The 100,552-nt window shown below is 70.0% G+C and carries 93 protein-coding genes, 2 tRNA genes, 2 pseudogenes and 1 riboswitch (1 of these 98 running past the window's edge); of the genes and pseudogenes, 59 read left to right on the top strand and 38 right to left on the bottom strand.

Features of this window, described 5'->3' with window-relative positions; all coding sequences use genetic code 11:
* Nucleotides 1–2,485 (bottom strand): DUF3376 domain-containing protein (locus J7E25_RS03950; RefSeq protein WP_214868163.1); only part of this gene is annotated, 2,485 nt, incomplete at its 3' end.
* Between the two features lie 239 nt (nt 2,486–2,724).
* On the opposite strand from J7E25_RS03950, the gene J7E25_RS03945 reads away from it, so the two are divergent.
* From J7E25_RS03945 to J7E25_RS03930, 4 genes are all read left to right on the top strand, one after another.
* Nucleotides 2,725–3,390, top strand: coding sequence for a response regulator transcription factor (locus J7E25_RS03945; protein ID WP_214868162.1), 666 nt, complete (start codon nt 2,725–2,727; stop codon nt 3,388–3,390).
* Complete coding sequence (locus J7E25_RS03940; RefSeq protein ID WP_214868160.1) at nt 3,390–5,180, top strand: sensor histidine kinase; 1,791 nt, start codon at nt 3,390–3,392, stop codon at nt 5,178–5,180. The genes J7E25_RS03945 and J7E25_RS03940 overlap by 1 nt, the downstream gene beginning before the upstream one ends.
* Before the next feature lie 49 nt (nt 5,181–5,229).
* The gene (locus J7E25_RS03935) at nt 5,230–6,231 is read left to right on the top strand and encodes an adenosine deaminase (RefSeq protein WP_214868158.1); all 1,002 of its coding nucleotides are present in this window, start codon (nt 5,230–5,232) and stop codon (nt 6,229–6,231) included.
* A gap of 182 nt (nt 6,232–6,413) precedes the next feature.
* Nucleotides 6,414–7,820: an HNH endonuclease signature motif containing protein gene (locus J7E25_RS03930; protein ID WP_214868156.1), complete on the top strand. Its 1,407-nt coding sequence runs from the start codon at nt 6,414–6,416 to the stop codon at nt 7,818–7,820.
* 283 nt (nt 7,821–8,103) lie between these two features.
* Here the strand turns inward: J7E25_RS03930 and J7E25_RS03925 are convergent, their stop codons facing one another.
* Both J7E25_RS03925 and J7E25_RS03920 read right to left on the bottom strand, forming a co-directional pair.
* Complete coding sequence (locus J7E25_RS03925; protein ID WP_214868154.1) at nt 8,104–8,481, bottom strand: MGMT family protein; 378 nt, start codon at nt 8,479–8,481, stop codon at nt 8,104–8,106.
* A 2-nt stretch (nt 8,482–8,483) separates the two neighbouring features.
* Nucleotides 8,484–8,936 carry a GNAT family N-acetyltransferase gene (locus tag J7E25_RS03920; protein ID WP_214868152.1) on the bottom strand — a complete coding sequence of 151 codons (453 nt, stop codon included), beginning with the start codon at nt 8,934–8,936 and terminating at the stop codon, nt 8,484–8,486.
* Between the two features lie 169 nt (nt 8,937–9,105).
* Here J7E25_RS03920 and J7E25_RS03915 point away from each other — a divergent pair, with 169 nt between their 5' ends.
* From J7E25_RS03915 to J7E25_RS03870, 10 genes are all read left to right on the top strand, one after another.
* On the top strand, nt 9,106–10,320 hold the full coding sequence (locus J7E25_RS03915; protein WP_214868150.1) for an NADP-dependent isocitrate dehydrogenase: 1,215 nt from the start codon (nt 9,106–9,108) through the stop codon (nt 10,318–10,320).
* Between the two features lie 225 nt (nt 10,321–10,545).
* Nucleotides 10,546–10,932 carry a hypothetical protein gene (locus J7E25_RS03910; protein WP_214868148.1) on the top strand — a complete coding sequence of 129 codons (387 nt, stop codon included), beginning with the start codon at nt 10,546–10,548 and terminating at the stop codon, nt 10,930–10,932.
* A 65-nt stretch (nt 10,933–10,997) separates the two neighbouring features.
* Complete coding sequence (locus tag J7E25_RS03905; RefSeq protein WP_214868146.1) at nt 10,998–11,888, top strand: hypothetical protein; 891 nt, start codon at nt 10,998–11,000, stop codon at nt 11,886–11,888.
* 185 nt (nt 11,889–12,073) lie between these two features.
* Nucleotides 12,074–13,321 (top strand): ROK family transcriptional regulator, encoded by a 1,248-nt coding sequence (locus tag J7E25_RS03900; RefSeq protein ID WP_214868144.1) that lies wholly within the window; start codon nt 12,074–12,076, stop codon nt 13,319–13,321.
* 67 nt (nt 13,322–13,388) lie between these two features.
* Nucleotides 13,389–14,648, top strand: coding sequence for an extracellular solute-binding protein (locus J7E25_RS03895; protein ID WP_214868142.1), 1,260 nt, complete (start codon nt 13,389–13,391; stop codon nt 14,646–14,648).
* A gap of 84 nt (nt 14,649–14,732) precedes the next feature.
* Entirely contained in the window at nt 14,733–15,722 is a 990-nt protein-coding gene (locus J7E25_RS03890) for a carbohydrate ABC transporter permease (RefSeq protein ID WP_214868140.1), read from the top strand.
* Between the two features lie 107 nt (nt 15,723–15,829).
* Complete coding sequence (locus J7E25_RS03885; protein ID WP_308164350.1) at nt 15,830–16,645, top strand: carbohydrate ABC transporter permease; 816 nt, start codon at nt 15,830–15,832, stop codon at nt 16,643–16,645.
* Nucleotides 16,642–18,186 (top strand): glycoside hydrolase family 3 protein, encoded by a 1,545-nt coding sequence (locus J7E25_RS03880; RefSeq protein ID WP_214868138.1) that lies wholly within the window; start codon nt 16,642–16,644, stop codon nt 18,184–18,186. The genes J7E25_RS03885 and J7E25_RS03880 overlap by 4 nt, the downstream gene beginning before the upstream one ends.
* Nucleotides 18,183–19,109 (top strand): ROK family protein, encoded by a 927-nt coding sequence (locus J7E25_RS03875; RefSeq protein WP_214868136.1) that lies wholly within the window; start codon nt 18,183–18,185, stop codon nt 19,107–19,109. The genes J7E25_RS03880 and J7E25_RS03875 overlap by 4 nt, the downstream gene beginning before the upstream one ends.
* The gene (locus J7E25_RS03870; RefSeq protein WP_214868134.1) at nt 19,094–19,879 is read left to right on the top strand and encodes a glucosamine-6-phosphate deaminase; all 786 of its coding nucleotides are present in this window, start codon (nt 19,094–19,096) and stop codon (nt 19,877–19,879) included. Before J7E25_RS03875 ends, J7E25_RS03870 begins: the two co-directional genes overlap by 16 nt.
* A gap of 137 nt (nt 19,880–20,016) precedes the next feature.
* On the opposite strand, the pseudogene J7E25_RS03865 reads toward J7E25_RS03870, so the two are convergent.
* A pseudogene (locus tag J7E25_RS03865) lies at nt 20,017–20,286 on the bottom strand (TetR family transcriptional regulator C-terminal domain-containing protein); the annotation flags it as partial.
* A 101-nt stretch (nt 20,287–20,387) separates the two neighbouring features.
* On the opposite strand from J7E25_RS03865, the gene J7E25_RS03860 reads away from it, so the two are divergent.
* Nucleotides 20,388–20,729: a hypothetical protein gene (locus J7E25_RS03860; protein WP_214868132.1), complete on the top strand. Its 342-nt coding sequence runs from the start codon at nt 20,388–20,390 to the stop codon at nt 20,727–20,729.
* 31 nt (nt 20,730–20,760) lie between these two features.
* Here the strand turns inward: J7E25_RS03860 and J7E25_RS03855 are convergent, their stop codons facing one another.
* Entirely contained in the window at nt 20,761–21,117 is a 357-nt protein-coding gene (locus J7E25_RS03855; protein ID WP_214868130.1) for a YrdB family protein, read from the bottom strand.
* A gap of 22 nt (nt 21,118–21,139) precedes the next feature.
* Nucleotides 21,140–22,018, bottom strand: coding sequence for a formyltetrahydrofolate deformylase (gene purU / locus J7E25_RS03850; protein ID WP_214868128.1), 879 nt, complete (start codon nt 22,016–22,018; stop codon nt 21,140–21,142).
* 48 nt (nt 22,019–22,066) lie between these two features.
* Between purU and J7E25_RS17750 the strand changes: the two are divergent.
* Nucleotides 22,067–23,095: pseudogene (locus J7E25_RS17750) on the top strand (MFS transporter); the annotation flags it as partial.
* 29 nt (nt 23,096–23,124) lie between these two features.
* Here the strand turns inward: J7E25_RS17750 and J7E25_RS18265 are convergent.
* The 7 genes from J7E25_RS18265 to J7E25_RS03815 all read right to left on the bottom strand — a co-directional run bounded on the left by J7E25_RS18265 (nt 23,125) and on the right by J7E25_RS03815 (nt 31,126).
* Entirely contained in the window at nt 23,125–25,185 is a 2,061-nt protein-coding gene (locus J7E25_RS18265; RefSeq protein ID WP_214868126.1) for a sigma-70 family RNA polymerase sigma factor, read from the bottom strand.
* Between the two features lie 342 nt (nt 25,186–25,527).
* Nucleotides 25,528–26,685, bottom strand: coding sequence for an N-acetylglucosamine-6-phosphate deacetylase (nagA, locus tag J7E25_RS03840; protein ID WP_214868125.1), 1,158 nt, complete (start codon nt 26,683–26,685; stop codon nt 25,528–25,530).
* Nucleotides 26,682–27,470, bottom strand: a complete 789-nt coding sequence (locus J7E25_RS03835; RefSeq protein WP_214868124.1) for a DeoR/GlpR family DNA-binding transcription regulator — start codon at nt 27,468–27,470, stop codon at nt 26,682–26,684. Before J7E25_RS03835 ends, nagA begins: the two co-directional genes overlap by 4 nt.
* The gene (locus J7E25_RS03830; RefSeq protein WP_214868123.1) at nt 27,467–28,321 is read right to left on the bottom strand and encodes a class II fructose-bisphosphate aldolase; all 855 of its coding nucleotides are present in this window, start codon (nt 28,319–28,321) and stop codon (nt 27,467–27,469) included. The genes J7E25_RS03835 and J7E25_RS03830 overlap by 4 nt, the downstream gene beginning before the upstream one ends.
* Nucleotides 28,318–29,286 carry a 1-phosphofructokinase family hexose kinase gene (locus J7E25_RS03825; RefSeq protein WP_214868122.1) on the bottom strand — a complete coding sequence of 323 codons (969 nt, stop codon included), beginning with the start codon at nt 29,284–29,286 and terminating at the stop codon, nt 28,318–28,320. The genes J7E25_RS03830 and J7E25_RS03825 overlap by 4 nt, the downstream gene beginning before the upstream one ends.
* Nucleotides 29,283–30,260, bottom strand: coding sequence for an ROK family protein (locus J7E25_RS03820; RefSeq protein ID WP_214868121.1), 978 nt, complete (start codon nt 30,258–30,260; stop codon nt 29,283–29,285). Before J7E25_RS03820 ends, J7E25_RS03825 begins: the two co-directional genes overlap by 4 nt.
* Entirely contained in the window at nt 30,260–31,126 is an 867-nt protein-coding gene (locus J7E25_RS03815) for an SIS domain-containing protein (RefSeq protein WP_214868181.1), read from the bottom strand. Before J7E25_RS03815 ends, J7E25_RS03820 begins: the two co-directional genes overlap by 1 nt.
* Before the next feature lie 411 nt (nt 31,127–31,537).
* Here J7E25_RS03815 and J7E25_RS03810 point away from each other — a divergent pair, with 411 nt between their 5' ends.
* From J7E25_RS03810 to J7E25_RS03795, 4 genes are all read left to right on the top strand, one after another.
* Nucleotides 31,538–32,782 (top strand): extracellular solute-binding protein, encoded by a 1,245-nt coding sequence (locus J7E25_RS03810; protein WP_214868120.1) that lies wholly within the window; start codon nt 31,538–31,540, stop codon nt 32,780–32,782.
* 49 nt (nt 32,783–32,831) lie between these two features.
* Nucleotides 32,832–33,842 (top strand): carbohydrate ABC transporter permease, encoded by a 1,011-nt coding sequence (locus J7E25_RS03805; RefSeq protein ID WP_214868118.1) that lies wholly within the window; start codon nt 32,832–32,834, stop codon nt 33,840–33,842.
* A 3-nt stretch (nt 33,843–33,845) separates the two neighbouring features.
* Nucleotides 33,846–34,754: a carbohydrate ABC transporter permease gene (locus J7E25_RS18260; RefSeq protein ID WP_215009329.1), complete on the top strand. Its 909-nt coding sequence runs from the start codon at nt 33,846–33,848 to the stop codon at nt 34,752–34,754.
* Nucleotides 34,755–35,021: 267 nt separating this feature from the next.
* Complete coding sequence (locus J7E25_RS03795) at nt 35,022–35,468, top strand: hypothetical protein (RefSeq protein ID WP_214868116.1); 447 nt, start codon at nt 35,022–35,024, stop codon at nt 35,466–35,468.
* 49 nt (nt 35,469–35,517) lie between these two features.
* Here the strand turns inward: J7E25_RS03795 and J7E25_RS03790 are convergent, their stop codons facing one another.
* The 4 genes from J7E25_RS03790 to J7E25_RS03775 form a co-directional block, all read right to left on the bottom strand.
* The gene (locus tag J7E25_RS03790) at nt 35,518–35,907 is read right to left on the bottom strand and encodes a VOC family protein (protein ID WP_214868114.1); all 390 of its coding nucleotides are present in this window, start codon (nt 35,905–35,907) and stop codon (nt 35,518–35,520) included.
* A 119-nt stretch (nt 35,908–36,026) separates the two neighbouring features.
* Nucleotides 36,027–37,553: a beta-N-acetylhexosaminidase gene (locus J7E25_RS03785; protein WP_214868112.1), complete on the bottom strand. Its 1,527-nt coding sequence runs from the start codon at nt 37,551–37,553 to the stop codon at nt 36,027–36,029.
* Nucleotides 37,554–37,649: 96 nt separating this feature from the next.
* The gene (locus tag J7E25_RS03780) at nt 37,650–39,251 is read right to left on the bottom strand and encodes a beta-N-acetylhexosaminidase (RefSeq protein WP_251038772.1); all 1,602 of its coding nucleotides are present in this window, start codon (nt 39,249–39,251) and stop codon (nt 37,650–37,652) included.
* Between the two features lie 216 nt (nt 39,252–39,467).
* Entirely contained in the window at nt 39,468–42,905 is a 3,438-nt protein-coding gene (locus tag J7E25_RS03775) for an OmpL47-type beta-barrel domain-containing protein (RefSeq protein ID WP_374196189.1), read from the bottom strand.
* Here J7E25_RS03775 and J7E25_RS03770 point away from each other — a divergent pair.
* The 7 genes from J7E25_RS03770 to J7E25_RS03740 all read left to right on the top strand — a co-directional run bounded on the left by J7E25_RS03770 (nt 42,886) and on the right by J7E25_RS03740 (nt 51,669).
* Entirely contained in the window at nt 42,886–44,226 is a 1,341-nt protein-coding gene (locus J7E25_RS03770) for a hypothetical protein (protein WP_214868107.1), read from the top strand. The two genes, J7E25_RS03775 and J7E25_RS03770, sit on opposite strands and share 20 nt — an antisense overlap.
* A gap of 71 nt (nt 44,227–44,297) precedes the next feature.
* A riboswitch (ZMP/ZTP riboswitch) is annotated at nt 44,298–44,378 on the top strand.
* A gap of 68 nt (nt 44,379–44,446) precedes the next feature.
* Nucleotides 44,447–45,721, top strand: coding sequence for a serine hydroxymethyltransferase (gene glyA / locus J7E25_RS03765; protein ID WP_285289788.1), 1,275 nt, complete (start codon nt 44,447–44,449; stop codon nt 45,719–45,721).
* A gap of 8 nt (nt 45,722–45,729) precedes the next feature.
* Nucleotides 45,730–46,614: a bifunctional methylenetetrahydrofolate dehydrogenase/methenyltetrahydrofolate cyclohydrolase gene (locus J7E25_RS03760; protein ID WP_214868105.1), complete on the top strand. Its 885-nt coding sequence runs from the start codon at nt 45,730–45,732 to the stop codon at nt 46,612–46,614.
* Nucleotides 46,615–46,777: 163 nt separating this feature from the next.
* Complete coding sequence (locus J7E25_RS03755) at nt 46,778–48,022, top strand: Fic family protein (protein WP_214868104.1); 1,245 nt, start codon at nt 46,778–46,780, stop codon at nt 48,020–48,022.
* 85 nt (nt 48,023–48,107) lie between these two features.
* A complete protein-coding gene (locus J7E25_RS03750) occupies nt 48,108–49,466 on the top strand; it encodes an acylneuraminate cytidylyltransferase (protein WP_214868103.1) in 1,359 nt (452 codons plus the stop codon).
* 11 nt (nt 49,467–49,477) lie between these two features.
* Nucleotides 49,478–50,353 carry an N-acetylneuraminate synthase family protein gene (locus tag J7E25_RS03745; protein WP_214868102.1) on the top strand — a complete coding sequence of 292 codons (876 nt, stop codon included), beginning with the start codon at nt 49,478–49,480 and terminating at the stop codon, nt 50,351–50,353.
* The gene (locus J7E25_RS03740) at nt 50,350–51,669 is read left to right on the top strand and encodes a DUF6716 putative glycosyltransferase (protein WP_214868101.1); all 1,320 of its coding nucleotides are present in this window, start codon (nt 50,350–50,352) and stop codon (nt 51,667–51,669) included. The genes J7E25_RS03745 and J7E25_RS03740 overlap by 4 nt, the downstream gene beginning before the upstream one ends.
* Before the next feature lie 59 nt (nt 51,670–51,728).
* Here the strand turns inward: J7E25_RS03740 and J7E25_RS03735 are convergent, their stop codons facing one another.
* Together J7E25_RS03735 and J7E25_RS03730 are read right to left on the bottom strand one after the other, a co-directional pair.
* Nucleotides 51,729–52,265 (bottom strand): gamma carbonic anhydrase family protein, encoded by a 537-nt coding sequence (locus tag J7E25_RS03735; protein WP_214868100.1) that lies wholly within the window; start codon nt 52,263–52,265, stop codon nt 51,729–51,731.
* 4 nt (nt 52,266–52,269) lie between these two features.
* Nucleotides 52,270–53,574 carry an amino acid permease gene (locus tag J7E25_RS03730; RefSeq protein ID WP_308164344.1) on the bottom strand — a complete coding sequence of 435 codons (1,305 nt, stop codon included), beginning with the start codon at nt 53,572–53,574 and terminating at the stop codon, nt 52,270–52,272.
* A gap of 156 nt (nt 53,575–53,730) precedes the next feature.
* On the opposite strand from J7E25_RS03730, the gene J7E25_RS03725 reads away from it, so the two are divergent.
* The 4 genes from J7E25_RS03725 (at nt 53,731) to J7E25_RS03710 (ending at nt 57,736) form a co-directional block, all read left to right on the top strand.
* On the top strand, nt 53,731–55,785 hold the full coding sequence (locus J7E25_RS03725; protein ID WP_214868096.1) for a carbohydrate binding domain-containing protein: 2,055 nt from the start codon (nt 53,731–53,733) through the stop codon (nt 55,783–55,785).
* Between the two features lie 50 nt (nt 55,786–55,835).
* On the top strand, nt 55,836–56,330 hold the full coding sequence (locus J7E25_RS03720) for a YbaK/EbsC family protein (protein ID WP_214868094.1): 495 nt from the start codon (nt 55,836–55,838) through the stop codon (nt 56,328–56,330).
* A complete protein-coding gene (locus J7E25_RS03715) occupies nt 56,327–56,899 on the top strand; it encodes a GNAT family N-acetyltransferase (RefSeq protein WP_215009338.1) in 573 nt (190 codons plus the stop codon). The genes J7E25_RS03720 and J7E25_RS03715 overlap by 4 nt, the downstream gene beginning before the upstream one ends.
* A 207-nt stretch (nt 56,900–57,106) precedes the next feature.
* Nucleotides 57,107–57,736 carry a helix-turn-helix transcriptional regulator gene (locus tag J7E25_RS03710; protein WP_214868090.1) on the top strand — a complete coding sequence of 210 codons (630 nt, stop codon included), beginning with the start codon at nt 57,107–57,109 and terminating at the stop codon, nt 57,734–57,736.
* Nucleotides 57,737–57,749: 13 nt separating this feature from the next.
* Here the strand turns inward: J7E25_RS03710 and galK are convergent, their stop codons facing one another.
* Together galK and galT are read right to left on the bottom strand one after the other, a co-directional pair.
* The gene (galK, locus tag J7E25_RS03705) at nt 57,750–58,907 is read right to left on the bottom strand and encodes a galactokinase (RefSeq protein ID WP_214868088.1); all 1,158 of its coding nucleotides are present in this window, start codon (nt 58,905–58,907) and stop codon (nt 57,750–57,752) included.
* Complete coding sequence (gene galT, locus J7E25_RS03700) at nt 58,904–60,031, bottom strand: galactose-1-phosphate uridylyltransferase (protein ID WP_214868179.1); 1,128 nt, start codon at nt 60,029–60,031, stop codon at nt 58,904–58,906. Before galT ends, galK begins: the two co-directional genes overlap by 4 nt.
* 124 nt (nt 60,032–60,155) lie before the next feature.
* Between galT and J7E25_RS03695 the strand changes: the two genes are divergently transcribed.
* Nucleotides 60,156–61,043: a DeoR/GlpR family DNA-binding transcription regulator gene (locus J7E25_RS03695; RefSeq protein ID WP_214868086.1), complete on the top strand. Its 888-nt coding sequence runs from the start codon at nt 60,156–60,158 to the stop codon at nt 61,041–61,043.
* Nucleotides 61,040–61,972 carry an aldose 1-epimerase family protein gene (locus J7E25_RS03690; protein ID WP_214868084.1) on the top strand — a complete coding sequence of 311 codons (933 nt, stop codon included), beginning with the start codon at nt 61,040–61,042 and terminating at the stop codon, nt 61,970–61,972. The genes J7E25_RS03695 and J7E25_RS03690 overlap by 4 nt, the downstream gene beginning before the upstream one ends.
* A 57-nt stretch (nt 61,973–62,029) precedes the next feature.
* Here J7E25_RS03690 and J7E25_RS03685 read toward each other — a convergent pair whose 3' ends face one another.
* Entirely contained in the window at nt 62,030–63,208 is a 1,179-nt protein-coding gene (locus J7E25_RS03685; protein WP_214868082.1) for a MarP family serine protease, read from the bottom strand.
* 239 nt (nt 63,209–63,447) lie between these two features.
* Between J7E25_RS03685 and J7E25_RS03680 the strand changes: the two genes are divergently transcribed.
* On the top strand, nt 63,448–64,488 hold the full coding sequence (locus J7E25_RS03680) for an LLM class F420-dependent oxidoreductase (protein WP_214868081.1): 1,041 nt from the start codon (nt 63,448–63,450) through the stop codon (nt 64,486–64,488).
* Between the two features lie 275 nt (nt 64,489–64,763).
* On the opposite strand, the gene J7E25_RS03675 is transcribed toward J7E25_RS03680, so the two are convergent.
* Nucleotides 64,764–65,948, bottom strand: a complete 1,185-nt coding sequence (locus J7E25_RS03675) for a hypothetical protein (protein WP_214868080.1) — start codon at nt 65,946–65,948, stop codon at nt 64,764–64,766.
* Between the two features lie 126 nt (nt 65,949–66,074).
* On the opposite strand from J7E25_RS03675, the gene J7E25_RS03670 reads away from it, so the two are divergent.
* From J7E25_RS03670 to J7E25_RS03655, 4 genes are all read left to right on the top strand, one after another.
* Nucleotides 66,075–67,370 carry a sensor histidine kinase gene (locus J7E25_RS03670; protein WP_214868079.1) on the top strand — a complete coding sequence of 432 codons (1,296 nt, stop codon included), beginning with the start codon at nt 66,075–66,077 and terminating at the stop codon, nt 67,368–67,370.
* Entirely contained in the window at nt 67,363–68,049 is a 687-nt protein-coding gene (locus tag J7E25_RS03665; protein ID WP_214868078.1) for a response regulator transcription factor, read from the top strand. The genes J7E25_RS03670 and J7E25_RS03665 overlap by 8 nt, the downstream gene beginning before the upstream one ends.
* Nucleotides 68,050–68,142: 93 nt before the next feature.
* Nucleotides 68,143–68,604 (top strand): SRPBCC domain-containing protein, encoded by a 462-nt coding sequence (locus J7E25_RS03660; protein WP_214868077.1) that lies wholly within the window; start codon nt 68,143–68,145, stop codon nt 68,602–68,604.
* Nucleotides 68,605–68,698: 94 nt separating this feature from the next.
* A complete protein-coding gene (locus J7E25_RS03655; protein ID WP_214868075.1) occupies nt 68,699–70,150 on the top strand; it encodes an NAD(P)/FAD-dependent oxidoreductase in 1,452 nt (483 codons plus the stop codon).
* 21 nt (nt 70,151–70,171) lie between these two features.
* Here J7E25_RS03655 and J7E25_RS03650 read toward each other — a convergent pair whose 3' ends face one another.
* Nucleotides 70,172–70,435: a hypothetical protein gene (locus J7E25_RS03650; protein WP_214868072.1), complete on the bottom strand. Its 264-nt coding sequence runs from the start codon at nt 70,433–70,435 to the stop codon at nt 70,172–70,174.
* Nucleotides 70,436–70,701: 266 nt separating this feature from the next.
* Between J7E25_RS03650 and J7E25_RS03645 the strand changes: the two genes are divergently transcribed.
* Entirely contained in the window at nt 70,702–70,941 is a 240-nt protein-coding gene (locus J7E25_RS03645) for a three-helix bundle dimerization domain-containing protein (RefSeq protein ID WP_214868070.1), read from the top strand.
* A 10-nt stretch (nt 70,942–70,951) separates the two neighbouring features.
* Here the strand turns inward: J7E25_RS03645 and J7E25_RS03640 are convergent.
* Nucleotides 70,952–71,024 (bottom strand) — tRNA-Lys (locus tag J7E25_RS03640).
* A 56-nt stretch (nt 71,025–71,080) separates the two neighbouring features.
* Between J7E25_RS03640 and J7E25_RS03635 the strand changes: the two genes are divergently transcribed.
* Nucleotides 71,081–71,719 carry a DNA-directed RNA polymerase subunit beta gene (locus J7E25_RS03635; RefSeq protein WP_214868068.1) on the top strand — a complete coding sequence of 213 codons (639 nt, stop codon included), beginning with the start codon at nt 71,081–71,083 and terminating at the stop codon, nt 71,717–71,719.
* Between the two features lie 224 nt (nt 71,720–71,943).
* Nucleotides 71,944–72,831, top strand: a complete 888-nt coding sequence (locus J7E25_RS03630) for an aminodeoxychorismate lyase (protein ID WP_214868066.1) — start codon at nt 71,944–71,946, stop codon at nt 72,829–72,831.
* 18 nt (nt 72,832–72,849) lie between these two features.
* Here the strand turns inward: J7E25_RS03630 and pstB are convergent, their stop codons facing one another.
* The 7 genes from pstB to J7E25_RS03595 all read right to left on the bottom strand — a co-directional run bounded on the left by pstB (nt 72,850) and on the right by J7E25_RS03595 (nt 81,020).
* The gene (pstB, locus tag J7E25_RS03625) at nt 72,850–73,629 is read right to left on the bottom strand and encodes a phosphate ABC transporter ATP-binding protein PstB (protein WP_214868064.1); all 780 of its coding nucleotides are present in this window, start codon (nt 73,627–73,629) and stop codon (nt 72,850–72,852) included.
* A 19-nt stretch (nt 73,630–73,648) separates the two neighbouring features.
* Entirely contained in the window at nt 73,649–74,743 is a 1,095-nt protein-coding gene (gene pstA, locus J7E25_RS03620) for a phosphate ABC transporter permease PstA (RefSeq protein ID WP_215009341.1), read from the bottom strand.
* Entirely contained in the window at nt 74,743–75,681 is a 939-nt protein-coding gene (gene pstC, locus J7E25_RS03615) for a phosphate ABC transporter permease subunit PstC (RefSeq protein ID WP_214868062.1), read from the bottom strand. The genes pstA and pstC overlap by 1 nt, the downstream gene beginning before the upstream one ends.
* Before the next feature lie 97 nt (nt 75,682–75,778).
* Nucleotides 75,779–76,870: a phosphate ABC transporter substrate-binding protein PstS gene (pstS, locus tag J7E25_RS03610; RefSeq protein ID WP_214868059.1), complete on the bottom strand. Its 1,092-nt coding sequence runs from the start codon at nt 76,868–76,870 to the stop codon at nt 75,779–75,781.
* A 305-nt stretch (nt 76,871–77,175) separates the two neighbouring features.
* Nucleotides 77,176–78,111 (bottom strand): NUDIX hydrolase, encoded by a 936-nt coding sequence (locus tag J7E25_RS03605; RefSeq protein WP_214868057.1) that lies wholly within the window; start codon nt 78,109–78,111, stop codon nt 77,176–77,178.
* Nucleotides 78,108–80,285, bottom strand: a complete 2,178-nt coding sequence (locus J7E25_RS03600) for an RNA degradosome polyphosphate kinase (protein ID WP_214868055.1) — start codon at nt 80,283–80,285, stop codon at nt 78,108–78,110. Before J7E25_RS03600 ends, J7E25_RS03605 begins: the two co-directional genes overlap by 4 nt.
* A gap of 45 nt (nt 80,286–80,330) precedes the next feature.
* Nucleotides 80,331–81,020, bottom strand: coding sequence for a response regulator transcription factor (locus J7E25_RS03595; RefSeq protein WP_129521640.1), 690 nt, complete (start codon nt 81,018–81,020; stop codon nt 80,331–80,333).
* 79 nt (nt 81,021–81,099) lie between these two features.
* Between J7E25_RS03595 and J7E25_RS03590 the strand changes: the two genes are divergently transcribed.
* The 5 genes from J7E25_RS03590 (at nt 81,100) to J7E25_RS03570 (ending at nt 85,239) form a co-directional block, all read left to right on the top strand.
* A complete protein-coding gene (locus tag J7E25_RS03590) occupies nt 81,100–81,420 on the top strand; it encodes a hypothetical protein (protein ID WP_214868053.1) in 321 nt (106 codons plus the stop codon).
* 129 nt (nt 81,421–81,549) lie between these two features.
* A complete protein-coding gene (locus J7E25_RS03585; protein ID WP_214868052.1) occupies nt 81,550–82,158 on the top strand; it encodes an FABP family protein in 609 nt (202 codons plus the stop codon).
* Nucleotides 82,158–83,315, top strand: coding sequence for a folate-binding protein YgfZ (locus J7E25_RS03580; protein WP_214868049.1), 1,158 nt, complete (start codon nt 82,158–82,160; stop codon nt 83,313–83,315). The genes J7E25_RS03585 and J7E25_RS03580 overlap by 1 nt, the downstream gene beginning before the upstream one ends.
* Nucleotides 83,312–84,391 (top strand): aromatic acid exporter family protein, encoded by a 1,080-nt coding sequence (locus J7E25_RS03575; RefSeq protein WP_214868047.1) that lies wholly within the window; start codon nt 83,312–83,314, stop codon nt 84,389–84,391. The genes J7E25_RS03580 and J7E25_RS03575 overlap by 4 nt, the downstream gene beginning before the upstream one ends.
* A gap of 101 nt (nt 84,392–84,492) precedes the next feature.
* Complete coding sequence (locus J7E25_RS03570; RefSeq protein WP_214868045.1) at nt 84,493–85,239, top strand: phosphoglyceromutase; 747 nt, start codon at nt 84,493–84,495, stop codon at nt 85,237–85,239.
* A gap of 86 nt (nt 85,240–85,325) precedes the next feature.
* Here J7E25_RS03570 and phoU read toward each other — a convergent pair whose 3' ends face one another.
* Nucleotides 85,326–85,985 (bottom strand): phosphate signaling complex protein PhoU, encoded by a 660-nt coding sequence (phoU, locus tag J7E25_RS03565; protein WP_214868043.1) that lies wholly within the window; start codon nt 85,983–85,985, stop codon nt 85,326–85,328.
* 178 nt (nt 85,986–86,163) lie between these two features.
* Here phoU and J7E25_RS03560 point away from each other — a divergent pair, with 178 nt between their 5' ends.
* Nucleotides 86,164–87,390: a cell wall metabolism sensor histidine kinase WalK gene (locus J7E25_RS03560; protein ID WP_214868041.1), complete on the top strand. Its 1,227-nt coding sequence runs from the start codon at nt 86,164–86,166 to the stop codon at nt 87,388–87,390.
* Complete coding sequence (locus J7E25_RS03555; protein ID WP_214868040.1) at nt 87,387–88,067, top strand: response regulator transcription factor; 681 nt, start codon at nt 87,387–87,389, stop codon at nt 88,065–88,067. Before J7E25_RS03560 ends, J7E25_RS03555 begins: the two co-directional genes overlap by 4 nt.
* A 52-nt stretch (nt 88,068–88,119) precedes the next feature.
* Here J7E25_RS03555 and J7E25_RS03550 read toward each other — a convergent pair whose 3' ends face one another.
* Nucleotides 88,120–88,581, bottom strand: a complete 462-nt coding sequence (locus J7E25_RS03550) for a hypothetical protein (protein WP_214868038.1) — start codon at nt 88,579–88,581, stop codon at nt 88,120–88,122.
* A gap of 160 nt (nt 88,582–88,741) precedes the next feature.
* On the opposite strand from J7E25_RS03550, the gene J7E25_RS03545 reads away from it, so the two are divergent.
* From J7E25_RS03545 to rlmB, 4 genes are all read left to right on the top strand, one after another.
* Nucleotides 88,742–89,224: a CarD family transcriptional regulator gene (locus tag J7E25_RS03545; protein ID WP_056734541.1), complete on the top strand. Its 483-nt coding sequence runs from the start codon at nt 88,742–88,744 to the stop codon at nt 89,222–89,224.
* 73 nt (nt 89,225–89,297) lie between these two features.
* A complete protein-coding gene (ispD, locus tag J7E25_RS03540; protein WP_215009342.1) occupies nt 89,298–90,515 on the top strand; it encodes a 2-C-methyl-D-erythritol 4-phosphate cytidylyltransferase in 1,218 nt (405 codons plus the stop codon).
* Between the two features lie 99 nt (nt 90,516–90,614).
* Nucleotides 90,615–92,033 (top strand): cysteine--tRNA ligase, encoded by a 1,419-nt coding sequence (cysS, locus tag J7E25_RS03535; RefSeq protein WP_214868037.1) that lies wholly within the window; start codon nt 90,615–90,617, stop codon nt 92,031–92,033.
* The gene (gene rlmB, locus J7E25_RS03530) at nt 92,030–93,049 is read left to right on the top strand and encodes a 23S rRNA (guanosine(2251)-2'-O)-methyltransferase RlmB (protein ID WP_214868036.1); all 1,020 of its coding nucleotides are present in this window, start codon (nt 92,030–92,032) and stop codon (nt 93,047–93,049) included. Before cysS ends, rlmB begins: the two co-directional genes overlap by 4 nt.
* A 12-nt stretch (nt 93,050–93,061) precedes the next feature.
* Here the strand turns inward: rlmB and J7E25_RS03525 are convergent, their stop codons facing one another.
* Both J7E25_RS03525 and J7E25_RS03520 read right to left on the bottom strand, forming a co-directional pair.
* On the bottom strand, nt 93,062–94,381 hold the full coding sequence (locus J7E25_RS03525) for a DUF4032 domain-containing protein (RefSeq protein WP_214868035.1): 1,320 nt from the start codon (nt 94,379–94,381) through the stop codon (nt 93,062–93,064).
* Between the two features lie 77 nt (nt 94,382–94,458).
* Entirely contained in the window at nt 94,459–95,559 is a 1,101-nt protein-coding gene (locus J7E25_RS03520) for an ABC transporter ATP-binding protein (protein ID WP_214868034.1), read from the bottom strand.
* 268 nt (nt 95,560–95,827) lie between these two features.
* Between J7E25_RS03520 and J7E25_RS03515 the strand changes: the two genes are divergently transcribed.
* From J7E25_RS03515 to J7E25_RS03505, 3 genes are all read left to right on the top strand, one after another.
* The gene (locus J7E25_RS03515) at nt 95,828–96,748 is read left to right on the top strand and encodes a thioredoxin domain-containing protein (RefSeq protein ID WP_214868033.1); all 921 of its coding nucleotides are present in this window, start codon (nt 95,828–95,830) and stop codon (nt 96,746–96,748) included.
* 91 nt (nt 96,749–96,839) lie between these two features.
* Nucleotides 96,840–96,915 (top strand) — tRNA-Thr (locus tag J7E25_RS03510).
* Nucleotide 96,916: 1 nt separating this feature from the next.
* A complete protein-coding gene (locus J7E25_RS03505; protein ID WP_214868031.1) occupies nt 96,917–97,924 on the top strand; it encodes a DMT family transporter in 1,008 nt (335 codons plus the stop codon).
* Here J7E25_RS03505 and J7E25_RS03500 read toward each other — a convergent pair.
* Both J7E25_RS03500 and msrB read right to left on the bottom strand, forming a co-directional pair.
* Nucleotides 97,913–98,461: a nitroreductase family protein gene (locus J7E25_RS03500; protein WP_214868030.1), complete on the bottom strand. Its 549-nt coding sequence runs from the start codon at nt 98,459–98,461 to the stop codon at nt 97,913–97,915. The genes J7E25_RS03505 and J7E25_RS03500 overlap by 12 nt on opposite strands.
* Before the next feature lie 2 nt (nt 98,462–98,463).
* Nucleotides 98,464–98,865 carry a peptide-methionine (R)-S-oxide reductase MsrB gene (gene msrB, locus J7E25_RS03495; protein ID WP_214868028.1) on the bottom strand — a complete coding sequence of 134 codons (402 nt, stop codon included), beginning with the start codon at nt 98,863–98,865 and terminating at the stop codon, nt 98,464–98,466.
* Nucleotides 98,866–99,051: 186 nt separating this feature from the next.
* Here msrB and J7E25_RS03490 point away from each other — a divergent pair, with 186 nt between their 5' ends.
* From J7E25_RS03490 to J7E25_RS03475, 4 genes are all read left to right on the top strand, one after another.
* Entirely contained in the window at nt 99,052–99,348 is a 297-nt protein-coding gene (locus J7E25_RS03490; RefSeq protein ID WP_214868026.1) for a DUF3263 domain-containing protein, read from the top strand.
* 28 nt (nt 99,349–99,376) lie between these two features.
* Nucleotides 99,377–99,922: a LytR C-terminal domain-containing protein gene (locus tag J7E25_RS03485; protein ID WP_214868024.1), complete on the top strand. Its 546-nt coding sequence runs from the start codon at nt 99,377–99,379 to the stop codon at nt 99,920–99,922.
* Nucleotides 99,923–100,125: 203 nt separating this feature from the next.
* Entirely contained in the window at nt 100,126–100,329 is a 204-nt protein-coding gene (locus J7E25_RS03480; RefSeq protein WP_214868022.1) for a cold-shock protein, read from the top strand.
* 120 nt (nt 100,330–100,449) lie between these two features.
* A protein-coding gene (locus J7E25_RS03475; RefSeq protein ID WP_214868020.1) for a DUF3048 domain-containing protein crosses the window boundary here: on the top strand, nt 100,450–100,552 show its 5' end (the start). 944 nt of this gene lie beyond the right edge of the window; only the first 103 of its 1,047 coding nucleotides appear in the window; the start codon lies at nt 100,450–100,452; its stop codon lies off the right edge, out of view.

Here is a 100,552-nt window from a genome sequence, read left to right as displayed (position 1 = left end):
CGGGCGACGCGGGCGACGCGGCGGGCGTGTCGGTGCCCGTTGCCTGGGCCTCGAGCGCCGACACTCGAGCCGTGACATAGCGTGGCTCGTCGGACTCCTCGAGCACCGCATCCTGCACCACGCGCACGTCACGTGCCGGATCGGGCGCTCCCGTCACGGTCGCGGTGAGGAAGCGCACGATGCCCGCCGACGCGTCGAGCCGCCCCCACCACCAGTCGTTCACTCGCCACTCGCGCGCGAGGAAGCCGAGGAAGTTCCCGAAGCCGTAGCCGGCGAGCTTCGCCTGCCGGTCGAGCACCACGTGGTCGGCCGCCGCATTCAGGCGGGCGGCGACGTCGTCGGCGCTGAGTGTCGAGGTGCGCATGAGCTTCTGCAGCACGGCGTACTTCCGGTCGGCGACGAGGGTCGCGAAGCTCGCCGGACGGTCGGGCTCCTCGTCGACCCCGATGCTCCAGTACCGGATGCTCGAGAGCGCAGCGGGGATGCCGCCCGCATTCATGACGGGGGGCAGGTCGGCGGCGTAGAGGGTGGGCACCTGGCCAAGGGCGCTCCACGGGGACTCCGCCCACGTGCGGCGAGTGGCGTGGTCGTAGTAGCGGATGGTGCGGTCGAGCTTCTTCGTCGCGCTCGCGAGCCGTGAGATCGCGGCATCCAGCGCCCGCCAGTGCGCATCGGTGTCGATCGCATCGGATGCCGCGAACCACGCGTCGAGCCAGTCGTCGAAGTCCTCGCCCCGCGGAACGGCCCTGCGCTCGGCGAGGGATTGCGTGCGTTCCAGCACGAGCGCGGTGAGGGCGTCGCGGGAACGGGTGGCGTCGGCGAGCGCAGCGTAGGCGGGCTCGCGCACCTCGGACAGGGCGAGGTGCCGCCGGGAGTCGGGCGCCTCGGGCACCGCCTCGAGCGCGCGCGCCCACGAGAGCACGCAGTTCGCGGCATCCGCGAGCGCCAGCACGGATCGCGAGGCGGTCTGCGAATTCTCTGCAGACGCGCGTTCGAACCTGGCGACCGCGTGCGCGGGCAGCCCGGCGAGTGCGACCCGGTCGATCGGCAGGTAGCGCCGGCGCTCGGAGAGCGACGATTGGAGCTGCCAGGCGGAGGGCAGCGAGACGTCCTCGGCGAGATGATCGGCGAGCGTCGTGCCGAGGGAGCGGAGGTAGGCCCGCCGACGGGCGACGCGGGCTTCCGCGTCCCATGGCGCCGTCGCGATGAGCGAGGCGGCGCTCTCCCGCCGGCCCGACTCGATGAGGCGCGCGGCGTTGAACCGCTGCAGCTCGGCCGCCTCCTGTGCGACGGACTCGCGCCGGAACTGGCGTGAGAGCATCGCGCCGATCGCCCGGAAGAACCGGTTCGCGTTCGGGTCCCAGGGGGCAGTGCCGCCGAGCGGCGCGTCGGGCTCGGGGTCGAGGAAGATCATCGCCCGATCGGCGAGGCGATCGGAGCGGCGCAGCTTCGCCGCACGCAGCGCCCGCTCGATCGGCACGTTGTCGAAGACGGCGCCGTCGACGATGCGATACGGGGTGAACTGCGCTGTGCGATGCACGCCGAACGCGAAGCGCATGTCGCGGGGCTCGACGCCCGCGCGTCCGACGGTCGAGTCGATCTCGGCAGGCTCGAATCCGCCCGGCAGCGACGACGTCGAGCGGGCGGCGAGGGCGAGACGGTCGAGGTGGGCGAGGTCGTCTTCGGCCTTGCCGGGGTAGTCGAAGCTGTCACGGCGGGGGATGAGGTTGTCGAGGGCGTGCTCGTCGGAGCCGACGAAGCGGAAGTGGCCGCGACCCTCGTTCACGTCCTCCTCGAACTCGTCGCCCGCGTCGATGAGGGTGGCCGACAGGTCGACGCTCGTGTACTCGGAGACGAGATCGGGATGGCGGTCGGTGGTCTTGTAGAAGTCGGTCAGCCGTTTGCGCGTGCGCGCACGGAAGTAGGCCTCGCCCTGCATGAGCGCGCGGATGCCCCGGGAGCCGGGCGGGTGCAGCAGGCCCCAGAACCCGCCGACCTCGCTCCAGGTGTTGAGGAGCGAGTCGAGCCCGGTGCCGGCTCGCTGGGCGACCGAGTAGACGACGGCGTTCAGGCCCCCGGCGCTCGCGCCGGCGAGGAGGTCGAACTCGACCCGGTCGTAGCGCGCGGCGTCCATGAGCCGCGCATAGACCTTGAGGCGCTCGAGCACCGGCGGCGTGAGGGGCGACTCGGCAGTCACGAGCACGAACGCGAGCGTCTCGTCGCCGTGATCGTAGAGGCGGAGGCGGCGCAGCAGGTCGAGTTCGGCGACGGCGCCGCCGATCCACACGGCGAGGCTCACGCCGCCGCGCATCGCGAGTGCGACGCGCAGCGTGCGACCCGACGCCGGCGTCGCGTCGTGGGCGCGGACGACGTCGTCGAGGCGCTGGTGGGCGGAGACGATGACGAGGCGGATCGGCCGCGGCGGAGCGGGCGTCGCCCGTACGTCGTCGGCCGGCACTGACCCGGCAGAATCGGTTCGCGGCATCGGGACTCCTCGGTCGGGCATGCGCGTCGCGGTCGGCCATCGGGCTCCGCGAACGGGCGGTGGGGCGGGTGCGCTCGGGTGGGCGCGCACGTGGCATGTCCAGCGTGGCATGAACACCGGCGCCGATGCATCAGGGTACCCCCTGAACTGGGCGGGTGCGCATGCCTGCGAACGGGGTAGAGTCGCGACAAGCGGGCCTTGACCCGAAAGGATCCCGCACGCCCTGAACGGAGAAAGCGATGGAAGGGGCCCCGAAGCCGCTGCGCGTGGCGATCGCCGACGACGCACTGCTGCTTCGAGAGGGCATCGCGAAGGTGCTCGCCGACGGCGGCATCGAGGTCGTGGCCTCCGTCGGCACCGGTGCGGAACTGCTCGAGATCGCGAACCGCGGTGGGCTCGACGCCGCGGTGCTCGACATCAGGATGCCGCCGAGCTTCCGCGACGAGGGCATCGTCGCGCTCGAGGAGATGCGAGCGGGCGGTTCGAAGATCGGCGTGCTGCTGCTCTCGATGTACGCCACGCCCGAGTACGCACTGCGAGTGATGGGAGCCGGCAGCGGCACCGGATACCTCCTGAAGGAACGCGTCTCGGAGCCGCAGACCCTCGTTCGCGCCGTCGAGACCGTCGCCTCGGGCGGATCGGTCGTCGACCCCGAGGTCGTCGAGCAGCTCGTGAAGCGCACGCGCGCCGACGATCCACTCTCCCGGCTCACCGAACGCGAGCGCTCCGTGCTCGAGCTCATGGCCCAGGGCTACTCGAACGGCGGCATCGCCCAGAGCCTGTTCCTCGGCCTGAAGACCGTGGAGACGCACGTGCGCAGCATCCTCCAGAAGCTCGACCTCGAGGAGTCGCCAGAGCACCACCGCCGCGTGCTCGCAGTGCTCACGCTCCTCGGCGCGAGGTGATGGCTCCCGGCCGCAAGGGCCGGATCCTCAAACGCTCAGCGGTGATCGCCGCAGTCGTCGCAGTGAGCCTCGCGATGGAGATCTCGGGATTCCTCGCAACGCCCGAGGGCCAGCGGCCCGAGGCATCGTGGACGACGCTGCACGCGATCGTGCCGCTCGTGTTCGCGGCATCCGCCGGCGTGGCCTGGAGCATCGGCTCGGCGCTGGGACCGGCGCGGCTCATGGTGGTCTTCCCGCTCCTCTGGATCCCGCAGACCTTCTACCGGGTCATCGAGGACCTCGGATGGCTCTGGCCACTCGTGCGGGGAGTCGACCTCGCCTGGGCGGTGCTCACCGGCATCCTCGTGCTCCTCTACCCGAGGGGGTGGCTCGTCGGCCGCGTCGACCGGTGGATCGCCGGTATCGCGCTCGCCGCCTCGATCGTGAACCTCCTCGCCGTGCTGCTGCTCGCCGGCCCCGATCCCGCCGTGTGCGAGTGCGCGCCGAACCCCTATCGCATCGCCGAGCTTCCGGTGCTGTTCGGGTTCATCGACGTCGGCTACCGCATCGTCGGCGTCACCCTCGCGCTCGTGATCGCGGCCCGGCTGCTCGTGAGCTGGGTGCGCGGCAGCGTGCCCGCGCGCACGGTCGCCTTCCTCATGCCGCTCGCACTGCTCGCGTGGGTCATCACGCTCGCAGCCCAAGCGGTCAGCTACGCCGCGGCGGCGACGGCCGACGAGGTGCTCTCGACCGTCTCGCTCATCGCGATCGCGTCGATCCCGGTGAGCTTCGTCGCGGGCATCGCGCACGCGCGCAACATGCGGGCTCGCGTCGCCGACCTGATGCGCATCACCAGGGAGGGCGCGGACCGCGGCCTCTGGGCGGAGTCGCTCGCCCGAACCCTGCGCGACGCGTCGGTGCGCGTCTACTGGTGGGACGAGGAGCGCGGCAGGTACGCGGATGCCGCGGGGGAGCCCATCGACCACGACCCCGCCGACCGGCGCGGTGACCACAGCCTGCTGCCGGTCGCTTCACCAACGGGCATGCCGATCGCACTCATCCGGCACGACCGCGTGCTCACCGACAACATGCGCCTGCTCGACGGCGTCTCGAGCGCGCTCCGGCTCTCGGTCGACAACGGCCGCCTCCGGTCGGAGATCGAGCGCACCCTCGAGCACGTGCGCCAGTCGCGCAGCCGCATCGTCGAGGCGGGCGTCGAGGCCCGGCGCCGCATCGAACGCGACCTGCACGACGGCGCGCAGCAACAGCTCGTCTCGCTCGGCATGCGCTTGCGGCTCGCCGCCAACCACGCGCGCAGTGCCGGAGACGACGGGCTCGCGGCCGATCTCGAGGACACGATCGCGATGCTCAACCTGGCGCTGAAGGAGCTTCGCGAGCTCGCGCACGGCATTCATCCGAGCCTCTTGAGCTCGGGCGGACTCGCGCTCGCCGTTCCCGAGCTCGCGGGTCGCTGCCCGATTCCGGTGGAGATCGACGTGCAGGCCGAGGGGCGGCTGCCCGAGGTGATCGAGTCGACCGCGTACTTCGTCGTCGCCGAGTCGCTCGCGAACATCGCGAAGCACTCGCGGGCGACGCGGGGATGGGTGCGCGCGCACGTGCGCGACGGGGAGCTCGAGCTCGTCGTGCGCGACAACGGGGTCGGCGGGGCCTCGCCCGACGGCAGCGGCATGGTGGGCATCGCCGACCGCGTCGACGCGGTGGGCGGCAGGATCGAGATCGAGAGCCCGCCGGGGGCGGGCACGACCATCACGGTGCGGATGCCGCTCGGCGTCGCGCTCGTCGAGGCGTAACGCCGATGCGTAACACCCGGGAAACGGGCGCGCCGTAGTGTCTCACCGTATGACGACCTGGCCCACTGCCGAACTCCATATCCACATGGAAGGCACCATCGAGGCGGAGCTCCTCATCGAGCTCGCCCGTCGCAACGACGTGCGGCTTCCGAGCTACGACCCCGAGGTGCTGACCGCGCGGTACGACTTCGCCGACCTGCAGTCGTTCCTCGACGTCCACTACTCGAACCTCGCAGTCCTGCGGACGGAGCAGGACTTCCACGACCTCGCGAGCGCCTACCTGCGCCGCGCCGCGAACGCCGGGGTGCGTCGAGCTGAGATCTTCTTCGACCCGCAGACGCACCTCGGCAACGGCGTGCCATTCGAAGCGGTCATCCGCGGATTCGACGCCGCCATCGCCGAGGCGACGCGCAGCACCGGGATCTCCGCCGACCTGATCCTGTGCTTCCTGCGCGACCTGGGCGCCGATGCGGCGATGGAGACGCTCGAGGCGGCCCTGCCGTTCCGGGACTCCTTCATCGGCGTCGGACTCGACTCCACGGAGGTCGGCTACCCGCCGTCGCTGTTCACCGAGGTGTATGCCCGGGCCGCCGCCGAGGGGCTCCACCGTGTGGCGCACGCCGGCGAGGAGGGCGGACCCGACTACGTGCGGGAGGCACTCGACCTGCTGAAGGTGGAGCGGATCGACCACGGCAACCGGGCGCTCGAAGACGCCGAGCTCGTTCGCCGGCTGCGCGACGAGCGCATTCCGCTCACGGTCTGCCCGCTGTCGAACGTCGCCCTGCGGACCGCTCCGCGCGATCTCGCGCAGCATCCGCTCCGGGTGATGATCGATGAAGGCCTGCTCGTCTCGATCAACAGCGACGACCCCGCCTACTTCGGCGGCGATGTCGCGGAGAACTACCGCGCGATCGAGTCGGCGCTCTCGCTCGACGCCGCGCAGCTCGCGACGCTCGCGCGGAACTCCTTCGAGTCGGCGTTCGCTACCGACCAGGAGAAGGCGACGTGGATCGCCGAGGTCGACGCGGAGCTCGCGAAGGTAACCGGCTGAGCGCCGGACGGAGCCGGAGCTGCGATCGGGTGTCTCCCGCCGCGCGGGGGTCGGGCGGGCGGCGGGCGCTGCGAGGCTTGTCGACTTGTCCTCCACAGCCCTCGCGTTTGGTGAATTATTCACAGGCTGATCAGGCGTTTCTGGCTGCTTCGAATGTCGGTGGGTGCCGCAAGAATGGATGCATGACCACCACCCGCGACGCGCTCGAGCAGCTCCGCTCGGCGCTCGCCGAGGTGCTCCGATTCGATGAGGCATCCGGGCTGACCGACGACGAACTGATCGCCGCGATGGGCGCGCTCGAGGCGCTGGGCCGGGTGGTCGACGCCCGCCAGGCGGTGTTCGCGGGTGAGGTGGCCGAGCGGTCGCGGGTTGAGCTCGGCGACCAGCGGCTGTCGCGTCGCAAGGGGTGCCGCTCGGCCGTCGAACTTGTCGAGCGGGTGACGCAGGTGTCGGGTGCCGAGGCGCGCCGCCGCATCGCACTCGGCTCGGCCACCAGAGCGCGTTCCGGGTTCACGGGCGAGCCGCTCGATGCGGTGTTCCCGCTCGTCGCGGCGGCGCTTGCCGCGGGCGAGTTGGGGGCGGATGCCGCGGGCATGATCATCCGCGAGCTCGATCGCACCCGGCCGGTTGCCGACCCCGCGGCGTTCGCAGCCGCCGAGCAGGCGCTCGTCGCCGAGGCGACCGGGCACGGCGACGGGGCGCCGGTGCGGTGCACCGCCGACGAGCTGCGGGTGCAGGCGAAGGCGTGGTCGGTGTTCCTCGACCAAGACGACCCCGAGCCCGACGACGAGCGGGCGATGCGCCGCCGCGGGGTGCGGCTGGGCCGGGCCCGCGACGGGCTGGTCCCGGTCACCGGTGAGCTGATGCCCGAGGTCGCCGCGAAACTCACCCGCCTCTTCGATGCGCACCTGGCGCCGCGCTCGGGTGGCGGGTTCATGACCGACGAAGAGCGGGCACGCCTGGCCGAGTTCGGTGAGACCCTCGCCGCCGACCAGCAACGCCACGACGTGCTCGCCGCCGCGATCGATACCGCCGCCCGCTCGGGCGAGCATCCGAGCATCGGCGGCGCCTCGCCGGCCGTGCTCGTCAGCGTCCGCGCGTCCGACCTCGCTACCGGGCGCGGGGTCGCGCACGCCGACGGCACCGATATCCCGATCTCGCTGCGTGCGGCGAAGCACATGATCTGCACCGGCGGCACCCAGACCGTCGTGTTCGACGACCACGGTCGGATCATCCAGCTCGGGTCGCCCGAGCGGTGCTTCACCCCGCACCAACGCCGCGCGATCACCCTGCGCGACGGCGGATGCCTGATCCCCGGATGCTCCGTCCCGGCCGCGTGGTGCGAGATCCACCACGTCATCCCCGACGTCGACGGCGGGCCCACTCATCCCGACAATGGGGTGCTGCTGTGCTGGTTCCACCACCGCACCATCGACACCTCAGGCTGGGGCATCCGGATGCTCCGCGGCGTGCCCCACATCCGCCCGCCGGCGTGGCTCGACCCCGGCGGCCGCTGGCGCCCCGTCACGAAATCCCCGACCCGGCTCGCCGACCAGCGGGATCGAAGACCCGAGGCGCCGGCGGCGTGAACGGGCGGAGGTGGGCGGTGTTCGCGGCGTGATCGGCCTGGCGTGCGATCCGTCGACCCTGCGGCGTGATCGGCCCGAGCTTCGAGCACTGCGTGCCGCGCTGCCTGTCGCGCTGTGTGCCGCGCTGCGTGCCGCGCTGCGTGCCGCGCTGCGTGCCGCGCTGCGTGCCGCGCTGCGTGCCGCGCTGCGTGCCGCGCTGCTTGTCGCCTCCTCGTCGGCCAGTGCGTCGCGCCGCGCACAGCGCGTGCCCTCGCGCCGTCGTCTTGGCGGTCCGACGATCGTCCTAGGGACGCCAGCGGCAGGAGGCGAGGTCGATACGGTACCCGTCGGCGTCGGAGCTCGGCCGCAGCGGCGTGCCCTCGGCCTCGTAGTGCTCGCGGGCTCGTTCGGCGTAGCCGGGCGGCGGACGGCCTCCTGCCCGGACGACGCGCCACCATGCGACGTCCGACCCGTACCGCGCCATGACCTGGCCAACGGCGCGAGCGGCGCGCGAGCCGAGGAGCGCGGCGACGTCGCCGTAGGTCGCCACGCAACCGGCGGGGATGTCGCCGACCACGGCGAGCACCGCGTCGACGAAGCCCGCTTGGGCAGGCGGTGGTGTCGTGTTCGCCTGCGGCTGCCGTCGCAGCGGTCGATCCTGGCCCTCAGGCGCCGGCGACATGCTCAGAGCTCGAGCGCGCCGATCACGTCGCCATACGCGGTCTCGCCGATGTCCTTGAAGCCGATGCGGTGGAAGAACGCCTCGGGGCCCTCTGCGCCCGGCTCCCACAGCACCGTGATGCGGTCGAAGCCGCGGCGCTTGGCCTCGCCCGCGAGCGCCTCGGCGGCGAAGCGGCCGACGCCCTTGCCCTGCACCTCGGCGTCGACGTTGATACGCCAGATGCACGCGCGGAACTCCTCGTGGGAGTTCTCGGGATCGAAGTTGCCGTGGATGAAGCCGACCACTTTGTCGTCGAGCAGCACGACGCGCTGCCACGCGGTGTTCGGGTTCACGACGGACGACTCCGCCGAGTACGTGACGGGGGCGATGAACTGTTCCTGGCCGGGCTTCAGCGACAGGTTGTTCGCGGCGACGATGTTCGATGCCGACAGTTCTTCGAGTCTCAGCTCAGCCATGCAGCCAAGGCTAACCGGTGGACGGCCGCCGCTGGTAGCCGAGTCCTGGCGCTCACATGCGCGTTTGTCTCGATGTCGAGATATTCTGCCGACGCGCTAAGCTGGCAGACGGCGTCCGCCCGCCCCGCAGGCTTCCCGTTTCCCCCAGTAGATCCAAGGAGAGACCCTCTTGTCCAAGATCAAGGTTGAAGGCACCGTCGTCGAGCTCGACGGCGACGAGATGACGCGCATCATCTGGCAGGCCATCAAGGACCAGCTCATCCACCCGTACCTCGACGTGAACCTCGAGTACTACGACCTCTCGATCCAGAAGCGCGACGAGACAGACGACCAGATCACGATCGACGCGGCCCACGCGATCCAGAAGCACGGCGTCGGCGTCAAGTGCGCCACGATCACCCCCGACGAGGCCCGCGTCGAGGAGTTCGGCCTGAAGAAGATGTGGCGCTCGCCGAACGGCACGATCCGCAACATCCTCGGCGGCGTGATCTTCCGCGAGCCGATCATCATCTCGAACATCCCGCGCCTCGTGCCCGGCTGGAACAAGCCGATCATCGTCGGCCGCCACGCGTTCGGCGACCAGTACCGCGCCACCGACTTCCGCTTCGAGGGCGAGGGCACCCTCACGATGACCTTCACGCCGAAAGACGGCTCGGAGCCCCAGCAGTTCGAGGTCTTCCAGTCGCCGGGCTCGGGTGTGGCCATGGGCATGTACAACCTCGACGCTTCGATCCGCGACTTCGCGCGCGCCTCGCTGAACTACGGCCTCGACCGCAACTACCCCGTCTACCTCTCGACGAAGAACACGATCCTGAAGGCCTACGACGGCCGCTTCAAGGACCTCTTCCAGGAGGTCTACGACGCCGAGTTCAAAGAGGCGTTCGACGCCGCCGGCCTCACCTACGAGCACCGCCTCATCGACGACATGGTCGCGGCATCCCTGAAGTGGGAGGGCGGCTACGTCTGGGCGTGCAAGAACTACGACGGCGACGTGCAGTCCGACACCATCGCGCAGGGCTTCGGCTCGCTCGGACTCATGACGAGCGTGCTCGCGACGCCCGACGGCAAGGTCGTCGAGGCCGAGGCGGCCCACGGCACCGTCACGCGCCACTACCGCCAGCACCAGCAGGGCAAGCCCACGTCGACGAACCCGATCGCCTCGATCTACGCGTGGACGCGCGGCCTCGCGCACCGCGGCAAGCTCGACGGCAACCAGGAGCTCATCGACTTCACGCACACGCTCGAAGACGTCGTCATCACGACGGTCGAGTCGGGCGCCATGACGAAAGACCTCGCGGCGCTCATCGGCCCCGAGCAGGCGTACCAGACGACCGAGGAGTTCCTCTCGACCCTCGCCGCCAACCTCAAGGCGCGCCTGGCGTAGTCGACACCAACTCGAGAACGGGGGTCGGATGCCGCGGCATCCGGCCCCCGTTCCGTTCTGGGCACACGGCTCCACCACGCGTGGTGGAGCGGCGGACTTGGAGGTCGTCGACGGTTGGGTTGTGGCTTCCCGAGGAGTCCGATCGGGGCAGTCGCGCCTGCTGGTTCGACGCCGATACATTCGGCCGACATGCCCCACCCGAGGGCACGGCAGTGAGGACCGATCATGAGTTCACCGGCAACTGGCCAGGATGGCGTGCAGGAGCCCGGGGTCGCCCCGCGGTCGACCTTCATGGAGGATGCCTCGAGAAACATCATGGGCCAGCCCCCAGTCCTCGGCCCGGATGGACGACCGGTCGAACAGAAATGGGCGACGGGCGCGGGGCGCATCGTCGGTTTCGTGGGCGGCGTGCTCGGGGTTCTCGCCGCACCCTTCGTCGGGATGCTCGGCGTTGCGCTCGGGTTCCTTGCCCTCGTGCTCGGCAGTACTGCTCGCGGCCATATGGCTCCGGGCCGGTCCGGCAGATGGGTTGCGAGCGCCGCATTCGTGCTCGGCATCGTCGCGATCGCGTTGGGCGTCGTGTCGTTCGTGATCGGGATCATCCTCCGCTGACCCGGCGGATCACCACCGCGGTTGTCCCCTTCCGCTCGCGGGCTGCACGGGACACACTGGAGAGGATGCCTCCTGCATCCAAGCTCCGCCGTCGACGGCGCCTGACCTCGCTCGTCGGCGCCGCAGTCGTCGTGCTCCTCGGCGGCGCGCTGTCGATCGCCACGGTCACGATGACCGCCGATGCGAGCGCGCAACTCGACGCACTGCTCCCGGACGCAACCGACGCCGTCGCAGATGCCCGGGCGAACTTCGACGAGTTGCGCGACACCCGCGATGCGGCGCAGGTCGCGCTCGACGACAGCGCGGGCTCGGTGCTCGACGAGGCAGCGCGCGATGCCCTCGCCGCGGCGCTCGACGAGACGAGCCTGCCCGAGGCCGATGCGCGGGCGGAACTCGAGGCCGCTGACGAGTTGCTCGATCGGGTCCGTACGGCGGACCGCTCCGTCATCGCCCTGGGTGAGCCCCTGCGGGAGGCCGCAACCGCGATCGGCGGGCTGGAGTTCGACGATCTCGAGCGGTTCTCCGAGCGCGTCGCGGCGCTCGACGAACCGCTCGCAGCCCTCGCCGTGGCCGTCGACGCGTGGAATGCGGCCTGGAAGGCCGAGCAGGAGCGGATCCTCCGCGAGCGCTACACCAACCACGTGTGGACCTCGGGGTGGATCCCAGAGCTCGACGCCTGCCGCGGATCGGTCGACCTGAGCGCCCAGTACGGCATCGGCGCCATCGCCGAGCACTGGTCGTGCGGTGGGAAGGACTTCCCGGACGACCCCGGAACGATCATCACGCTCACGGGTGTGCATGCGGGCACCTACCGTGTCGAGGGCATCGTGAAGATGCTCAACCAGAGCACGGCGACGGTGGCCGATCTCCCTCACGGATACGACCTGATCTACCAGACGTGCCAGAACGGCCAGTCGTCGACGATGTCGCTCACCGGGCTCACTCGGCTGGACTGAGAGAGGCCCTCCATGGCGTGCGACTGACACGCGTCGCCACGCTTCCGTCGCGGGCGGAGGTCGATTCCTCCTCCATTCGCGTCGCAGCATCGGCGATCGCGTGCCCTGTTACAACTCGGTAACGGCGAGAAGAAGTGTCCGGGAAACTCTTGCGACAAGTTTGTTCGTAAGCTTTACTAACAAACATGACAGAGCAGGATGTGGAGCGAGGCCCGGAGCCGACCGAGCCCGTGCCGGCACCCTATGGCGCGGCCACCGACCTGCTCACCGTGCCCTTCGCCGGCGCTCCCATCTTCACTCGCGCCCGCGCCCTCCGCCCCACCGGCAAGGTCCTGCCGGAGCACGCGCGCAGCCACAACCGCGCACTCGTGCTGCAGACCCTCTACACGGCGGGTGCGCAGAGCCGAGCGGATGTCGCCCGCGAGACCGGCCTCACGAGGGTCACCATCTCCGACCTCGTCGCCGACCTCATCGCCGAGGGGCTCGTCATCGAGCTCGGCCAGCGCGAGCACGCGCGTCCCGGCAAGCCCGCCATCCTCATCGACGTCGACCGCGCCGCCTTCCACATCATCGGCGTCGACCTCTCGGAGCACCAGCGATTCCTCGGCGCCGTCATCGACCTCGACGGCGACATCGTCTCGCGCGCCGAGGTCGACCGTGCCGGCGCGACGGGCGAGCACGCGATCGACCTCGTGATCGAACTCGTGCGTACGCTGCTCGGGAGCACCACGACCCCCGTGCTCGGCATCGGCGTCGGCTCGCCCGGTGTCGTCGACCCGCTCGGGGTCGTGCGCTCGGCGCCGAACATCGGCTGGACCGATGTCGCGCTCCAGGCGCGCCTCGCCGACGAGTTCTCCCTGCCCGTGCACGTCGCGAACGACGCCAACGTCGCCGTGCTGGCCGAGCACGGAGCATCGCAACTCGACGACCTGCTGCTCGTGAAGATCGGGCACGGTGTCGGCGCCGGGCTCATCATCGGCGGTCGTCCGGTCATCGGCAGCGGCTTCGCGGCCGGCGAGATCGGCCACGTCGTCGTCGGCACCGACGGCGGTCCACGCTGTGCGTGCGGCAAGCACGGATGCCTCGAGGTATGGCTCGCCGTGCCGCGGCTCACCGCGCGACTCGACGCCATCGACCCCGACTCGCCCGACGCGGCATCCGCTCGCGACGAGATCCTGCACGAAGCCGGCCGGAGGCTCGGCATCGTGCTCGCCCCCGTGGTCGGTGCGCTCAATCTCGCCGAGGTCGTGCTCAGCGGCCCGGCCGAACTGCTTGACGGCGCCTTGCACGAGGCGACCGTCGACACGCTCCGGAATCGGACGATGGCGGAACACAGCCGCGATCTGAGGCTCCGGATGACCGCGCAGGCGCAGGACATCGTCTTGCGCGGGGCGGCCGTCATGGTCCTGTCCGGACAACTCGGAGTCGCGTGACGGACTCCACGCACCACGGGTGACAGCGACCCCCGCTGTTTCCCACACCCGATGAAAGGAAACGACAATGAGGAAACTCGGCATTGTGGCGCTCGGCGCCGCCGCTGCGCTCACCCTCGCCGGTTGTGCGTCTGGTGGCACCGGCGGGGAGGAAGGCGCCGAGATCCGCGTCTGGCTCGTCGGCACCGACACGCCCGACGAAGCCCGCGAGTACCTGGTGGACACGTTCGAAGAGGAGCACCCCGGTTCGACGCTCGTCATCGAGGAGCAGTCGTGGGAAGGTCTCGTCGACCGGCTCACCACGAGCCTCTCCGGCTCCGACAGCCCTGACGTCGTCGAGGTCGGGAACACCCAGGCCTCCGCGTTCACGTCGGCGGGTGCGTTCCTCGACATCACCGAGTACTACGACGAGCTCGGCGGTGACGACCTGCTCCCCGGCTTCGTCGAGGCGGGTTCGTACGACGACAAGTTCTATGCGGCTCCGCTCTACTCGGGCTCTCGCCTCGTGTTCTACAAGAAGGACGCCCTCGCGGCGGCCGGATTGTCGGTCCCGACGACGCTCGACGACTACGTCGCCAACGGCAAGGCGCTCGCGGCGGCGAACCCGGGCAAGTCGGGCATCTGGTGGCCCGGCCAGGACTGGTACAACGCGCTCCCGTTCATCTGGGAGAACGGCGGCGAGGTCGCCGTGCCCGACGGCGAGGAGTGGGATGCACAGCTCTCCTCGGCCGAATCGGTCGCCGGCCTCACCCAGGTCCAGGACGTCATGACCAACGCCTCGGCAGCTCCCAAGGACGCCAACGAGACCGGCCCCGAGGTCGGCTTCTGCGACGGCACGACGCTGCAGCTGTCGGCTCCCAGCTGGGTCAAGTGGTCGATCCTCGCTCCGGCCGACGCTGAGGCGCCCGGCTGCCCCGACCAGGAGGCCAACCTCGGCGTCTACGCCCTCCCGGGCAAGGACGGCGGCGCGGCTCAGGTCTTCGCCGGCGGATCGAACATCGGCGTCTCGGCGAAGTCGGCTCACCCCGACCTCGCGGTCGATGCCCTGAAGATCATCCTCTCCGACGAGTTCCAGACGATCTACGGCAAGGGCGGACTCGTTCCGGCCAAGCTCTCGCTCGCCGACACGCTCGGCACCGACGAGGTCGCGCAGGCGATCGCGGCGGCCGCGGGCAATGCCAAGCTCACCCCGGCTTCGCCGAAGTGGGCCGACGTCGAGGCCGCGGGCATCCTGCAGGACCTCTTCGTCAAGATCGCCCAGGGCGGCGACGTGCAGTCGCTCGCCGAGGCAGCTGACGAGGAGATCGAGGCGATCCTCAACAGCTAGCCGGAACCTCCGGCTGCGCGATGCGGCGGCGCCCTGCCGCCGCCGCATCGCACTCCTCGAACTCTTCCCCCAGGAGCGTGAACCATGACCACGGTCGACAGCGAACTCGAACCGGTGCCGAGCGCCGTCTCAGGCGAACGCCTGACGGCCCCGCGCCCGAAGCCCGCGGGCAGGCCCCGACGTCGCCAGGGCGGCTTCACCCCCTACGCACTGCTCACGCCCGCGCTCATCGTGCTGGCCCTCATCGTCGGCTGGCCCCTCATCCAGCTCATCATCACCTCGTTCCAGAAGTTCGGCCGCGCACAGGTCTTCGGCGCCCCGCCCGAATGGGTCTGGCTGGAGAACTACGCAAAGGTCCTCACCGACCCCGTGTTCTACGGCGTGCTCTCGCGCACCCTCGTCTTCGCCGCGGCGTGCGTCGTGCTCACGATGCTCGTCGGCACCCTCATCGCCCTCATGATGACGCGCCTCCCGAAGACGTTCCGCACCCTGCTCTCCGTCGGAATGCTGCTCGCATGGGCCATGCCCGCACTCACCGCCACGGTCGTGTGGGGCTGGATGTTCGACACCGCCTATGGGGTGATCAACCACGTGCTCGTCAACACCTTCGGCCTCGAAGAGTACTTCCAGCACTCCTGGCTCATCGATCCGCTGAGTTTCTTCTTCGTGGCGGGCATCATCATCGTCTGGGGCGCGGTGCCGTTCACCGCGTTCACACTCTACGCGGGCCTCACCCAAGTGCCCGACGAGGTGCTCGAGGCGGCGCAACTCGACGGCGCGGGTGGCTTCCAGCGATTCCGGCTGATCATCTTCCCGTACCTCAAGCCCGTGTTCCTGATCGTCACGATCCTCCAGGTGATCTGGGACCTGCGCGTCTTCACGCAGATCTTCGCCCTGCAGGACATCGGCGGCATCCGTGCCCTCACCAGCACGCTCGGCGTGTACATCTACCAGACCTCGATTGCGGGCGGCGAGTTCGGCCAGGGCGGCGCGATCGCCGTGGTCACCGCGATCCTGCTCATGTCGATCTCGATCTACTACGTCCGCCAGGTCACGAAGGAGGAGGAGCTGTGAGCGCCACCGTCGCCCCCGGCCAGAAGGTCGGCGGCCTCTTCGCCGAAGCCGCACCCACCGATCTCGCCAAGCGCACCGGCGGAGGCCGGCGCCGCCTCACGACCTGGGTGCTGAGCGCCGTCTCGGTCGTGCTGTTCCTGCTCTTCGTCTTCCCGGTCTACTGGATGGTGAACACCTCGTTCCAGCCGAACAACGCGATCCGCGGTTCGGACATCCACTACTGGCCCGACAACTTCACGCTTCGCAACTACGAGACCGTGCTGTTCGACCCGGGTCGCACCCCGTTCCTGCCGGCGGCCGGCAACTCGCTCGTCATCACGATCCTCACCGTGATCATCGCGCTCGTGTTCGCGTTCCTGGCATCGATCGCCGTGACGCGCTTCCGGTTCGCGTCGCGACGCACGTTCATCATCGTGATCCTCGTCGTGCAGATGATCCCCGGTGAGGCGATGATCGTGTCGATCTTCCGGGTCATCGACGGCTGGCACCTGCTCAACACGATCGCGGGCCTCACCCTCGTGTACATCGCGACCGTGCTCCCGTTCACGATCTGGACCCTCAGGGGTTTCGTGAACGGCGTGCCGGTCGAGCTCGAGGAGGCGGCCATGATCGACGGATGCTCCAGGGCGGGCGCCTTCTGGCGCGTCACGTTCCCGCTGCTCGCACCGGGGCTCGTCGCGACCGGCGTGTTCGGCTTCATCCAGGCGTGGAACGAGTTCATCATGGCCCTCGTCCTGAATGCCCGGCCCGAGATGATGACGCTCCCCGTCTGGCTGCGCACGTTCCTCGTGTCGACCGGCACCACGAACTGGGCCGCGATCATGGCGGGGTCGACCCTCATGGCGATCCCCGTGATCGTGTTCTTCCTCATCGTGCAGGGCCGGATGACGAGCGGACTCGTGAGCGGGGCCGTCAAGGGATGAGCGCGCTGCACGAGACCGGCGCGGAGACCGACCTGCGCCGGGACATCCTCACGACACTGCTCCCGGGCTTCAGCGGCATGGAGGCGCCCACGTGGCTCCTCCGCCGGCTGGCCGACGGCCTCGGCGGCGTGTGCGTCTTCGGCCCCAACATCCGCTCCGTGGAGCAGCTGCGCGCCATGAGCACCGCGCTGCGCACGGCGAACCCGCTCGCGATCGTCGCGATCGACGAGGAGGGCGGCGACGTCACGCGGTTGTTCTACGACCGCGGGGCGCCCTACCCGGGCAACGCCGTACTCGGGCGCGTCGACGATCCCGAGCTCACCGCGCGCGTCGCGCGAGCAGTGGGGGAGGCGCTGCTGGCCACGGGATGCACCGTGACCTTCGCGCCCGACATCGACGTCAACTCCAACCCCGACAACCCGGTGATCGGGGTGCGGAGCTTCGGCGCCGATCCCGAGCTCGTCGCGCGGCACTCCGCTGCGTGGACGCGCGGACTCCAGGAGACGGGCATCGCCGCGAGCGCGAAGCACTTCCCGGGACACGGCGACACCGCGACCGACTCGCACCTCGCGCTGCCCGTCGTCGACGTGCCGCTCGAGACACTCCGGGAGCGGGAGCTCGTGCCGTTCCGCGCCGCCATCGCCGCGGGCACGCGCACGATCATGACCTCGCACATCCTGCTTCCCCAGCTCGACCCCGACAACCCGGCCACCCTCTCGCCGCGCATCCTGCAGGGCCTGCTGCGCGGGGAGCTCGGATTCGACGGGGTCATCGTGAGCGACGCGCTCGACATGCACGGAGCGAGCGGCACGCACGGCATTCCCGAGGCTGCACTGCGGGCGCTCGCCGCCGGATGCGACCTGCTGTGCATCGGCTTCGACAACACCGACTCGCAGCTCGACGAGATCGTCGCGGCCGTCGAGCACGCGATCGCCTCCGGGCGGCTGCCGGCGGAGCGCGTTCGCGATGCCGCACGACGGGTGCGCGAGCTCGGCGGGAGCGCGCCGCCGGTGAGTGACCTCCCGGCGTTGCCGCCGTCGATCGAGCCCGAGCGCGACGGGCACGAGCTCGCCCGAGTCATCGGCGCCTTCGAAGTGTCGGATGCCGCTCGTACGCGCCTGGCCGGATCCGCGCGCATCGGCACGGTGGTGCGGATCGACACCGTCGCGAACATCGCCGTCGGCGTCGCGCCGTGGGGACCCTTCGCAGCGGAGGCGCTCGCGGGAGCTCCCTCGTGGCTCGGCGACGCCGAGGTCGTGACGGTGTCGGCCGAGCGCGCGCTCGCGGGCCCGGCCGCCCTCGCCGGCACAGTGCTCGTCGTGGGCAAGGACTTGCACCGGCATCCGTTCGCCCGTGCCGCGATCGAGGCGCTGCGCACCGTGCGAGACGACGTCGTGACGATCGACCTGGGCTGGCCGTCGAACGATCGCGCCTTCGCCGACGTGGCGACGTTCGGCGCGTCACGGCTCCTCGGCGAAGCGGTCGTCGAGTTCGTGGCGGCGTCGCTCACGCCTCCGCCTTCGGTGGCGGAGGTGTCGTGAGGCTCGGAATCGACATCGGGGGCACGAAGACCGCGGCGGTCGCGATCGGCGCCGACGGTGAGCTCAGCGACCAAGTGCGGATGCCCACCGGGTTCGGCGCCGAGGCGGTCGTTGCGACGGCGCTCCGCACGGTGCAGCGGATGACCGAGTTGGCCGGCGTCGGAGCCGCCTCGTTCACGTCGATCGGCATCGGCATTCCCGGCGCCGTCGACAGCGACACCGGCCGGGTCGCCCACGCCGTGAACCTCGGGCTCGAGGGCCTCGAACTCGGCTCGCGCCTCTCCGACACGCTCGGCGTCGAGGTGCGCGTCGAGAACGACGTGAAGGCGGCGGCCGTCGGCGCGCACCACCTGCTCGGCATCGCCGACGGCATCCGGGCGCACTCGATGGCCTACCTCAACCTCGGCACCGGGCTCGCGGCCGGGATCGTGCTCGACGGGCGCCTGCTGCGCGGCGGCCACGGTGTCGCCGGCGAGATCGGCCACCTCCCGGTCGACCCCGCCGGCGTCGTGTGCGGGTGCGGCCAGCGCGGCTGCCTCGAGACGCTGGTCTCGGGCTCGGCGATCGCCCGGATGTGGCCGACCGTGCACGCGCTGCCCGCACGTGCACTGTTCGACGCCGCCGATTCCGGCGACCCGCGCGCGATCGAGGTCCGTGAGCGATTCCTCACGGGCGTCGCGGCCGCCGTGCGGCTGCTCGTGCTCACGGCCGATGTCGACGAGCTCGTGATCGGCGGCGGGCTCTCCGCGCTCGGCGGTCCGCTCCTCGCCGGTACTCGCCGTATTCTGGGCGAGTGGGCCCTCGACTCGGCCTTCCTCGCTTCGCTCGACCTCGCCGCACGGGTGAAGGTCATTCCGCTCGGATTCCCCGCGGCCGCCGTGGGTGCCGCCCTCGTAGGAGAACACCAATGGCTGAAGTCGTGATCGTCGCCGACGAGGATGCCGCGGGGGCCCTCGTCGCCGACGCGATCGTCTCCCTCATCCGCGCCAAACCCGATGCGGTGCTCGGTCTCGCGACCGGCTCGACGCCGCTCGCGAGCTATCGCGCACTCGCGCATCGCATCGCCGACGACGGCATCGACGTGCGCGGGGTGCGCGGATTCGCGCTCGACGAGTACGTGGGGCTGCCGGCGGGGCATCCCGAGAGCTACCGCGCCGTGATCACGCGCGAGGTCGTCGAGCCGCTCGGCCTGACCCCCGAGCTCGTGCGCGTGCCGCACGGTGACCCCGCGACCATCCGCACCGCTGGCGACGACTACGAGCGCGCGATCACCGACGCAGGAGGAGTGGACCTCCAGATCCTCGGTATCGGCCGCACGGGCCACATCGGCTTCAACGAGCCGGGCTCCTCGCTCGCGTCGCACACGCGGGTGAAGACCCTCACCGAGGCGACCAGACGCGACAACGCGCGCTTCTTCGACTCGCCCGACGACGTGCCGATGCACTGCATCACGCAGGGCATCGGCACGATCCTCCGCGCCCGGCACCTCGTGCTCCTCGCGTTCGGGAAGGCCAAGGCGCACGCCGTAGCGGCTGCGGTCGAAGGACCGGTCTCGGCGAACCAGCCGGGCTCGGCGATCCAGCTGCACCCGCACACGACGGTGATCGTCGACGAGGCCGCGGCATCCGAGCTCGCCAATCTCGACTACTACCGGCACGCGTGGGCGCACAAGCCCGACTGGCAGGGCATCTGACCCGAGCGGATGCCGCTGCGGCATCCGCGATCCTGCACCTCGTGCCCCGGCGGATGAGGCAGATTCAGCGCGATTCCGGCGTGTCGCGGCACCCGATCCCGCGCGTCGCACGCATCTGCCTCATCCGCTGGCCTCACTCAGTGGGGGAGCGCCTCGGGGAGGGCCGCGAGGTACGCCTCTTCGTCGAAGTCGGTGATGATGGCGCGCTGCACCATGAACCCGGGCCCGGCGCCCATGACGACCGGGGTGAGACGGGCCGCCCAGTCTTCGGGATCGCCGTCGACGCGGCCGGGCTCGGCCGCCGCCCACGCGGCCAGGCTCTGGCGCACGGTCTCACGAAGGCGGCCGAAGATGCCCTGGACGAGGTCGAGGATGTCGGGGTTGACGGCCGCCTCGGCCCAGAGCCGGCATCCTGCAGGGCTGGTTCGGGGCGCTGCAGGGCGACTACTGGCTGAACTCCGCGGCCATCGCCCTTGCGCTCGCTGCGATCGCGACGACGATCACGGGCTTGGCGGCGCTCATGGGTCGCGCCGGCATCGCCGTCGGCGCCGTCGTCATGCTGCTCTTCGCCAACCCGATCTCAGCTGCTGCGGTGCCGAAGGAGTTCCTGGTGGCTCCGTGGGGCGAGGTCGGCCAGTGGTTCCCTCCGGGCGCGGCGGCGACCCTCATCCGTGAGCTGTCGTACTTCCCGTCCGCCGACACGGCGTTCCCGTGGCTCGTGCTCGCGGCGTGGGCGGCGGGCGGCATCCTGCTCTCGGTCGTCGGCCACTTCCGCACCGCGGGCGGCGCGGAACCCGATGCCGAGGCATCCGTCGCCGAATCTGATGCCGAGGCATCCGTCGCCGTCTGACGCCGTCGCCGCCGTCAGCCGCTTCCGGTGGTCAGGCGAGTTGCTTGCGGCCGTTCAGGATGCCGCTGACCGCCGCGATCACGGCGAACACGACCCCCACGACAGGCTGGCCGAGCATCCACCATCCGATCGCCGCTGACGAGAAGACCGCGATCTCGACGAGCGCCTTGCCGAACACGTCGATGTGGAACACCGACTTCGGCGAGACGAACAGCGCCCACACGAGGATCGCGAGCGCGGGCGCACCGAGGCCCACGAGCAGCCCGGGCCACGGCAGCGGGAACGCCATGAAGCCCCAGATGCCGAGCGAGACGAACGCGAAGAGCTCGAGGAAGAAGCGGAGGATGTCGTTCGGCCCGATTCTCGTCTCGGCTCGTGCGTCGGTCATCTGGCCAGTTTACCGGCGCGACTCACCGGAAGATGATCGTGCGGGCGCCGTCGACCAGCACCCGGCGCTCGGCGAACCACTTCACCGCTTGGCTGAGCGTGCGGCTCTCTTCGTCTTGCCCGATGGCGACGAGTTCGGCCGGGCTGCGCGAGTGATCGACGCGCACCACGTTCTGCTCGATGATCGGCCCCTCGTCGAGATCGCTCGTGACGAAGTGCGCGGTCGCACCGATGAGCTTCACGCCGCGCGCGTGCGCCTGGCGATACGGGTTCGCGCCCTTGAACCCCGGCAGGAACGAGTGGTGGATGTTGATGCACCGCCCCTCGAGCGCAGCACAGAGTTCGGGAGAGAGGATCTGCATGTACCGGGCGAGCACCACGAGCTCGACGTCGTGCTCTTCGACGGCCTCGAGCACCCGGGCCTCGAACGCCGCCTTCGACTCGGGCGACGTGACCGCCGCCGACTCGAACGGCACGCCGTAGAAGTCGACGAGGTCGCGCAGCGTGCCGTGGTTCGACAGCACGAGCGGGATCTCGACGGGCAGCTGCCCGGCCCGCTGGCGGAACAGCAGGTCGTTCACGCAGTGGCCTGCGGTCGACGCGAGCACGAGCGTGCGCAGGGGACGCCCCACCTCGTCGAGATGCCACGACATGTTCCACTGCTCGGTGACCGGCGCGAGCGCCTCCTCGAGCTCGGAGCGGCCGGCGGGCGACTCCACCTGCAGGCGCATGAAGAAGCGCCCGGTGTCGAGGCTCGTGAACTGCTGGCTCTCGGTGATGTTGCCGCGGGCCGCCACGATCGCCCCGCTCACCGCGTGCACGATGCCGGGTGCATCGATGCAGCTGAGTGTCAGCACCCAGTGGAACAAGTGGGTGGGCGCTGCTGGGGCTTGCGTGGTCATCCGCCCAGATTACTGCGTCGGGTACACTGATCTCGGTCGTCGGTTCTCGTGCGGCCCTGGGCGCGCGTCGCCGAACCGCTCGTCGGCCTGCTCGTCTCGGTGTTCGCGTTCGCCGTGGTCGTCACGAGCGCTCCGCTCACGGCAGTGACGAGCCGGATGCCGCGACACGGCCTCCTCGTCGCCGTGCTCGTCGTGCTCGGCCTCTCCACTCTGGCCTCGGCGCTCGTGTCCGAGTACTGGATGCTCGTCGTGGTGCGTATCGCGGGCGGCGTCGCGCACGGCGTGTTCTGGGCGATCGTCGCTGCATACGCCGCCCGGCTCGTGCCGCGCGTCCAGATCGGTCGGGCGGTCGCGGTGACCCTCGGCGGCGGCACGCTCGCGCTCGTGGCCGGCGTGCCCGCGACGACCGCGCTCGGTCAGCTGCTGGGTTGGCGACCCGTCTTCGCGATCGTCGCCGTGCTCACGCTCGCGGGTGCCCTGCTCGTGTGGCGCATCCTGCCCGGGGTCGACTCCGCCGGGGCGCAGGCCACAGCGGCGCGCTTCCGGCTCGGCGACCGGGGGCTTCGCCCGGTGCTGGTCGTCTGCGCGGTCACGGCCGTCACGATGCTCGGCCAATACGCCGTGTTCACCTACATCACCCCGCTCATCATCGACGTGCTCGGCTTCGACCCCGGCCTCGTCGGGCCGCTCCTGTTCGTGTACGGGGTGACGGGCGCCGCAGGTCTCGTGATCACCGGCTCCACGATCGCCCGCAGGCCCACTCGAGCGATCGTGGCGGCGATGGCGCTCGCCGCGGCGGCGCTGCTCGTGCTCGGCGCGTCCCTCGGCGACGTGCCCTCCCTCCTCGCCTTCGGTGTATGGGGCCTCGCATTCGGGGCGATCCCGCCGCTGTTGTACACCCGGTTGCTGCATGCCACGCCCGTGAGTCACCGTGACGCCGCGAGCGCGCTCTACACGACGGCGTTCAACACCGGCATCGGCGGCGGGGCGCTCGTCGGCGCCGTCGTGTTCGGCTGGATCGGCGTGCAGGTGCTGCCATTCCTCTACGCCGCGGTGCTCGTCGTGGCCGCGCTCGTCGTGGTGCGAGCCGCACTGCGCGAGCGCGCTCAGTCCGCGTCGACCACCGGAGGCACCGAGACCGCGTCGAGCCCGTTGGGGATGGCGCCCGGCAGCCCGCCGAGAATGTCGTCGTCGGTTCCGGGGAAGATCGCAGCCGCGGTCGGCCCAACGCGTGTGCCGACCGAGTAGCGCACCTCCACCGGTCGCGAGCGATCGAGGGCCGGGACGATCCACACCCGTGCATCCCCGCGGCGGTCGAGGGTGCGCGTGAACCACGGACGCCCGTCGATGAGCACCTCGATGCCCGTCGACGGCACCCCCTCGAAGTCGGCGCGGCTGAAGAGGATCGACGAGCTGCGCACCGCCATCGACGGGCTGGCGAGCGACACCGGGACCTGCGTGCTCTCGGAGCGGTTGCCCGCGAGGTCGGTCTGGGTCACGAGCAGGGTGGTCGCGCCCGCGCGCAGGCCCGTGATCTCGATGCGCCAGTCGCCGGAGGTCGCATCGGCCGTGACGAGCCAGTCGCCGGAGGTCGCATCCGCCGTGACGAGCCGGTCGCTGTCGGCCGACTCGATGAGCACCCGTGCCCCGGACTCGGCCGTTCCCGTGATGATCGGGAAGACGAGGCCGCCCGCCGTGTCGACGTTCAGGATCGCCGGGGGGAGCGCCTCGGTGTCGACGGGCTCTGGGTCGGGTTCGGGGTCGGGGGCGGGATCGGGCGTGGGATCCGGTACGGGTTCGGGATCGGGCGTGGGGTCGGGTGTGGGATCCGGTACCGGCTCGGTATCGGGCTCTGGCGCGGGGCTCGGCGACGGGCTCGGTGCGGTGCTCGGTGCAGGGCCTGGGGCCGGACCCGGCGCCGGACTCGGAGCGGGCACGGGAGCGGGCACGACCGTGCCCGGCCCGGGGTCGGGCGCGACGGGCTCGGGATCCGTGACCGGCGCGGGAGTCGGCAACGGCTCGAGCGGCGGCTGCGGCTCGGGGAGCACCGGCGCTGCGGCATCCGGAGCGTCGGCGATGTTGGACGACTCCGACTCGACCTGTGCCACCACGGCCGGAGGCGTCGTCTGGTTGGCGGCCGAGATCGCCGGCACGACGATGACCGCGGCGACCGCCACCGCTGCGAGTGCGAGCGCTCCGGCGCCCACGCCGATCGCGAGGCCGCTGCCGCCGGCGGCACCCGCCACGGTGGCCCCCGTAGCGGAAGCTCCGGCACCGCTCCCGGCACCCGCGGCACCGCTTCCGCTGCCGGAAGCGCCACCGGCGCCCGTGATGACGGCCGGCATTCCCGCTCCACCGAGTGCGACGTTCACCACGGGCGCGCCCTGGGACAACCAGGCGGAGTACGCCGTCGCGCCGCCGATCCCGGCTGCGAGCGGCAGCAGCACGAGCGCGAGACGCGACCCGACCTCTCTCGCTTCGGCGGCGACGATGGTGCAGCGTGCGCAGTCGTCGAGGTGGGCTTCGAGCCGTGCCGTCTCGCGCGCGCGGAGCCTGCCGCGCGTGTACCCGCCGAGCCGATCGATGCTCCACTGGCACTCGGGCTCTGCTGCCGCGTTGCGCAAGTGTGCCTGGATCCATGCCTGTCGCAGTCCCTCGCGGGCCCGGTAGGCGAGGGCGGCAGTGCTGTTCGCGCTCATGCCGACGATCGGCGCGATCTGCTGCGGGGTCATGTTCTCGACCTCGGAGTACCAGAGCACCTCCTGCCAGCGGGTGGGGAGGGAGCGGAAGGCCTGGGCGGTCGTCGAGCGGTCGAGGGCGTCGAGGGTCGCCGATTCGCTCGAGGAGGGGTCTTCGAATGACTCGAGCGTCTCGAGGTTCGTCTCATGCCGGGCACGGCCCCACCCGGCCGCGGTGTTGCGGATCGTCGTGAAGAGGTAGGGGCGGAACGCGCCTCTCGGCCCGCCGCCCGCGAGGATCGCATCGTAGATCTTCGTGAAGGACTCCGCGACGAGATCGTCGGGGTCGAGCGAGCTGTAGGAGCGCGCGACCGTGCGGGCCGATGCCGAGTGGCGCCGCCAGAGTTCCGCGTACGCCGAGCGTTCGCCGCGGCGCGTGCGCTCGATGAGCGCCTGGTCGGCAGCCTGGTCGGTGCGTACGGGGGGCACACCGCCTCCTTCGGTTTCGGGCGAACAAAAGGCGTCTCATAGGAGAGACGCTTCGATCGGCGATTCATGACGCGCTCGCCGGGTGGACCCATTCCACCAGATTTCTTCGGAACCCGCGTCATAGATCGCGTAGCTCGACATCTCTCAGGGTGAGGGAGGCAATTCAGGCCCTCGTGCACCACCGTCTCAGGAGACCCGAACCCCGAGACGGATGCCGGCGGAGCCGGCGCCTGATCGGTCGCGTCGGGGGTCGAGGCGACCGATCGACCGGGCGGGGGTTCGGAGGCGATGGGGAACACGTCTCCGAGCCCCGCCACAGGTGCACCAAGAGCCGCGAGGCGTTCAGACGAGTCGGTTCCCGGCGCTCCACACGGCCTCGACGCCGAGCTCGTCGCCGAGCAGCACGGCATCGGCGGCATACCCCGGCTCGAGGCGGCCGAGGTCCAGCGCACGGCCGATCGCCGCGGCGGGGGCGACCGTCAGCGCACCGACCGCCTCCTCGAGTGGGATTCCGCTGTCGACGACGGCGCGGCGCAGCGCCTGGTCCTGCGTGAGCGTCGACCCCGCGATCGAGCCTCCGTCGCGCAGCCGGGCGACGCCGCCCGCCACCACGACGTCGAGCGAGCCGAGGATGTAGTCGCCGTCGGCCGAGCCGGTCGCCGCCATCGCATCGCTCACGAGCGCCACCCGCCCCGGCGCGCCCGCGAACGCGAGGCGCACGATGTCGGGATGCACGTGCACGCCGTCGTTGATGATCTCGAGGGTCACGTGATCGGCGCGCATCGCCGCCACGACCGGACCGGGAGCACGATGGTGGATGCCGCGCATGCCGTTGAAGGCATGTGTGAGCATGCTCGCCCCGGCCTCGAACGCCGCGAGCGCCGTCTCGAAGTCGGCGCCGGTGTGCCCCACGGCGACGACGACCCCGGCGTCGGTGAACCGGGCGATCGCCTCGGCCGCTCCCTCTCGCTCAGGGGCGAGGGTGACCTGCCGAAGCGTGCCGCCCGCGGCTTCGAGGAGCAGGTCGACGGATGCCGCATCCGCCGTGCGCAGCATGCCCGGGTCATGCGCCCCACGGAACTCCGCGTCGAGGAACGGACCCTCGAGGTGAGCGCCGAGCACGCGCGGGTCGGTCACGGCGACCCGCGCGATCGCCTCGAGCTGGGTCGCGAGTCGGTCGATCGGGGCCGTCACGAGCGAGAGCACCGAGCGGGTGGTGCCGTGGGCGTTATGCACGGCGAGCACTGTCTCGATGGCCGCCTCGCCCTCGTCGACCGACGCCCCGCCGGCGCCGTGGCAGTGGAGATCGATGAATCCCGGAACGAGGAAGCGGCCCGCGGCATCCGTCACGTCGGCCCCAGCGGAGAGCTCGTCACGCCACGAATCGCCGATGCCGCGCGCCGCGATGCGGTCGCCCTCGAATCGCACCCACGCATCGGCGACGGTGTCGGCACCGCTCACGAGGCGCGCGGAGTGGATGACGGCCTGGGAAGTGCTCACTTCGCAACGATAACGTCGTAGCCGCGGTCGGCGAGGCGTTCGCGCTGCTCCTCGGTGGCCCCGGCGTCGGTGATGAGCGTCGTGAACAGCCGCGGCGCGCCGATCGCCGCGAACGCGCGCTTGTCGATCTTGCTCGAGTCCGCGACGAGCACGGCGTTGGTCGCGCGGGCGGCCATGAGCGCGTTCACTGCCGCCTCGCGCTCGTCGTGCGAGGTCGGGCCGACGTTCGCATCGATGCCGTTGACCCCGATGAACGCGAAATCGAGGGTCACGCTCGCGAGCACCGCGTCGGCATACGAGCCGACGAGCTCGTAGGAGCGGGCGTGCACGACGCCGCCCGTGACGACCGTCTTGATCTGGGGGCGCATCGCGAGCTGCATCGCGATGTTGATCGCGTTCGTCACGACCGTGAGGCTCGGGTCGGGTGCCGGCTCCATGATGTCGGCACGCGACATGAGCGCGTCGGCTATGGCCGTCGCCGTCGTGCCGCCGCAGAGCCCGATCACGGCGCCGCGCGGCACGAGGGCGCTCGCAGCACGCGCGATCGCCGCCTTGGCCTCGGGGTTCTGCTGGTTCTTGTAGCGGATCGGCAGGTCGTAGGCCACGGAATGGGCCACTGCGCCGCCGCGAGTGCGGGTGAGCAGTTGCTGCTGCGCGAGGGCGTCGAGGTCACGACGTGCCGTGGCCGGCGAGACCCCGAGCCGCTCCACGATCGTGTCGACCTCGAGCTGCCCGTCTTCGGCGAGCAGGTCGAGCACGGCGCCAAGTCGTTCTGCGCGGTTCATGCGTGCTGCTCCTTCCCGGCCGCGGCGAGGAGCAGGAGCAGCCGGGCCGCTTCATGCTCGACGGCGATTCGGCCCTCCGCGATATACGTTCGCGAGTCTACGACCGTGGGGTGCTCGTTGAGGTACCGGCGAACCGCGCCCGTGAAGCGGGTGTTCAGGTGGGTCGACACGTTGACCTTCGTGACGCCGGCGCGGATGCCCGCCACGATCGCCTCGTCGGGAACACCGGATGACCCGTGGAGCACGAGCGGGACCGGCACCGCTGCCCGCAGGCGCGAGATGAGGTCGAGGTCGATCGCGGCGACCCGCTCCGTCATCGCGTGCTGCGAGCCGACCGCGACCGCGAGCGCCTCGACGCCGGTCGCCGCGACGAAGCGCGCCGCCTCGTCGGGATCGGTTCGCACTCCCGGCGCGTGCGCGCCGTTCTTGCCGCCGATCTCGCCGAGCTCGGCCTCGACGAGCACGCCTGCGGCGGAGGCGCGCTTCACGACGAGGCGAGTCGCCGCCACGTTCTCGGCGAAGTCGAGCTTCGACCCGTCGTACATGACCGAGCCGAAGCCGAGCTCGATCGCCCGGAGCGCGAGGGCGGGGTCCTCCGCGTGGTCGAGGTGCACCGCGATGTCGGCGCTCGACGCCTCGGCCACCGCGAGCGTCGCCAGGGCGATCGGCTCGAGCCCGCCGTGGTAGCGGACGCAGTTCTCCGAGAGCTGCAGGATGACGGGATGGCCCGCGGACTCGGCCGCCGAGGCGAGGGCCTCGGCCGTCTCGAGATGCAGCACGTTGAAGGCGCCGACACCTCGCCCTGCGGCGAAGGCCGAGTCGAGGAGCTCGCGGGTTGGCGTGAGCGTCATGCGTGCTCCTCGGAGATCGCTTCGACGACGACCTCGGCCTCGAGGGCCTCGCGCTCGGCGGAGAGCTCGCCCGCGAGCGGCATGAGCACGGCCGACGCAGACCAGGCCACGGCTCGGCGAGCCAGGCGTGAGCGCGCGTCGTCGGCGGCATCCGTCTCGGCGAACAGATCGGGGGTGTCGGCGAGGGCTGCCGCGATCGCGGCGACGAGTGCGTCGCCCGCCCCCGTGGCGTTGCCGTGGAGCACTCGGGGCAGCCGCGCACTGAGACCGCCCGCGCCATCCGCTCGGCTGACGGAGATGAGCCCTTCGGCGCCGAGCGAGACGACGACGAGGCCCGCCCCGAGATCGAGGAGCGCTCGCGCTCCGCTGACCGGGTCGGCGTGCCCCGTTGCCGCTTCGAGTTCGTCGCGGTTCGGCTTGAGGGCGTGTGCGCCGGCCCTCGCGGCGGCGAGGAGGCCCGGACCGCTCGTGTCGACGACGACGCGCGCACCCGCGGCCACGAGGCCCCCGACGAGCGCATCGAGCGCGTCGGGGGAGACGCCGGGCGGCAGGCTCCCGCAGATCGCCACGACGCGGGACCGACGCCCGAGGCGCGATGCCGCCTCGAGCAGGGCACGCGACTCGGCGGCGTCGAGCGGTGCGCCGTGCTCGTTGAGGATCGCCGTCTCGCCGCGCTCGTCATCGACGATCGCGATGCTGCGGCGGGTTGCGCCGCCGATCGGCACGAGGTGATGCGGGATGCCACTCGAGTCGAGCTCGCTCGCGAACTCGGCGCCCGTCGCGCCGCCGCTCGTGGCGAGTGCGAGCACCTCGACGTGCTGGCCGTGCAGGACCCGGGCCACGTTCACGCCCTTGCCGCCCGCGCGCGCGGCTGCGGCGGGCACCCGGTGCGTCGCCCCCGGGGTGAGCCGGTCGACGTGCCACGTGAGGTCGAGCGCGGGGTTCGGGGTGACGGTGAGGATCACGGCGCGCCGCCCGCCTCGAGGGCCGCGGCGAGGTCGCGCGCCGCGAGGGCGGTGCCGAGCAGGCCTGCGTCGTCGCCGAGCTGCGCCTGCACGAGTGCTGGCCGGCGGTGGAAGCTCAGCAACCCGTCGAGTCGTTCGCCCAGCGGCGTGAAGAGGGCGGGACCGGCCTCGGCCAAGCCGCCGCCGATCACGACCGCCTCGGGGGCGAGGATCGCGACGAGCCGCGCGAGCTGCTCGGCGAGCGCCTCGATGGCGTCGTCCCACACCTGCCTGGCCAGCGGGTCACCCGCGCTCGCCGCGGTGAGCACGTCGCGGGCGCCGGTGACGGCGGTGCCGGATGCCGCGGTGTAGCGGCGGGCGATCGCGCCCGCTGAGGCGATCGTCTCGAGGCATCCGACCGCACCGCACGCGCAGCGCTCGCCGCGCGGGTCGCTCAGCGCGTGTCCGAGCTCGCCCGCGAAACCGCCGCCGGAGTAGGGGTGCCCGCCGAGCACGATCGAGCCCGCGATGCCCGTGCCGATCGCGAGCACGACGACGTCGCCGTAGCCGCGTGCAGCGCCGAGGCGGTGCTCGGCGTCGCCTGCGGCTCGCACGTCGTGGCCGAACGCGACGGGAAGCTGCATCGCGTCTTCCGCGAGCGAGCGGAGCGGCGCGTCGCGCCAGCCGAGGTTGCTGGCGAAGATGCCGACGCCGGTGCGCTCGTCGACGAGGCCGGGCACGCTCACGCCCGCGGTCGCGACTCGCGCGCCGGGCGCTTCGGCGAGGTGCTCGCGGGCGAGGCCGGCAAGCGCGGCGACGATCGCGCCGGCAGGGTCGGCCGGGTCTCGCGGGGTCGGGGTGCGGCGCAGGCCCAGCACGGTGCCGTTCGCGTCGATGAGCGCCGACTTGGTGTCGGTGCCGCCCACGTCGAATGCGAGCACGGCGTCGCCCGCGCCGAGCGGCTGCGCTGCGGCCCGAGTGGTCGTCTCGGGCATCAGGCGAGAATGACGGAACGGGTGAGGTTGCGCGGCTCGTCGGGGTCGAGCCCCCGGGCGCGGGCCCGCGCGAGTGCGACGCGCTGGGCGCGAACGAGCTCCGCCATCGGGTCGAGCGAGCCGGACTCGAAGTGGGCACCGGTCGCGGCGACCTCGGCATCGAGGCCCTCGGGCGCCTCGCCGAGGTGCCAGGTCACGCGACCAGGGGCGGCGATCGAGATCGGGCCGTGCCGGTACTCCATCGACGGGTACGACTCGGTCCACGACTGCGACGCCTCGCGCATCTTCAGGGCGGCCTCATGGGCGAGGCCCACCGCCCAGCCGTGGCCGAGGAAGGTGTACTGCTCGGCCTTCGTGAGCCGGGGGTCGAGCTCCTCGGCGATCGCACGCTCCGCGTCGGCGATGGGCCCGTCGAGGCGCTCGCCGAGCGAAGCCCGGAACAGTGCGAGCGCGGTCGTGGCGAAGCGGGTCTGCACGACCGACTGCTCGTCGGCGAAAGGGAGCGTCACGGCCTCGTCGACGAGGTCGACGAGCGGTGATGCGGCATCGCCGATGACGCCGATCGTTCGCACCCGGCCGCGCAGCCCATCGACGAGCTGCAGCACCTCGGTGGTCGTACCCGATCGGGTGAGTGCCACGACGGCGTCGTAGCCGCGGTCGACGAAGGCCTCGGATGCCGCGAAGGCATCGGTCTCACCGTGTCCGCTCGCTTCGCGGAGCCACGCGTACGACTGCGCGATGAACCACGAGGTGCCGCACCCGACGACGGCGACCCGTGACCCGGGGCCCGGGAGCAGTGCCTGCTCGTCGTGCAGCTCGGCGGCGCGCGCCCAGGTCTCGGGCTGCGAGGCGAGTTCCGCGGCCATGTGCAGGCCGGGGGCGGTGGGGGACTGCGGTGTGCTCACGATCGGTGCTCCAGGGTGCTGGGAAGCCCACCCGCGGGGTGTCGCGGGCGGTATGACGATTCAATGATTGCAGATGACTGTTCCACCTGTCCATCGATCACTAAGGCGATCATTGTGGAAAAATGCGGCAAAATTCTCCGTTTGTGAGGAATCTGAACAAATTCCGGTAACAAATGCGTTTCCCGTCTTGACGGGCGTGTGGCATCCGTCGTACGTTTCCTGCGTCCACTGAACGGAATTGATCGTTTTGTGATCGAATCCGTCAGGAAGCATCACTTCGGCCTGCTCGATTTGAGTTTCCGGACGCACGCACCGTGGCGCGAGGCCCCAGTTACGCCAGGTGCCCTATCCACCAAGAGTGAGGAAGCACGAATGAAGAAGTCACTCCGGTTCGGCTCGGCGATCGCCCTTGCGGCCACCGCGTCGCTCACGCTGGCATCATGCGGATTCGGCGGAGGTTCCGGCGACGAGGCAGATGGCAAGACCACCATCGACATGCTCGTCCCGAGTTACTCCGACAACACCCAGGGACTCTGGGAAGACGTCATCGAGGGCTTCGAGAAGGAGAACCCCGACATCGCCGTCGACCTCCAGGTGGAGTCGTGGGACAACCTCGAAAGCGTGATCACGACGAAGATCCAGGGCGGTGAAGCGCCGGACATCTACAACGGCGGCCCCTTCGCCGGCTTCGCCGCCGACGGCTTGCTCTACGAGGCTGAAGACGTCGTCTCACCCGAGACGTTCTCCGACTTCCAGGACTCCTTCATCGCCAACGAGCAGGTCGACGGCGTCACCTACGCACTGCCGCTCATCGCCTCGGCTCGCGCACTGTTCGTGAACAACGCGCTGCTCGAACAGGCCGGCGTGGCCGCGCCGCCGAAGACCTGGGACGAACTCCTCGACGCCGCGACGAAGGTCTCGGCGCTCGGCGGCGGCATCGCCGGTTACGGCATGCCGCTCGGCTCCGAAGAGGCGCAGGCCGAGGCGGCCGTGTGGCTCTGGGGCGGCGGCGGCACCTTCGGCGACGCCGAGGCGATCACCGTCGACGACCCGTCGAACCTGCCGGGCGCCGAGCAGATCAAGAAGATGATCGACGCGGGCGCGACCCAGGCCGACCCGGGGTCGACCGACCGTTCGCCGCTCATGGACATCTTCATCCAGGGCAAGATCGGCATGCAGGTCGGCCTTCCGCCGACCGTCGGACAGATCGAGGAGGGCAACCCCGACCTCGACTACTCGATCGTGCCGATTCCCACGCAAGACGGCAGCCCCATGACCGTCGGCGTCGCCGACCAGCTCATGGCGTTCACGAACGACGGCGACAAGCAGGAGGCGATCACGAAGTTCTTCGACTACTACTTCACCTCCGACGTCTACGTGCCGTGGGTGCAGACCGAGGGCTTCCTGCCCACCACCAAGTCGGGCGCCGAGGCGCTCGCCGGCGAGGAGGCGCTCAAGCCGTTCCTCGAAGTGCTGCCCGATGCGATGTTCTACCCGAGCACCAACCCCGACTGGCAGGCGACGGATGGCGCGTTCAAGGCGCTCTTCGGACAGCTCCAGACCAAGGGCGCCCAAGAGGTCCTGACCGAGATCCAGGCCCAGGTCGACGCGGGTTAGCCCGCGCAACCGCTCGCAACACCCGGAGGGATCGGTGACCACCGAAATCATGAGCACCACATCCGATGCGTCTCAGATCTCCGCGGGGGCGGCCACCGGCCGCCCCCGCCCCGGCGGGCTGTCCGTCGAGCCCGACAAGCCGTCGAGCTCGGGCGGGCGGCGCCCCGGCGTACGGCGTCCGGGTGGGCGAGACCTGGTGGCCGCACTGCCCTGGATCGCCCCGGCGCTCCTGCTCATCCTCGGTGTCGTGCTGTTCCCGGCCGCCGTGATGTTCTTCAACTCGACGCGCGACATCTCGCTCTCGGGCATCGACAAGGGCTCCGTCGGCCTCGACAACTACCTCGAGGTGTTCTCCTTCGCGTACTTCTGGCCGATCTTCGTCCGCACGATCGTGTGGGTCGTCGCGGTCGTGAGTGCGACCGTGGTGATCTCGCTCGGGCTCGCCCAGATCCTGAACAAGGCCTTCCCCGGCCGCCGCATCGTGCGGCTCGCGGTCATCATCCCGTGGGCCGCGAGCGTCGTGATGACGACGCTCGTCGTCTACTACGGCCTCGAACCGTACTTCGGCATCATCAACACCTTCCTCGTGGACGTCGGACTCGTCGACACCCCCGAGGGCTATGGCTGGACCCGAAATCCGGCCACCGCATTCGGCTGGTCGATCGTGATCGCCGTCTTCGTCTCCCTGCCGTTCACGACCTACACGATCCTCGCGGGCCTGCAGACGGTGCCAGGCGAAGTGCTCGAGGCCGCCAAGATGGACGGCGCCGGCCCCGCGCGCACCTATTTCGGGGTCGTGCTGCCGCAGCTGCGCGGCGCGCTCAGCGTCGCGGTGCTCATCAACATCATCAACGTCTTCAACTCGCTGCCGATCCTCAGGGTGATGACCGGTTCGATCCCCGGCTACGACGCCGACACGATCATGACGCTGATCTTCAAGTACATCCAGAACCAGCACAAGGTCGACGTCGCGAGCGCCCTCTCCGTCGTCGCCTTCCTCATCGTCATCGTGATCGTCGCGGTGTACGTGAAGGTCGTCAAGCCCATGCAGGAGGTCTGACCCGTGGCCGTGACCGCACCCGCGTTCGAGACGATCGCGCCGCCCGCGGCATCCGTTCGGAAGCGCCGCTACACCGAAGACCAGGTGCCGATCGGCAAACTGCTCACGCGCATGCTCGCCGGTCTGGTCGTGCTCGTGGTGTTCGTGCTGCCGTACACGATCATGTTCTTCGGCTCGGTCAAGACGAAGTCGCAGATCCGCTCGGTCGACCCCACCTACTTCCCCACGGAGTGGCACTGGGAGAACTACCTCAACATGTGGTCGACACCCGAGACGCCGCTGCCGCAGAACCTCGTCTCGACGATCGTGATCTCAGTGTGCGCGACGCTGCTCGTGCTCGCCGTCGCGATGCCGGCGGCGTACTACACGGCACGGTTCCGCTTCCCGGGCCGCATGGTGTTCCTCTTCCTCGTGATCGTGACGCAGATGCTGCAGCCAGCGGTGCTCACCTCGGGCCTGTTCCGTCAGTTCGTGGCGCTCGACCTCATCGACACGTGGGCGGCGATGATCCTCGTCAACGCGGCGTTCAACCTCTCGTTCGCCGTGTGGATCATGCACTCCTTCTTCGCCGGCGTGCCGAAAGAGATCGACGAGGCGGCCCAGATCGACGGCGCCGGGCGCCTCACGGTGCTCTTCCGGATCCAGTTGCCGCTCGTCTGGCCGGGCATCGTGACCGCGATCGTGTTCACCTTCGTGGCCTGCTGGAACGAGTTCGCCGCGTCGCTCGTGATCCTCTCGACCGCCGGCAACCAGCCGCTCTCGGTCGCCCTGACGAAGTTCGTCGGGCAATACGAGACGAGCTGGCACTACGTGTTCGGCGTCTCGATCGTGGCGATCCTCCCGGTCGTGGTGCTCTTCATGCTCATCGAGAAGCGCCTCGTCGGCGGCCTCACGGCGGGCAGCGTCAAGTAGGCGGTGACGGATGCCGCGGCATCCGTTTTCTCGTACCGACCGGGCGCACTCGCAACGGACCACTGGCTCATGCTCCCATCGAGGGCTAGAGTTTGGTCGAAGGGATCGGCCATGGCTCGCCCGCGACACGTCACCATTTCCGTGTTCGTCGCGCTCCTGCTGCTCAGCGCCTGCGCTCCTTCCGTCCCGGGCGAATCCAGCCGCACCGCCACTCCGAGTCCTTCCACGCCAGAGGCGAGCGAGAGCCCAGCCGCGCCGGAGAAACTGGTGCTCCCCAGCTGCGATGACCTCTTCCAGGATTCGACTGAGGCGGCGCTCACTGCCGGGGGACTCGAGCCGATCGGCGACACGAGCGGTCCGGGACAGGGCGGCTACGGAGCCTCCGATCCGTCGCTCCAGGCAATGATCGAGGCCAACGAGAGCGTGAGCTGCACTTGGGTGTTGCCCGGGAGCGAGCGAGGCCTTTCGACATCCGTCACGATCGCCTCGGACTCTGACAGGGAGGCGGTGGCGGCCGCGCTGCTCGCCGCCGGATTCACCCACGCCAGCGCGGTCGGAGATTCCTACAGCATGGAGTCGGGTGGCGAGTACCCGCACACCGAGACTCACGCGCTGTACGAAGACTTCTGGGTCGCAACCGTGGACAGTTTCGGCACCGACGCTTCCCTCTACACGGAGGACGCCATGGGCACCGTGATTCAGCTCAACTCCTGACGGCTGCGAAGACCATGCCGCGGCACATCCGCCACTGGGCCGCGCGCGATCAGGCGGCGTCGGGCGCCGTCGTCCAGAGCCCGAGGACATTGCCCTCGGTGTCGCGGAAGTATCCGTAGTACCCCATGCCCGGTATCGCGCTCTTCGCCTGCACGACGCTCCCGCCGAGCGAGGCGATCCGCTCGAGCGTGGCGTCGATGTCATCGACGTCGACCGTGATGATCGGATGCGTCAGGTCGCCCGTTCGTTCGAACATCCCGCCGTTGATCGCTCCCGGCTCGCGCGGCTGCTGGGTCTGCTCGTCGACGGGCGTCGTGACGACGTTCGTGTACTGCAACTCGGGCAGCACGTCGAGCTGCCAGTCGAAGGCCGCGCCGTAGAAGTCCCTGGCTCTGCCCTGATCGTCTGCCGGGATCTCGAAATGCACCACTCTGGACATCGTGCGTCTCCCCTGATCTCTCCACGGAGGCACGGCACACCCGTACCTGCGAGGGAGCCTAGCCCGAGGCGCCGTTCACGGGTAGGTCGATGTGGACGGTTTCGCCCGGGGCACGGTCGTCACCAGGGCAGGTCGCTCGAGCGGTGGAAGTTCACGCCGAGCTGCTCGAAGCGCTCGAGGAAGGTGACGAGGCGCGGGGCGAACTCGTCGAAGTCGCGATGGGCTCCGCCCGGAGCGGGCGACCATCCGATCTCGGCGAGGGCTCCGAGCCGGGGGAACGCCATGAACTCGACGTCCTCGATCGTGTCGATCGTCTCGGTCCAGAGCGGTCCCTCGATGCCGAGCACCTGGTCATCGCCGACGCCCTCGAAGATGCTGGCCGGATCCCAGTCGTAGGCGTCTGCGACGCCGTTCGAGCCGGCCCATTCGAGACCGAGCGAGTCGTCGTCGGGATAGACCTGATCGAGGTACGCGACGTCGGGCGGCGACAACACGATGGCGCCGCCCTGATTCAGGAAGGACTGCATGAGCTCGATGCCCTGCTCGTTGGGCTCGGTGTAGCCCCAATACTGACCGATCGTGCCGATGGGCAGCTCGTCGGAAGCACCGAGCTCCTGCCAGCCGATGGCGGTCTTGCCCTCGTCCGCGGCGATGCTCGACGTGAGCTCCATGAAGTACGTGTACTCGTCATCGGTGTATCCCGAGACCTCGTCGCCGCCGAGGTGCAGGTATGGGCCGGGAGCCAGCGCGGCGAGCTGCCGGATGACGTCCTCCGCCAGGCGTTCCGCTTCGCCACTGGTCGGGCAGAGGGAACTCCCACCGCCGGCCATGAGCGTGTGCGGCCCCGGGGCGACTCCGTCGCACGTGAGCTCTGGGTATGCGGTGAGCGCTGCGTGGGTGTGGCCGGGCATGTTCGCCTCGGGCACGATCATGACGTTCCGCTCCGCTGCGTAGTCGACGATTCCGGCGAACTCCTGCTGCGTGTAGAAGCCTCCGGGGTTCCCATCGACCTCGAACAGGCCGCCCACTTCGGTGAGCAGCGGCCATCCCTCGATCTCGATCCGCCAGCCCTGGTCGTTCGCGAGGTGCAGGTGGAGGGTGTTGATCTTGAGCATCGCGATCTCGTCGATGAATCGCTCGACCTCGAGCACGGAGAAGAAGTGCCGGGCCACGTCGAGCATCACGCTGCGGTAGGCGAACCGCGGATAGTCGTTGATCTCGACGGCGACGACCTCGAGCGGATACGAGAGCAGGTGTCCGTCCTCGACGGCCGCGGGCAGGAGCTGTCGCAGCGACTGCATGCCGTTCGAGAGCCCCGCGGCCGTGGCGGCGCCGATGCGGACGCCCGATTCATCGGCTCTCAGCCGGTACCCCTCGGCGGCGTGGCCATCGGGTGCCTCGTCGGCCGCGAGCACGAGCGCGATATCTCCGGGCTCAGCCGCACCGCGCACGATGGGCAGCTCGAAGCCGCTTGACGGGCGCAACAGGTCGGCGAGCTGCCGGGCGACGGGTCCCGCTTCCCGTGGATCGCCGTCGATCATGATCCGCGCGTCGGAGTCGAGACGGAACGCATCGCCCCGAACTCCGATCACCTCGACGGGTTGCGGCACGACCGAGATGGCGGGCGCAGGTGGGGCCGCGATCAAGGCCGCTCCCGCCAACCCCGTAGCTGATGCCATGAGCATCGCCGCAAGTACCCATGCCGTGCGCCTTTTCACCGTGTTCAGTTCCCCTCGATGGTGTCAGGTGAGTATATGCGGGGTCATCGGGAGAAAGCGGGGAACGTCCCCGGTTCGGAGCGGCCGTGCCCACGGCACCCCGGCCACCCGGTGGTACGAGACGCCGAGCGTGTCGAGGTGCGTGCCGAGCGCGGCGAGGCGAGCGGCGAAGTCCACTTCAGAGCGGGAACCGCCGGCCGCCACCGACGGCGACCACGCGATCTCCGCGATCGCGGCGACGCGGGGGAACACCATGAACTCGAGCTCGGGCACCGTGGCGATCGTCTCGGTCCACAACGGAGCCTCGATGCCGAGGATGTCGGACTCGCCGATGCCCGGCACGATGCCGACGGGCTCCCACCCGTACGCCTCCTCGAGGCTCGTCGGGCCCTTCGCCCAGTCGAGGCCGAGCACGGCACCGAGCGGCCCCTCGGGATCGTCGGGGTACTTCATGTCGAGATAGGCGACATCGGCGGGGGAGAGGATGACGCGTCCGCCCTGCCCGACGAACGACTTCGTCAGCGAGACGGCGTCGCCCGCGGGCTCGACGAAGCTCCAGTACTGACCGATCGTGCCGGCGCGCAGTTCCCGGCAGGCCCCCATCTCGTGCCATCCGATGATCGTCTTGCCGGTCGCGGCGCCGGCCCGCGTCATCCGCCGCACGAGGTCTCGGAAGTCCGCCTCGGAGGTCGCGAGCGACTCATCGCCGCCGAGGTGCAGCCACGGCCCGGGCGTGATCTCGGCAACCTCGCGTGTGATGTCGGCGAGGAACCGATCGGTCGCCTCCTCGCGCTCGGGTGAGGCGCAGAGCGACGAGAATCCGACCTCGGTGCCCTCGTAGGGCGGCGGGGCGACGCCGTCGCAGTTCAGCTCGGGGTAGGCGCTGAGCGCGGCGTTCGTGTGGCCGGGCAGGTCGATCTCGGGCACGATCGTGATGAACCGCGCGGCCGCGTACTCGACGATGCGGCGGTAGTCGTCCTTCGTGTAGAAGCCGCCGCCGTGGCCGTCGACCGAGGTCGACGCGCCGATGCCGGTGAGCTCGGGCCACGACTCGATCTCGATGCGCCAGCCCTGGTCGTCGGTGAGGTGCAGGTGCAGCGCGTTGAGCTTCAGCAGGGCCAGCCGGTCGACGAGGTCGAGCACGTCGTCGACGGCGAAGAAATGACGGGCGACGTCGAGCATCGCGCCGCGGTAGGCGAAGCGAGGGGCGTCGGCGACGGATGCCGCCGGCACGGTCCATCCGCTCGCCGGCGCGCGCGCGGCATCCGCCCGCTCGATCTCGGCAGGGAGGAGCTGCCGCAGCGTCTGCGTGCCCCGGAACAGGCCCTCGGCCGTGTCGGCGGCAAGGCGCACGCCGTCGGCGCCCGACTCGAGCGCATAGCCCTCGATGGCGCGACCCGGCACTGAACCGATCCCGACGACGAACTCGAGGTCGGATGCCCCGGCCGCGCCTCCCACGACCGGCAGCTCGAAGCCCGTGGCCGCCCGGGCGAGCCCGGCGAACGTCTCGGCGACGGCCGCCGCGCCTTCGCCGCTCGCGACGAGGCGGGAGCTCTCGGTGAGGCGGAACGGCGTGGCGTCGTCGCGCAGCTCGAGCGACACGGGCGCGGGGATGATGCCGGCCATGGCGTCTCCGTTCTCTTGGGTCGAAGTGCACGCGCTCGCCGCGACCATGACGAGTGCAGCGAAAAGGAGTAAGACAGGAACCCTAACAAACATGGTGTGGGGACCATCCTGCCACACGCAGGCACGGCTCAAGGAAGGCGGCTGACGCCGCGAACGCGCCGCACGCTGTTCGCGACTTCGATCCGAACCGATGTCTCCGGGCCACCTCGAACCCTGTTAATGCAGTCCGATGCTGACGTAGTAGGTCTGTCCGTCATCCAGGGTGACGCCGACGCGATAGTAGTAGCCGCCGGACGGTGTCTTCCAGTTGTATCCGTACTGGGCTCCCTCGACCCGGTAGGTGCTGCCGCTGTCGGCCGTCACCGCGTACAGCGACTCGTCGACCCGCAGGCTCATCGAGGCACCCTTGGCGGGGGTCAGCCACACCGGTGCGGTATTCGCTTGCACGAGTGTGCCGCTCGCATTCTTGAGCTGGAACTTGACCGGGATGGTGCTGCCGCCCTTGAAGATGCTCGTCGATGTGCCGACCTGGTGAGCGGTGTCATTGATCGGCTGCAGGCATCCGTCGAACCGGTAGATCACCCGGTAGCCGCCCGATGCCGTTTCCACGTTGCCGGCGTTGTCCGTCGCCCTCGCGGTGTAGGAGAAGGTACCGACGCCGTTGGGTGTTCCTCCGGTGATCGTGACCACGCACGATCCGCCCAGGCCGGAGAAGCTGTCGTCGGCAGCGCAGGCCGCTGCCGGTACGGCACCGAGCGTGTAGAGACCACCGGCCACGTTGACGCCCGTGATGGTGGGCGCCTCCGTGTCGATGTTGATCCCGGATACCGTCGCAACTGCGGTGTTCCCTGCCTTGTCTGTCACCGTTCCGCTGGCCGAATTCGCACCGTTGGCGGTGAGGATCACGTTGTCGGGGCAGGTGGCCACACCGGAGCGGCCATCGGCGCAGGTGAAGTGAACCGTCACAGGTCCCACGTACCAACCGTTGGTGCCCTGGGTGCCACTGACGATCGCACCGCTGATGGTCGGCGCCGTTTTGTCGAGCTTGACGGTGACCGGGTCGGTTCCGATGTTGCCTGCGGTGTCCGTCGCCGAACCGACGATGACCTGCCCGTCCGTCTCGGTGGACACCGTCACGGGGGTTGTCACCTCTGCAATACCGGATCCCGCATCGTCGTCGTTGGCATCGAAGGTCACCGTGACGTCACTCTTGTTCCAGTCGTTCGCGTTGGGCACGGGCGACAGGGAGTGAGTGACCATCGGGGCGATGTTGTCCCACTTGAGAGCCACGGCGTTCGCAGCCTCCGAGTTGCCTGCGATATCGACCGCCCAGTAGTGCACGGTGCCGGCGCCGCTGCCGTCGAGCGGGACGCTGACTGTCTTGGTGGCACCTGCCGCTACCTGTTCTGCACCGCCGTCGATCCTGTAGTGGAGCTCCTTGACACCGGATAGTCCGGCTTGATCGGTGGCGCTCAACACGACGTTGGCGCTCGAACCCGTGCACCATCCGTTGGTCTTCGTGCACTGGTTGTCGGCCGTCGTGCTCGGGGCGGATCCATCGATGTTGATGCCGCCCACGGTCTTGCCCGCGCTGAGGTTGCCCGCCTTGTCGCTGGCCGGGTCGCTGGTGACGGCCTGGTCGGCGCCGTCGCCGGCGATCACCTCGCTGGTCGGGCAGGACGCCACCCCGGACAGTGCATCCGTGCAGGTGAAGTCCAGCACGACCTGGTCGCGGTACCAGCCGGCAGCATTCGGAGCCGTCGTCGGACCGCCCTCGACATGAGGCGCGGTGCGGTCGATGTTGATTCCGCTCACCGATGCCGTCTTCTTGTTCCCCGCCTTGTCGAAGATGCTGGCTGAGGCGCCCAGGTCATTGCCCTCGCCGCTGATCGTGCTGTCGGCCGGTTGCGTCGACGGGTCGATGCCCGAGAGTGCGTCGTTCCCCGTCCACTCGACCGTGACATCGCCGTTGTACCAGCCGGCGCCATTGGCATCGGTGATCGCCGCGCCGACGAGGGTCGGCGCGGTCTTGTCGATGTTGATGTGGTCGACGGTCGTCGAGTTCGCGTTGCCGGCGACGTCCTGCGTGTCGCCCTGGACCTGCTGGTTCTCTCCCTCGGTGCTGACGGTTCCATCAGGGCCGCAACCGGCGACTCCGGACTCGGCGTCGGTGCACGTGAAGGCAACGTCGACGTCCGTGTTGTTCCAGCCGAAACCGTTCGCCGCCGGTGAGGCAACGCCGACGATGGATGGCGCAACATCGTCGACATTCACGATCGTGGTCTGCTTCGCCTCGGCATTTCCGGCGAGGTCGACGCTCCAGTACGTGATGGTGTGGCTCCCCGTTGAGAGGTCGGCGGTGAACGGCTCGCCGTACGTCTGCGCATCGCCACCGTCGATCTGGTAAAAGGTCGTCGCGATGCCGGACTCCGCATCATTCGCGTCGAACGCAACCGAGATGCCGCTCGTGACGAACCAGCCACTCGCCGGCGAGATCGGGTTGATCACCGTCGTCACCGGCGGGGCGTCGTCGATCTTGAGCGTGATGCTGTTGACGGTCGTGTCTTCGGTGTTGCCGGCGGCATCCGTGCTCCAGAATGCGATGGTGTGCGTGCCCTTCTGGCTGAACGAGAAGGCGCCGGCGTAGAGCTGGGCCGTACCGCCGTCGACGGTGTAATGCGTCGCCGCAACGCCGGAGAGCGTGTCGTGTCCGGTCAGCGTGACCAGGACTGCATCGGCATACCAACCGCTCGCGAGCGGGTCGGGAACCGTCGCGGTGGTCGTCGGTGCCGTGCGGTCGATCTGGATGCCGTCCACCGTCGTGCTCGCTGTGTTCCCGGCGACATCCGTGCACGTGGCCGACGACGACAGGTTGCCGCCCTCACCCGTGACCGTGTCATCCACCGGCCCCGCTGCAACCCCAGACATCGCATCCGTGCATGACCAGAGCACCGTCACATCATCGGTATGCCAACCAGGTGAGAACACCCCGGTGAGGACCGGCGCCGTCGTGTCGACGTTGATCCCCGACACCCCGGCACTCGCGCTGTTCCCAGCCGCATCCGTCGCGGTACCGGTCGCCGACTGGTTCGCACCCTCGCCCACGACTTGGGCGGGCGACGTGGACGCAAGACCCGACAGGGCATCGTTCGCGGAGAAGCTCACCGTCACGTCATCCCGATACCAACCGGCACCGTTGGCCGCCCGATCAGCCGAAGCCGAGATCGTCGGCGCGGTCTTGTCGATACTCACCACGGCCGTGTCCGACGCGGAGTTCCCCGCGTTGTCGGTCGCGGTGCCCGTCACCTGCTGAGAAAGACCCTCGGACGACTTCGTCACCGGAGTCGTGCACGACGCAACACCGGAACCAGCGTCAACACACGCGAACGTGACCGTCACATCCTCGTTCGACCACGCACCATCCGAATACGTCAACGGCGTGAACGAGTGACCGATCGACGGCGCCGTCTTGTCGATCTTCACATGGGCCGTTTGCGCGACCTCAACGTTGCCCGCCCCATCCGTGCTGAAGAACGAGATCGAGTGATCTCCCTCGCTCGACAGCGTCACGCTCGTCCCGCTCTGCACAGCTCCGCCATCGACTGCATACGAGGTCGACGCAACTCCGGACAAATTGTCGGACGGCGACAACACCACCGTCACACTCTCATTCGTCCAACTATTCGACGACCCGCTCACTCCCGTCACCGGAGGCGTCCGATCCACACTCACCGGCACACTCGACGCCGTCGTCGTGTTCCCGGCCTTGTCCGCAATCGAGGCGCTCGTGGTCAGCGCGCTGCCCTCACCGGTGATCAGGCCATTGGCGGGCTGCGTCGACGGGTCGATCCCGGACAGCGCATCGACCCCGGACCATCCGATCGCGACATCGCCCTTGTACCAGCCGTTTCCGTTGGCCGACGTGGTCGGCGTGCCTGTCAGGGTCGGCGCAGTCTTGTCGATGCTGATGCCTGAGACACCGGCGCTCGCAGAGTTGTCCGCGTTGTCCACCGCGGTTCCGGCAACCGACTGGTTCGCTCCCTCGGTCGAGAGCACAACCGTGCCGCCACCAGTGCAGGACTTGATGCCGGAGAGCGCATCCGCGCAGATGAGCGAGACCGTGACGTTGGAGTTGTTCCAGCCTGCGGCGTTCGCGGCTGGAGCAGCGCTTCCAGTGATGGTCGGATTCGCCTTGTCGAGCTTGACGACCGCCGCGCCGGTGCCGCTGTTGCCCAGCCTGTCTGTCGCCGTGGCGTTCTTCGTGACTCCAGAGGTGCTCGTGTTCGCGTTCACGCTGTCCGAAGCGGGGGTGGGGCCGGAGCCGATTCCTGAGCCGGCGTCCGTTGCCGACCAGGCCAGGCCGACGTTGGCCCTATTCCAGCCCGCGGCATTTGCTGCGGGTGACAGGGCTGCGGTCACGACAGGCCCGGTGTTGTCGAGCGTGAACGATGCCTGCAAAGAATTGGTTTGGCCGGTGCATTTCCCCTGTGGGCTCACGTTGGGCGAGGCAGACACGGTCACTGCCTGGGCGCCATCGCCCGCACCGGCCGTCGTCGTGAAGGTCCAGCTCGTCCTTGTCGCGACAGATTGGTCGTGCGCGGTGAACGCGCCGGCGACATCCACACACCTGGTGTCGTTGCTCGTGACGACCGTGAGGGTGAGCGCACCACCCTGCTTTGCGTATGTCGTGCCGCCCGACGAGACGGTACCGGTGCCGCCGGTAAAGGTCGCACTCGTCACGCTCGACCCGAAGGCGGGCGCTGCACTGAGCATCGCCGCCACAACCGCTCCCGACGCGATCACGGAGAGCCAGCCGCGCGTGCGGCCCTCGCGAATACGAACTCGTCTCGTCGAATTGCCGCTGGAAGCGCGCATGAAAACCTCCGGGGACTGCGACGCTCGGGTACGCCACTTGTGCCCGCCCGAAGTCTGTTGTGTCGAGAAGACCAGTTCAATCCCCCGTTCATGGGGTTAAACGCGGGCGAAGCCCGGGTTACGCCCGACGGCGAGCGCGAGACCGCCGCCCGCGGCATCCATTGCTATGCTTGCGAGCGTCGCGACTGGCGTTGAGATGGATACCATCGGGGAGCGACTGGCACGGACCGACCGCACGCCTGGGCCGGTACGCATACCTCGGCGCTGGCGCGCGCGAGGCAGCACCCCACGTAGGTCCGTATGTCATGAAGGAGCCAGTCTTGGCCGAGTCCGTTTTCAATGCGCCGCTGTCCGAGGTCGATCCCGAGATCGCTGAAGTTCTCGAGCTCGAACTCGGGCGTCAGCGCAACTACCTCGAGATGATCGCGAGCGAGAACTTCGTTCCCGTCTCGGTGCTGCAGTCCCAGGGTTCCGTGCTCACGAACAAGTACGCCGAGGGCTACCCAGGCCGCCGCTACTACGGCGGTTGCGAGTACGTCGACGTCGCCGAGTCCCTCGCGATCGAGCGCGCGAAGTCGCTCTTCGGTGCCGAGTACGCCAACGTGCAGCCGCACTCGGGTGCCACCGCCAACGCGGCGGTGCTGAGCGCGATCGCGACGCCCGGCGACACGATCCTCGGCCTCGAGCTCGCGCACGGCGGCCACCTCACGCACGGCATGCGCCTGAACTTCTCGGGCAAGCTCTACAACGCCGTCTCCTACGGCGTCGACCCCGAGACCTTCCTCGTCGACATGAACGTCGTGCGCGACAAGGCGCTCGAGCACAAGCCGCAGGTCCTCATCGCGGGGTGGTCGGCCTACCCCCGCCACCTCGACTTCGCCGCGTTCCGCGAGATCGCCGACGAGGTCGGCGCGAAGCTCTGGGTCGACATGGCGCACTTCGCGGGCCTCGTCGCCGCGGGCCTGCACCCGAGCCCGGTGCCGCACGCCGACGTCGTCTCATCGACCGTGCACAAGACAATCGGCGGCCCCCGCTCGGGCTTCATCGTCGCCCGCGACACCGAGCTCGCGAAGAAGCTCAACTCCAACGTCTTCCCGGGCCAGCAGGGCGGGCCGCTCATGCACGTCATCGCGGCGAAGGCCACCGCTTTCAAGATCGCGGCATCGGAGGACTTCAAGCTCCGCCAGGAGCGCACCATCCGCGGTGCGCAGATCCTCGCCGAGCGGCTCACCGCCGACGACTCGCGCGCTGCCGGCATCGATGTGCTCACCGGTGGCACCGACGTGCACCTCGTGCTCGCCGACCTCCGCAACAGCCCGATCGACGGGCAGCAGGCCGAAGACCTCCTGCACGAGGCGCTCATCACCGTGAACCGCAACGCGGTGCCGTTCGACCCGCGCCCGCCGATGGTCACGTCGGGCCTGCGCATCGGCACCCCGGCGCTCGCAACCCGCGGCTTCGGCGACGCCGAGTTCGTCGAGGTGGCCGACATCATCGCGCTGGCACTCAAGGGCGAAGCGGATGTCGCGACGCTCCGCTCGCGCGTCGAGGCCCTCACGGCGGCGTTCCCGCTGTACCCGGGCCTCGAGCAGTAGGCGCGATCATGACCGCGATCACGCTCGACGGGGTGGCGACCGCCTCAGCCGTCAAGGGCGAACTGGCCTCGCGCATCCAGTTGCTGAAGGCGCACGGGGTCGTGCCCGGGCTCGGCACGCTCCTCGTGGGCGACGATCCCGGCTCGCGCTCCTATGTCGCGGGCAAGCACCGCGATTGCGCGGAGGTGGGCATCGAGTCGATCCGCGTCGACCTGCCGGCCTCGGCGACCACGGCCGACGTGCGCGCCGCGATCCGCGACCTGAACTCGGCATCCGAGGTCACCGGATACATCTTGCAGCTGCCGTTGCCCGCCGGGCACGACGAGAACGCGATGCTCGAGCTCATCGACCCTGAGAAAGACGCCGATGGCCTGCACCCGACGAACCTCGGCCGGCTCGTGCTCGGCATCGAGGGAGAGCTGCACTCGCCGCTGCCGTGCACGCCCGCGGGCATCGTCGAGATGCTGCGGCGCTACGACGTGCCGATCCGCGGGCGGCACGTGACGGTGATCGGCCGCGGGCTCACCGTCGGCCGCCCGCTCGGGCTGCTCTTCACGCGCAAGGGCCTCGACGCCACCGTCACGCTCACGCACTCGCGCACGCAGGACCTCCCCACCGAAGTGGCTCGCGCCGACATCGTCGTCGCAGCCGTCGGCGTGCCGCACCTCGTGAAGGCCGAGTGGGTCAAGCCCGGCGCGGCCGTGCTCGACGTGGGCATCACGCGCGTGCAAGACGAGGACACGGGCAAGGGCCGGCTCACGGGCGACGTCGATCCCGGCGTGGCCGAGGTCGCCGGACACCTCTCGCCGAATCCCGGCGGCGTCGGCCCGATGACCCGCGCGATGCTGCTCGCCAACGTCGTGAAGGCGGCGGAGCAGCGACTGCACCGGTAAGTAGCCGGGCGCTCGTACTTACAGTTGCAGTGAAACTGCAAGTACGAACCGAACACGGAATGCGGACGGATGCCGCGGAGGTGTCTGCGGCATCCGCTCTGCGTGAAGTAGTCGGACGATTGCTTACTTACACTTTAGAAGAAAGTGTAAGTATGATGGCTGCATGGTTTCAGATGCGAAGCGAACCGTGGACGAGTCCACGCCACTCCCCGTGCCGCCGGTGGGATGGACTCAGCACATCTGGACGGTAAACCCCGATGGCCCGTATTCCCGTGCGGAGCGCACACGCGGATCCGGACCGTACCGGTCCTCGATACCGGCGTCCATTACGGAGTACGCGCCGGCGCTGCCCTCGGACCTGACGGCCGACATCGAGGAGGCGGCGCAGGCGCTCGCCGAATTCGACTCGCATGCCGCGGCCACTCTCGGTGCGCAGAGCCCGGCGCTCGGGCCGATGAGTTCTGTGCTGCTTCGCACGGAAAGTGCGTCCTCGTCGCAGATCGAGCAGATCACCGCAGGAGCTCGGCAGCTCGCGCTGGCCGAGCTCGACGAGGCCCAAAGCGAGAACGCGAGATTGGTGGTGGCGAACGTCCGCGCAATGGAGGCCGCACTGCGACTCGCAGAACAGCTCGACGAGCAGAGCATCCTGGAAATGCACGCGGAACTGCTCTCGCGGCATCCGGGATGGGCGTCGCATGCGGGGCGCTACCGCTCCGAACTCGTCTGGGTGGGCACGAGTGCGGCAAGCCCACGAGGAGCAGGGCACGTCGCGCCGCAGGCCGACCTCGTGCCCGGCGCCATGAAGAACCTCGTCGAGTTCCTCCGGCGTGATGACCTGCCGGTACTGGTGCAGGCGGCTGTGGGCCACGCCCAGTTCGAGACGATTCATCCGTTCGCCGACGGCAACGGCCGCACGGGTCGTGCGCTCGTGCACGCGCTGCTGCACAACAAGGGCACGCTGCGTCATACGACGGCGCCGGTGTCGGCCGGACTCCTGCGCGAGACCGAGACATACTTCGCGGCGCTCACTGCCTTCCGCGAGGGAGATGCGCGCCCCATCGTCGAGAGCTTCACGCGGGCATCCCGCTATGCTGCACGATCCGGCATGACATTGGTCGATGACCTCGCACGGCAGCTGGCGATCGCCGAAGAGAAACTGTCGAACCTCCGACCCCAAGCGGCCGCGTGGCGGGTGCTTCCACGCCTGGTCTCGCAGCCGATCCTCACTGCGCGCTTCCTCGTGTCCCGTGTGGGCCTCAACGAGGTGACCGCACAGCGCGCCCTGCAGCAGCTCGCGGCCGCGGGAATCCTGGAGGAGCGCACCGGTATGCGCCGCAACCGCGTCTGGCAACACGCTGGGATATTGGGCGTCCTCGACGACTACGCCGAGCAGCTGCGCCGCGGTTGACCGGGGATCAGTTGTCGACCTCGCGGTCGCCCGGCGTTCACCAGTCGTGCACCGGGCGGCTGCCTGGCGCGCGTAGCTTCGCGCCATGGCCCAGATCGACGTCGTCGCCCCGCCCGCGCCGGTCGCTGCAGTCGGAGCGGTCGGCGCCGTAAGGCCGTCGGATGCCGCGACGACCCTCGCGACCGCGATCATCCCGGCTCGTGGCGGCTCGCAGGGCCTGCCGGGCAAGAACGTTGCTCGAGTCGGCGGTGTGCCGCTCATCGCGCGAGCCGTGCATGCCGCACTCGCCGCGACGCGTATCGCCCGAGTCGTCGTGACGACCGATGACGAGGCGATCGCCGCCGCCGCCCGGAGCGCTGGCGCGGAGGTCATCGCGCGGCCCGCTGAGCTCGCCGGCGGCGCGGCGTCGAGCGAGTCGGCCCTCATGCACGCCCTCGAAGAGCTTTCGGAAGCTGCGCGTCCTGGCTCCGACCGGCACCACGAGCAGGGCGCGATCACCGTCTTCATCCAGGCGACGTCGCCCTTCATCGACCCCGCCGACCTCGACGCGGCGATCGAGAGCGTGGCGTCGGGCGAGCACGACGTCATGCTCGCGGCGTCGCCGTCGCATGTCTTCCTCTGGCGCGACGACGCGGAGGGCGTGGGCGCCGTCGGCGTGAACCACGACGCCTCCCACCGCCCCCGCCGCCAGGACCGGCAGCCGGAGTACCTCGAGACGGGCGCGTTCTACGTCTTCCGCACCGACGGCTTCCGCGCCACCGGGCACCGCTTCTTCGGGCAGGTCGGCATCCAGCCCGTCCACCCCGACCACGCCATCGAGATCGACGGCATCGCCGACCTCGACCGTGCGCGGGCGCTCGCGTCGCACGTCGACCGAGGGATCGCGGCATCCCGACGAGGCTCCGCCGTCGAGTGGCGACGACCGCTCATCGAGGTCGACGCGCTCATCACCGACTTCGACGGCGTGCACACCGACGACACGGTCATGGTCGACCAGCTCGGGCGCGAGACGGTGCGGGTCAGCCGCAGCGATGGGCACGGTATCGCCCGACTTCGTGCGGCCGGCATCCCCGTGCTCATCATCTCCGCCGAGGAGAATCCGGTCGTCGGTCGCCGAGCCGAGAAGCTCGGCGTCGAGTGCGCCCAAGGCGTCTCGGACAAGGGTGCAGTGCTTCGCGCGTGGGCCGAAGACCGCGGCATCCGGTTCGATCGCATCGCCTATCTCGGCAACGACCGCGGCGACCTGCCTGCCCTCGAGCTCGTCGGATGGCCGATCGCGGTTCCGGATGCAGCGCCTGAGGCGCTTGCGGCGGCCCGCCACGTACTCGCGCAGCCCGGCGGCCACGGCGCCGTGCGCGAGCTCGCCGACCTGATCCTCGAGGCGCGTGACTCCCACGTCGCCCGGGCGGCGCTCGATCCCGCGCGCCCGCACGATTCCGAATGAGGGAGAACGACATGACTGTACGCGTCGGCCGCTCCGTGGTCGGCCCCGGCCAGCCCGTCTACGTCATCGGCGAGATCGGCCTGAATCACAACGGCGATGTCGACGTCGCGCGACGGCTCATCGACGTGGCCGTCGAGTCGGGGGCGCAAGCGGTGAAGTTCCAGAAGCGCACGCCCGAGATCGCGACCCCCGAGCACATGCGCGACGTGCCGCGGGAGACGCCGTGGGGCACGATGAGCTACCTCGACTACCGTCGTCGCGTCGAGTTCGGCCAGTCGGAATACCTCGAGATCGCCTCGTACGCGATGCGGAGCGGCATCGACTGGTTCGCCTCGCCGTGGGATGTCCCGTCGGTCGAGTTCCTCGAAGACCTCGACGTGGTGGCGCACAAAGTCGCCTCGGCTTCGGTCACCGATCTGGCACTGCTCGATGCGATCGCCGAGACCGGCAAGCCCGTGATCCTCTCGACGGGGATGTCGACGCTGGACGAGATCGACCGCGCCGTCGAGACGCTCGGCACCGACCGGCTCGTCATCATGCACGCGACCTCGAGCTACCCGATGCCGCCCGAGGAGGCGAACCTCCGCACGATCGAGACGCTCCGCTCGCGCTATCCCGGAGTTCCGATCGGCTACTCCGGGCACGAGCGCGGCCTGCAGATCTCGCTCGCGGCGGTCACGCTCGGTGCCGTCGCGGTCGAGCGGCACATCACCCTCGATCGGGCGATGTGGGGCTCCGACCAGGCGGCGTCGCTCGAGCCGCTGGGCTTCGAGCACCTCGTGCGCGACATCCGCGTGATCGGCGAGGCGATGGGCGACGGCGTGAAGCGGGTCTTCCCGGGCGAGGAGGCGCCGCGCGCGAAGCTCCGCCGGGTGCCGGCACTGTGAGGCGCTCGCTCCTCGTCGTCGCGGACTCCGACTCCTACGTCAAGTGGGGCGCTTCGCTCGCCTCGCAGCTTCCGGCCGACCCGTGGTCGGTCGAGCTCGTCGTGCTGGCCACGCCGGTGCTTCCGAGCGCCAGACAGCTGCGCAATGCCCTCGCCGGCACGCTCTTCTCGCCGGACTCAGTGCACACGGTCGAGCTCGACGAACTGCCCGACCTGATCGCCGTGCGGCGACCCGACGCGGTGCTGCTCTCGCTCCGGGGGCCGCTCGTGCGCGTCGTCGTGCCGCTCGTCGCAGCCGGCCCCGATCGGCCGGTGCTCCTGAGCGGATTCCCCGGCCTCACCATCCCGGCCGAGCCGAAGGCGATCGTGTATCGCGAGCAGGTCGACCTCATCGTGTTGCACAGCCGGCGAGAGGTTCGCGAGTTCACCGGCAATGCCACGCTGCTCGACGTGCCGGTGGCCCTTGGGCTCGCGACGTTGCCGTTCCTCCGCACGCACACCTCGGCAATGGCCGCGGTCGGGGTCGGGGTCGGGGTCGACTCGGGCGTCACCGTCGATTCGAGCGCGCAGGAACGCACCGACCTCGTCTTCGCGGCCCAGGCGAAGGTGCCCGCGACCCGTGAAGAGCGCATCCAGCTCCTCGGCTGGCTTGCGGCCGCCGCGCGACGTCGCCCGGCGCGTCGCGTCATCGTGAAGGTGCGAGCGCGGGCGGGCGAGGCGCAGACGCACGCCGAGGCGTTCGACTTCGCAGAGCTCCTCGCCGACCCGGCCGTGCGCGATGAGCTCGGCGGCACCCTCCCGCCGAATCTCGTGGTGCTCGACGGCCCGATGCACGATCACGTCGAGCGCGCCGCGGCACTCGTGACCGTGAGCTCGACGGCGGTGCTCGAGGCGATCGCCTCGGGCGTGCCGGCGCTCCTCGTCGACGAGTTCGGCGTGGGCCCGAAGCTCATCAACACGGTCTTCGAGGGCAGCGGCCTGTTCGCCGGCGCCGACGAGGTCATCGCGGGTGCCGGACGGCATCCCGACCCCGCCTGGCTCGCGGACAACTACTTCCACGGCCGCGAGCACGACGACTGGGCCCGCCGGCTCGACGAGCTCGTCGCCGGGCGCGCTGAACGGCCGCTTCCATTGCGTGCACGCCGGCACAACCTGCAGGGCGGCGCACTCCGCAGGGCGTTCGAGCGCAAGCGGATGCTGGGCGGATACGACCGCTCACCGGCCGGGTACCTCTCGGTCGTGGTGGCCGTTCCCTCGCGATGGGTCGTGCGACGGATGCGGCGCATCCGCCGGCTGTTCACCGACGAATCGGCCTGAGCGGCGCCCCGTCGAGGGCGCGCACGACCGAGCCCGCATGGCGGCCGCTCCACCCGCGGTCAGTCGACGGGTGCGGTGTGCTCGCCGACGTGGCGCAGGTAGGCGGCGGCATTCCGGCGGATGCCGGCCCGCTCGTCGTCGGTGAGCTCCCGCCGCACCTTTGCGGGCACGCCGGCCACGAGCGAGCCGGGCGGCACGACCGTGCCCTCGAGTACGACGGCGCCGGCAGCGACGAGCGAGCCGGAGCCGATCACGGCCCCGTTCAGCACGGTCGCACTCATGCCGATGAGGCAGTCGTCTTCGACGGTGCAGCCGTGCAGCACCGCGCCGTGCCCGACCGAGACGCCACGGCCGATGGTGAGCGGGTAGCCCGCGTCGACGTGGCAGACGACCGCATCTTGCAGGTTCGAGTCCTCGCCGAGCGCGATCGGCTCGGCTTCGGCGCGGAGCACCGCGTTGTACCAGACGCTCGACCCGGCGGCGAGGCGCACGTCGCCCACGATGACCGCGCCCGCCGCGACGAACGCGGTCTCGTCGACGGCGGGGGCCGTGATGCCCGCGAGGGCGAGGATGCGGGCGGAGGGGTCGGCGCTCATGCCGTCAGCCTACGGGTCCGCTCGGGCGGCCCGGTCCGCTCGGTTCGACACCTCGACGCGAGCGGATGGTCCGCGAGACGAGTCGATATGCCACGCCGACGGCGAGCACGGCGACCCCCGCCACGATCGACACGAGCGGCAGGGTGACGACGAGCACGAGGCATCCGATCGCCCCTGCTGCCGAGAGCGCGCGCGGCACCCGACGGTCGGCGCGCGGCTGGGTGATCGCCGCGGCGTTCGCGATGAAGTAGTAGAGCAGCACGCCGAACGACGAGAAGCCGATCGCACCGCGCAGGTCGACCGCGAGCACGACCACGACGATGACGACGGCCACGGCGATCTCGGCGATGTAGGGAACCCGGAATCGCGGATGCACCGCCGCGAGCGCTCGTGGCAGCTCCCCGTCGCGCGCCATCGCGAGACTCGTGCGACCGACCCCTGCGATGAGCGCGAGCAACGCGCCGAGGGCCGCCGCCGCGGCGCCGAGGCGCACGAGCGGCTCGGCCCAGTTCCATCCGTTGGCGGCGACGACGTCGACGAGCGGAGCGCCGGATGCCGCGAGCCCGTCGGCGCCGAGCGAGGCGAGTGCGACCGTGCCGATCGCGGCGTACACGACGACCGTGATCCCGAGCGAGATCGCGATCGCCCTGGGGATCGTGCGAGCCGGTTCGCGCACCTCCTCGCCGAGCGTCGCGATGCGCGCGTAGCCCGCGAACGCGAAGAACAGCAGCCCGGCGGACTGCAGGATGCCGAGCCACCCCTCGGCGAGGAGATCACCCGCGCCGAACGGCGCGCCGTCCTGGAACACGGGTGCCGACCCGGCGACCACGACGAGCACGAGCACCGTGAGCACGCCGATCACGATGACCGTGGCGACTCGCGCCGTGCGGGTGATACCGCGAAGGTTGACGGCCGCGAGCACGATCACGGCGGCCGCCGCGAGCGGCCGCTCCCAGCCGGGCGGGGCGAGGTACGCGGCGAACGTGATCGCCATCGCCGCGCAGCTCGCCGTCTTGCCGATGACGAAGCTCCACCCAGCGAAGAAGCCGGGCCATTCGCCGAGCCGCTCGCGACCGTAGCGGTAGGCGCCGCCCGACTCGGGGTAGCGTGCCGCGAGCTGGGCCGTCGAGCTCGCGTTCGCGAACGCCACGAAGGCGGCGATCGCGAGCCCGATGAGGAGCCCCTCGCCGGCAACGTGTGCGGCAGGGGCGAAGGCGGCGAAGACGCCGGCGCCGATCATCGCGGCGAGGCCGATCACGACGGCGTCGCGGAGTCCGAGGCGGCGGGCGAGGGCGGGCTGCTGGGTCACGCTCGCACGATAGTACATCGGCGCGAATCGCGGCTGTCGCGCCGTGGCGTCCCCGGCTGCGGCGGTCGAATTGCGGCGCTCCCATCGGAGCGACCCGAATTGGGGCGAGCGCTCAAGCCACGCCAGCGAGTACCATCTCGCGTGGAGGCATCCTCCTTGCCATTCTCGATTGGTCGTTTCAGTCGACGCCGGCGCATCCTCGTGGCCGTCGCCTCGATCGTCGCGCTCCTCGCGGGAGGAGGCACGCTGGCGCTCGTCGCGAGCCAACCCGCCTCCGCGCGCACGTCGTCGACATTCGAGTCATGGGGCTCATGGACGGAAGGCGGCGCAGACGTCGGCTTCCTCGCCGACACCACGGTCCGTCGCAGTGGGGCCGCGTCGCTGCGGATCACCGATGCCTCGCCGCTCAAGGCGGGCGTCTACGGCGCGATCTCGCAGGGTGTCTCGGTGAAGCCGAACACGCGCTACGACTTCACCGTCTGGGTGCGGGCCTCCGGCGCGCGCACCAAGGCCGGCTCGATCTTCTACGCGGGCCGCCCCGACGATCGGAAGTATCTGCCCGCCGGCACCTATGGCTGGCGGAAGCTCAGCTGGAGCTATACGACGGGCGCCTCCGAGTCGGTGCTGCCGATCGCAGTGCAGGCTCAAGATCTCGGCCAGTTCTGGTTCGACGACTTCACGATCACGACACGCGGCCAGAGCGCTTCCGTGCTTGCCAACGGCGGGTTCGAGGCCTTCGAGAGCCTCATCGGGCTCGGGGTGTCCGACCTCTTCTTCGCACCCGGCGATGCCCGGATCCCGATCACGTCCCCGACGCCCAGCGTCGCCTGGGAGGTGCGCGACGCCGCCGGCGTGCTCGTGAAGGCCGGCACTGCCGACACGTCGACCGGCGCCGCGACACTCGACTTCGCCGCGCTCGGGCCCGGGTACTACCGTCTCGTCCTGTCCGGGGCGGGTGCCGCGCGATCGACGAGCTTCACGATCGTCGACGGACTCGACGAGGCGCTCGGCGCGAGCGCGAGCAGGTTCGGAACGACGATGCATCCGACGCTTCAGCCGGGGGTCCATGAAGACGCTGCTGCCGCCGGGCTCGGACTCGGCGCCGCCCGGCTCGACCTGCGCTGGGAGGCCATCGAGCTGTCGCCGGGCGTGTACACGTGGGATGCCGCGACGGACGACGAGGTCGCGCGGCTCCAGGCACGCGGCGTGCGCCCCACGCTCGTCATCGCGTACTACGGTCCCTACGACGCAGGCCGCACGCCGTCGAGCCCCGATGGGATCGCCGGCTACACGGACTTCCTGCGAGCGGCCGCCGAGCGCTACGGCGACGGAGTGGACTACCAGATCTACAACGAGTTCAACATCGCCTACAGCAACGGCCTCTGCGGCCAGACACCAGCGTGCTACCTGAAACTCCTCCAGCCGGCGTCGCAGGCCGTGCACGAGGTCGCGCCGGGGGCGCGTGTCGTCGGACCCGCACTCGCCGGCAACACCGCGATGTGGCTGACGAGCAACGAGTCGTACAACTGGCTCGCCGAGTTCTTCGCCCTCGGGGGTCTCGATCTCGTCGACGTGGTCAGCGTGCACAACTACGGGGCACCGGCAGCACCCGAAGGACACAATGACGCAGTCATCCGGAAGATCACCGGACTCATGGCCGGGTACCCCGCCGCGGCGAACACGCCGCTGTGGCTCGGCGAGACCGGATACTTCACGACGGGGGAGGCCGCCGGCGGAGTGAGCGAGCTGCAGCAGGCCCGGTACCTCGTGCGCGACGCCTCGCTCGCGCTCGCCGAAGGCGTCGACGCGTACCTCGTGTACGACCTGCTCGATGACTGGAACGACCCCCAGAATCCCGAGGCGAACTTCGGGCTCGTGCGCAATCCCGCCTCGCAGTCCGGCGTGCTCGCTCCGAAGCCCGTATTCACGACGATGGCGGTGCTCACGCGCCAGCTCGAGGATCGCGTCTTCGATCGTCGCGACCCCGTGCCGCAGGGCGCCTATTCACTCGTGTTCACGGATGCCTCGGGCAGCGCACTCCGCGTCATGTGGGCGACGGCGTCCACCACCGTGACCGCCAAGGCCACCGGGGCCGTGACAGTCGTCGACCAGTTCGGTCGCAGCTCGCGCATCGACCCCGTCAGTGGGCGTGTCTCGATCAGGCTCGGCGTGGATCCCATCTACGTGACCGGCGGCGGAATCGTCTTCTAGCGGGTGATTCCGTCGCGTCGACCACCTGCTGCGGATCGTAGGATCGGTGCATGGCACAGTCCTCCCACCCCGCGGTCGACCGCGTCGCCGGGGCCCTCGCCGGCCACGGCCTCAGCCCCGAGATCTTCTGGTTCGACGACGCCGTGACCACGGCGCAGCTCGCCGCCGACGCGCTCGGCGTCGAGGTCGGCCAGATCGCGAACTCGCTCGTGTTCACCATCGACGACGAGCCGATTCTCGTGCTCACCTCGGGATCGCACCGGGTCGACACGGAGTGGCTCGGCGCGGAGCTCGGCGGCGTCATCCGGCGCGCGTCGAAGGAGACCGTGAGGGAGGCCACGGGGCAGGTGATCGGCGGCGTCGCACCGCTCGGGCATCCCGCACCGGTGCGCACGATCGTCGACGTGCAACTCGCCGAGTATCCCGTCGTATGGGCGGCGGCGGGCCACGCGAAGACCGTGTTCCCCACGACCTTCGCCGAGCTCGTGCGCATCACGGGAGGCGCGCCGCGCGCGGTCGAGCCAGCGCCCGAGGCATCCGAGTGACGTCGCCGCGCGCGGCGTGGCCGCGCCGCGCGGGCCCGCTCGTCCTCCGACCGCCGACGAGCGACGACCTCGACCAGGTGCTCGAGTGGCGCAACCGGCCCGAGGTCACCCGCTGGCTCCTGCACACCATGGTCGACCCCGAAGCGTTCCGGACGGCGTGGCTCGAGAGCGTCGAGGACCCCGACCAGCACACGGCAGTGGCCGTGCTCGACGGGGTCGTCGTCGGCACCGGTTCGCTCGACTTGCGCGACGGCATGGGGCAGTTCCATGGCGATGCCTGGCGCGGAGCCGAAGGGCTCCTCGGCTATCTCATCGATCCCGTCCACGCCGGAAACGGGTACGCGACCGACATCGCCCGGAGTCTGCTCGACCTCGCGTTCGCGGAGCTCGGCCTGCACCGGGTCACGGCCGGTTGCTTCGCCGACAACGTCGCCTCGTGGCGGGTCATGGAGAAGCTCGGCATGCGGCGGGAGCAGCACGGCGTGCGCGACTCGTGGCATGCCGAGCTCGGCTGGATCGACGGCTACACGTACGGAATCCTCGCCGAGGAGTGGCGCGCGAGTCGCTGACCGGGAATGGCCGCGGCGGTCAAGACTGCCGGGTGGACACCGTTCTGCGTCGCAATCCGCCGCTGATGCAGTTTTGGCATCAGTGGCGGAGTCGGTGAGGACCCGAGGTCACTCGGAGCCATGTCGGAGCCATTCGGTGCAATGTCGGGAGCCAGGTCGTTGCAGTGTCGGCGCCATCTGAGAGGCTGCGGCTGTGGATGGGCCGAAATGAGCAGGGACGAGGTACACGGCAGCGGGCTCGACCGCGTCGATGCCGCCGAGATCGATGTGCCTGGAATCGTGATGCGCGTGCGGCGGATATGCGATTTGAGCCAGCGAGATCTCGGGCTCGCGCTTGGCCTCGACCAGTCACAGGTGGCTCGCATCGAGTCGTCGCGACGCCGGGTTGACCTTCTGCTGTTGGTGAAGATCTTGGCGCTCGCCGAGATGCGCATCGCAGTCCTCGATCGAGACGGGGTCGAGGTCGTTCCGGTCCCCAAGGACGTTCTCCGCGACAACGCCGATCGCCGGATGCCGGCGCATCTCGACGTACGTGAACCGTCAGACGCGCCGATGTCAGCTTTGCTCAAACCTCACAGTGGTCGCGCCAGTCCGCGCGGTTGGTACCACCACCGAGCCATACGGGATCGGCGGAGGAGCGCGGCGGGGTCCCACGCCCTCAACGATCAGCCGACCGTGAGCGGCGTTGCCGAGCGCGAGGGCGAGCAGAACGCCGAACGCCTCCAACACGCGCGACGCCTGGCGGCGGCACTGCTCGAAGTCGAGTGCACCTGCCTCGATGGGTGCTGGGAGAGCCGCGGCTGCACCGACGACTGCGCGTGCCGGTGCGACCCCTGACTGCCTGCCGCCGCTATGCGTCGCGCCTGGCCCCTTGGCTCGGCCGCACTGTGAACACGGCGGGCTCACGATAGCCGCGCTCCGCGAACGCGGCGAGCACCTCACGGGTCACGATCGGAACGAGCCCGTCGACCAGGAGCGCGATCGCGGAGCCGCCGAAGCCGCCGCCGGTCATCCGCGCTCCGATCGCGCCGTGTGCCTGCGCCGTCTCGACGGCGAGATCGAGCTCGGGAACCGAGATCTCGAAGTCGTCGCGCATCGAGACGTGCGAGGCGTCGAGCAACGGCCCGATCGCGCCCGGGCCATGCTCACGAAGCGTGCGCACCGCGTCGAGCACGCGCTGGTCCTCGGTGACGACGTGGCGCACCCGGCGGAACGTCTCGTCGTCGAGCAGCACCTCGGCGCGCGCGAGATCGTCGGGGCGGACATCGCGCAGCGACTCGACCCCGAGCGCGCGCGCTCCCGCTTCGCATGAGGCCCGTCGCGCCGCGTATCCGCCGGAGGCATGCGCGTGCTCGACACGCACGTCGATGACCATGAGCGAGAGCCCGTCGGCCTCGAACCCGAGGGGGATCACGTCGGCGTCGAGGCTCCGGCAGTCGAGGAAGACGGCGGCGTCTGCCTCGCCGAGAAGCGACGCCGACTGGTCCATGATGCCCGTCGGCGCGCCGACGACGCGGTTCTCGGCGAGCTGGCCGACCTTCGCGAGCGTGGGCCGGTCGAAGCCGAGACCCCAGTGCTCGTCGAGCGCGAGTGCGACGGCGCACTCGATCGCGGCCGACGACGAGAGTCCTGCGCCGACCGGCACGTTGGAGCTCAGGAAGAGGTCGACGCCGCGCACGTGCTCGAGGTCGGCGCCGAACTCGCCGAGGGCCCAGGCGACGCCGAGCGGATACGCCGCCCAGCCGCTCAGCGCGTCGGGCGCGAGCTCGTCGAGGTGGATCTCGACGGGCTCGGCGGCGAAGCTCGAGGCGACGCGGATGACGCGGTCGTCACGATCGCCGAGGGCGACCGCCGTGCGACGGTCGATCGCGAACGGGAAGACGAATCCGTCGTTGTAGTCGGTGTGCTCGCCGATCAGGTTGACCCGGCCCGGTGCCGACCAGGCGCCGATTGGAGCGTGCCCGAACCACTCGGCGAATCCGTGCATCGCCTCGGCGACCTCGCTCATACCCGAACCCTTCCGATTGCGGCGCGCAGCGCCTCAGCTTGCGACTCGGGGGTGACATCCCCGATCCATGCCCCCATCGCGGCCTCCGAGCCGGCGAGGTACTTCAACTTGTCGGCGGCGCGGCGAGGACTCGTGAGCTGCAGCATGAGCCGCACCTCGTCGCGTCGCTCGTGCACGGGCGCCTGGTGCCACGCCGCGATGTACGGCGTGGGCGTGTCGTAGAGCGCGTCGACGCCGCGCAACAGGCGCAGGTAGAGCTCGGCGAGCTCGTCGCGCTCGGCGAGGCTCGTCGCGGCGAAGTCGGGCACGTGGCGGTGGGGGAGCAGGTGCACCTCGATGGGCCAGCGTGCCGCGAACGGCACGAACGCCGTCCAGTGCTCGCCCGTGATGAGTACTCGCGGCCCGTTCCGTTCCCGCTCGAGGAGGTCGGCGAACAGGGTCGGTCCGTAGGCGTCGACCGAGTCGAGGAGGCGCTGCGTGCGCGGCGTCACGTAGGGGTAGGCGTAGATCTGCCCGTGCGGATGCCCGAGCGTCACGCCGATCTCCTTCCCGCGGTTCTCGAACGGGAAGACCTGCTCCACACCGGGCATCGCCGACAACGCGGCCGTGCGCTGCGCCCATGCCTCGATCACCGTGCGTGCGCGCGAGACCGTCTGAGTGCCGAAGGACCCCTCGTGCTCGGGGCTGAAGCACACCACCTCGCAGCGGCCGATCGACGAGCGGGTGCGTTCGAGCCCGACGCTGCGGAGCTCGGCGAGGGCCCCGGCGCTCGCGGCATCCGTTCCATCGGCCGCGAGCTCGGGCCCGAACGAGGGCGAGCGGTTCTCGAACACGGCCACGTCATAGCGGCTCGGGATCTCGGAGGGGTTGCCCTCTCGCTGCGGCGCGAGCGGGTCGAGGTCGGCGGGCGGCAGGAACACGCGGTTCTGGCGGGCGGCGGCGATCGAGACCCACTCGCCGGTGAGTGGATCCTGCCGCATGTGCGCGTTGGCCGGTCGAGGGTCGAGCGCGCGCTCGTCGATGCCGCGTTCGGGCGGCAGGGTCGTGTCGGCGTCGTCGAAGTAGATGAGCTCACGACCGTCGGCGAGGGTGCTGCGACGCACCTCGATGCGAGGGTCGGTGATGGGGACGGATGCCGCGTCGGCGGTCTCGTTCGGGTCAGCCACGCGGCCACGATACGCGCCTTTCGTTTCGCAAACAACTGGGTTTCGTATTGCAAAGCGACGATTGAGGCCGCAGAATGCCGGTATGGCAGGAGACGAATACGTCGACGCCGCTCCGAGCAGGGGCGGCGTGGCGCGCGATCGTGCCGACGTGCGGGTCGTGCTCGACGCGCCGCGGCGGCGCGAGCTCGCACTCGCCCTCGTGGCCGAGCGGGGGTTCGTGCGCGTCGCCGAGCTCAGCGACGCATTCGGCGTGACTCCGGTCACAGCCAGGGCCGACCTCGACGCGCTGGAGCGGCAGGGCGGCATCCGCCGCGTGCACGGCGGTGCGGTGCCCGTGTCGTCGCAGCTCGAAACGGAGCGACCCGAGCGCGAGCCGACCTTCGAGGAGGCGCTCGCGGCATCCGTCGAGCCGAAGCGGCAGATCGGCGAGTACGCCGCCTCGCTCGTGCGCAGCGGGCAGAGCATCATCCTCGACGTCGGCACGACGACGCTGCAGATCGCCCGGGCGCTGCGGGCTCGCACCGACCTCGAAGACCTCACCGTGTTCACGAACGGCCTCTCGCTCGCCCTCGAGCTCGAAGACGAGATCCCTCGATTCACCGTCGTGGTCACAGGCGGCACGCTGCGCCCGAAGCAGCACTCGCTCGTGCATCCGCTCGCGAGCTCCATGCTCGACGAGGTGCACGTCGACCTCGCGTTCATCGGCTGCAACGGCGTCGACCCCGTGCACGGCGTGACGAATGCGAACCTGCCCGAAGCGGCGGTCAAGGCGCTCATGCTGCGCTCCGCCGCCCGTTCGATCGTCGTGGCCGACGGCTCGAAGCTCGGCGAGGTGCACCTCGGCCGGGTCGCGCCGATCGATGCCTTTGACGCGCTCGTGACGGATGCCTGGGCCCCCGTGGCACTCGTCGCCGAGCTCGAGGATGCCGGGCTGTCCGTGCTCGCCCGAGACCCTAGAGTGGATCCATGACCCTTCCCACGGGCGAGCAGTTCGCCCTCGAGACCTCGACCTCGAGCGGGGAGGTGCGCGCGACCATCACCGCCGTCGCCGCCGGCATCCGCTCGCTCAGCATCAACGGCATCGACCTCGTGCCCGAGTTCGCCGAAGACCAGTCCCCGCCCATGGGCGCCGGCATCGTGCTCGTGCCGTGGCCGAACCGCATCCGCGACGGCCGCTGGAGCCACGAGGGCGAGGAGCACCAGCTCGCGATCACCGAGCCTGCGCGCAACAACGCCATCCACGGCCTGCTGCGCTACACGGAGTACAAGCCGATCGCCCGCGAACGCGACTCGGTGACCCTCTCCGCGACGATCTACCCGCAGCTCGGGTATCCGTTCCTCCTCGGAACGGCCGTGCACTACGAGCTCGTGGCCGACGGACTGCGGGTCACGCACTTCGTCGAGAACCTCGGCGCCGAGCCGGCGCCCGTCGCGATCGGCACGCACCCCTACATCAAGATCGGCGACGTTCCGACGCGCGACCTCACGCTGCGGCTCGACGCCGCGAGCCACATCGAGGTCGACGAGCGCCTGCTGCCCACCGGCGAGGTGCCGGTCGAGGGCACCGAGTGGGACTTCCGCGAGGGCCGCCCGGTCGGCGAGCTCTCGCTCGACGACGCGTTCGGCGAGCTCGCGAGCGAAGACGGCCAGGTGCTGCACTCGCTCACCGCGCCCGACGGCCGCAGCGTGTCGATCTGGGCCGACGACGAGTTCGACTACGTGCAGGTGTTCACGACCCGGCAGTTCCCGGGCGAGGAGGGCGACATCGCGATCGCCGTCGAGCCGATGACGGCGCCCGCCGAGGCGTTCAACTCGGGCCGTGGGCTGCGCTGGCTCGACCCGGGCGAGGAATGGCAGTTGAGCTGGGGCATCCGCTTCGCGGGCTTCAGCGCCGAATAACCGGACACGATGCTGTGCGGTGCGTCCGCGCAGCTTCGTGCGACGCGTGCCGTGCCGCTACCCGCGCACGCACGACCCCGAGTCGACGGGAGCGCTGAGCGTCGGCGCCTTCGCCGCGAGCGGCGCGAGGGTCGCGACCGGAATGGCGAAGCCGACATTGTCGACCGAGTCCGCCTTCGCGAACACGACGCCGCCCACCGCGCCGTCGCCCGTGAGCACCGGCCCGCCCGAATTGCCGTGGTCGACGTCGGCGGCGAGCGTCATGATGTCGCGGGTCGAGGTGCTGCCGCCCTCGCTGATGGTGACCGGCCCGCTCGACATCACGCGCGCGGGTCGCAGCTCGAACGGCCCGCCGAACGGGTAGCCCGCCACGGCGACCTCGGCGCCCGCCGCGGGCTCGCCGAGCGCGAGCGGGGGAGTGGCGAGGCCCTCCACGGCGATGAGCGCGAGGTCGTGCTCAGTGTCGAATGCCACGACGCGCCCCTCGACCGCCGGCTGCCCCGGCGCTTCGATGATCGGCTCGGTGACGCCGGCCACGACATGCGCATTCGTGACGATCCGGTTCTCGGCGACGACGAATCCGCTGCCCGAGAGACTGCTGCCGCACTCGAATGCCGGGCCCGTGATGCGGACGACGGATGCAGCGGCGCGGGCGAGTTCCGCGTCGTCGACGACGCCCGTGGGCAGCTCGGGGCTCTCCTGTGGAGCGTCGAGCACGTCGACGAGCCACGGGATGGCGCCGCCGAGCGCGGCCGTGCGGAGTTCCGCGAGGAGCGAGCGCGCGGGGGCCGGCGTCACGTTGTCGAGCACCTGGAGTACTCGCGAGCTCGCGACCGCGGGCGAGAGCACGGGAACGCCCATCGCCGAGACGCCCGAGCCGACGAGCGCCACGACGAAGGCCGTGACGAGCAGGTTGCCGATGGCGCCGAGCACGCGGTCGAGGACCCCGAGCTTCACCGCTCGGGCGCCATGGCGGAGGGCCCCGCCCACCACGGCGCCGAGCCAGGCGCCGGCCGAGAGCAGCATGAGTGCGGCGACGATCGCCGCGGGCGCGCGCCACTCGGGCACCGGAACGATGCCGGTGATCCACGGCATGACGAAGTAGGAGGCGATGCCGCCCGCGATGAGGCCGACGAGTCCAGCGGCGGTTCCGAGGATGCCAGAACGGTACCCGTTCACGATCGCCCCGATGAACACCACCACGAGCACCAGGTCGAGCACCAGGCTCCAGCCCATCACGTCTCCGTTCGTCGCGCCGCGCGCGGAGCGCGGAACACCAGCCTGCGGCATCCGTCTTCGAGAGTGCTGAAGGCGCGCTCGCGATCGGCCTCGTCCGCATCCCACGACGGATCCCGTCGTCGTCGTCCGCACATAGTCGAGAGGACACAAACGCGCGGGCGCGGGGGCGCCGCCTGGATTAGGGTCTGACGTGTCCGTCGGCACCCGCCCGGGCTGATCAACGTGAGGAGCCGTGGATGCGCGTCGGCATGTTCCTGAATTACGCGGGTGGTTTCCGCGAGGTCGCCGACGAGGTCGCCGAGCTCGAGCGGGCCGGCCTCGACCTGATCGCCGTGCCGGAGGCGTATTCGTTCGACGCTGTGAGCCAGCTCGGGTTCCTTGCGGCGCGCACCTCGACGATCACGCTCGCATCGGGCATCTTCCAGATCTACACCCGCACGCCCACCCTGACGGCGATGACGGCAGCCGGCCTCGACTACGTGTCGAACGGCCGCTTCGAGCTCGGCATCGGCGCGTCGGGGCCGCAGGTCATCGAGGGCTTCCACGGCGTTCGGTACGACGCGCCGCTCGGCCGCACCCGCGAGATCGTCGAGATCTGCCGCATGGTGTGGCGTCGCGAGCCCGTGGTGCACGAGGGAACGCGGTACCGCATCCCCCTGCCCGCGGGCGAGGGAACAGGACTCGGCAAGCCGCTCAAGCTCATCAACCACCCTGTGCGCGAGCGCATCCCGATCACGATCGCCTCGCTCGGCCCGAAGTCGGTCGAGCAGACCGCCGAGATCGCCGACGGCTGGCTGCCGATGTTCTTCCACCCCGAGCGTGCAGCCGGCGTGTGGGGCGACGCGCTCGCCGCGGGCCGCGCCCGTCGCTCGCCAGAACTCGGCCCGCTCGACATCGTCGCGAGCCCTGCGCTGGCCATCACCGATCATCCCGAGGCGGTGCTGCCGCTCGTGAAGCCGCAGCTCGCGCTCTACGTCGGGGGCATGGGCGCACGCGGCAAGAACTTCTACAACGACCTCATTGCGAGCTTCGGCTTCGAGGCGGAGGCGGCACGCATCCAGGACCTCTACCTCGAGGGGCGCAAAGACGAGGCGATCGCGGCCGTGCCCGACGAGCTCGTGCGCGCCGTCTCGCTCATCGGCACGGCGTCCGACGTCGCCGAGCGCGTCGCGGCATTCGCAGACGCGGGGGTCACGAGCCTCACGGTCACGCCGCTCGCGCGCACCTCAGCCGAGCGGGTCGCGCTCATGTCGGGCTTCCGCGCGCTCGTGGGCTGACGCCGCCACGGGGCATCCGTTGCGGTAGCCAGGGGGCGTGCGCCGGATCTCGACGTCCGCGGACGATCCCGTGCCAAAATCACCGCGCCACTGGTGCGCGCCGCATGCGAGGTCTAGCGTGAAACCCGAGCGCACGAGGTGGTGCGCTCGAGGGACAACTGGGGACGAACCGCTGTGACGGGAACGTTCGAGCTCGTCGGCCCGACCGAATGGCTCGAACTCCCGTCGGGCGGTGCCGGGTCGCCCGAGTCGCCCGAGTCGCACACTGCCGCGCTTCACTCGTCGGCGAGAACTGCACCGGCCGACACATCGCGTCCGCGCCAGGCGGCATACGCCCACACCGCGAGCGCCAGCATCGGGCCCCAGAACCAGAACGGCAGTACGAGGTTCACGACCAGCGCGTCGGCCGGGGCGTCGGGGCCGCCGACGAGGGTCACGAACATCGGCGCGGCCGAGATGCAGAGCGCTCCCGCGGCGATGAGGCCTGGAACGGTGGCGGCCGAGACAGGAACAGGGCGGCCGCCGATGCGCGGCATCCACCGCGGAAACTCCACGCCCCACGGCAGGATCAACCCGAGGGTGAGGATGCTCGCGGCGATCGCGCCGGCGCCGAGCATGAGGCCCGTGGCCAGCATGGCGGGTGGGAGCGCGCCGTGGCTCGGGCCGAACACTGGCCACGGCGTGAGCCAGCTCAGCCGGGCCACGGCATAGGGCACCGGGCCGAGCGCCGCGAGGATCGTGAGTGCGCCGCGGTGGCGTACGAGCCACGCCTCGAACGAGCGTCGGCCACGGGTGGCCCGGATGGCGATGATGGCGAGCGCCGTCCAGGCGAGGGTCGCGCCGACCACCACGACGATGACGACGAGGTTCGGCAGGTCGGCGGCGAGGGCGCCGCCGAACGCGGTCGCGAACTCACCGACGCCTCCGAGGGTCAGCCCTCCGGGCCAGACGGATGCCGCGAGCAGCACTCCGAAGCCGGCGAGCAGCGGCAGGCCGAGGCGAGGCGCACGAACCAGGGTCACGACGATCGTGACGATGCCGGCGACCACGGCGGCGAAGCCGAACAGGTAGCCCGCGTAGGCGATGATCGCCATGCTGCCGAACGTGATGCCCGCGACGAATGCGAGGACGGCTGCGACGACGCCGAGCGGAGCGACACGACGCGCCCCGGGGCGGAGCCGGGCGAGCATCGCTGCGAGCACGACGCCGCCAGCACCGGTCACGACCGCCGTCCAGGCGACGGCATCGGGCCCGAGCATCGTGCTCACGATGCTCGACATCCGGGTTCCAGCGAACGGGTTCAGCCAGGATGCGAGGAGCCAGGTGAGCCCGAGCCCTGCGACCGCCGCCGATGCCACGAGGGCCGTGTACACCGGCGCGCGGCGGGAGAGCACCTCCGCGGCGGCGCTCCGCCCGTCCTCTGCTTCACGTGGCAGGGAGGGATGTTCTGCGGACCTCATGTCGGATCCAATCGTGGTGTGGTGTCGTTGCCGGCGGCCTTGTCAGCGTGCCGCCAACCCTGGCCCCGCCACCTCACCCGAGCGGGTGAGACCTAGAACGCTGCCGCCGACTAGCGTGGTCGTGGAATGGTCACCGCCTCACGCACCCTGCAACCGATGCCCGCCGGTCGTCGCGCCGAGGAGCCGCGCCCGCCGACGTCCGCCGACTGGGTGTCGGCGGCGGCGGCCGCGGCCGCGCTGCTGCCCGTCACGCTCGTGGAGATCTTCGGTGCGGCGCGTCTTCCGCACGACGCGACGTGGCTCACCGTCACGCTCGTGCTGCTCGCCGTGCTGCACATCGTCGTCGTCTTCCGCCGCCGCTGGCCCCGCGCCGCCCTCGCTGCGGCATCCGCCGTCATGCTCGCGCTCACGATCGTGAGCCTGCCCGGCACACCGGCGATCGTGGTGCTGCTGCCGAGCAGTCTCGCCTACCTGATGTTCGTGTTCACGGCGGCCATGAGCGACGATCGCATCGCGGATGTCGCGGCCATCGTCGTCGGCGTCATCGGCGCGGGCATGATCACGGGTGTCGCGGTGGCATGGGAGCCCTCGGCCGAGGTCGGACTGCTCATCGCACTCGGCGGGTTCCTCGTCGCGTCGATCGGCGCGGCGTGGGCCCTCGGACGCTACCTGCGGGAGTCTCGCCGCAAGCTCGCCGCGCAGGCACTCGGCCGCGAGCAGGCCGCAGAGCTCCAGCTGCAGGCCGAGCGCGCGGCCGTCGCCGACGAACGGCGCCGCATCGGGCGGGAGCTGCACGATGTCATCTCGCATTCGCTTGCCGTGATGGTGGCGCAGGCCGAGGCCGCCCGTGTGCTGCAGGGCCGCGATGACACCCGTTCGCGCGCCGCGGTCGAGCAGGTCGTGGCGACCGGTCGGGCCGCCATGGCCGACATGAGGGGACTCCTGGGCGTGCTCGCCGAGCCGCCGGCCGGCGACACGACCGAGAGCGGAACCGTGCCCCTGGCTCCCAGCCCGGGGCTCGACGACGTCGCCGGTCTCGTCGAGCTGGCCTCAGGCCCCGAGCGCCTGATCTCACTCACGCAATCGGGCTCGCCCCGCGCGGTGAGCCCAGGCGTCGCCCTCACCGCGTATCGCGTGGTGCAGGAGTCGCTCACGAACACGCTGAAGCACACCGATCCGCCGACCCGGAGCGGGGTGCAGCTCTCGTGGGGCGAACACGAGCTCATCGTCACGGTGACCGACGACGGTGCGGCACGGGCCTCGGCCGGCCGGCATCGCCCCGAGCAGGCCGGCCGCGGCATCCGGGGCATGGGTGATCGAGTCGAGCAGGCCGGTGGACGGTTCGAGAGCGGACCCCGTTCCGACCGCGGATGGCAGACGCGAGCGAGTCTTCCGCTGAGCCTCGAGGAGCACCATGACTGACCCGGCAGCGCCGGCTCGCATCCGCGTCGCGATCGCCGACGACCAGGAGCTCATCCGCTCCGCGCTCGCCGCCATGATCGAGGTGCACGACGGGCTCGAGCTCGTCGTCGAGGCATCCGACGGGGCAGCGCTGCTCGAACAGGCCAGAGCCCATCGCATCGACGTCGTGCTCATGGACATCCGGATGCCGCGCCTCGACGGCATCACGACGACCGGGCTGCTCCGCCGCGATCATCCGCACACGCGAGTGCTCGTGCTGACGACCTACGACCTCGACGAGTACGTGTTCGCGGCGATCCGGGCCGGTGCGAGCGGATTCCTGACGAAGGACGTCTCGAGCGATGAGCTCGCCGCGGCGATCGGCGCGGTGCACGCCGGCGACGCCGTGATCGCGCCGAGGGCGACGGCGACCCTCGTCGACTTCGTCGCCTGGGCGCCGGGCGCGGCCGATCCCGAGGCGCTGCTCGCCCGATTCACCGCGCGAGAACGCGAGGTGCTCGGCGAGCTCGTGACGGGCGCCTCGAATGAGGTGATCGCCCGCCGCCTCTTCATGACGGGCAACACCGTGAAGACCCATGTCGCTGCCATCCTCGCCAAGCTCGAGCTGCCCGACCGGGTGCACGTCGTGATCTGGGCGTTCGAGAACGGAATCGCGGGGCCACGACCCCAGCACCGCTGACGCGGTGTCAACCCCGCGCGCGCGGGTACCGCCACTCGTATCGTCGAGACCATCGACGCGTGCCGTCGATTCGGATGAGGCGAAGGAGACCGGATGTCGCGAAACGCGCGGGAGTTCGCGTGCCGGCGCGAGGCGGTGTTCGAGGTGCTCGCCGACGGGTGGCTCTACCCGTCGTGGGTGGTCGGCGCATCGCGCATGCGTGATGTCGAGCTGACGTGGCCTCGGCCCGAGAGCCGGCTGCACCACTCCGTCGGCATGTGGCCTGCCGTGATCGATGACGTGACGGTGAGCCTCGACTGGTCGCCGCCGCGCCGTGCCGTCTTCCAGGCGAAGGGCTGGCCGATCGGCGAGGCGACCGTGACGATCGACGTGAAGCGGCGGGGCGGCGGATGCGTCGTGCGGCTGCAGGAGGAGCCCGCGGCCGGGCCCGCGCGCTGGGTGCCGCGGTTCCTCACGGAGCCGTTACTGCTGTGGCGGAACGCCGAGTCGCTCCGCCGGCTCGCGTTCCTCGCCGAGGGACGGGAGTACCGGGGCGAGAGCCGGACGTTCGGATGAGGCGCGTCGCCGTCGTGGCTTGCGGCACTGCCCGACAGAATGAACCCATGATGCCCATGAATCTCCGGCGTCGCCCGGCGGCGGCGCCGACGGCATGACCTCGTTCGACGCGATCATCGTCGGGGCAGGCCCGAACGGCCTTGCCGCCGCCGTCACGCTCGCCCGGGCGGGCCTCGCGGTGCAGGTGCTCGAGCGCAACGCGACCCCCGGCGGGGGAGCGCGCACCGCTGAGCTCACCCTGCCGGGCTTCCAGCACGACGTGTGCTCGGCGGTGCATGCGATGGCGCTCGCATCCCGGTTCTTCCGCGAGTTCCAGCTCGAACGCCGCATCGAGCTGCGGCTGCCGCCCGCGTCGTTCGGACATCCGCTCGACGGAGGGCGCGCGGGCATCGCCTACCGCGACCTCGAGCGCACCGTCGCGGGGCTCGGGCGCGACGGCGCGGCGTACGGCGCGCTCATGCGCCCGCTCATCGAGCACGCCGACGAGGTCGCGTCGTTCACCGGCTCGCAACTGCTTCGCGTGCCAGACCACCCGCTCACCGCCGCACGCTTCGGGCTCGCCGCGCTCGAGCAGGGGTCGCCCCTGTGGAACGCCCGCTTCGCCGACGATGCGGCACCCGCCATGCTCACGGGCGTGGCCGCGCACGCCATCAGGCCGATGCCGAGCCTCTCGACCGCGGGAGCCGCGCTCTCGCTCACGGCGTTCGCGCACGCACGCGGCTGGCCCATCCCGGTGGGCGGCAGCCAGGCGATCATCGACGCGATGGTCGCCGACCTCCTCGCGCACGGCGGCGAGCTCGTGACGGATGCCGAGGTGACCGACCTCGAGGCGCTGCCGCGGGCTCGCGCCGTGCTCCTCGATGTGACACCCCGTGCGCTCTCGCGCATCGCGCGACGGCGGCTGCCCTCGCGCTACCTCCGCGCGCTCGACCGGTTCGCCTACGGCGACGCCGCGGCGAAGGTCGACTTCGCGCTCTCGGCACCCGTGCCGTGGCGGCATCCGGCGCTCCATGGTGCCGGCACGGTGCACCTCGGTGGCACTCGTGCCGAGATCGCGCGTGCCGAGCGCGAGGTGCACCGCGGCCGGCACGCCGAGTCGCCCTACGTGCTCACGTCGCAGCCGTCGATCGTCGACGAGACGCGCGCCCCCGAGGGGCGGCAGGTGCTGTGGGCCTACACGCACGTGCCCGCCGGATCGACGATCGACCAGACCGAGGCCGTCACGCGCCAGATCGAGCGCTTCGCGCCGGGGTTCCGCGACGTCGTGCTCGCCTCCTCGAGCATGACCGCGATCGAGATGGAGCGCCACAATCCCAACTACGTGCTCGGCGACATCGCCGCCGGTGCAGCGTCGTTCGGCCAGCTCGTGCGGCGCCCGGTGGTCTCGGTCGAGCCGTGGCGCACGCCCGCACCGGGCGTCTACCTCGCCTCGGCGTCGACGCCGCCCGGTCCCGGCGTGCACGGCCTTGCGGGCTGGTATGCCGCGCTCAGCGCCTTGCGGCACGAGTTCGGGGTGCGTACCCGGCCGAACCTCTCGATCGAGTGAGCGGCGGGCGTTCCTGCAGTTTCAACGGCGGTCGGATGCCACGAGGGCGTGCCGCAGCGCGACCGCGCGCACGGCCTCCTCGATGCTGCGGTACCGATAGCAGACCCCGGGACGCGGGCGCATCCACATCATCTCGACCTCGTCGTCGATGAGCTGCAGGTAGCCGATGAGCTTGCGCGTGTCGCCGTCATCGCACCGATCGTCGCAGACCCGCCAGACCGTCTCGCTCAGCGGAGTCAGCTCGACGTGGGAGCCTCCGACCTGAGCCTCGTGTTGCGTGAGCATCGTGCACCATTCCCCATCGAACGTGTCGGCCGTCCAAGCGGTGGACCGGCCCTGCAGACTCCCTGGATGCGCTTGTCGACCATGTTGCGCTGTCGGGGCCGGCCCACCAAGCGGAGCTGCCCAACTCCGTGCATCTGTTCTACGCGTCGCTTCCCGCGATCGACAGCCCTTGACAGTTGTACGGAGCACATGCAAGCAACCCGCGGGTCACCTGCGAGTCGGTCATGCCTCTTGAATCCCCGCGCTCGGAGGCGGACACTCGTGTGATGGACAGGTCTGACGAAGTTCGTGCGGTCGCCGTCGTGGTCGATCGTCTCTCCGCCCATTTCCCCGAGGTCCCACGTGCGCACGTGGAGGCGATCGTGACCGAAGAGCACCAGCGGCTCGACGGCAACCCCATCCGGGACTTCGTGCCCGTGCTCGTCGAACACGAGGCGCGTGACCGCTTGCGAACCGGTGGTGCAGCGGAGGCGGCCGGGCTGCTCTACGAGCCGCCGGCGCCCTGACCGCTCGAAGTGGGCCCCGTGGGGCTCGAACCCACGACCCGCGGATTAAAAGTCCGCTGCTCTGCCAACTGAGCTAGAGGCCCGCGAATCCACAATACCCCGGGTCGGCTCTCGGCTCGGGCGGGTAAGGTGTGCGGCAATGGCTTCCGACTACCATCGCCCCACACGATTCCCGCCCGGGATGTTCGAGGGATTCCTCGGCGGGGAGGATCCCGCGCGCCTGAGCGGTGTCGCGCACGAGACGGCGGCGGCGATCCTCTCGCGTGTGCGGGCCGACCCCGATCCCGAGGTGGTCGAGCGTCTCGTGCACTACACCGACGAGCACGGCATCGACTCCATCGCCGAATTGTGGTCGCAGGCGTCGGCGAAGAGCCTGCCGGGCGCGCTCTGGCGGGTCTACCTCCTGCGGGCGCTCATCCGCCAGGATCCGCTCGGCTCGAGCCTCGCCTTCCAGCGCGGAACCGAGGTCTCGCACACGATCGACCAGGTCGTCGCGGGCGCGCCGGTGCCGGCCGGACCCGACGAGGTGCGGGAGCTTGCCGACCGCATCCTGCACGGGCTCTTCACGGGCGACTTCGCGGTCGCACTCGACCGGGCGGCGGCGTTCGCGCGGGTGTCATGGTCAGGGCTCACGAGCCTCGCCGATGACGCGGATGCCGCTGATGCGGTGAACGTCGGCCGCTCGGGCGAGCTCACACGACGGGCCCTCCGGCTCACGCAACTCGCCGATGAGCTCGCCTCGTGCGCCCGTCTCTGGCGACGCGATTCGCTCGACTGAATCGCCCGGGCGTGAATGCAATCGCCCTCGGCGAACGGGAATGAACCACCCCACCCGCTCGTTTAGACTTGACGAGGTCGGGCCGCAGTAACCCCGGGCTCCAATATTCGCCGCTACGAGCGGCCTCGCGCCGAGAGGCGTTCTGCGGCCCGGCCTCAATCATCTCGATCGGCGACTGATGTCTCCCGGCCGCCCGGCGCGCGGCATCCGCGTAGCATCGGAGCATGGCCTCGACCGTGACCCTCCTCATCGAACCCGTGCCCGCAGGCGAGACCCGCGACGACCTCGACGCGACGTTCCGCGAGGTGGATGCCTCGGCCCCGGCGCTGCGCGTCGGCGAGTTGTCGACTCAGCGAGGCGACGGCATCTTCGAGACCATCGCCGTCATCGACGGACATGCGCAGGAGGCTCGCGCCCACCTCGAGCGCCTCCGCAACTCCGCGCGCATCTGCGAGCTGCCCGAACCGAACCTCCAGCAGTGGCAGGCGGCGATCGCGCGCGCCGTCGCGTCGCTGCCCGCCGAGGGCGAGTTCGCGCTGAAGCTCGTGCTGAGCCGTGGGGTCGAGCACGGCCCGGCGCCGACCGCGTGGTTGCACGTCGCGCCCGCCGCCGACTTCAGCGCAGTGCGGGCCCGAGGCATCCGCGTGGTCACCCTCGACCGCGGTTACGATCGTGACACCGCCGAGCGCGCGCCATGGCTCCTGCTGGGCGCGAAGACGCTGAGCTATGCCGTGAACATGGCGGCACTGCGTGAGGCGAAGCGGCGCGGCGCCGATGACGCGATCTTCGTCACGCCCGACGGGTTCGTCATGGAGGGGCCGACGTCGAGCGTGATCCTGCGGCACGGCGACGTGTACTCGACTCCCGCGCCGTCGGGCGCGATCCTGCACGGCACGACGCAGCAGAGTGTCTTCGAGCACCTCGAGGCATCCGGCGCGCGCACGGAGTACCGCGACATCCGGGTGCCGGAGCTCGGCACGGCGGATGCCGCGTGGCTCGTCTCGAGCGTGCGGCTCGCCGCGGGCATCACCCACATCGACGGCGCGCCGGTGTCGTACGACGCCGACGAGACGCGCGCGCTCAACGAGTACCTGCTGAGCCCGCGCGACTGACGGCGCGGCCGCGGCAGCTCAGCCGAAGCGGCCCGAGACGTAGTCTTCCGTCGCCTTGACCGACGGGTTCGAGAAGATCGTCGTGGTGTCGTCGTACTCGATGAGCTTGCCGGGCTGGCCGGTGCCGGCGATGTTGAAGAACGCCGTGCGGTCGGAGACCCGCGACGCCTGCTGCATGTTGTGGGTCACGATCACGATCGTGTACTGCAGCTTCAGCTCTTCGATGAGGTCCTCGATCGCGAGCGTCGAGATCGGGTCGAGCGCCGAGCAGGGCTCGTCCATGAGGATGACCTCAGGGGAGACCGCGATCGCGCGAGCGATGCAGAGGCGCTGCTGCTGGCCGCCCGAGAGGCCCGAGCCCGGCCGGTCGAGGCGGTCCTTGACCTCGTTCCAGAGGTTCGCGCCGCCCAACGAGCGCTCGACGAGGTCGTCGGCGTCGGTCTTCGAGATGCGCTTGTTGTTGAGCTTCACGCCCGCGAGCACGTTGTCCCTGATCGACATCGTCGGGAACGGGTTCGGTCGCTGGAACACCATGCCCACCTGGCGACGCACCAGCACCGGGTCGACGTCGGGGTCGTAGAGGTTGTTGCCGTCGATGAGCACCTCGCCCTCGACGCGCGCGCCGGGGATCACCTCGTGCATGCGGTTCAGGGTGCGAAGGAACGTCGACTTGCCGCAGCCCGACGGGCCGATGAACGCGGTGACGCTGCGGGGTTCGATCTCGAGGGTCACGCCCTCCACAGCACGGAACTTGCTGTAGTAGACGTTGAGGTCACGGACTTCGATGCGCTTGGACACGGATTTCCTAACTGGCGGGTCAGCGGCCGAACTTCGGGGCGAAGAAGCGGGCGACGAGTCGGGCGATGAGGTTCAGCGCCATCACGATGAGGATGAGGGTGAGGGCGGCGGCCCACGCGCGGTCGATGTAGGCGCTGGCGGGATTGCCCTGGTTCGCGTATTGCGTGTACACGAAGACGGGCAGCGACTGCATGCGCCCCTCGAGGAGGTTGTAGTTCATGCTCGCGGTGAATCCGGCGGCGATGAGCAGCGGCGCGGTCTCGCCGATGACCCGGGCGATCGAGAGCATGATGCCCGTGGTGATGCCCGCGATCGACGTGGGAAGCACGACCTTCACGATCGTCAGCCACTTCGGCACGCCGAGGGCGAACGCCGCCTCGCGCAGCTCGTTCGGCACGAGCCGCAGCATCTCCTCGCTCGAGCGCACGACGACCGGGATCATGAGCACGGCGAGCGCCACCGCGCCCGCGATGCCGAGGCGCACGCCGGGGCCGAGGAAGATCGCGAAGACCGCATAGGCGAAGAGTCCTGCGACGATCGACGGGATGCCGGTCATCACATCGACGAGGAACGTGATGCCCTGAGCGAGCCGGCCGCGGCCGTACTCGACGAGGTAGATCGAGGTCATGATGCCGATCGGGATCGAGATGATCGCCGCGGTGCCCGTCATGAGGAGGGTGCCGATGATCGCGTGCAGCGCCCCGCCGCCCTCGCCGGTGACATTGCGCATGGAGAACGTGAAGAACTCGGGGTCGAAGCGGGACAGGCCGAACGTCACGACCGTGATCGTGAGTGAGATGAGCGGGATCATCGCGAGTACGAAGGCGCCCGTCACGAGGGCGGTCACGAGCCGGTCCATCGCACGCCGCTCGCCCTCGACGAGGGTGGAGAAGAGCCAGATCGAGGGGATGTAGAGCAGCGCGCCCACGAGGATCGCACCGCCCCAGTTGAAGCCCTCGCCCGACCCGATGGCGACGACGCCGAAGACCGCGGCGGCCACCGCGATCGCGACACCGAGGATGGTCCACGGGGCGGAGGCCGGGAGGCGGCCCGCCGTCAGCGAGTTGGCGATCGGCGAGCCGGTGTTCGGTTCGGCCGTGGTCGTCATGGTCATCAGTTGGCTCCCGAGAATTCCTTGCGACGGCTGACGATCCAGCGAGCGAACGCATTGACCGCGAAGGTGACGATGAAGAGGATGAGGCCCGTGGCGATGAGCACGTTGACGTTCATCCCGTAGGCCTCGGGGAAGCTCAGCGCGATGTTCGCGGCGATGGTCGACGGATTCACCGAGGTGAGGAGCTCGAGCGTCACGGCGCCGGTGGCCGAGAGCACCATCGCCACGGCCATCGTCTCGCCGAGCGCCCGGCCGAGCCCGAGCACGGCGGCGGAGATGATGCCCGAACGACCGAAGGGCAGCACCGCGGTGCGGATCATCTCCCACCTCGTGGCGCCGAGGGCGAGGGCAGCCTCCTCATGGAGTACCGGCGTCTGCAGGAACACCTCGCGTGAGATTGCCGTCATGATCGGCAGCACCATCACGGCGAGCACGATCGCGGCGGTGAGGATCGTGCGGCCGGTGCCAGAGACCGGACCGGCGAAGAGCGGGAACCAGCCGAGGTTGTCGACGAGCCACGTGTAGACGGGTTGCACCGCAGGCGCGAGCACGCCGATGCCCCAGAGGCCGAAGACCACGGAAGGCACGGCCGCCAGGAGGTCGACGATGTAGCCGAGCATCGAAGCCAGGCGGCGCGGCGCGTAGTGCGAGATGAAGAGGGCGATGCCGATCGACACCGGCACCGCCATGAGGAGTGCGAGGGCCGCAGCCCAGACCGTGCCGAAGACGAGGGGGCCGACGTAGGCCCAGAAATTCGTCGGGAGGATCGAGGCGTCCTCGTTCGTTGCGAAGAGGGCCGGGAGGCTCTGCACGATGAGGAAGATCGCGACGGCGGCGAGGGTCACGAGGATCATCGAACCCGCGAAGACGGCGGAGCCCGAGAAGACCCGGTCGCCCGGTCGCTGTTTCGCCTTGATCGCGGCGGTTGCGGTGCTCATCTGACGCAATCCTCGAGTTCTCTGGTGGGAATCTGGGACATGGCCGTGCCCGACCCCTTCATGTTCCTCGGAACGTCGGGGGTCGGGCACGAACCTACTACTTGATCGAGTCGATCGCAGCCACGACCTTGTCGCGCAGCGATTCGGAGATCGGAGCCGATCCGGCGCTCTCTGCGGCGACGGACTGGCCGTCTTCGCTCGCGATGTAGCCGAGGTAGGCCTTCACGAGCTCGACGTTGGCGGGGTCCTCGTACTGCTGGCACGCGATGAGGTAGCTCACGAGCACGATCGGGTAGACGCCGGCCTCTTCAGAGGTGCGGTCGATCTCGATGGCGAGGTCGCCCTCGCTCCGACCCTCGACGAACGGAGAAGCGTCGACGATGGCGGAAGCAGCCTCAGGCGAGTACGGCACGAACTCGTCGCCGACCTGCACGGCGACGGTACCGAGGTCGCCGGCGCGTGATGCGTCGGCGTAGCCGACCGTGCCGGTGCCGTTCGTCACGGCGTCGACGACGCCCGAGGTGCCCTGGGCTGCCTCGCCGCCCTCGAACGGCCACACGCCGTCGGCCTCATAGGTCCACACGTCGGGAGCGGCCGCACCGAGGTACTCGGTGAAGTTCTCCGTGGTGCCCGAGTCGTCGGAACGGTGCACGGGCGTGATCGCCTGGTCGGGGAGCTCGACGCCGTCGTTCAGGGCGGCGATCGCCGGGTCGTTCCACGTCGTGATCTTGCCGGCGAAGATGCCCGCGATGGTCGCCGCGTCGAGGTTCAGCGTGTCGACGCCCTCGAGGTTGAAGATGACGGCGATCGGCGAGATGTAGAGCGGGAGCTCCACGATGCTCGAGTCCGCCGCGCACTTGGCGAAGCCGCCTCCGGCGACCTCCTCGTCGTTGAACGCGCGGTCGGAACCGGCGAAGTCGCTCGCGCCCTCGAGGAACGTCTCACGACCGGCGCCGGAGCCCGACGGGTCGTAGTCGATCGTGACGTCGGGGTTCGCGGTCTGGAAGCCGGCGATCCACGCCTGCTGGGCGGCGTCCTGGGCCGACGATCCCGCGCCGACGAGGTTGCCCGAGAGCGACGAGGCCGATTCCTCGGGTGCGGCGCCGCCTTCGTTCGCAGCACAGGAGCTGAGCGCGATCGCCGCAGTGACGGCGATGACGGCGGGCACGCCGAAACGCTTGAGGTTCACGTGATTCCCTTCCGGGGGTTTCAATTGCAGGGGTGTGGGCCGGTGCCGACCCGCCTGCGACGCTAATGAGCGCGCCTTACGAGCATCCGCCACATCGGTGAACAGGAGGTGAACGAGCGCTGTCGGGGCGGCTGCTGCGGCTGTGAGGTTGATGTGAGGGGGAAGGCTCGATGCTGCAGCTGGTGTTCCCGGCGGGTCACCTGTTCGTCACGTCGAGGAGGCTGCCGCAGCGGGCGGGGCTGCGCCTCGCGCCGGTCGATGACCGGCGGGGCTGCCGCCTTTCGCCGAGGGCTTGACGCTTCGCGTCAAGCCCTCGGCGCATGCGTCTCGATGGCGATGATGCCCGAGCTCGGATTGCTCGCAGAGAGGTGCACGACGCTGAACGCGCCGGCCTCGAGCCCCGCGGCATCCGTCACGTACGAACCGAGCGGCGTGCCGGTGGCGAGGGCGATCTCACGCATGATCTCGGGCAGCACGGGGCCGTGGCTGCACAGCACGGCGGCTTTCCCGGCGCGCACCCGCTTGCCCACCACGCGACGCACCTCGCCATTGCCCGACTCCCAAGCGTCTTGGCTGATGCCGTCGTCGCGCTTGATCTTCACCCCGGTCGCGGCGGCGAGCGGTGCCACCGTGGTGACGCAGCGCACCGCCGGACTCGAGACGATGCGCTTCGGCGCCCACGCCGTGAGGGTCTCGACGAGCGCGGCCGCTTGCCGCACGCCGCGCTCGACGAGCGGCCGCGCGGCATCCGATCCCTTCCAGCCGCTGCGCGTCGAGGCCTTGCCGTGCCGCAGCAGCGTGAGGGCGAACGTGCTCGTCACCTCTTGATCGACGAGCTTCGCGAAGGCGTCGAGGATCTCGACGTCGGGCGGATAGCTCAAGTATCCGCGGGCGCGCTTGATCGTCACCCATTCGAGAGCCGCGACCTCGGCATTCGGGCGGAACGTGGACCGCTGCACTGCGCGCTCGCTGACCTCGGCGGCCCAGTAGTGCACGATCTTCTCGCGGCCGCTCGGCAGCGGATAGCGCGAGATGCCGAGCGGCACGCCGAGCGCGACCTGGAGTCCGGTCTCCTCGGCGATCTCACGCACTGCAGTGCGTGGCAGCGATTCGCCGTGGTCGACCTTGCCCTTGGGGATCGTCACGTCGCCGTACACCGTGCGGTGGATGACGAGCACGTGCACCTTGCCGTCGATGAGGCGCCAGCAGACCGCCCCAGCGGCGTAGACCGCCGTCGTCAACGCCGTTTCCCGATTCGCGGGCGGGCGCCGATCTGGTGCATGAGCCCATTCTGCATGTCGCCGAGGGCGTGCCCGGCTTCGGAGACCGAGTGCCGGGTCCACTCACCTGAACCGTCGAGCCGCCACGAGCTCGTCGTGTCGTCCATCGACCGGTCGAAGAGCGCGGCGATCTCGGCGAGGTGGTCGACTTCGGTGAGTCGCACGAGCGCCTCGACGCGGCGGTCGAGGTTGCGGTGCATCATGTCGGCCGAGCCGATGAAGGTCTGCGGGTCGCCGTCGTTCAGGAACGAGAAGATGCGCGAATGCTCGAGGTACCGGCCGAGGATGGAGCGCACGCGGATGTTCTCGCTGAGTCCCGGGATTCCGGGACGCAGGCTGCAGATGCCGCGAACCCAGACGTCGACGGGCACTCCCGCATTCGAGGCGCGATAGAGCGCGTCGATGATCGACTCGTCGACGATCGAGTTCACCTTGATCCGGATGCCGGAGGGTCGGCCGGCCTCGGCGTTTCGGATCTCGGTCGCGATCAGCTTGAGGAGTCCCTTGCGCAAGTGGAGCGGTGCGACGAGCAGGCGCTTGAACTTCTTCTCGATCGCGTAGCCCGACAGCTCGTTGAAGAGCCGGGTGAGGTCTTTGCCGACCTGGTCGTCGGCCGTGAGCAGCCCGAGGTCTTCGTAGATGCGGCTCGTCTTGGGGTTGTAGTTGCCGGTGCCGATGTGGCTGTAGTGGCGCAAGACCCCCTTCTCCTGCCGGATCACGAGTGCGAGCTTGCAGTGGGTCTTGAGGCCGACGAGGCCGTAGACGACGTGCACGCCGGCCTTCTCGAGCTTTCGGGCCCATGAGATGTTCGCCTGCTCGTCGAAGCGGGCCTTGATCTCGACGAGCGCGAGCACCTGCTTGCCGGACTCGGCGGCGTCGATGAGCGCCTCGACGATCGGGCTCTGACCTGAGGTGCGGTACAGGGTCTGCTTGATGGCGAGCACGTCGGGGTCGGCGGCGGCCTGCTCGAGGAAGGCCTGCACGCTCGTCGCGAAGGACTCGTAGGGGTGATGGAGCAGCACGTCTTTGCGGGAGACGGCGGCGAAGACATCCGCTCGCAGGTTCGACTCGGACGGCTGGAGCTGCACGGGGGTGGTCGGCACGTGCGTCGGGTAGTGCAGCTCGGGCCGGTCGAGACGCGACAGGTCGAAAAGGCCGCCGAGGTCGAGCGGCGCGGGAAGGCGGAAGACCTCCTGTTCGGTCACGTCGAGCTCGCGCACGAGCAGGCCGAGCGTGACATCGTCCATGTCGTCGGTGATCTCGAGCCGGATCGGCGGTCCGAATCGGCGCCGCAGCAGCTCCTTCTCGAGGGCCTTGATGAGGTTCTCGGTCTCGTCTTCCTCGATCTCGACGTCTTCGTTGCGGGTGACGCGGAACACGTGGTGCTCGACGATCTCCATGCCGGGGAACAGGTCGCCCAGATGGTTGGCGATGAGGTCTTCGAGCGTGATGTACCGCGCGTCCTCGACGGACTCGTCGGGCTCGACCCGCACGAACCGCGGCAGCATCTGCGGCACCTTGACGCGGGCGAACTCCTGCCGGCCCGTGCGGCTGTTGCGCACGCGCACCGAGAGGTTGAGCGAGAGCCCCGAGATATAGGGGAACGGATGCGCCGGGTCGACCGCGAGCGGCATGAGCACCGGGAAGATCTGCCGCGAGAAGTACTCGCGAAGGTGCTCGCGCTCCTCGTCGCCGAGCTCGTTCCAGGTGACGACCCGTATGCCGGCTTCGGCGAGGGCGGGCTTGACGAGCTCCTGGTAGGCGGCGGCGTGCCGCTCCTGCAGCTCGTGCGCCTTCCTCGAGATGTCGCTCAGCACGTCGGCGGGAGAGCGGCCCACGTTCGTGGGCACCGCGAGACCGGTGACGATCCGTCGCTTGAGGCCGGCGACGCGCACCATGAAGAACTCGTCGAGGTTCGACGCGAAGATCGCGAGGAAGTTCGCGCGCTCGAGCGCCGGCACGCGTGGATCTTCGCCGAGTTCGAGCACGCGCTGGTTGAACGCGAGCCAACTCAGCTCGCGATCGAGGTACCGTTCGGCGGGGAGCTCGGGCGCCCCCTCGATGTCGAGCGGCTCGAAGTCGTCGTCGAAGTCGCTCGACGTCCGGTCTTCGTCGAGGACACTGTCGGCGGTCATCCCCTCATCATGCCATTCACCCGCGAGACCGCGATGAGGAGCGTGTTAACGGGCGGTGACGGGCTGGTCGCGATCGTCTTCCTCGTGCACGTTGAAGCGATAGCCGACGTTGCGCACCGTGCCGATGAGGCTGTCGAGGTCGCCGAGCTTCGCACGGAGACGCCGCACGTGCACGTCGACCGTGCGAGTGCCGCCGAAGTAGTCGTATCCCCACACCTCGCTGAGCAGCTGCTCGCGCGTGAACACCCGCGAGGGATGCGCCGCGAGGAAGCGCAGCAACTCGAACTCCTTGTAGGTGAGGTCGAGCGTGCGACCGTGCACCTTCGCCGAATAGCTCGCCTCGTCGATGACGACACCCGACGTCTGGATGCGCTCGCTCGGCAGGGCGGACTGCGCGCGCCCGATCGCGAGCCGGATGCGTGCGTCGACCTCGGCCGGACCGGCGTGCTCGAGCACGACGTCGTCGATGCCCCAGTCGGGCGTGACCGCCGTGAGGCCGCCCTCGGTGACGATGAGCAGGAGCGGCACCGAGAGCCCCGTCGTGCGCAGGATCTGCGAGAGCGCCTTCGCACCTGCGAGGTTCGTTCGGGCATCGAGGAAGACGAGATCGGATTCCGGCGCTCTGACCAGCTGCTCAGGCGAAGCGGGGATGACCCGCGTTCGGTGAGTCAGGAGTGACAGAGCCGGAAGAACATCATCGTTGGCTGCCGGCGACAAGATCAGCAGCTGCGCCACGCACACACCCTCCAGTAGTAAGGTGCGTCAATACTACGGGACGCCGGGCCCCCCGACGTGCGAGCCGAACGAGGAGACCATGCAGACGCATTCCGAGTCACGCGGATGGCCGGGCATCTTCCTCGTCTGGGCGATCGCGCTCGCTGGTGCGATCGTCGTCGTCGCGCTCGCGTACGGCGGCACGGACTCCTGGTTCGGCGACGCCTCGTGGCTCGGCGTCTACGGGGCGCTCGGGGTGGTGCTCGCGGCATCCGTGCTCGCGGCGCTCGTCACGCAATTGGCGTCGAGGCGGCCGGCGGGCTTCGTCGCACGCGCGAGTGCGAGCGTCGGCGGCGCGGTCATCGTGGTCGCGCTCGCGGCGGCCCTGGTGGCCCCCGTGGCAGCCGCGGTGAACGGGTAGACTTTCCGCATGGAGTCGTTGCTCGCCCTCGAATTGCTGTTCATCGGTCTGCTCGGCCTCGCGAGCCTTGCGATCGCGTATATCAGCGGGGTCGTCGTCTACAAACTGTTCCGGGGGCAGCGCTAACTCGTGATCGAGTTGCCCGTCGACCTTCCGGCCGAGCTCGTTCCGCTCTCCTGGCTCATCGGGGTCTGGGAGGGATCCGGTGTGATCGACTACAAGATCGGCGATGGGTCGGTCACCCACGAGTTCGGCCAGCGGGTGAGCTTCAGCCACGACGGTCTCCCGCACCTGAACTACACGTCGTACACGTGGCTCTTCCCCGAGACGGTGGGCGGCGAGCCGGCCCCTCTCGCCACCGAGACCGGCTACTGGCGCATCGCGCGCGATCTCGGCGAGGGCGACGTCGGCCCGGCGCTGCTCCCGGCGGTCGGCGAGCCGCCCTATCCCGACGCCGATTCCGTGGAGACCCTGCGCAACGCCGACGGCGGATTCGACCTCGAGGTGTCGATCGTGCACCCGGGCGGTGTCAGCGAGCTCTACCTCGGCCAGGTGAAGGGGCCGCGCATCGACCTCGCGACCGACGCCGTGATGCGCACCGCGGGCGCGAAGGACTACGCGGCGGCGACCCGGCTCTACGGCCTCGTCGAGGCGCACCTGCTGTGGGCGTGGGACATCGCAGCGCTCGGCCAGGACCTGCGCACCCACGCCTCTGCTCGACTCGCGAAAGTGGACTGATGACCTCCTCCCCGTTCCTCGCCATACCCGGCGCCGTCGTCGCGGAGGGCGTCGACGCCGGCGTCGTCGGCCATTACGGCGGCCCGATCGTCGAGCAGCGCAAGCTCGAACGCGGCGAGGCGATCGTCGACCTCTCCAACCGCGGCGTCGTCAGCGTCGCCGGCCCCGACCGCCGCTCGTGGCTGCACTCGATGACGAGCCAGGCGCTCGACCGAGTGCAGCCCGGCGAGAGCGCCGAGGCGCTCTTCCTCGGCGCATCCGGTCGAATCGAGCATGCGGTGCACGCCATCGACGACGGCGAGACCACGTGGCTCATCGTCGAGGGGGCCGAGGCCGAGCCACTCACGGCCTGGCTCGACCGCATGCGATTCATGCTCCGGGTCGAGGTCGCCGACCGCAGTTCCGAGTTCGCGGTGCTCGGCGCCATGTCGGTCGAGGCGCTGGATGCCGCGACCGCGGCGTTCACGCCGGCCGGCATCGCCCTCAACTGGGTCGACCCCTGGACGGCGCTCACCCCGGGCGGCTACCAGTACGCGCACGAGGCGGGCCACCCGGCATCCGCGTGGCACTGGATCGAACGCATCGTGCCGCGCGACGCGCTCGCCGACGCTGCAGCAGCGGTGGAGGCCGGCCGCGTCGCCGCCGCGGGTTCGCTCGCCGCCGAGGCCCTGCGCATCGCCGCGTGGCGCCCGCGCCTCGCCACCGAGGTCGACGAGAAATCGATCCCGCACGAGCTCGACTGGCTGCGCAGCGCCGTCGATCTCGGCAAGGGCTGCTATCGCGGTCAGGAGACCGTGGCCAAGGTGCTGAACCTCGGCAGGCCGCCGCGCCGGCTCGTGCTGCTGCACCTCGACGGCAGTGACACGGTGCTGCCCGTCGCGGGCGATGCCGTGGTCGGTGAGAAGCTGCGGCCAGAGCCCGAGCCGGGCGCCGAACCCGAGCGCCGCCCCGTCGGCCACGTCACCTCGAGCGCCGTGCACCACGAGCTCGGGCCGATCGCCCTCGCCGTCGTGAAGCGGCAGGTGCCGCCCGACCTGACCCTCATCGTCGAGAGCCACGGCATCGACGTCGCCGCGGCGCAGGTCGAGATCGTCCCTGCCGACTCCGGCGCGGCGGTCGAGGTGCCGAGACTGCCTCGGCTCGGCGTCCGCAAGTGACCACGGCCGCCGAGGGGCTTGCAGCGCGATTCGCAGCGGGCTCACGGCGGCTTGGGGACTCCCTCCCCGCGATCCTGCAGATCACGGCGACCGCGGTCGCGTCCTACGCGTTCGCGCGGTTCGTGGTCGGGCACGAGCAGCCGCTGATCGCGGCGATCGTCGCCATCACAGCGCTCGGCTTCGTGCGCGACGCCCGGCCCGTTCGCGTGCTCGAGACGGTGATCGGGATGACGCTCGGCATCGCGCTCGCCGAGTTGCTGCTCCTCGGCTTCGGAGCCGGCATCGTGCAATATGCGATCGCCCTCGCGCTGACGCTCGCCGTCGCGCGCGTGCTCTCGGGCAACGCGGCCTTCGCGATCGTCGCAGCCGTGCAGTGCTCGCTCGTCATGCTCGTTCCGGCGCCCGACGGCGGACCCTTCGTGCGCACGCTCGACGCCGTCGTCGGCGGCGCGTTCGCCTTGCTCGCGACCGCCGTGATCCCGCGGGATCCGCGCCGCACGGCGATGCGCGACGGGCGCCGGCTCCTCGACGAGCACGTGGCGGTGCTCGGCGAGCTCGCGGCGTCGCTGAAGGCCGGCGATCCGGATGCCGCGGGCCACGCGCTGTCGAGGGCGCGAGCAACCCAGCCGCTCGTCGAGGCCTGGGCGGCATCCGTCGACTCCGGACTCGCGATCGCGCGCGTCTCGCCGCTCGTGCGCCGCTCCCGCTTCGACCTCGAGCGGCTGCACGTCATGCTTGCAGGGCTCGACCTCGCGACGCGCAATCTTCGGCTCGTGGCGCGACGTGTCGAATGGACGCTCCGCGACGGCACCCCGCGGCCTGAGATCGCCGAGTTGCTCGGCCGCATCTCGGTCGCGCTAGGCGTGCTCGCCGACTCCCTTCGCGACGTGGCTGCGCAGCCGATCGCGCGCCAGGCGTTCGCCGAGATCACGCGTCACCTCGACCCCGAGCGCCTCCTGCCCGACGCCCCGGTCGGCGACCGCAACGCCGTGCATGCGATTCGCCCCTACCTTGTCGACATGCTCACGGCCACCGGGCTGAGCGTCGATGAGGCGAGGACGCTGCTGCCCGGCTGACGCGCTGCCACGTGAAGCCGGCCCCCCTGCCATGGGGTTCGCCTGCGTCATCCGCCGCCTCGAAATGGGTGACCGGATGCCGCCGGGTTAGGCTGTTCGGCATGCCTCACACCCTCGTGCTGCTGCGTCACGGCAACAGCGTATGGAACCAGAAGAACCTGTTCACCGGTTGGGTCGACGTTCGACTCAGCGAGCTCGGCGAGACCGAGGCGAACCGCGCCGGCGAGCTCCTCGTCGAGCACGGTGTGCTGCCCGACGTGCAGCACACCTCGGTGCTCACACGGGCGATCCAGACGGCGAACATCGCGCTCGACGTCGCCGATCGCGCGTGGATCGACGTTCGCCGTTCGTGGCGCCTGAACGAGCGCCACTACGGTGCGCTGCAGGGCCTCGACAAGGCCGAGACGCTCGAGAAGTACGGCCCCGAGCAGTTCCAGCTCTGGCGTCGCTCGTTCGACGTGCCGCCGCCCGAGCTGGCCGACGACGCCCAGTGGTCGCAGTTCGGCGACCCGCGCTACGCCGACCTCGCCGATGGCGAGCTGCCGCGCACCGAGTGCCTGAAAGACGTCATCGCCCGCATGCTGCCGTATTGGCGCAGCGACCTCATCCCCGACCTCGAAGCCGGGAAGGTCGTGCTCGTCACCGCCCACGGCAACTCGCTCCGTGCGCTCGTGAAGCACCTCGACGGCATCAGCGACGCCGACATCGCCGAGCTCAACATCCCCACGGGCATCCCGCTCGTCTACCGCCTCGGCGACGACTTCATGCCGCTCGAGCCGGGCACGTACCTCGACCCCGAGGCTGCCGCGGCAGGCGCCGCAGCCGTTGCCGCGCAGGGCAGGAAGTAACGGCGCCCTCCGGTGATCGAGTAGCGCCGGGAACGCGAAGGGCGGGGGATGCGACATCCCCCGCCCTTCGCCGTGCCCTTGTTCGGTCAGAGCGCCGACTTCTCGGGATCCCAGTCGCCGGTCGCGAGGTACTGCACCTTCTTGGCGATCGACACGGCGTGGTCGGCGAAGCGCTCGTGGTAGCGGCTCGCGAGGGTGGCGTCGACGGTGTCGACCGCCTCGCCCTTCCACGTCTCGCCGAGCACCTTGTCGAAGACCTTGAGATGCAGGGCGTCGACCTTGTCGTCTTCGTTGCGGATCTCCTCGGCGAGGGGAACGTCTTCGCTGCGGAGCAGCTCCACGAGCTTGCGGGCGATCTCGACGTCGAGGCGGCCCATCTCGGCGAAGGTCGGACGAAGCGACTTCGGCACCACCTTGTCGGGGAACCGGTAGCGGGCGAGCTGGGCGATGTGCGTGGACATGTCACCCATGCGCTCGAGCGAGGCGCTGATGCGCAGTGCGCTCACGACGATGCGCAGGTCGCGCGCGACCGGCTGCTGCCTCGCGAGGATCGTGATGGCGAGCTCGTCGATGGCCACCGTGTTCTGGTCGATGCGGTCGTCGTCGGCGATCACCTCCTCGGCGAGGCTCACGTCGGACTCGTTGAACGCCCTCGTCGCCTTCTCGATCGATTCGGCGACGAGATCGGCGATCTCGACGAGTCGGTCCTGCACCTCGCGCAGTTCCTGCTGGAACACCTCACGCATGTACGAAATCCTTGTCTGCTCGAGCCCGCGCACGGCGAGCATGGGGTCGATCCGGCCCCGGGATATCCTCCCGGCTGCAAGTGAACAACAGGTTCTGGGACCCTGAACACTCACTAACGTACCGCCGGACGGCCGGACAACGGACTATCGGGGCCATCCGGCTCGTTAGTGTTGTGGCATGGACTCCACGTGGGTGGTGCTCACCGCACTCGCCTTCGGCATCTTCCTCGGTGCCGCATTCATGATCGTGCTGCACATGGCCGAACGCCGTGGTTCGAGTGCCGCGCGCGTCGCCGCGCCGACCATTCCCGACGGAGTCGACCACGTGCTCGAGGTGCTGGAGTCGGCCGGCGTCGTGCTCGACCCGTCGAACAACGTGCTGAAGGCCTCGCCGGGCGCCCTCGCCATGGGGCTCGTGCGCCAGCAGGCGCTCGTGCATCCCGAACTGCTCGCGTTCGTGGTCTCCGTACGCCGCGGCGGCGATCCGGTCGACACCGAGCTGAGCCTTCCTCGCGGGCCGTTCGGCGATTCGCTCCTCCGGCTGCGCGTGCGCGTGGCGCGGCTCGGCACCCGATTCGTGCTGCTGCTCGCCGAAGACCGCACCGAGGCGCATCGGCTCGACGAGGTGCGCCGCGACTTCGTCGCGAACATCAGCCACGAGCTGAAGACGCCGATCTCGTCGGTGAGCCTGCTCGCCGAGGCCCTCGACCAGGCGGCCGACGAGCCCGAGCAGGTTCGGCGGTTCGCAGGCCGGCTCTCGATCGAGGCCACGCGCCTCGCGCACATCACGAACGAGGTCATCGAGCTGTCGCGGCTGCAGGCGCGTGATGCCGTGAGGCCCGACGTGCTCGTCGATGTCGACGACGCCGTGGCGACCGCGGTCGACCAGAACCGGGTCATCGCGGCAGCGAAGCGTGTGGACATCGCGGTGCGCGCGTCGACGGGCGCCCAGGTGTACGGCGACCGGGCCCTCATGGTGGTGGCCGTGCACAATCTCGTCTCCAACGCGATCGCCTATTCGAACGAGGGCGGCCGTGTCGGGGTGGGCGCCAAGGTGAACGGCGACCTCGTGGAGATCGCCGTCACCGACCAGGGCATCGGCATCGCCGAAGACGAGCTCGACCGGGTGTTCGAACGGTTCTACCGAGTCGACCAGGCACGCGCGCGCAACACGGGCGGCTCAGGGCTCGGGCTCAGCATCGTGAAGCACACGGTGCAGAATCACGGCGGCGACGTGCGCGTGTGGTCGCAACCCGGGCGCGGATCGACCTTCATGATCCGGCTTCCCGTGGCCGAGGCCGCCATCGAGGCCGACGGCGCCGAAGGTTCTGACACCGTCGTGACGGATGTCGCACCAGCAACGACGGCGAAGCTCGCCGTGAAGAACCGAGGAGACCGCACGTGACCCGCATCCTGCTCGTCGAAGACGAGATCGCGCTGAGCGACCCGCTGAGCTTTCTGCTCGGACGCGAGGGGTACGAGGTGGAGGTCGCCGATGACGGCCCTTCGGCCGTCGCCGCATTCGACCAGCGCGGAGCCGACCTCGTGCTCCTCGACCTCATGCTGCCCGGACTGCCCGGCACCGAGGTGTGTCGTGAGATCCGCACGCGGTCGACGGTGCCGATCATCATGCTCACGGCCAAGGATTCCGAGATCGACATCGTCGTGGGGCTCGAGCTCGGTGCCGACGACTACGTGACGAAGCCGTACTCGACGAGGGAGCTCCTCGCTCGCATCCGTGCCGTGCTGCGACGCCGGCTCGAGGTCGAGGAATTCGACGAGGCCGTCATCGAGGGTGGCCGGGTGCGCATGGACGTCGACCGGCACACCGTCGAGGTCGATGGGGTGCCGGTGCCCATGCCGCTCAAGGAATTCGAACTGCTCGAACTGCTCATGCGCAATCCGGGCCGGGTGCTCACGCGGGGCCAGCTCATCGACCGGGTGTGGGGCTCGGACTACTTCGGTGACACCAAGACTCTCGACGTGCACATCAAGCGCATCCGCTCGAAGATCGAGGTCGCACCGTCAGAGCCCGTGCAGCTCGTGACCGTGCGCGGCCTCGGCTATCGCTTCGAAGCCTGAGGAACGCGGGCGCTCTCCCGGGGGAGCCGCGTGAGCGGGCTGCAGGCCCGTTCTACGGTGCGAAGGAGGAGTACTCGGGCAGGCTGCTGTCGAGCACGGGCACGAGCTTCTCAGCGCCCTCGGCATCGCCGTACTGGAAGTACACGGGCAGGAACGTACCGGGCTCCGTGTCGATGCCCTCGAGGAGGAGCGGCTCTTCGTCGTCGCCGAGCACGAGCGACTCGCCCGCTTCGATCTCGACCTCGAGCGTCTCGGAGCCGCCTTCGCCGAACTGCACGCCGAGCGAGACATCCTCTTCGCCGGTGTTGACGACCGTCATGATGAGGTTGCCGTCGACGCCGTCGTCGCTCACGATGAGCACGTTGCGCAAGTCGAGGTCGCCGACGTTGGCAGCGATGCCGTCGCTCGGGGTGTAGGCCTCGGTGGTGGCCTGGTAGGTGAGCATCGCGCAGCCGCTGTTGCCCAGTGCGAGACCGAGAGCGAGAGCAGCGGATGCCGCAAGACGCGCCTTCACAGAACCTCCAAGTACGAGCGTGCGCACGGGCTCCGATGGCCCGTGCACGAAGGGATCGAGACCGAGTGTAGCCTACGGCCCGGCCCCGCTCCGGAGGGGTGGCGAACCTTAGCACGATCCCGATGTGATATCCTGAAAGTTGCCGAAAGGACATTCATTCATGCTTTTTGAGGTTGGCGAAACCGTCGTTTACCCCCACCACGGAGCCGCAACGATCACCGAGGTGAAGAAACGGATCATCAAGGGTGAAGAGAAGCTCTACCTCAAGCTGAACGTCACGCAAGGCGACCTCGTCATCGAGGTTCCGGCTGAGAACGTCGACCTCGTCGGCGTTCGTGACGTCATCGGCAAAGAGGGCCTCGACAAGGTCTTCGAGGTACTGCGCGCTCCCTTCACCGAAGAGCCCACGAACTGGTCTCGCCGCTACAAGGCGAACCTCGAGAAGCTCGCCTCCGGCGATGTGATCAAGGTCTCCGAGGTCGTGCGCGACCTGTGGCGTCGCGATCAGGATCGCGGTCTCTCCGCGGGCGAGAAGCGCATGCTCGCGAAGGCACGTCAGATCCTCATCTCCGAGCTCGCGCTCGCCGAGAAGACCGACGAAGAGCAGGCGTCGACCGTGCTCGACGAGGTGCTCGCCTCCTAGGCGCAGCACTTCCGATGCCGTCGATGGCAGTATTCGGCGCGCCTGCTGAACCGGTCGGGGATACGCTCGACTCGTGAGCTCCGTGACCATCGCCGTCATCGTCGTCGCCGCCGGCAGCGGCACCCGTCTCGGGCATTCCGAGCCCAAGGCGTTCGTGCCGCTCGGCGGCGACACCATCCTCGGCGTCGCCCTCGATGCCGTGCTCGGCATGCGCGAGACGCCGCACGTCGTGCTCGTCGTGCCGGCCGAACGGGCCGACGAGACGCGCGAGCGTTACGCGCCCGTCGCGGCGGCGGCATCCGCTCCGTTCGACGTGGTGGCCGGTGGCGCCACGCGCCAGGAGTCGGTCTCCCGCGGACTCGCCGTGCTGCCCCGCCTCATCGACACGGTACTCGTGCACGACGCCGCGCGTCCGCTGACTCCGCCCGACGTCTTCGAGGAGGTCGCCGCGGCCGTCCGCGCTCGGGGGCGGGGGGTCGTGCCCGCGCTCGCGGTGGTCGACACCGTCAAGCGCGTCGACGCCTCAGGGCGAGTGCTCGAGACGGTCGACCGCTCCGAGCTCGCCGCGATGCAGACTCCGCAGGGCTTCCCGCGAGGTGCGCTCGACTGGGCGTACTCGCACGCCCACGAGGAGTACACCGACGACGCTGCGCTCGTGGCATCCACGGGCCTCGAGGTCGACGTCGTGCACGGCGACACCCGCGCGTTCAAGATCACGCTCCCCGCCGACCTGCACCGCGCCGAACAGCTCGTCGCCGAGCGCGAGGGCGAGACCGCCGTCGCGGGCGCGGCGCCGGCCGGCTCCGGTAACGGAGGCACGCCGCGCGTCGGCACCGGAGTCGACGTGCACGCCTACGCCGACGACCAGGCTGTACCGCTCTGGCTCGCCGGATTGCACTGGCCGGGGGAGCGCGGACTCGCCGGCCACTCCGACGGTGACGCCGCCTGCCATGCGATCTGCGACGCGCTCCTGGCCGCTGCCGGCCTCGGCGACGTCGGCGCCATCTTCGGCACCGGCGACCCTGCACTCGACGGCGCTCACGGCGAGGTGTTCCTCCGCGAGACACTGCGGCGGGTGCGGGAAGCGGGCTTCGTGATCGGCAACGTCTCGGTGCAGCTCGTGGGCAACCGCCCCAAGCTCGCGCCCCGCCGGGCGGAGGCCGAGGCGCTGCTCTCCGGCATCCTCGGCGCCCCCGTGAGCGTCGCGGCGACGACGAGCGACGCGCTCGGCTTCACGGGCCGCGGCGAAGGCGTCTCCGCGATCGCGACGGCATTGCTCATGCCCGCCTGAAGCGCTCGCCGTTGCGCCCGCCGCCGCGCAGCCCACCGGCGCTGCACTGCGCCCGCGTCACACGTCGGACGCCCGGATCGTCGCCGGTAGGCTTGGCGGGTGACCGTGCGACTCTACGACTCCAAGGCCCAGGCCCTGCGTGACTTCGTGCCCCTCCGCGAGGGGCACGTCGGCATGTACGTCTGCGGGCCCACGGTGCAGTCGAGCCCGCACATCGGACACCTGCGCAGCGCGCTCGTCTACGACATCCTGCGCCGTTGGCTCGCGTATCGCGGCTACGACGTCGCGTTCGTGCGCAATGTCACCGATATCGACGACAAGATCCTCCAGGCCGCGAGCGAGGAGCGCGCCGAGGAGTGGTGGGCGCTCGCCTACCGCGTCGAGCTCGAGTTCACCGCCGCCTACGCCTCACTCGGCATCATGGCGCCCACCTACGAGCCGCGCGCCACCGCGAGCGTCGCTCAGATGCAGGAGCTCATCGCCCGCCTCATCGAACGCGGACATGCGTATGCGGCACCGGATGACTCGGGCGACGTCTACTTCGACACCTCGAGTTGGCCCGCCTACGGCGAGCTCACCCGCCAGTCGCGCGACCACATGGAGGCCGCCGCCGACGCCGACCCTCGCGGCAAGCGCGACGGCCGCGACTTCGCCCTCTGGAAGGGCACGAAGCCCGACGAGCCGGCATCCGCGAGCTGGAGCTCGCCGTGGGGCGGGGGGCGTCCCGGCTGGCACATCGAATGCTCGGCGATGGTCACGCGCTATCTCGGCGCCGAGTTCGACATCCACGGCGGCGGACTCGACTTGCGCTTTCCGCACCATGAGAACGAGCTCGCCCAGTCGACGGCCGCCGGCGATGCCTTCGCGCGCTACTGGGTGCACAACGGGCTCGTGAACGTCGGCGGGCAGAAGATGTCGAAATCGCTCGGCAATTCCGTCTACGCGTCCGAGTTGCTCGAGCTCGCCTCGCCCCTCGCCGTTCGCTACCTGCTCGGCGCTGCGCACTACCGCTCCACCCTCGACTACCTGCCCGGCTCGCTCACCGACGCCGAAGCTGCCGTCGATCGACTCCGCGCGTTCCTCAGCCGGGTCGAGCGACGGCTCGCCGGCACGCGGTTCGCGGGCGTCGGCAGCCCCGTCATCCCCGACGCGTTCGGCGAGGCCATGGACGACGACCTCGGCGTGCCGCAAGCGCTCGCCGTGCTGCACGACACCGTGCGCAGCGGCAACCAGGCACTCGACGACGAGGAGCTCCACGACGCCGCCGTCGCACACGGGCAGGTCGTCGCGATGGTCGAGGTGCTCGGCATCGACCCCCGCGACCCGCAGTGGGCGACCGACGCCGGGCCTGCGGCATCCGCCCTCGACTCGCTCGTCACCCGCCTCATCGAAGATCGCCAGGCCGCGCGAGAGTCGAAGGACTACGGCGCGGCAGACCGGATCCGAGCGGAGCTCACAGCCGCCGGGATCACCATCGAAGACAGTCAGACCGGAACGCATTGGAGCCTCGGATCATGAAGGGCAATACCGGAAAGCCGCGCGCCGGAGCAGTGCGCAAGAAGGGCAAGGGCCAGAAGGTCGGCACCGGAGGCCACGGGCGCAAGTCGCTCGAGGGCAAGGGGCCGACGCCGAAGGCCGAGGAGCGCAGCTACCACGTCGCCGGCAAGCGCAAGGCGGCCCAGGAACGACTCGCGGCCACCGCCGGCGGCCGCGGGGCGAAGCCGGCGCAACGCGCCGGGCAGCCGCGCGGGGCATCCGGCGCCGCCCGGCGCTCGAAGGCGGGCGACGAGTCCGAGATCGTGACCGGCCGCAATTCCGTGGTCGAAGCGCTGCGCGCGCACATTCCCGCCTCGACGCTCTATCTCGCGTCTCGCGTCGAGATGGACGACCGCGTGAAGGAGGCCCTGAAGATCGCGACCCATCGCGGCATCCCGATCCTCGAGGTCATGCGACCGGAGCTCGATCGGCTCGCCGGCGAGGGCGGTGTGCACCAGGGCCTCGCGCTCAAGGTGCCGGCCTACGAGTACGCGCATCCCATCGAGCTGCTCGACGAGGTGCTCGCGCGCGACGAGACGCCGCTCTTCGTCGCCCTCGACGGCATCACCGATCCGCGCAACCTCGGTGCGATCATCCGATCGACCGCCGCGTTCGGCGGGCACGGGGTCATCGTCCCGCAACGCCGCTCGGTCGGCGTCACGGCCGCTGCATGGAAGACGTCGGCTGGTGCCGCCGCTCGCACGCCCGTGGCGATGGCGCCGAACCTGACGCAGACGCTCAAGGCGCTGAAGGATCGCGGCGTGTTCGTGCTGGGCCTCGACGGCGGCGGGGATGTCTCGCTGCCCGGCCTCTCATGGGCCGACCGGCCGATCGTGGTCGTCGTCGGCAGCGAGGGCAAGGGACTGTCGCGCCTCGTCACCGAGACGTGCGACGCCATCGTGTCGATTCCGATCGAGGCGGCGACCGAGTCGCTGAACGCCGGCATCGCGGCATCCGTCACCCTCTACGAGATCTCGAAACTCCGCGCGGAGCAGTGAGCGACTGGCGCCTCAGACCTTGAGGCGCCAGTCGTCTTCGTCGTCGGGATCGATCGCACTGATCGCGGCCGTATCGGTGGGAATGGTCTCGATCGGCAGCGTGAACGCACCGGTCGGCGGGTCGATCACGGTCGCCTCGTCGCGGCGGTGGCGCAGCACGTTGTTGACGTACGAGGTGACGGCTTCGGCGAGCGGCACGTCGCTGGCGGACTGCTGCGCGAGATACCAGCGGTGCTCGAGCAACTGGTGGAACACCTCGGCCGGTTCGAGCTTGCCACGCAGTTCGGTGGGGATGGCGCGCACGACGGGCTCGAAGACGCGCATGAGCCACTCGTGGGCGACCATCTCCTCGTCGAGATCGGCCTTGCCGTAGGCGGCTCGGTACGAGTCGAGGTCGTTCAGCAGGCGCCGTGCCTGGTTCTCTCCGGCATCGAGGCCCGTGAGCCGCAACAGGCGGCGCTGGTGGTGGCCCGCGTCGACGACCTTCGGCTGGATGCGCACCGTGGTGCCCGTGCCGTCGGTCTTGATCGCGAGCTCCTCGATGTCGAAGCCGAGGTCGTTCAGCCGGTTCACGCGCTCGTTGATGCGCCACCGCTCCGCCCCGGGGAAGGATTCGGGCCCGGTGAGCTCGGTCCAGAGGCTGCGGTAGGCGTCGACGATGCCGTTGGAGATGTTGACCGGGTCGAGCTCGTCGGCGACGCGGCCGCCGGCCTCGAGATCGAGGAGCTCGCCGGCGATGTTGACCCGGGCGATCTCGAGATCGTTCTCGCGCTGCCCGTTCGAGAGGCCGCCGGAGTACAGCTTGCCGGTCTCGGCGTCGACGAGGTACGCCGCGAATGCGCCGGCATCGCGACGGAACAGGGTGTTCGAGAGCGACACGTCGCCCCAGAAGAACCCGACGATGTGCAGCCGCACGAGCAGCACCGCGAGCGCGTCGACGAGTCGGGTCGCGGTGTCGGGGCGGAGCGTCTGCGAGAACAGGGCACGGTATGGCAGGGAGAACCGGAGATGCCGGGTGACGAGCACGGGCTTCAGCGCATCCCCTTCGGAATCCGTGCGATTGGTGATGACGGCTGCAGGCTCGACGCAGGGGATCTCGAGGCGCTGCAGCGTGCGCAGCATCTCGTACTCGCCCTTGGCCATGTCGTCGGTGGTCTCCTTGATGGCCACGATGTGGCCGCTCAAGTGGGCGAAGCGCACGAGGTGTCGCGAGATGCCCTTCGGGAGCGCCGCGATGGTCTCGTTGGGCCACGCCTCGAGGGGGAGATCCCACGGAAGGTCGAGAAGCGCCGGGTCGGCCATGGCCGACGTGATGGAGAGAGAACCGCTCATTGTCGCTTCAGCGTATCCAAAAATGCCGATGCCGGCCGGGTCGCCCCGGCCGGCATCGGCGTTCAACAGGTGAACGATCAGCTCACCACGGCCTTCTTGCTGAGACGGAGGCCCGACTCGGCGTCGAAGATGTGCACGTGGTGCGGCGTGGCCGTGAGGTACACGCGCTCGCCCGCGTTCGGGTGCATGCGGCCGTCGACGCGAGCGACGATGTCGGTGCGCTTGCCCTCGACCGTGGAGTGGCCGTAGAGGTACCCGTCGGCGCCGAGCTCCTCGACGAGGTCGACGTCGACCGCGAGGCCCTCGCCCTCGTGGGGCGACACGACGATGTCTTCGGGACGCACGCCGATGGTCGCGACCTTGCCGGTCGACTCGGCGAGCGTCTCGCGGTCGACGGGCACCGTGGCGGTGCCGAACATGATGCCCTCGTCGACGAGGTCGGCGTGGAACAGGTTCATGGCCGGCGAGCCGATGAAGCCTGCGACGAACACGTTCTGCGGCTTCTCGTAGAGGTCGCGCGGGGTGCCGACCTGCTGCAGGATTCCGTCTTTCAGCACGGCGATGCGGTCACCCATGGTGAGCGCCTCGGTCTGGTCGTGCGTGACGTACACCGTGGTGACGCCGAGACGACGCTGGAGCGAGGCGATCTGGGTGCGGGTCTGCACGCGGAGCTTCGCGTCGAGGTTCGACAGCGGCTCGTCCATGAGGAACACCTGCGGCTGGCGCACGATCGCGCGGCCCATGGCGACGCGCTGACGCTGGCCGCCCGAGAGCGCCTTCGGCTTGCGAGCGAGGTAGGGCTCGAGGTCGAGGAGCTTCGCCGCCTCGAGCACCCGAGCTGCGCGCTCCTCCTTGCCGACGCCCGCGATCTTGAGCGCGAAGCCCATGTTCTCGGCGACGGTCATGTGGGGGTAGAGCGCGTAGTTCTGGAAGACCATCGCGATGTCGCGATCCTTCGGGGGCACGTCGGTGACGTTGCGGTCGCCGATGAGGATGTTGCCTTCGTTGACCTCTTCGAGACCCGCGAGCATGCGGAGCGAGGTCGACTTGCCGCAGCCGGAAGGGCCGACGAGTACGAGGAACTCGCCGTCTGCGACCTCGAGGTCGAGCTTGTCGACGGCCGGGCGATTCCCGCCGGGGTAGAGGCGGGTGGCCTTGTCGAACGTGACTGACGCCATGGTTCTGTTCTCCTTCACCGGCAGGTACGTGCCGGACGATCCGTAGTGATGGACTGCGTCGACGTCGACGCCCACCCAGTATCGCACGCGCTCGCGGCGTCGTCGTACGCGTGTGGGGAATCCCCCTTGCCGTGCGACGTGACGGGATGCAGCCGGGACACGGCTCGCGTGCGGCATCCGTTTGGGGAATTCCCAGACGCCAGACCTACTATCGTGGGTGCGTTCGCTCGCATATGAGCGCGCCCCACAGCGACCGGAGTGACCATCGATGACCAGCGGCGGAAATCAGCCACGCCCCACCCGTAACGATCGCAGAGAAGCGGCACGGGAGAAGGCCAAGGCCCTCCGGGAGGGGCAGAAGAAGCGGGAACGCCGCAACAAGGTGTTCATCCAGGGCGGCATCATCGTCGCGGTCGTCGCGATCGGTGCGCTCATCTTCACGCTGATCATGCAGGGCCAGCGGCCCGATGGCCCGGGCCCGCGCAACATGGCGAGCGACGGCATCGTGCTCGTCGGCGGCGAGTCCGGAATCGAGGCCGTCGAGACGCCGGCCCTGAAGCCCCAGGCCACCCCCACGCCCTCCGTCCCCGACGACAGCGGCACGGTCGCGAACATCGTCATGTACATCGACTACCTCTGCCCGTTCTGCGGGCAGTTCGAGGAGACGAACTCCGAATCGATCCGCACCATGGTCGAGTCGGGCGCCGCGACCCTCGAGGTGCACCCCATCGCCATCCTCACCAACAAGTCGGCCGGCACGCAGTACTCGCTGCGCGCGGCGAACGCGGCGGCATGCGTCGCGAACTCGTCACCGGAGTCGTTCTTCGACTTCAACGAGCTGCTCTTCGCGAACCAGCCCGAAGAGGGCTCCACGGGGCTCACGAACGACGAGATCAAGGGCCTCACGAAAGAGGCCGATGTGAGCTCGCGCTCCACGGTCGAGAAGTGCATCGACGACGTGCAGTTCAAGGCCTGGGTGCAGGATGCCACGAACCGCGCACTCACCTCGCCGGTGCCGAACTCCGACCTCGAGTCGATCACGGGCACTCCGACCGTGCTCGTGAACGGCAACCAGTACCAGGGCTCGCTCGACGACCCGGCCGAGTTCCAGTTGTTCGTGCTCCAGGCGGCCGGCCAGAGCTTCGAGGAGAACCCGACGCCGACCCCCACGCCGACGCCCGCCTCGTAGCGTCGCCGCGGCGACCGTGATCGTCCACGAAGGCCCGGCACCGTGCCGGGCCTTCGTGCTGTCGGTAGGATGTCGGGGAGGCAACACCCTCGCCGCCTTGGCGCAATTGGTAGCGCACCGCTCTTGTAAAGCGGTGGTTGCGGGTTCGAGTCCCGCAGGCGGCTCCACATGAGCACACACCCCCACGCCGAGCGCGCACGACTGCCGCTCTGGCTCGCGGTCGTGTTCGCCCTCGCGTGCGGGGCGCTCACGGCGGTGCAGTCCCGCATCAACGGGCAGCTCGCCGGAGCGATCGACGACGCCTTCACCGCGGCCGCCATCTCCTTCGGCAGCGGGCTCGCGATCCTCCTCGTGAGCCTCGCCCTCTGGCGGCCTGGTCGTGCCGGATTCGCGCGCGTCGGCGCAGCGCTGCGCGAGCGCCGCCTCGCGTGGTGGATGGTGCTCGGCGGTCTCTCGGGGGCATGGTTCGTCACGACGCAGGGCCTCTCGGCCGGGGTGATCGGGGTCGCGCTCTTCACGGTCGCGATCGTCGCCGGCCAGACCATCGGCGGCATCGTCTTCGACCTCGTCGGGCTCGGGCCGGGCGGCCGGCGGCCGCTCACCGTCACCCGTGTCATCGGCGCCGTGCTGGCGCTCGCCGCGATCGGCTGGGCCGTGTCGGCGCAACTCGCGCACGAGGTGCCGCTCTGGCTCATGCTGTTCCCATTCCTCGCCGGCATCGCCGTGGGCTGGCAGCAGGCGGTGAACGGCCGCGTCAAGATCGAGGCCGGCAGCGCCCTCACGGCGACCGTGTTCAACTTCGCGGTCGGCACCGCCGCGCTCGTCGTCGTCGTGCTCGTGCACGCGGCGATCGCCGGCTGGCCCGAGTCGCTGCCGAGCGAGCCGTGGCTCTACGCGGGCGGAGCCATCGGCTGCATCTTCATCGCCGGCCAGGCGGCGCTCGTGCGCATGGTGGGCGTGCTGCTGCTCGCGCTCTGCGGAGTCGCGGGGCAGCTCGCCGCGGCGCTCACGCTCGATCTCGTGCTGCCCACCGGTGGGCGCGCGGTCGATGTCGCGACCGTCGGCGGCACGGCGCTCGCCCTCGTCGCAGTCGTCGTGGCGAGCATCAGGTGGTCGCGCCGCAAGCACGTCGCGGCCCTGCCGGCCGGCCAGGCGGAGCGGGCGTCAGTCGAGTGAGCTGAATCGGCCGGCCGCGATCGAGCCGTCGCGTTCGCCGCGCGGGCGGGAGATGCGTCCGCCGACGTAGAGCCAGCCGAGCAGGCGCTCGTGTTCGCCGAGCCCATGCATGCGAGCGACGAGCGGATGCCGCGTGTAGGGCCCGGTGCGCCACATCACGCCCCATCCGGCTTCGTCGAGCAGCAGGCTGAGCACGTGCCCGACGCCGGCTGCCGACGCCTCCTGCTCCCACTCGGGAACCTTCGGGTGCGTCGTGGTGGCGGCGACGATCGCGAGGAGCAGCGGCGCCCGGAGCGGCTTCGCCGCCAGGCGTGACGCGTGCTCTCCTTCAAGGCCGGCCGCGGCGGCGAGGGCCTCGCCGAGCCTGGCGCGCGCCGCTCCGCGGAGCGCGATCACCCGCCAGGGACGGAGCGAAGCGTGGTCGGCGACCCGTGCAGCGGCCTCGAGCAGCGACACGATCGTGTCGTCGTCGGGTGCGGCATCCGTCACCTTCGACGACGACCGCCGCGTGAGCGCAGCCTCGCGCGCGGATGCCACGCTCAGGGCTCAGCGGTGAAGTCGAGGGCGATCGAGTTCATGCAGTAGCGATCGCCGGTGGGCGTGCCGAAGCCGTCGGGGAAGACGTGGCCGAGGTGGGAGCCGCAGGCCGCGCAGCGCACCTCGGTGCGCACCGTGCCGAGGGAGGTGTCTTCGAGGAGTTCGACCGCCTCGGGCCGTACCGACTCGTAGAAGCTCGGCCATCCGCAACCGGAGTCGAACTTCGTGCCGCTCTTGAACAGCTCGGCGCCGCACGCCGCGCACGAGTAGACACCGGCACGCTCCTCGTCGAGGAGTTCGCCGGTCCACGGCCGTTCGGTGGCCGCCTCGCGGAGCACCGCGAACCGGTCGGCGTCGAGCTCGGCGCGCCATTCCTCATCGCTCTTGTTCACGCGGTATTCCATGAGCACTCCTCTCGGCGTCGGCCACGATGGCCCCACCATGCTCGCAGGTCTTCCTGCACAGAACTGCAACGTCGGCCGGTGGCCGCCTGTTCCGCGCCTCACACGCCGTCGCCGCTCGGCTCACTCCATGCCCGAGGTGCCTAGGATGTGCTGCAGGCGGACCATCCGCCGCGACGGGAGGAACGGATGAGCGCCGAGCGCGTGCCCGCCCACCGCGACGAGCCGGCGCTCGACGAGCGGGAGATGCAGATCCTCGCGTTCGAGGCGAGAGCGTGGCAGCACCCCGGTGCGAAGGCCGACGCGATCAGGGAGGAATTCGGACTCTCGGCCGCCCGCTACTATCGGATTCTCGGCGAGCTCATCGACTCGCCGTCAGCTCTCCGGCACGACCCGATGCTCATCAAACGACTCCAGCGGATGCGTGAGGCGCGTGTGGCGGCGCGCTCCCGGCGTTCGCTCTCGATCGGCCGATCGCTCGATTGAGCCGGCCCCGAACCCGACGACTGGACCCATGGCGCAGAAGTTCCCCCGCGATCGATTCGACTCCATCCCGCACGGCATCGAGCGGGTGGGGGCGCATCGTGCGCCTGCGCGTCGTGGCGCCAGGTGGGTGGCGTTCGGCTGGGCTGCACTCGCCACGGTCGTGCTCGCGGCCGTGGGCATCGGCGCCGTCGTCATCTCCAACGATCGCCTGAACTTCCTCGCACCGCCCGTGGCCACCCCGACCCCCGAGCCGGTCGCCACCGCCGCGCCGACGATCGCCCCCGACATCGCGGTGCTCGTGCTGAACGGCACGGCCACCTCGGGGCTCGCAGCGCGGGCCGCCGAGACCCTCACTGCAGGCGGCGTGCCGGTGGGCACGACGGCGAACGCGAGCACGAGCGACCTCACCGAGACCGTCGTCTACTACACCGCGGCCGAGCTCGAGGGTGCCGCCCGGGGCGTGGCCCAGCTCCTGCCCGAAGCCGACGTGCGGCTCTCCGACCAGTTCGCCGGAACCGAGACGCCACTCGTCGTCGTGCTCGGATCCGACTACGCAGACGCCACGACAGGCTGATCTCGAGCGAATCGTTGCCAATCTGCGACCATTCCTTGCGTCAAGACTCTTGTGCCCGCGCGTCACGTCGTTAGTATCTGGAATTGGTCGCTCAATCCCGTGTGAACTCCCGGTACCGCCCGCGGTGCCCGCCGCACGATTCTGGGGCCCGGTACAGGCGACAGGCACGTGCCGATCCACACACAGCAATATGGGAGCAACGCATGGCGAACGGAACCGTCAAGTGGTTCAACGCTGAGAAGGGGTACGGCTTCATCACCGTCGACGGTGACGGCCAAGACGTCTTCGTCCACTACTCTGCGATCGATATGTCCGGATACAAGGTGCTCGAAGAAGGCCAGCAGGTCGTCTTCGAGGTCGGCACGGGTTCCAAGGGTCCGCAGGCCGAGGCGGTTCGCCCCGCCTGAGTCGCGCTGATGAACGCGTCGCCGGCAATCCGGCGGCGCGTTCGCGCATCGCCGGCACTTCGGGAAGGGCGCGCCGCGGTGGCGCCCTCGTCCGGCGCGCTTCGCGACTACCATGACGCCATGAGGGGGCCGGCTGGGGAGCCATCGCGACGACGACTCGCGACGCTCGGTGTGCTCGCGGCATCCGTGATGCTGCTCGTTGGATGCCAGAGTGCTGCACCCG

It is taken from the genome of Agromyces sp. ISL-38, from assembly GCF_018613935.1.
Classification (GTDB): domain Bacteria; phylum Actinomycetota; class Actinomycetes; order Actinomycetales; family Microbacteriaceae; genus Agromyces.
The sequence above is the reverse complement of the archived record's forward strand: the minus strand, read 5'-3'. Positions and strand labels throughout refer to the sequence as shown.

What these genes read in the sequence shown, in the direction of transcription:
- J7E25_RS03945 (WP_214868162.1), top strand. Translation starts at nt 2,725, where the DNA reads ATGGAAGGGGCCCCGAAGCCGCTGCGCGTGGCGATCGCCGACGACGCA.
- J7E25_RS03940 (WP_214868160.1), top strand. Translation starts at nt 3,390, where the DNA reads ATGGCTCCCGGCCGCAAGGGCCGGATCCTCAAACGCTCAGCGGTGATC.
- J7E25_RS03935 (WP_214868158.1), top strand. Translation starts at nt 5,230, where the DNA reads ATGACGACCTGGCCCACTGCCGAACTCCATATCCACATGGAAGGCACC.
- J7E25_RS03930 (WP_214868156.1), top strand. Translation starts at nt 6,414, where the DNA reads ATGACCACCACCCGCGACGCGCTCGAGCAGCTCCGCTCGGCGCTCGCC.
- J7E25_RS03925 (WP_214868154.1), bottom strand. Translation starts at nt 8,481, where the DNA reads ATGTCGCCGGCGCCTGAGGGCCAGGATCGACCGCTGCGACGGCAGCCG.
- J7E25_RS03920 (WP_214868152.1), bottom strand. Translation starts at nt 8,936, where the DNA reads ATGGCTGAGCTGAGACTCGAAGAACTGTCGGCATCGAACATCGTCGCC.
- J7E25_RS03910 (WP_214868148.1), top strand. Translation starts at nt 10,546, where the DNA reads ATGAGTTCACCGGCAACTGGCCAGGATGGCGTGCAGGAGCCCGGGGTC.
- J7E25_RS03905 (WP_214868146.1), top strand. Translation starts at nt 10,998, where the DNA reads ATGCCTCCTGCATCCAAGCTCCGCCGTCGACGGCGCCTGACCTCGCTC.
- J7E25_RS03900 (WP_214868144.1), top strand. Translation starts at nt 12,074, where the DNA reads ATGACAGAGCAGGATGTGGAGCGAGGCCCGGAGCCGACCGAGCCCGTG.
- J7E25_RS03895 (WP_214868142.1), top strand. Translation starts at nt 13,389, where the DNA reads ATGAGGAAACTCGGCATTGTGGCGCTCGGCGCCGCCGCTGCGCTCACC.
- J7E25_RS03890 (WP_214868140.1), top strand. Translation starts at nt 14,733, where the DNA reads ATGACCACGGTCGACAGCGAACTCGAACCGGTGCCGAGCGCCGTCTCA.
- J7E25_RS03880 (WP_214868138.1), top strand. Translation starts at nt 16,642, where the DNA reads ATGAGCGCGCTGCACGAGACCGGCGCGGAGACCGACCTGCGCCGGGAC.
- J7E25_RS03870 (WP_214868134.1), top strand. Translation starts at nt 19,094, where the DNA reads ATGGCTGAAGTCGTGATCGTCGCCGACGAGGATGCCGCGGGGGCCCTC.
- J7E25_RS03855 (WP_214868130.1), bottom strand. Translation starts at nt 21,117, where the DNA reads ATGACCGACGCACGAGCCGAGACGAGAATCGGGCCGAACGACATCCTC.
- purU (WP_214868128.1), bottom strand. Translation starts at nt 22,018, where the DNA reads ATGACCACGCAAGCCCCAGCAGCGCCCACCCACTTGTTCCACTGGGTG.
- J7E25_RS03835 (WP_214868124.1), bottom strand. Translation starts at nt 27,470, where the DNA reads ATGAACCGCGCAGAACGACTTGGCGCCGTGCTCGACCTGCTCGCCGAA.
- J7E25_RS03830 (WP_214868123.1), bottom strand. Translation starts at nt 28,321, where the DNA reads ATGACGCTCACGCCAACCCGCGAGCTCCTCGACTCGGCCTTCGCCGCA.
- J7E25_RS03820 (WP_214868121.1), bottom strand. Translation starts at nt 30,260, where the DNA reads ATGCCCGAGACGACCACTCGGGCCGCAGCGCAGCCGCTCGGCGCGGGC.
- J7E25_RS03815 (WP_214868181.1), bottom strand. Translation starts at nt 31,126, where the DNA reads ATGGCCGCGGAACTCGCCTCGCAGCCCGAGACCTGGGCGCGCGCCGCC.
- J7E25_RS03810 (WP_214868120.1), top strand. Translation starts at nt 31,538, where the DNA reads ATGAAGAAGTCACTCCGGTTCGGCTCGGCGATCGCCCTTGCGGCCACC.
- J7E25_RS03805 (WP_214868118.1), top strand. Translation starts at nt 32,832, where the DNA reads ATGAGCACCACATCCGATGCGTCTCAGATCTCCGCGGGGGCGGCCACC.
- J7E25_RS03790 (WP_214868114.1), bottom strand. Translation starts at nt 35,907, where the DNA reads ATGTCCAGAGTGGTGCATTTCGAGATCCCGGCAGACGATCAGGGCAGA.
- J7E25_RS03780 (WP_251038772.1), bottom strand. Translation starts at nt 39,251, where the DNA reads ATGGCCGGCATCATCCCCGCGCCCGTGTCGCTCGAGCTGCGCGACGAC.
- J7E25_RS03760 (WP_214868105.1), top strand. Translation starts at nt 45,730, where the DNA reads ATGACCGCGATCACGCTCGACGGGGTGGCGACCGCCTCAGCCGTCAAG.
- J7E25_RS03755 (WP_214868104.1), top strand. Translation starts at nt 46,778, where the DNA reads ATGGTTTCAGATGCGAAGCGAACCGTGGACGAGTCCACGCCACTCCCC.
- J7E25_RS03750 (WP_214868103.1), top strand. Translation starts at nt 48,108, where the DNA reads ATGGCCCAGATCGACGTCGTCGCCCCGCCCGCGCCGGTCGCTGCAGTC.
- J7E25_RS03745 (WP_214868102.1), top strand. Translation starts at nt 49,478, where the DNA reads ATGACTGTACGCGTCGGCCGCTCCGTGGTCGGCCCCGGCCAGCCCGTC.
- J7E25_RS03735 (WP_214868100.1), bottom strand. Translation starts at nt 52,265, where the DNA reads ATGAGCGCCGACCCCTCCGCCCGCATCCTCGCCCTCGCGGGCATCACG.
- J7E25_RS03720 (WP_214868094.1), top strand. Translation starts at nt 55,836, where the DNA reads ATGGCACAGTCCTCCCACCCCGCGGTCGACCGCGTCGCCGGGGCCCTC.
- J7E25_RS03710 (WP_214868090.1), top strand. Translation starts at nt 57,107, where the DNA reads ATGAGCAGGGACGAGGTACACGGCAGCGGGCTCGACCGCGTCGATGCC.
- galK (WP_214868088.1), bottom strand. Translation starts at nt 58,907, where the DNA reads ATGAGCGAGGTCGCCGAGGCGATGCACGGATTCGCCGAGTGGTTCGGG.
- J7E25_RS03695 (WP_214868086.1), top strand. Translation starts at nt 60,156, where the DNA reads ATGGCAGGAGACGAATACGTCGACGCCGCTCCGAGCAGGGGCGGCGTG.
- J7E25_RS03690 (WP_214868084.1), top strand. Translation starts at nt 61,040, where the DNA reads ATGACCCTTCCCACGGGCGAGCAGTTCGCCCTCGAGACCTCGACCTCG.
- J7E25_RS03685 (WP_214868082.1), bottom strand. Translation starts at nt 63,208, where the DNA reads ATGGGCTGGAGCCTGGTGCTCGACCTGGTGCTCGTGGTGGTGTTCATC.
- J7E25_RS03680 (WP_214868081.1), top strand. Translation starts at nt 63,448, where the DNA reads ATGCGCGTCGGCATGTTCCTGAATTACGCGGGTGGTTTCCGCGAGGTC.
- J7E25_RS03675 (WP_214868080.1), bottom strand. Translation starts at nt 65,948, where the DNA reads ATGAGGTCCGCAGAACATCCCTCCCTGCCACGTGAAGCAGAGGACGGG.
- J7E25_RS03670 (WP_214868079.1), top strand. Translation starts at nt 66,075, where the DNA reads ATGGTCACCGCCTCACGCACCCTGCAACCGATGCCCGCCGGTCGTCGC.
- J7E25_RS03665 (WP_214868078.1), top strand. Translation starts at nt 67,363, where the DNA reads ATGACTGACCCGGCAGCGCCGGCTCGCATCCGCGTCGCGATCGCCGAC.
- J7E25_RS03660 (WP_214868077.1), top strand. Translation starts at nt 68,143, where the DNA reads ATGTCGCGAAACGCGCGGGAGTTCGCGTGCCGGCGCGAGGCGGTGTTC.
- J7E25_RS03655 (WP_214868075.1), top strand. Translation starts at nt 68,699, where the DNA reads ATGACCTCGTTCGACGCGATCATCGTCGGGGCAGGCCCGAACGGCCTT.
- J7E25_RS03650 (WP_214868072.1), bottom strand. Translation starts at nt 70,435, where the DNA reads ATGCTCACGCAACACGAGGCTCAGGTCGGAGGCTCCCACGTCGAGCTG.
- J7E25_RS03645 (WP_214868070.1), top strand. Translation starts at nt 70,702, where the DNA reads ATGGACAGGTCTGACGAAGTTCGTGCGGTCGCCGTCGTGGTCGATCGT.
- J7E25_RS03635 (WP_214868068.1), top strand. Translation starts at nt 71,081, where the DNA reads ATGGCTTCCGACTACCATCGCCCCACACGATTCCCGCCCGGGATGTTC.
- J7E25_RS03630 (WP_214868066.1), top strand. Translation starts at nt 71,944, where the DNA reads ATGGCCTCGACCGTGACCCTCCTCATCGAACCCGTGCCCGCAGGCGAG.
- pstA (WP_215009341.1), bottom strand. Translation starts at nt 74,743, where the DNA reads ATGACCATGACGACCACGGCCGAACCGAACACCGGCTCGCCGATCGCC.
- pstC (WP_214868062.1), bottom strand. Translation starts at nt 75,681, where the DNA reads ATGAGCACCGCAACCGCCGCGATCAAGGCGAAACAGCGACCGGGCGAC.
- J7E25_RS03600 (WP_214868055.1), bottom strand. Translation starts at nt 80,285, where the DNA reads ATGACCGCCGACAGTGTCCTCGACGAAGACCGGACGTCGAGCGACTTC.
- J7E25_RS03590 (WP_214868053.1), top strand. Translation starts at nt 81,100, where the DNA reads ATGCAGACGCATTCCGAGTCACGCGGATGGCCGGGCATCTTCCTCGTC.
- J7E25_RS03580 (WP_214868049.1), top strand. Translation starts at nt 82,158, where the DNA reads ATGACCTCCTCCCCGTTCCTCGCCATACCCGGCGCCGTCGTCGCGGAG.
- J7E25_RS03570 (WP_214868045.1), top strand. Translation starts at nt 84,493, where the DNA reads ATGCCTCACACCCTCGTGCTGCTGCGTCACGGCAACAGCGTATGGAAC.
- phoU (WP_214868043.1), bottom strand. Translation starts at nt 85,985, where the DNA reads ATGCGTGAGGTGTTCCAGCAGGAACTGCGCGAGGTGCAGGACCGACTC.
- J7E25_RS03560 (WP_214868041.1), top strand. Translation starts at nt 86,164, where the DNA reads ATGGACTCCACGTGGGTGGTGCTCACCGCACTCGCCTTCGGCATCTTC.
- J7E25_RS03545 (WP_056734541.1), top strand. Translation starts at nt 88,742, where the DNA reads ATGCTTTTTGAGGTTGGCGAAACCGTCGTTTACCCCCACCACGGAGCC.
- rlmB (WP_214868036.1), top strand. Translation starts at nt 92,030, where the DNA reads ATGAAGGGCAATACCGGAAAGCCGCGCGCCGGAGCAGTGCGCAAGAAG.
- J7E25_RS03525 (WP_214868035.1), bottom strand. Translation starts at nt 94,381, where the DNA reads ATGAGCGGTTCTCTCTCCATCACGTCGGCCATGGCCGACCCGGCGCTT.
- J7E25_RS03520 (WP_214868034.1), bottom strand. Translation starts at nt 95,559, where the DNA reads ATGGCGTCAGTCACGTTCGACAAGGCCACCCGCCTCTACCCCGGCGGG.
- J7E25_RS03515 (WP_214868033.1), top strand. Translation starts at nt 95,828, where the DNA reads ATGACCAGCGGCGGAAATCAGCCACGCCCCACCCGTAACGATCGCAGA.
- J7E25_RS03505 (WP_214868031.1), top strand. Translation starts at nt 96,917, where the DNA reads ATGAGCACACACCCCCACGCCGAGCGCGCACGACTGCCGCTCTGGCTC.
- msrB (WP_214868028.1), bottom strand. Translation starts at nt 98,865, where the DNA reads ATGGAATACCGCGTGAACAAGAGCGATGAGGAATGGCGCGCCGAGCTC.
- J7E25_RS03490 (WP_214868026.1), top strand. Translation starts at nt 99,052, where the DNA reads ATGAGCGCCGAGCGCGTGCCCGCCCACCGCGACGAGCCGGCGCTCGAC.
- J7E25_RS03485 (WP_214868024.1), top strand. Translation starts at nt 99,377, where the DNA reads ATGGCGCAGAAGTTCCCCCGCGATCGATTCGACTCCATCCCGCACGGC.
- J7E25_RS03480 (WP_214868022.1), top strand. Translation starts at nt 100,126, where the DNA reads ATGGCGAACGGAACCGTCAAGTGGTTCAACGCTGAGAAGGGGTACGGC.